Here is a 115,343-nt window from a genome sequence, read left to right as displayed (position 1 = left end):
ACTTGGACAATGAGCCAATGTAGATCACATGCCGCTGCTGACGGTCGCTGGCCAGCGGCAGGTAAGGCCTCCCGGCAAAGTGGTATTCATGGTCGTAGTCTTCCTCGACCACGCAGAAGTCGTGCTGCCGCGCCAGTTCCAGCAACTGCTGCCGGCGCCCGGCAGGCAGGCTGACCGTGGTCGGGAACTGGTGATGGGGTGTGATGTACAGCATGCGTACCTGGTGCAGCCGGCACAATGCATCGATCTGCTCGACCCGACAGCCCTCCTCATCCAGTTCTACGGTGACCAGCCGGGCGCCCAGCTGGCGGAAGATCTCCCACGCAGGCGGATAGCTCAGGCGCTCTACCAGCACAACGTCACCGGGCTTGAGCAGCACGCTGGCCACCAGGTACAGCGACATCTGCACGCCCTGGGTCAGGCAGATATGCTCGGCGCCAACGTTCAGGCTGCGATTGTGCCGCAGCATGTCGGCCAAGGCGCTGCGCAGGGAGTGGCTGCTGCACGCGCTGCCATGGCGCACGGTGTTGGCGGCAAAGCTGTTGCGCAAGGCATTACGGTAATAGCGGTGCAGAACGGTCTGCGGCAGCAGGCGGTGGTCACAGGCACCGTTGTCGAAGAACAGCGCACCCGGCCGATCCTGCTGCGCGGCAGCCTGTTCGTTGGCCGCGAAGTAGGCAACGGCAGGCTCCTCCTGGAGCACCAGGGCAAAGGGCTGCGCTGCGTCGGGCTCGGTCAGGGTGCCAGCCGCCAGCTGCCGACTGACGAAGGTGCCACGGCGCTGCACGCTTTCCAGCCAGCCCTTGGTCTCGGCTTCCTCGTAGGCGAGGATCACCGTCTTGCGATTGACGTTCAGCAGTTGCGCCATTTCCCGCGTGCCAGGCAACGGCGTGCCGGGGCGCAGGCGGCCCTCGGTGATAGCGGCTACCAGGCCCTCGACGATCTGCCTGTACGAAGCCTGCGGCTGCGCCCCGTCGAGCTTGAGCAGCGGCTGCCATTTGCTAAGCTGGACCATGTGAATTAACCGAAACTGGAGGTTCTACTGGTCCTGGACTATAGCAACAATCGAACCTCCACTTGCCCCGAGGTGCCTATGCAGAACCGCCACGTGATTGAATTGTCGCCCTCGGGCAAAACCTTCGACGCCAGCCAGGAGCTGCTGCTCGATGCCATGCTCGCCAGCGGTCTGCCGGTGCCCTTCTCATGCCGCCGCGGCGCCTGCGGCTCGTGCAAGGTCAAGGTGGTGTCGGGGCAGTATCGGGACAAGCAGCGGACGGCAGACATGCCCGCGCCCTGCTACCCCCTCGCCGCCGACGAAATGTTGCTGTGCCAGAGCCACGCCTGCAGCGACATGCGCCTGGAAATCCCCGGCTGGTCCCTGGAAACCCAGGCGCTGGAAATCCACGCGCAGGTTCATGGCAAACGCGAACTGAGCGCCGATATCGTCGAACTGGTGCTTCAGCCTGCGCAGCCGTTGGCGGTACGGGCTGGCCAGTACGTGCGCTTTCGGCTCGCCAACGGCGACAGCCGCTGTTTTTCCATCGCCAACCTGCCCGACCGGGACCAGGGGAAACTGGTGTTTCACATCCGCAAGGTCAGTGGCGGCCTGTTTACCGAACTCCTGCTGCCAACCCTGCAAGCAGGTGACACCTTGAAACTGGAAGGACCGGTGGGTGCCTGCACCTGGCAGCACGAGGCCCAGCGCCCCCTGGTACTGTTCGCCACCGGTACAGGTTACGCCGGCATCAAGCCATTGCTGCTGACCGCCCTGGCAGGTGATGCCGAGGTCACGTTGTACTGGGGCGGCAGATCGGACGCCGACTTCTATGACCGTGAGTTTCTCGACCAGGCCAGCCGTGCACACGCTCACTTTCGCTGGCACCCGGTGCTGTCGGACCAGGCGCGCGTGCAGCAGGTGGCGCTGGCCCAGGCCCATCGCTGGGCCGACACCCAGGTCTATGCCTGCGGCAATGCCACGATGATCAGCCAGGTTCGCGAGCAGTGCCTCGCTGCAGGCCTGCAGCCCCATCGTTTTGTCGCGGAGGCTTTCGTTGCCAGCGGCACACTGGCGCCAGAGGCTTCAACAGCCAGCCCGTTGCACCCGGAGCTGGAAAAAGTCGGCCCACGCTACTCGCTGGACGGCATGCTCGCTGCCCGCGAGCAGTCGGTGCGGGCCGTTGCTGCGATAGCGAACCAGCTGAAAGTCGGCATGACCACTGCCCAGGCGCTGGAGATGGCCGCGCAAACCTTGCAGGCGATGGGTGCATCGCACACCTGGCACCCGACCTACATCCGCTTTGGCGACGACACCGTGCGCACGCCGCGGCAAGGCATTGATCTGCAACGTGTATTACGTACTACGGATATCGTCGTGGTCGACGTCGGCCCGGTATGGGATGGCTATGAGGGCGACTATGGCGACACCTTCGTGTTCGGCCAGCACGAGCTGCACCACGCCTGCGTCAAGGCACTGCATGAGGTGTTCGACGAAACCCGCCAGGCCTGGGGCCGTGGCTTGACCGGGCGCGAACTGTACGACTTCGCCGAGCGCAGTTCCCAGGTAAAAGGCTGGCAGCTGGAGCGCAACCTGGCCGGGCATCGCATCGCCGACTTCCCGCATGTGCTGTATGGGCAGGACAAACTGGCCGAGGTGGAAATCGTCCCGAGCGAAGTGGTGTGGGTGCTGGAGATCCAGTTGTGCCACCCTAGCGAGCCGGTCGGGGCGTTTTTCGAAGACATCCTGATTGGTGAGGCCAGGTCGTTCTCATAGATTCAGAAGCAAGCGATCCGCGTACCCTGTGGGAGCGGCTTTAGCCGCGAAGAATCCAACGCGCTGCATGGCACCGGCTGCGCCGGTGTTCGCGGCTAAAGCCGCTCCCACAGGGGCCTTGCTGATTCAATGAGTTATGTGCCGTTCTATCTCAAGCACCGAGCGAATCCAGCACGCCTTGCAGCTTGCCCCGGGTCATCTCGGTGCACGGCTGCATGGGCTCTCGCAGTTCGTCGCTCATCAGCCCCTGTAGCTGCAAGGCCGCCTTGACCACAGCCGGGTTGGGCTCGGCAAAGGCCATCTTCATCCAAGGCAGCAATTGGTAGAACGTGCCGCGCGCGGCTACCCAGTCGCCATGGTCGACCTGCTGCAGCATGCGCACGTACAGGTCGGCCCGCACATGCGCCGAAGCCGAAATGGCCCCTGCGCCACCCAGGCACAGGTTGTTGAAGATCTGCACGTCCTCACCGGCCAGCACCTGGGCGTGGCCGTCCTGGATCAGTGCCATGGTGGTCTCGCTGTCACCGCCGCAGTCCTTCACCGCCGCGATGCGCGGGTGGCGCACGATGCGGCGCAGGGTTTCACGCTCGATACGTACCCCGGTGCGGTAGGGTATGTCGTAGACGATCACCGGTACGCTGGCGGCATCTGCCACGGTGCTGAAGAACGCTTCGATGCCGGCCTGCGAAGGCCGGATGTAGCACGGCGCAGGGACCAGCAGCCCGCCAATCTCACGCCGCTGGATTTCAGCCTGGAAGGCCAACAGCTCGCGCAAGTTGTAGCCCGACAGGCCCATCACCACCCTGCCCGGCTCCACCCAGGCCAGCACGGCATCCAGCACAGCCAGTTGTTCGGCCTTGGACAGCGCCGCCGCCTCGCCCGTGGTACCGCATACCACAAAACCGGCCACACCCTCTTCGAGCAGCTTCTTCACCAGTTTTTCCAGGGCGGCGAAGTCGACTTCATTGGCGCGCAATGGCGTGACGAGGGCAATCCAGATACCACGGAAATTCGACATGCAAAAACTCCTGATGTTGACCGAAAGTCAGCGTCAGCAGGGCGGAGAGTCGAAGTGGTCTGGCAGGGATACCTGGCGCCTTCTGTCTCGTCAGCCCACCTGACGAGACAGCGCGCCTCGGTCAGATGAGCGGCTGTTTCTTGGATTTCTTGGCAACGGCAACGCACGCGCCTGCCTGGGCGATGAAGCCCGAAGCGAAAATGGCGTGGTTGGAAATGGACATGCCGGCAAGCCCGTTGCGTGGATATGGCTGGATAATGGTGGCGCGGCGCACTCGGTGTCAACACCGAGATAGCAAACCCATCCGGCTGCGTCGGTGTTCGCGGCCAAAGCCGCACAGAGATCTGTGGGCCCGATCTTGTACAAGAGACATTTGATCAGTCCAGCATCCACACATCATCGCCCTCCTCCAGCACACCACCGTGATCCGTCCGGTCTCCTTTACGCGCCACAGCCGCGCCCTCAATCAGGAAATGCTCGGCTCCACTCTCAATCACGGCACCGCACGTGGTCCGATCCCCCACCCTGGCAACCGCCCTGCCATTGAAGGTGTACGTGGCACTGCCGCTTTCCACTTCGTTGATGCCATGCAGCGGACAGACATGTCGATGGCCTACAAGTACGACAGGATTCATTGGGCCTCTCCTTCTGATGGCCCGGTGCGAGATTCACGGTCTATCTCCTCTGGCCAATTAACCTTGGGTGCCAGGCAATGCATGTGGCTCAGGCCATCGTCATCGTTCCAGTCACGGGGTGGGTGCACGAACTTCGGCAGGGCTTCGGGACCTTGCTGCATGAATAGCCGGGCGATGGCCCAGTAGGCTTCGCCGTGATACAGGTCGTGGGTGAAGAAGACGCGGTCGATGACTTCGTTGGTTTCCGGGTTGCGGACCGACAGCATGACGTTCTCGATCAGGCCACCGTGGCCTGGGGCGTAGACTCGGTAGACTTCGGCGGTTACGTCGTCCCAGTTGTAGGCGACCGGTTTGACGCCCCAGTGTTTGCGGCTGAACAGATAGATGTAGTGGAATCTGAATTGATAGAGATAGATTTTGCGTCGTAGGCGATTGAAGCGAATGGGTTCGTCCCGTGGGAGCAATAGGTCCATTTTTACATATGTCGCAGTAGCCCACATGCCAATCAAAATCGCTAGCGATGAGAGGATGTCAACGCCCCAATTATTCGACCAGTAGATACCAAAAAACCTCCAATGCATGTAGATTAATGCACCCACAGAAAAAACCAGAATTGGTCCCCCTATCAGCACTGCGACACCACGCAAACTGACAGTAGATCGGGGAAGCTCCAGGAACACATCATCACAGTAGTTTGGTGGCGGATCTATATCTTCAAAGCTTAAGCGCGGAGCTTCATCCGAACTGACACCAGGCAGATCATGACTCCAACACAGAGCTCGCTCCGAAAGGATCCTGGGCTTAGTTTTCATTCGTTAGCCTCCTTAATGCAGACCTCAACATATGCGTCTGGCAGCCTTCTATCCGGCCAATAACTTATTAGCAGTGTCGCGGCTCTAATGGTATGCGACCCAATCGTAGCTATCAGATTCACAGCCCCCGTAATTTCTAGCCAAGACATATGCGGCTCATTTTGGCTAGGCGACCGTAGTATTTTTTCAACTAAAATATCACTCTTATAATCGGGCAACCTCGGCTGAAAAAAGTCATGGACTGTTGCCGCTTTGGTAAGCGCCTCGGCTCGGACAGGTTGGTATTCATCAAGAACAACAGTCTCTCCGCCACTGAAGTCGGGGAAGGTTCCGTCACCATGACGATGTACAACAAGCATCAAACGATAGGCCGAATGCTCATCACGGTATTTGGGCAATATGATTTGGAATTTTAGCTTTTGCTCTAGTTCCAAGCTAAGCAACCCACCAATCTTAGAAGTGGCCGGGTCGCTTAAACGCTTGGATTCGAAATGAATCGCCGCATGTACGCCGAGCGTGGCGGCATTGAGCTCTGCAAACGCTATATCTGCATATTCAGGTGTCTTCCAAGACACGACCGGATTTTCATCGTTAGTCCCAAAGCAGCAGCGTCGCACCCAGCGCTCTAATGCATTAGATTCGCTTTCTTCAGCTGACTTGGCAAATGCGTAAGCGATGAGAGCCAGTACGATAGCCAGACCTAAAGGCCCTAATAGGACGGGTTTGAAAATTGCATAGACAAACATTCCAGTTGAAGAGATGTACACAAGACCTGCACTAAAATAATTCCTCGCTGCTAGGTTGTCCCCAGCTGCTCGTGTACGGTTAGCGGCAGAAAATGCTTGTGCCGTATCCAAAACCCCGGTTATTGCACCTATCATCGCACCGATTTTTATCAGCGACACTCCAGTTTCTGAGGCGCCCTTAGCCCACGATATTCCAGTATGCTTAGTACTTGAGTTCAACAAGAGCCCTATTAGCTCGATACTCCCTCCCAATATTCCCAAGTACGATCCTTGCAATGCCAACCTGGCCTCATGCGCCTTCGGCCCGATCTCCGTTTCCGCCTTTTCCTGATTCCTGCCCAGGCTGTCCTGCTGTAAATACAACCCGCCTATCGCCAGCAGGACCTCCCAGCTGCCAGCAATCCCGCGTAACCCAGAAAAACCGGTTTTTACCAATCGAGCCGCCTGCTGCGTCGTGATCTTCATCCCGTGCAACAACCTGCGCGCATCGGTTTCCAACGTCCCCGCCGCCACCGAGATATTCACCAAGGCAAGCTGTGCCGCGCTGCTCGCCTGGGTTACCCCCATGCTGGCCTCCTTGAACAACCGCCCATGCACTTCCTCGGCCTTGCCCTCGACCCACACCGTCACGCTGATCATCGAATTGGTGAACCGCGGGTCGAGCACGGCCAGGCTCATCAGCCCGTGCTGGATGATCGGCCGCACCTTGCGCATGGCCTTCATCGAGCCAAACTCGAAGTCATCGATATTGCGGCGCATCCGGTCCCGCGCCTCGGCGATCGACGCATTGGCCTTGTGCTGCAACTCCCGGAGGTGGGCGCTCTGCAAGGCGTAGTACTCGCCCAGCTTCATCTGCACTTCCAGCTCGATCAGGTGGACGCCGTTGTAGAGAAACTGCGTGGCGCTGTTCAGATGCCGCACGGCCTTCTGAATACCTGGCGATAGACATGGCGCCAGCCGCTGACTGGCCGCATTGAGCGCACCCTGCGTTTCAGCAATGGCCTGCTTGAGGGTATTGCGCGTGCGCAGGCCGGCGTCATCGCTGGCGATGATCTTGCTCAGCATGCCGTAAAGCTTGTCGCTGTCGTTCCAGTTGATCGCTTCTGTGGCGGAGAAACTGGGCAGCAGCCCGGCCAGCAGTGCCTGGTCGCGCATCAGCAAGGCGCGGTAGGGCGGGCTGTCAGGGTCCTGCAGCCATTTCAGCCAGAGCAGTTCGCTGGTGCCGGAAGCGGGAACATGCGGTTCAAGGCGGGGGACGACAGCTTCCGTAACGCCACCACCCAGGCACAGGGCCATGGTCTTGGCGTAGGCCACCCCGGACTCACGATCGTTACCGTCGTAGTCGTATGCCTCGGCCACCTTGAACATGGGCGTATCGAACAAGGCAACGTACGCCTGGGCATCCTTGTCGATGTAACGCTGAAACTCACGTTCCTGCTGCTCATAGTCAGCCTGGAACGCGGCCCGCTGCGGTTCGTGGTAGCGCTCTTCAAGCCGCTCGTCACTCTCCTGCTGCGCACGCTCGACCAACAGCTGCCGCTCGACTGCCGGGTCGGTGAACACCGGTGGCCCATCACCCGTCATCGGTTCCAGCGACGGCACCTTCTGCGCCGCCCATTCCCTGTGCGTGGCGCGAATGATCTGCAGGATCTGCGAGGTCTGCAGCTGATAGGCGCGCATCGGGTCTTCACGCCAGGCCTGACGCTTCAGTACCCAGTTCAGGCGCTGATGGTTGTACTCCTGAATCAGCCCGACAGTGTCGTCGAGCACCACTGCCAGCACGCCGTTTTCCAGCTGGTGCCGGTTGATCGCATTGACCAGATACCCTCGCAGGGCGAACCGGCGCAACCAGCGGCTGTGGAAACCATGCGCACTGTCGAAGGGGGCACAGCCATGCTGGGCGTACTCGAACACCTGCTGGTCGACCCCAAGCTTATCGGGCGTCATGGCGATGCCCAGCAGTTCGGGATTGTTGCGGGCCTGAATCAGGTCCAGGCCCTCGAAGCGATGCGCAGGCGACGCGCCGCTCTTGTAGGCGTTCAGCACGCTCACCGGCCAGGCGTCACTGGAGAAGGCCAGCCAGGCGCTGGTGTACCTGCCGGTATCGAGGTTGAGAAAGGCCGAAGGAATGTCGTGATCTGCGTTCACGCATTTTTCGGGCAGCGGCGACGGCGGGCCATCTGGCGGCTCGTAAGGGTTGAAGCGGCGCAGGTGACCTTGCTCGCTGACGGCATAGGCATGCCAGACCTGCTGGTCGAGCAGCACATACAGGAAGCCCCTGCGCAAGGTGCGCAAGCCGATCTTTGTCGAGATGTGCCGGTTATCCGCCACGATGGAGACACACTCGGGGCGGGTATCGGGCACCAGGGCGCGGCGCAGCGGCAGGATCGGCAGGCCCTGGCGCTCGCAGAACATGCACTGGTCGTGCGGCAGCCCGGCTTCGGCGATCGCGAGGGCAATACGTTGGCTGATGGTCATGAGCGATTCTCGGATTTCGGCAGGCATTCGATCAGTTGGCGCCATTGCGCCTCGGAGTAGCGGGCGAGCAACGCGGCAAGAGGCGCCTGACCTCTGGCCGCTGCATCGATCATTTCGCCCACCGCAGGCACGGTATGCAGCCTCGGGTGAATGCACAGGTGATGGAGAGCGAAGGCCACGATGTCCTCCATCGCGCTCAGGCCCAACCTGCGTGCATCATCGATATGGTTCGAAGCACGCACCGCAGCAAACGGTGGAATCTGACACTGATTGATGTGCTGCGAACCCGCCCGCAACACTCTCCAGGTAGCCAGCACACATTCGATCAGCCCCACGTCATCCTGAATTCGCCGCGCAGGGGTCGGCAAAGGGTGTCGCTGCCCGCTCTGCCCTTTCAGGCTTGCCAACCTCCCACCGCTACTCAGGAACAACCAGTCACTGATCGGCCACCATGGGCCTTGTTCAAGCCGCTCGAACGTCGCCGCAAGCAACTCCAGCCGGACGGGTTCGTAGACCGGGTAGCAGCCAAATTCCCGATTGGAATCGGGTAGCCGACACAAGGCCGTGAGATGAGACGCGACAGTGGCCGAAGGCGCCTCACTGAACAGCCAGCCACACAGGTAACGCCGTTGCTGAAACAACGCCCTCTGCGCCGCTCGGGCGGTCAGTTCCAGCAGACGGCGACTGGGGACCATGCCGGGCGAAGCCAAGCAGACCAGTACGGGATGCAGTTGGGGGGCATGGGCCAGGTCGGCCCGGTGCACACGGGTCAATGCCTGCTCACCCAGGGCATTGCGCAGCGGGGCAAGCACGGCGTGGTCGCCATCGTGAGCAGTCGCAAGCGGATCTATCAGCACATGGCAGTACAAGTGCGCCCCATGATGGCTTTCGATGAGCCTCGCCAGGTTGTCAGTGCGCATCAGGCCTTGGCCTCGCACTTGTTGCTGGCGTCAGGCGCAAGCGTAAGTGGCTGGCTGTTTCCAGTCCCTGACGCAGCCGCGCTGGTTTGCCCCAACAGCTCGAGCTTCAGCCCGTTGATAGTGATGCCCTGCCCGTCCAGCACAATGCTGCCGCCCGCGGTTCTGAACTCGATGCGCTCACTGGCGCGCAGCTGATAGATCGTCGTATGTTGCTCGATGCCCTGCCCGACGGTGACCTTTTGCGTACCTTTGACGACCAGCTCGGCGTCTTTCCCGACAAGGGCCCGGTGATTGGCCCCTGTTGATTCGCTACGGTCGTTGCCTATCTTCTCGATCAGGTCCTGCTTGATGTCTACGTGGCAGGTTTGCCCAATGAGCTGGGTATGGTCACCCCCGGTTTCCTGGCGGAAGTCATTGCCGATATTCAAGTGCTCATCATTGCCGACCTGCTCGACACGATTACGCCCCACACGCGTGGTCTCATCATTGCCGACTACATTGTTCTGGTCCCGCTGGGCATGGATGAACACTTCTTCCTTGCCGAGTTCGTCCTCGAAGCGCAGCTCGTTGAAACCATCGCCTTTGTGGGTCTGGCTCTTGATGGTCATGCGGGTCTTGTGTTCGGGCAGGTCATACGGCGGCAGTTGGTCGCCGCAATAGGTACGCCCGGTGATCATCGGCTGGTCGGGGTCGGCGTTGACGTACTGGATGATCACGTCCTGGCCGATGCGCGGGATAGCCATCGAACCCCAGCTACCGCCGGCCCAGCCTTGCGACACGCGCACCCAGCAGGAGCTGAACTCGTTGTTCTCGCTCTCCCGGTCCCAGGGGAAGCTCACCTTGACCCGGCCCCACTCGTCGCAGTAGATCTCTTCCCCGGGCGGCCCGACGACCGTGGCCATGTGCGGGCCGTCGATGCGTGGCTTGGGCAGTGGCGCCGGACGCCATTCGATCCGGCCGGGCACCAGCACGGCTTCCTGCGAGTAGCGCGTTCCTTGTTCGGCCCCGGCAGCTTCTTCCTGCAGGCTGGTGAACTGGCTGCCCTCGTGACGTACACGCATCACACGCCAATGAGCGTTGAGGTCTTTGCGCGGGTGTTCGATGAGGGTAAAGCTCAGCCCCGGTTGCAGCCGCACATCGTCACCCTCGACTTCGGCAATACGGGCGTCATGGCGCAGGGCCGTCAGGCGGGTAGCGGTAAAGGGTACACCGACCGCATCGCGCTTGTAGCGGCCGGGGTAGTCGAAGCGCTCATAGTCCCGGGACTGATGGGTGATGCTACTGTCACCTGCGCGGTGTTCCTGCCGGTACTGCGGGTTGGTGAAGGTGTAGTCCCGCTGCACCTGACGTGCAGTGCGCACCTGTTCGCTGTAACGCAGGCGGCGCAGACAAGGCCTGGCCTGGTCGCCACCGCTGTTGGCGCGGTACAGCACCTGGTCGGGGCCAATGTCGTCTTCGTCGAAGAAGCCTTCATCCTCGTCGTCGGCCTTGAGCGCGCTTCGGCTGATCTGCCCCAGCGCCAGCAGTCGGTCGGTGATGACCAGCTGGTGATGTTTCGGCGTGTGCTCGAAGCGATAGACGAAACCCTCTTCCCCCGCCAGGCGGGCGATGAAGTCGAGGTCCGTTTCACCGGCCTGTACGCAGAACTCGCGCACCTGATGCTCGCCCATGCTGTTGATTTCGAAACGGGCAATGCCCTGGCGCTTGAGCATCAATTCGAGAATCTGCGGCACGGTCTTCTGCTGGAAGATGCGCCAGTTCGAACGTAAGCCGGCACGGGCCAGCACGGGCTCGACCAATGCGCGGTAACGAGTGCGATAGAACCCCGTTTCACCCTGGCTGAAACTGCTGACCAGGCCGTGCACATAGCGCAGGGGGCGCTCACCGCGCCAGATCGTGAACAGCACTGGTTGGTCGAGCAACTGGCCGAAGTCGACCTCGTCTTCAAAACTGATCAATTCCAGTTTCAGCTGGAACGGTGAGCTGATCATTTCGTCGAGTTCGAACGAAACCACCTCGAAGTCAATCTGGCCAGCCAGCGGCTGGAAGGTGAAGCGCAAGTCGGATTGGCTAGGCATGCGGATCCCCTTTGCTACTGCTGCAAAATGCCGTTGAGCGACTCCAGCACCTCGGCGGTGATCAAGCTCAGGCGGTAGCTGTAGTAGCAGTAGGCGCAGACCATGGCGATGGCGGAGATCACCAACGGGCTCCACCAGGGCCATTCCCGACGCCGCATACGGTGGGGGCGAGGGACCACGTTGGTATAGGGATCGCCCGGGAATTCCGGCGTGGGGCCGCGCAGTTCACGAATGACCTTGTGCATCCGCGAAATCAGGGCGTTGATGATTTCATCGCACTTCGGGTCCAGGGCGTACTTGCCCTTCAGGCCCAGGCAAAAGCAGAAGTACAGGAACTCCAGCACATCCTGGAACTCCTTGGGCGACTGCATCAACCGCTCCAGCAACACGAAGATCTTCTCGCCACCCTGGGTTTCGCCATGGAAGATGCTGAGCAGCGGTTCGTGACTCCAGCACGAATTGTTCCCCCAGGGCCGACTCATCACGGCCTCGTCCAGGTAAAGGCACAAGGCATAGGAATAGGCTTCGAGGTGCACAGAGGAATAACCGTGCTGCTGTATTTCCTCGCGGATTGTGCTGATCTGAATCTGCAGGGTCTTGTGCACCTGTTCGATGTTGGGCAGGTCATCCAGCGTACGCAGGCGTATGACCAGGCCGAACAGCGGGTTGGCCGCGTCGAGCATCAGGTTGGCGAAGCCGCCGCGTAGCCGGAAGTCCGGGTCGGCCGGATAACCCTCATGATCCGCGCGCCCGCCGTGGCCGGGTGGATAAGGTGAATCGCTGCCCTCCGGGACATCGAGCATGGCATGCAGGCTGCTTTCGGTTACGTCATGGGCAGCGTTGGCGGCCTGTGGTTTTCCAATACGAACAGCAGATGGGCCGGGCATGAAGAGGTCCTTGTCTTCCAGTTAGGCTGAAGACATGAACACTATCGGGGAATCAATTCTTCGAGGAGCGTGGTGCGTCCCAAAGCGCTGTAGGAATTTTCTCCTTTTGGCTTGTCTGGACGCTGTGATGCCGGAATTCCGGGGCCGCTCTGCGCCCCTTTCGCGACACAAGGCCGCTCTTGCAACGACTGCGCCAGCCCTTGTGTGGGTGGCGCACCGCCGCAAACATCAATCAGCCAAACAACCTGGCCAGGAAACCCAGCTTCTTCTTATACGAGCGCCGAGCTTCCAGGGCTTCCTCCAGGCTGACCTCGAGGAACCGCGCCTGCTGGTTGGGCTGCATCTGCCCGATCAGATCCAGGTCGGCGCTGATCACCGTGCCGATCATGGCGTAGCCGCCACCCGACACCGCGTCACGGTGCAGGATGATCGGCTCCAGCCCCGCGGGCACCTGGATCGAGCCGATCGGGTAGCAGCTGTCAACGATGTTCGACGGGTCCGAGCCGGCCCCGAACGGCTGCTCCCGTGGCTGGAAGCTCAAGGCGCTGCCGCCCTTGTAGCGATAGCCGATACGGTCAGCCTCGGAGCCGACCGTCCAGGCTTCGGTGAAAAAGCTTTGCACCGCAGCCTTGGTCAGGCGGTGAAAATACAGCCCCGGCACCACCCGCAGCACCACCTCGCCGCCCAAGGCCTGGCGCAAGGCCATCGGCAGGCTCGCGCCGGCGCGGGTCTTGCCGCTGGGCATGCCGACCGGCAACAGGTCACCCGCCATCAGCTTGCGCCCATGCAAGCCACCCAATGCACCCAACGCATAGGTGGAGCGGCTGCCGAGCACCTCGGGTACATCGATACCACCGGCCACCGCCAGGTACGCCCGGGCGCCTGCGGTAGGGAAGCCGAAACGCAACACCTGCCCGGCACGTACGGCAAACGCGGTGTCCGGGCGCTGCTCGCGGCCATCGAGCAAGACCGGCATCTGCGCACCGCAAACCGCCACCAGGGCATCCTGCTGGAACTCCAGCTCCGGCCCCACCAGCGCACACTCAAGGCCCGCGGCGCCGGCCGGGTTGCCCACCAGGTGGTTGGCCGCCCTCAGGGCGTACTGGTCGAGGGCGCCGGACGGCGGGATGCCCAGGTGGTAGTAGCCTTCGCGGCCCAGGTCCTGCACCGAGGTAGCCAAGCCGGGTTTGAGTACCTTGATCATGCCAGCACCTCCTGCAGAGTCCGTGGATAACCGACCGGGTCGGCAAGGAACGCGTCCAGGGAGAATTCCACCGGGCGAATGCGCAGGTCGAAACGGCCTTCTTCGACATCCGCCACCGCCTGGTCGTAGGTGCGGCGGTCAATGGGTTTGAACTGCACGATGTCTCCCGGGCGGAAGAACACCATGTGCTCCTTCAGGTAGTTCAGCGTCTGCTGCGGGTCGTAGATAGGCGCCGGAGTGACGCCGAACATCTGGTAGCCACCTGCCCCGCGCACTGAATAGATGCAGCCGAAACAGCCGCCATGGCCAAGGGTGAGCTTGGGGGTGTCAGTACGCGGGCGCAGGTACTTGGGCACCTGCAGTTGCCGCTCTCGCTCGACCATCTGGAACATGAACGGCAGGCCGGCAACGAACCCGACCATCGACACGAACCACGGCGCACCGCTGTGCGCGGCAATGAACCCCTCGACATCGGCCAGGCCGTTGATCCGCGCGGCGTACTCCAGGTCGGTGCTGCCTGGGTCCTGATGGCGGTCACGAAAACGCATCAGTGTTTCATGGGTCCAGGGGTCGTTGTACAGCACTGGAATCTCGATGATCCGTGTCTGCAACGAGCGCTCGGCCACCGCCTGCGCTTCGGCACCGCGCACCGCCTCCAGCAGTGCCTGCGGCGCGATACGGTCCGGGTCGAAGCGAATCTGGAACGAGGCGTTGGCCAGGCACACATCCAGCACGCCATCCAGGGCCAGCCGCTCCACCGCGCGGGTGACTGCCATGCCCTTGAAAAAGGCCTCCAGCGACATGCTCTCGCTGACTTCGGCAAACAGGTGCTCGTCGGCGCCGAAGCTGTAGCGGATAGGGGTTGTAGCGAGCGGTTCGGCCATGACTGTTCCTTTTCTTGGAGTCTTTACAGAAAGGCAGGCGAAAGCAAATTGCACGGGCTCCGGCGTATACCTGCCGGATGCCCCACGGATTCAGCGTGGCGCACGCACCACGATACCGGCAGCGTCCAGCGCCTTGCGCGTGGCCTCGACCAGGTCGAGCGCCCCCGGGGTGTCGCTGTGCAGGCAGATGGAATCGAATTCGATGGCCAGGTCCTGGCCCTCGACCGTGCGCACCACGCCTTGCTGGCAAGCCCGCAACACCCGTTCAGCGACCGCTCCAGGTTCGTAGCCCCGCACATTGCGGGTGAACACGATCGAACCGCTCAGGTCGTACTCGCGGTCGGCGTAGAACTCGCGAATGACCGGCTGGCCAAGCTCCTGGGCGATGCGGCAGATCACCGAACCCGGCATGCAGTACAGCAGCAGCTCCGGCTCGATCACTCGCAGGTTCTCCACCAGCAGCCGTGCAGCTTCTTCGTCACGTGCCAGATGCATGTACAGGGCACCGTGCGGCTTGATGTGCTGCAGGCGCACGCCCTGGGCGCGGGCAATTTCACGCAGGGCGCCGAGCTGGTAGAGCATGTCGTCGACCAGTTCCTGGGCCGGGGCATTGATGTGCCGGCGACCAAAGCCGACCAGGTCGCGGAACCCGGGGTGCGCCCCCACTGCGACGCCCAGGGCCTTGGCCCGCTCGACGGTACGGCGCATGGTGCCGGGGTCACCAGCATGGAAGCCGGTGGCGATGTTGGCCGTGCTGATGTAGCCCATCAGCTCGTTGTCGACGCCGTCGCCAATCGTCCACGGGCCAAAGCCCTCACCCATGTCCGAGTTGAAATCCACCACCTGCATGACTGTCTCTCCTGGCGCTTGTGACTGCATGCAAGCCACGTTAGATTCTCCGCACCCCCTTGGGAAGATCTATAAACAGATAGGGTGTCTTCTGAAAATCAGATACCCCGGGAGCTATCGTGTCACTGACCCTGCGCCAGGTCCGCTATTTCGTCGCCACCGCCGAGATCGGCCAGATTTCCCAGGCGGCAATCCACCTGAACATTTCCCAGTCTGCAGTGACCACGGCGATCAAGGAGCTGGAGGCGATGCTCGGCGTGCTGCTGTTCCAGCGCTCGGCGCAGGGCATGAGCCTGACCGAGGCTGGCCGGCACTTCCTCAACCGCGCCTACGTGATCCTGCGTAGCGTGGACGATGCGTTGAACAGCCCGCTGCCGGACGTGCGCGCCAGTGGCCTGCTGCGCCTGGCGGCAAGCTACACGGTGATCGGCTACTTCCTGCCCCATCACCTGCAGCGGCTGGAGCACTGGCATCCGGATGTGACCTTGGAGCTGTACGAGCAGGAGCGCAGCGCCATCGAGCAAGGGTTGCTGGAGGGTCGTTTCGACATGGCAGTAGTACTCACCGCCAACCTCACCCACCCGGACATCGTCTCGGAAACCCTGTTCAACTCCGAACGCCGCCTGTGGCTGCCTGGCAACCATCCGCTGTGCGAGCGCTCGGCGGTAAGCCTGGCCGATGTGGCCTGCGAGCCGTTCATCCTGCTGACCGTGGATGAGGCCGAGCAAAGCGCCATGCGCTATTGGGAACAGGCCGGGCAGCGGCCGAAAGTGCGGGTGCGGACCAGTTCGGTGGAGGCCGTGCGCAGCATGGTTGCCAATGGCAGCGGTGTAGCGATCCTGTCGGACCTGGTGCACCGGCCCTGGTCGCTGGAGGGCAAGCGTATCGAGACGGTGACCATCAGCGACCCGGTGACACCGATGAGCGTTGGGCTGGCCTGGCACCGGGAACGGGCGTTCAGCCCGGCGATGCAGGCTGTACGCAATTACTTCCATGATGCTTTTTGGGCACCGCAGCAGTTGTCGGCACGGCGCTGACCGTTCCCTGCAGGCCCGACTCGTTGCGGGTACCCCTACAGCACCAAGGCAAAATGAAATCAGACAGAAATGTAATAATTTGCAAAGTTTTGTTAACAACGACCGTTGGGTCAGTGTCTGTCAGTTAAGGTTGCCGGCTTGACTGGGGCTGCATTGCAGCCCAAGCCTGCCATGGCGACAGCGGACATATCGCTGCGTGTCATGGTCACCGGCCAGGCAAGAATTGATTTTCCGGAGACAAGCATGCTTCGCATCTTTGAGCGCTGGCTCGATCCCTTCCCACCTGATGAGGTACCACCGCCACCGGTTGGCCTGTTGCGCTTCATGTGGGCCTGCACCCGGGGCGCACGCGGCTACATCCTGGCGCTTGCGCTGCTCAGTGCCGGGGTATCGATCTACGAAGCCTGGCTGTTCGCCTTTCTCGGCCAGGTCGTGGACCTGCTCTCGGCCTGGCAGGCCGGCGGTACCGTCGGCCCCGAAGAAACCCGGGTGCTGTGGGGTATCGGCATCGTCCTGCTGGTCAGCATCGGGTTGGTGGCGCTGCGCACCATGGTTCAGCACCAGGTGCTGGCGATCAACTTGCCGCTGCGGCTGCGCTGGGACTTTCACCGGCTGATGCTACGCCAGAGCCTGTCGTTCTTTTCTGACGAGTTTTCCGGTCGGGTCACCACCAAGGTGATGCAGACGGCACTGGCGGTACGCGATGTGTTGTTCACCATCATCGAGATCCTGCCCGGGATCGGGGTGTACTTCATCGCGATCATTGCCTTGGCCGGTGGCTTTGCCCTGAAACTCATGCTGCCATTCATTGCCTGGGTCGTACTGTTCGGCCTGACCATGCTGTATTTCGTGCCACGCCTGGGCAAGGTCGGCCAGGAGCAGGCCAATGCGCGATCGTCGATGACCGGGCGGGTGTCCGACGCCTACACCAACATCACCACGGTGAAGCTGTTCTCGCACGCCAACCGCGAAGCGCACTTCGCGCGCGCGGCCATGGAGGACTTCAAGCAGACCGGCTTTCGCCAGATGCGTCTGGTCAGCCAGTTCGAAATCGTCAACCAGGCGCTGGTGGTGGGCTTGATCATCGCTGCCGGTGGCTATGCGCTGTGGCTGTGGCACCAGGGCCAGGTCGGTACCGGGGCGGTGGCGGCGATCACCGCCATGGCCTTGCGTATCAACGGCATGTCGCACTGGATCATGTGGGAGATAACCTCGCTGTTCGAAAACATCGGCACCGTGCAGGACGGTATGGCCACCCTCACCCGCGGCCCCAAGGTAAAGGATGCGCCGGATGCTGTGGAGCTGGTAACCACAGGGGGCGCGGTGAGTTTTGACAAGGTCAGCTTCAACTACAACGGCGAGCGTCAGGTGCTCAACGACCTGAGCCTGCACATTCGCCCGGGCGAAAAAGTCGGCCTGGTCGGCCGCTCCGGCGCCGGCAAGTCCACCTTGATCAACCTGCTGCTGCGCTTCTACGACGTGGACCGTGGTGAAATCCGCATCGACGGGCAGAACGTGGCCAAGGTCACTCAGGACAGCCTGCGCGCGGCGATCGGCATGGTCACCCAGGACACCTCGCTGCTGCACCGCTCGATTCGCGACAACATCGCCTATGGCCGCCCCGATGCCACCGAAGCGCAGATCCGCGCCGCTGCGGCCAATGCCCAGGCCGATGGTTTCATCAGCCAGCTCAGCGACCGCCAGGGCAACACGGGTTACGACACCCTGGTGGGAGAGCGCGGCATCAAGCTGTCTGGTGGCCAGCGCCAACGCATCGCCATTGCCCGAGTGATGTTGAAGAACGCGCCGATCCTGCTGCTGGACGAAGCCACGAGTGCGCTGGACTCGGAAGTGGAAGTGGCCATTCAGGAGAGCCTGGATGAAATGATGCAAGGCAAGACCGTCATCGCCATCGCCCACCGGTTGTCGACGATTGCCGCCATGGACCGGCTGATCGTGATGGATGAAGGGCGCATCATCGAGCAAGGCACCCATGCGGAACTGCTGGCGAAGAACGGTACTTATGCGCGGTTGTGGCAGCACCAGAGCGGCGGGTTCCTGGGTGAGGACCAGGGTGTGGCCGAGGCGATGGAGTAGGCCTGTATGGGAGCGGGCCCGGCGAACACCGGCAAAGCCGGTGCCATGCGTCGACCTCCATCAGTTTCCATCGCGACGATGGACTGAGCTCAATCCTGGCCCTCAACCAAACACGTGCGAAGGCCGGCGCAGCACCGGGTCAAACGGGTTGACCCGTTCGCCAATCGCCGTCGCCTCGCGCTTGAGCAGCGCCACCACGGTCGGCATGCGGTTGGGCCCCAGGCGGTCGCTGATGGTCGCCACGCTCAGGGCCGCCACCGCATAGCCGTTACGATCGAGGATCGGCACCGCCAGGCCGGCCATGCCATCGAGCACTCCGGTATTGCGCCCGGCATAGCCGAGGCTGCGCACATTGTCGATTTCGGCGCGCAGCATGACTTCGTCGTAATGGTGGAAATCCTTCAGCCGCGGCAGGTTGTAGCGGATCACCTCGTCGCGCTCCTCCTCCGGCAGGAAGGCCAGGATTGCCAGGCTGCCCTGCCCCACCCCCAAGGCCACACGGCCGCCGATATCACCGGTGAAGGTACGAATCGGGTATGGCCCTTCGCTGCGGTCCAGGCACACCGCATCGAACCCCGAGCGCGCCAGCAGGAACAGCGAATCGCCCAACGAGGCCGACAGCCGCAGCAGGCTGGGGCGCACCACATCACGCAGGTTGCCGGCTTGCCCGGCCTTGGCCGCCAGGGCAAAAAAATCCAGGCTCAGCCGGTAGCGCTTGCTGGTCTCGCACTGGTCGACCATGCCTTCTTCAATCAGGCTGCGCAGCAGGCGGTGGGTTGTGGGTTGCGCCAGGCCAACCCGCTGCGCCAGCTGGCTGACCTTCTCGCCCTCGCCGCCGCATTCTCCCAGCGCACGCAACACGGCGAACAAACGCGACACCGCACCGACACCTACTTCCTTGGCCTGCACATTTCGTTTATCGGAATCCATTTTTCGTCAAACCCTTAAAAATTCCATTCAGTGGAATAATTTCAAAATAGCTATCACCCAGTGAAATTACCCTTTGTCGCCATCCTAATCATTGCCCTACTCTCCGGTCCATAGGGCGATATCACAACATCGGCCGCCGCCACAGAAGCGAGCGCCAACGTCCGTAAAAGCATTGCTTTTCGCCGCTGGCGCTCTGCCCACCCTGAAACTGCCGGTTGACCCCGGTTCCGTTTGCGATGGAGCACAGCCATGACCTTTCTGTTGATCGACAAGCTTTGCAAGCGCTATGGCGCCACGGAGGCAGTGGCCAGCTCGTCACTGGCCATCGAGAAAGGCGAGTTCGTCTCCCTGCTTGGCCCTTCGGGCTGCGGCAAGACCACCACCCTGCAAATGATTGCCGGCTTCGTCGAGGTCACCAGCGGCCGCATTGTCCTCGACGGCCGCGACATCACCCACGCCAAGCCGGCCAGCCGAGGCCTGGGCGTGGTGTTCCAGAGCTACGCGCTGTTCCCGCACATGACCGTGCGCGACAACGTCGCCTTCGGCCTGCGCATGCGCAAGGTGGCCAACGCCGACATCGCCCGCCGGGTCGACCAGTCCCTGGCGCTGGTGCGCCTGGACAAGCATGCCGAGCGCTACCCGCGCGAACTCTCCGGCGGCCAGCGTCAGCGGGTGGCCCTGGCCCGCGCACTGGTGATCGAACCGCCGGTGCTGCTACTGGACGAACCGCTGTCCAACCTGGACGCCCACCTGCGTGAAGAAATGCAGTTCGAGATCTGTCGCATCCAGAACGAGGTCGGCATTACCACCTTGATGGTCACCCACGACCAGGCCGAGGCCTTGTCGATCAGCGACCGGGTGGTGGTGATGGAGGCCGGGCGCATTACCCAGGTAGATGACCCCTACCGCCTCTACGAACACCCGGGTACGCCCTTCATTTCCGATTTTGTCGGCAAGGCCAACCGCCTGCGCGGCGTAACCGGCCCCGGCGGGCAACCGCAGGCGAATGCCCAGGGCCCGCTGACCCTCAGCCTGCGCCCGGAAAAAATCAGCCTCGGCCCGGCCGGTAGCGGCAGGCTCGCAGGCCGCATCAGCTGCCGCTACTTCCTCGGCAGCCAGTGGCTGTATCGGGTCGACACTGCTCTGGGCAACCTGGCCGTGGTGCGTGCCAACGACGGCAACACACCGCTGGATGAAGGCACACAGGTCGGCCTGGACTGGAACGATGCCCTGCTGCGGGTACTGAACGCTGGCGAGGTGGCGGCATGAGCGCGGCAAAGCTGCGCAGCAGCGCCTGGGGCTACGGCCTCAGCAGCCCGGCGCTGCTGTTGTTCCTGGCCTTGCTGGTGGTGCCACTGGGGCTGACCGTGCTGCTGTCGTTCAACGCGTTCGACTACAGCAGCGGCATCCAGGCCGGCCAGTACACCCTCGGCCATTACCTGAGCCTGGTGACCGACACCTACTACTACGAGATCTTCTTCCGCACCTTCTGGATCAGCGCCCTGGTCACCCTGCTTTGCGTGCTGATCGGCATCCCCGAGGCCTTGGTGCTCAGCCGCATGGGCGCGCCGTGGCGCTCGATCTTCCTGATCCTGGTGCTGACCCCGCTGCTGATTTCGGTGGTAGTGCGGGCCTTCGGCTGGAGCCTGCTGCTGGGCGCCGACGGCCTGGTCAACCAGGGCATCACTGCCCTCGGCGGCCAGCCGGTGAAGCTGCTGTATACGCCCTTTGCAGTGATCATCGGCCTGGTCCACGTGATGCTGCCGTTCATGATCATCCCGGTGTGGACCTCGCTGCAGAAGCTCGACCCGGCTGCCGAGCAAGCCGCGCTGTCACTGGGTGCCAGCCAGTGGACGGTGTTCCGCCGCATCGTGCTGCCACAGATCATGCCCGGCGTGCTGTCAGGCACGCTGATCGTGTTCGGCCTGGCCGCCAGTTCGTTCGCCATCCCCGGCCTGCTGGGCGGGCGCCGGCTGAAGATGGTCGCCACCATGATCTACGACCAGTACCTGGCCGAACTGAACTGGCCGATGGGTGCCACCATCGCCGTGGCCCTGCTGCTGATCAACCTGCTGGTGATGCTCAGCTGGAACCGGCTGGTCGAACGCCGCTACAAACGCGCACTTGGAGTCTGAACCGATGACCCGTAACGGCCCGCTGGCCCTGTCCTTTCACGCCCTGGTGATGCTGTTCATGCTCGCCCCGCTGGTGGTGGTGTGCCTGGTGGCATTCACCCCGGAAAACACCCTCAGCCTGCCCACCGCCGGCTTCTCGCTGCGCTGGTTCAGCGCCGTGTTCGAGCGTGCCGATTTCCTCGATGCGTTCTACAACAGCCTGAAACTCGCGGCCCTGGCTGCCACGCTGGCCACTCTGATCGCCGTGCCGGCGGGCCTGGCGATCACCCGCTACAGCTTCCCCGGCCAAGGCTTTCTCAACGGCCTGCTGCTATCGCCGATCATCATCCCGCACCTGGTGCTGGGTGTGGCCTTGCTGCGGCTGTTCGCCCTGCTGGGGGTCAATGGCAGCTTCGCCTGGCTGGTGTTCGCCCATGTCGTGGTGATTACCCCCTACGTGCTACGCCTGGTACTGGCTGCAGCCATCGGAATCGATCGCAGTGCCGAGCAGGCTGCGCAAAGCCTGGGCGCTGGCCGGGTCACGCTGTTCTGCAAGGTCACCCTGCCGATGATCCTGCCCGGTGTAGCCGGCGGCTGGCTGCTGGCCTTCATCAACAGCTTCGACGAAGTGACCCTGTCGATCTTCGTCACCTCGCCTGCCACCCAGACCCTGCCAGTGCGCATGTACGTATACGCCACCGAATCCATCGACCCGATGATGGCCGCCGTCTCGGCGCTGGTTATCGCCGTCACCGCCCTGACCATGGTCGCCCTGGACCGCGTATATGGCCTGGACCGCGTGCTGGTGGGCAAGCAATGACAAGGAATGCTCCCATGCCCCTGTTCAAGCGCGTGGCCGAACACGACCGCGAGCCTGTGCCTTTCCTGCTCGACGGCCAACCGGCCAAAGGCATGAGCGGCGATACCCTGCTGACTGCCATCCTGACCAATGCCGGGCACCTGCGCGGCAGCGACTTCAACGCCGAACCACGCGCCGGCTTCTGCCTGATGGGCGCCTGCCAGGACTGCTGGGTACGGCTGCAGGATGGCCGCCGGGTACGCGCCTGCTCGACCTTTCTGGAATCGGGCCAGTGCGTGACCCGCGACCCGGGGCGCCAGCCATGAGTGCGATCGTGATCATCGGCGCCGGCCCGGCCGGCATCCGCGCCGCGCAAACCCTCGTAGCCCACGGCCTGCGCCCGGTGCTGCTGGACGAAGCCAGTCGCGGCGGCGGGCAGATCTACCGCCAGCAGCCGGCCAATTTTCGCCGCTCGGCCAAAGCCTTGTACGGCTTCGAGGCAGGAAAAGCGCAAGCCGTGCACACCACCCTTGAGCAACTGCGCGGGCAGGTCGACTACCGCCCGGACACCCTGGTATGGAACGCCGAGCAGCAAGTGCTGGACACCTTGCAACAGGGCCAACTGGCCGACCGCCTGGCGTTCGACCGGGTGATCGTCGCCACCGGTGCCACCGACCGAGTATTGCCGATACCCGGCTGGACCCTGCCTGGGGTCTATACCTTGGGCGCTGCGCAAATCGCCCTGAAGTTCCAGGGCTGCGCGATCGGTGAACGGGTGGTGCTGGCCGGCAGCGGGCCGCTGCTGTACCTGGTGGCCTACCAGTACGCCAAGGCCGGTGCCACGGTCAGCGCGGTACTCGACACCTCACCGTTCAGCGCCCAGGTGCGTGCCCTGCCACGCCTGCTTCTACAACCGGGCACCTTTGCCAAGGGCCTGTACTACCGAGCCTGGCTGGCCCGCAAGGGTGTGCCGGTGCACCAAGGCGTGACCCTGCTGGGTATCGACGGCGAGCAACGTGCCAGCGGTGTGCGCTGGTCGCACAATGGCCAACAACACGACTTGCCGTGCGACGCCGTGGCATTCGCCCACGCCCTGCGCAGTGAAACCCAACTGGCCGACCTGCTGGGTTGCCAATTCGCCTGGAGCGTGCTCAACCGCGCCTGGCTACCGGTACGTGACGCCCAGGGCCGGGCCACCAGCCCTGGCGTGTACCTGGCGGGCGATGGTACCGGCATCCTCGGTGCCGACGGTGCCGAGATGAGCGGTGAACTGGCCGCCCTGACACTGCTGGCCGACCTTGGCAAGCCCGGCAACCCGCAGCGCCAGCAGCAACTGGAAAGGCGCCTGGCCACCTTGCAGCGCTTCCGCCAGGGGCTGGAGCAGGCCTTTCCATTCCCCGAGCAGTGGGCCCGGCAAGCCCCGGACGAGCTCACCGTGTGCCGCTGCGAGCAGATCAGCGCCGGGGAAATCCGCGCCACCGTGCGTGCCGGGCACTGGGAAATCAACCGGGTCAAGGCCATGTGCCGAGTCGGCATGGGCCGCTGCCAGGGCCGCGTGTGCGGTGCAGCTGCCGCCGAGTTGATCGCCTGCGAAAGCGGTCGGGCCATTGACCAGGTAGGGCGCCTGCGTGGCCAGGCACCGGTCAAGCCCCTGCCCTTTGGCCTGGAGATAAAACCATGAAGCTGATCGAAGTGGACGCCATCATCGTCGGCGGCGGCATCATCGGCAGCAGCGCGGCCTTGACCCTGGCCCGCGCTGGTCGGCAAGTGGCATTGCTGGAACGCGACTTCTGCGGCTCGCATTCCAGCGGAGTGAACTACGGCGGTGTGCGCCGCCAGGGCCGCTCGTTGGCCCAGCTGCCGTTGTCGATGCGCGCCCATGCCATCTGGGGGAATCTGCGCGAATGGATCGGCATCGATGGCGAATACGCCCGCAGCGGCCACCTGAAGCTGGCCCGCAGCGAAACCGACTTCGATGCCTTGAAGGCCTATGCCCGGCGTACCCAGGCTTTTGACCTTCGCCTGCAACTGTTTGAACGACGCGAACTGCGCCAGCGCTTCCCCTGGGTAGGCGATATCGCCGTCGGCGCCTCGTACTGCCCCGAGGACGGCCATGCCAACCCACGGCTGGTGTCACCGGCCTTCGCCCAGGCGGCCAGGCGCAGCGGCGCCCAGGTGCATGAACAGTGCAAGGTGCTGGAGGTGGGACACGACGGCCACCACTTCAGCGTACACACCAGCAGCGGCCAAGGCTTCAAGGCGCCCTGGCTGTTGAATTGCGCCGGCGCCTGGTCGGCGCAATTGGCCGAGCGGTTCGGCGAGCCGGTGCCGCTGACCGCGGCCCACCCAGCCATGCTGGTCACCGAGCCGCTGCCGCTGTTCATGACCGCCAGCACCGGGGTCGAAGGCGGCGGCATCTATGCCCGCCAGGTGGCGCGTGGCAACTGCGTGCTGGGCGGCGGGCGCGGTTTTGCCCTGACCCCGACCACCGCACGCCCGGGCCAGGCCGCAGTGCTCGACATCCTGCACAACGCCACCGAGCTGTACCCGGCACTGGCCGGCGCCCAGGCCATTCGCACCTGGAGCGGCACCGAAGGCTACCTGCCCGATGACGAACCGGTGCTCGGCCCCAGCCTGCACCAGCCCGGCCTGCTGCATGGTTTCGGCTTTGCCGGTGCCGGCTTCCAGATAGGGCCGGCTGCCGGTGAAGCGTTGGCGCAATGCATCCTGCACGGCGCGCCGGCACTCAGCCTGGCGGCTTTTTCCATCAACCGCTTTCAGCCCAACCACCACAAGGAAAACCTGTCATGACGCACAAGCAACGTTTGCTCGCCCTGTTCTGCACCGTGCCCGGCCTGTTCGCCTGCCTGCCCGCCATGGCCCAACCCACGCTGTACCTGGGCATGAACGGCGGCACCATGGAACGGCTGTTCAGCGACAATATCCTGCCAAAGTTCGAGCAGGCCAACGGCGTGAAGGTGGTGATTGTCCCCGGCACCTCGGCCGACATCCTGGCCAAGGTCCAGGCCACGCCGAACAAGCCGTCGATCCATGTGATGGTGCTGGATGACGGCATCATGTACCGCGCCATCGGCATGGGCCTGTGCAGCACGCTCAAACCCAACCCGACCTTGGCCCAGTTGCCGGAAAAGGCCCTGATCAAGGACAAGGCCGCCGCAGTCAGCCTGGGCGTGACCGGGCTTGCCTACAACAGCCGCCTGTTCAAAGCCAATGGCTGGGCGGCGCCCACCTCGTGGAACGACCTGGCTGACCCGCGCTTCAAGGACAAGGTGGTGTTCCAGTCGATGGCATCGTCCACCTTCGGCCTGCATGGTTTCCTGATGTACAACCGCCTGCACGGCGGTAGCGATACCGATGTCAACCCGGGCTTCACGGCCTGGCAGAAGAACGTGGGCCCGAACGTGCTGGAATACATCCCCAACTCGGCCAAGCTCTCGGAAATGGTGCAAACCGACGAAGCCGCGCTGTTCCCGCTCACCCCCACCCAGGTGACGGCGCTGAAGCTCAAAGGCATCCCGGTGGAGTACGCCGCGCCCAAGGAAGGTGCCGTGGTGCTCAACCAGGCCGAATGCGTCACGGCCAACAACGACCAGCCGGAACTTGCGCAGAAGCTCGCCGAGTTCCTGCTCAGCCCCGAGGCGCAGTCGCCGGCACTGGAGCTGGGTGACCAGATCCCGTCCAACCCCAACACCCCCACCAGCGACAAGACCCGTGGCCAGGTCGAAGCCATGCAGACCTACCTGCAGACTGCCGTGACCATCGACTGGGACCAGGTCAACACCCAGCGCCCCGAATGGAACGCGCGCTGGAACCGCCAGATCGAGCGATAAGCCGAGGGCCTGGGCCGCTCCCACCCCTTTGGGCTGCGCTGTCACGTATAGAACGGAATTCACAAGCGGTCCGCGTACCCTGTGGGAGCGGCTTTAGCCGCGAAGAATCCAGCGCGGTGCATGGCACCGGCTGCGCCGGTGTTCGCGGCTGAAGCCGCTCCCACAGGGTCCCGGCTAGCTCAATGAATCATGTTCAGTTCTATGAGATCGAGTTTCCCGCGAGAAGGCAACACGCCTCCAAACCCTAACACCTCAATCCAGCACCGGCCGCAACAACGCCTGGGCCTCGTACAGGGTCGGCAGATACCGCAAGCGTATTTCATCCACACTCAACCGCGAAGCATGGGTGGTGATGGTCAACGTCGCTTTCAGCCGGCCAGCCCGGTCCAACAGTGGCACACCCAGCACGCGCATGCCGATTTCATACTCCTGGTCCACGATACAGAACCCCTGCTCCTTCACCCGCAGCAACTCCGCCTCCAGCTGCAACCGGTCCGTCTGCGTATAAGGCGTCAACCCTCGCAGCGGGTTACGCGCAAAGTAGGCATCCCGCTCCACCTCATCCAGCCAGGCCAGCCAGACACGCCCACCGGCAGTGCAATACATCGGCACCCGCGAACCCGGCCGGATCGACAACGAAGACACATGGCTGTAGCGGCTGCGTACCAGGTGGATGATCTCGTCACCATCACGGGTACCTACCGACACATGCTCCTGGGTCTGCCGCGCCACCTGCTCGACGATCGGCCGCAGCATGCGCGGCAGTTGCGCCGAGTCCACATACGCCTGGCCAAGGCGCAGCGCCTTGGGCGTAAGCCAGTACTCACGGCTGTCGGTTTCGGCAAACCCTTCGTGTACCAAGGTCAACAGAAACCGCCGCGCGGCACTGGGGGTAAGGCCGGACAACCTGGCCGCCTGCGGCACGCTAAGGCGCGGCTGCTCGGCGCTGAACAGCTGCATCAGCGCCAGGCCCTTCTGCAAGCCGGCGATCAGGTCACGGGGATGGATAGCGGGGGTGTTCATCTATTCGACTCGCAAGCAGGGCAAAAACAGCCGATTACCGCGATAACCGGACCAATGATGCGATTATCGCATTAAACGCCCGATGAGCGCATTGTTGCCCACGCCCCCTTGCCTCACCCTTGGCCTGCATAACAACGCCAATAAGGAGGTCAGCATGATTCGTGGTTCGACTGAACTGGTCGCCATCGTCGGTTCGCCCATTGCCCAGGTGAAGTCCCCCGAAAACTTCAACACCTGGTTCGCCAACAACAACTGCAACCTCGCCATGCTGCCCATCGACCTGCAGGAGACCGCGCTGGATACCTTCGCCGGCACCCTGCGCGGCTGGCAGAACCTGCGCGGTTGCGTGGTCACCGTGCCGTACAAGCAGGCCCTGGCCGGCCGCCTCGATAGCCTGAGCGAGCGCGCAGCCGCGCTGGGCTCGGTCAATGTGATTCGCCGAGAGCGTGACGGGCGACTGCTGGGCGACAACGTGGACGGCGCCGGCTTCCTCGGTGCTGCGCGCAAACATGGCTTCGAGCCGGCCGGCAAGCGTGCGTTGGTAATCGGTTGCGGCGGGGTCGGCAGTGCCATTGCCTATGCACTGGGCGAGGCCGGCATCGCCAGCGTCACCCTCAGCGACCCCAGCACAGCGCGCATGGGCGCTGTGTGCGAGCTGCTCGGCAATGCCTTCCCCACGGTCGAAATCGCCACCCGGGTCGACGGGCTGGAAGGCTTCGACCTGCTGGTCAACGCCTCCCCTGTCGGCATGGGCGGTAGCGCGGAGCTGCCACTGCCTGCCGCCCTGCTCGCCACCTTGCAACCCGAAACCCTGGTCGCCGATGTGGTCACCTCGCCCGAGATCACCCCGCTGCTGAACCGGGCACGCCAGGTTGGCTGCGCGGTCCAGACCGGCCCGGAAATGGCCTTCGCCCAACTCGGCCACCTGGGCGCCTTCATGGGCGTCACGCCGCTGGAGATCTGAAGCCATGCCGACACATGAACATGCGCAACACAACTTTGACCTGGTCGTGCTGGGCAGCGGCGCCGGGGGCCTTACCGCTGCCGCCACCGCCGCCCGCCGGGGGCTGAAAGTGCTGGTGGTGGAAAAGGCCGAGCACTTTGGCGGTACCTCGGCAATTTCCGGTGGGGCGGTGTGGCTCTATGGTACTGATCAAGCCCGCGCCGCTGGTGCGGTGGATTCCCCCGAGGCCATTCGCACCTACCTCAGGCAGGTCATCGGCGACGGCTATGACCCCGCGCTGGTCGACGCCTTCATCGAGCATGGCCACCAGGCGCTGCGCTGGCTGGAGCAGAACACCGAACTGCGCTACGCCCTGCGCCCGCATTCGCCGGACTACTACCCGGACGCCCCCGGTGCCACCCAGTTTGGCCGGGCGCTGGAGATGGTCGAGTACGACGGCAGGCAGCTCGGCCCGCACTTCAAGGACCTGCAGATGCCGCCGCCCGGCATGTTGCTGTTCGGCGGCATGATGGTCAACCGCGTGGATATCCAGCACTTTCTCAGTATTCGCCGCTCGCCCCGGTCGCTGTGGCATTGCCTCAAGCTGATGGCGCGTTACGCGCGGGACCGCCTGCATCATCCGCGTGGCACCCGCCTTACCACCGGCAACGCCTTGATCGCCCGCCTGGCCAGCAGCGCCTTCGCCCATGGCACCCAGCTGTGGTTGCGCAGCGAAGCCCTGGAGCTGATCGTCGAACGCGGCGTGGTCACCGGCGTGGTGGTGCAACGCGAAGGGCGCCGTGAACGGGTGCTGGCCCGGGGCGGTGTGGTGTGCGCCATGGGCGGGTTCGCTGCAGGCGCGCTGGCCGACAGCTACCGGCCGGCCCGGCAGGCGCCGCACCTGACCATGTCACCGCCCAGCAATGACGGCGCTGCCCTGCGCCTTGGCCAAGCCGTGGCCGCTGCCCAGGGTGAGGGTCTGGTGGCCAACTTCTTCTGGGCACCGGTTTCGGAACTGCGCCATGTCAGTGGCGAGCGTGAGCGCTTCCCGCACCTGGTCACCGACCGCGCCAAGCCGGGGGTGATCGCGGTGGGCCCGGACGGGCGACGCTTCGTCAACGAGTCCGATTCCTACCACCACTTCGTGCAGACCATGTTCGCCAAAGGCATCGCCAGCTGCTGGCTGGTCTGCGATGCCGAAGCGATGAACCGCTACGGCCTGGGCCTCGCGCGGCCAAAGCCGGTGGACAACCAGGCGTTGATCCATGCCGGCTACCTGCACCGCGCCGCAACAGCGCAGGCACTGGCCAAGACCATTGGTGTCGACCCACAGGTATTCATGCAGACCCTGGAGCAGTTCAACGCCGACGCCCGCAACGGCATCGACCGCGCGTTCGGCAAAGGCGGCAACAGCTACAACCGCTACATGGGCGACCCGCAACACACGCCCAACCCATGCCTGGCGCCGCTGACCAGCGGCCCGTTCTACGCCATCCGCATCCACACCGGCGACCTTGGCTCAGCCCGCGGCCTGGTGACCAACGCCCAGGCCAACGTGCTGAACCGCGATGGCCAGCCGATTGCCGGGCTTTATGCAGTGGGCAACGACATGAACTCACTGATGAAAGGCACCTACCCCGGCCCCGGCATCACCTTGGGCCCCGCCCTCACCTTCGGCTGGCTCGCTGCCAACCACATCGCCGCGCGCCTGCAGGCGCCAACCACCCAAATGGAGACCCCAGCATGTACTACGAACTGAGAACCTACACCCTGGACCCACTGAAAATGGCCGACTGGCTGAGCCTGTACCAAAGCCACGCGCTGGAGGTGCAAAGCGAGCATCTCGGTAACCTGGTCGGCTTTTTCACCAGCGAGTTCGGCGAGGTCAACCAGGTGGTGCATATCTGGGGCTATGCCAGCCTCGACGAACGCATGGCACGCCGCGCAGCCATGGCAGCGGACCCCCGTTGGGCAGAGTTCTCAAGGCGCAATCGCGAGCTGGGCGCGGTGCTGCGCTTGCAGTCGCGAATGCTGCGGCCCACCGGCTTTTCGCCGCTGCAGTAAAACTAAAACCTTCCTCCAATGCCTGAGCGGAACCCCACGATGCAACCCCTCGAATGTGACGTACTCGTCATCGGCTCCGGTGCCTCTGGCCTGGCTGCCGCCGTTACTGCCGCCCATCACGGCCAGCAGGTGATCGTCGCGGAAAAAGCCAGCCAACTGGGCGGCACCAGTGCCTGGTCGGGGGGCTGGCTGTGGATACCGCGCAACCCGCTGGCCATTGCAGAAGGCATCGTCGAGACCGACGATGCCCCGGAGCGCTACCTGCGCGGGCAAACCCACATCAGCGAACTGGACCCGCGCCAGCGCGCCTTCCTGCATTATGGCCCGGAGATGGTGGCGTTCTTCCAGCAACACACCGCCGTGCAGTTCCAGTGCGGCAGCCGCATGCCCGACATGCGCGAGGGCGATGGCAGCACGCGCGGTGGTCGTTCGCTGTGCGCCCTGCCATACGACGGGCGCCTGCTCGGGCCCTGGCTGCACAAGCTGCGCCCACCGCTGGACATCGTCAGCCTGGCCGGCATGGGCATTGCCGGCGGCGCCGACATGGCCGCCTTCTTCAACGCCACACGCTCGCCCACGGCCGCGCTGCATGTGGGCAAACGCCTGCTGCGCCATTGCCGCGATCTGCTGCTGCACCGCCGCGGCCTGCAACTGGTCAATGGCAACGCCCTGGTGGCACGGCTGCTGCGCAGCGCCTTGGACCTTGGCGTGACGCTACTGACCGACAAGCCGGCCAGCCGCCTGCTGGGCGAAGGCCGGGTCAGCGGCGCACAGTTTGCCGACGGCCAGCTGATCCATGCCCGCCGCGGTGTGGTGCTGGCCTGCGGTGGCTTTGCGCATGATCGCCAGCGCATCGCGCAACTGATGCCGCATGCACCGGACGGTACCCGGCATTACTCCGCAGCCCCCAGGGAAAACAGCGGCGACGGCCTGCACCTGGGCGAACAGGCCGGTGGCCTGGTCCAGGCGACCACGGCCCATGCGGGTGCCTGGGTACCTGTGTCGCGGGTGCCGCGCAGCGATGGCAGTTTCGGCCATTTCCCGCACTTGGTCGATCGCGCCAAACCCGGCTTCATCGCCGTGCGCCGCGATGGCCGGCGCTTCGTCAACGAGGCCGATTGCTACCACGACTTCATGAACGCACTGTTCGCCGCCACGCCAAAGGGTGAAGCGCCGGAAGCCTGGCTGATCTGCGACCATGCCGCGCAACGTCGCTATGGTATCGGCTGGGCCAAGCCCTTCCCTTTCCCCACCCGTCACTATCAACGCTGCGGTTACCTGCACAGCGGTCGCACGCTGGAGGAACTGGCGCAGCGCTGCGGGATCGACGTCGAGCAGTTGCAGCGCACGGTGGACGGCTTCAACCGCCATGCAACCCGGGGTGAAGACCCACTTTTCCAGCGCGGTGTATCGGCCTACAACCGGGCGCAGGGCGAGCCGTTGCAAGCCCCCAATCCGTCGCTGCGGCCACTGCTGCACGGGCCGTTCCACGCAGTGAAACTGTTGCCGGGCAGCCTGGGTACCTTCGCCGGCCTGGGCACGGATGCCTCGGCCCGGGTACTGGACCGCAATGCGCGGCCGATCCCCGGGCTGTATGCGGTGGGCAACGACATGCACAGCGTGATGGGCGGGCACTACCCGAGTGGCGGTATCACACTGGGGCCGGGGATGACATTCGGTTATCTGGCTGGTAGAGCGTTGAGTACCTTGACCACCTGAATTCACGTTGCCCCTTGCCTCCCCCGCAGGCCCAACGCAACCGTTCGGTAACCGAACACTAGCCCCTCCCTTTAATTGACGCTGCCGCCTTCACTGCTCACCATGCACCGGCCTTGCGTGCCCCCTGCCTGGGAACTGGTCACGTACTCGCAGCACCGCAGCTGAATACAATTTCAAGAATCGAGCAGTTTATGAACCACTCCAAGATCACCCCCGCCGCCCCCCGGATGCCCCAGGGTTCGATCGGCGACAAGCTTCGCGGCGCCTTCGGCGTCGGCAAGACCCGTTGGGGCATGCTCGCCCTGGTGTTCTTCGCCACCACCCTGAACTACATCGACCGTGCCGCGCTCGGCATCATGCAGCCCGTACTGGCCAAGGAAATGAGCTGGACGGCGATGGACTACGCCAACATCAACTTCTGGTTTCAGGTCGGCTACGCGGTCGGCTTCCTGCTGCAGGGCCGGCTGATCGACAAGGTCGGGGTGAAGCGCGCGTTCTTCTTCGCCGTGCTGCTGTGGAGCCTGGCCACCGGCGCTCACGGCCTGGCCACCTCGGCCGCTGGCTTCATGGTGTGCCGCTTCATCCTCGGCCTGACCGAGGCCGCCAACTACCCGGCCTGCGTGAAGACCGTGCGCTTGTGGTTCCCGGCTGGCGAGCGGGCCATCGCCACCGGCCTGTTCAATGCCGGCACCAACGTCGGCGCCATGGTCACACCGGCCCTGCTGCCGATGATTCTGGCCGTGTGGGGCTGGCAGGCCGCGTTCATCGCCATGGGCAGCCTGGGCCTGGTGTGGGTGGTGCTGTGGGTGTTGAAGTACTACAACCCTGAAGATCACCCGCGCGTGCGCCAGAGCGAGGTGGAGTACATCCAGCAGGATGACGAGCCCGAGCCAACCCGCGTGCCGTTCAGCCGTATCCTGCGCCTGCGTGGCACCTGGGCCTTCGCGGTGGCCTACGCGATTACCGCACCGGTGTTCTGGTTCTACCTGTACTGGCTGCCACCGTTCCTCAACCAGCAATACAGCCTGGGCATCAACGTGACCCAGATGGGCATCCCGCTGATCATCATCTGGCTGACGGCGGACTTCGGCAGCATCGGCGGCGGCATCCTGTCTTCCTGGCTGATCGGCCGTGGCGTGCGCGCGACCACCGCGCGGCTGGTGTCGATGCTGATCTTCGCCTGCACCATGGTCAGCGTCACCTTTGCCGCCAACGCCAGTGGCCTGTGGGTCGCGGTGGCGGCCATCTCGCTGGCGGTGGGCGCGCATCAGGCATGGACGGCGAATATCTGGAGCCTGGTGATGGACTACACGCCCAAGCACCTGGTGAGCACGGTGTTCGGTTTCGGCAGCATGTGCGCGGCGATTGGCGGGATGTTCATGACGCAGATCGTCGGTAGCGTGCTGACCGCTACCAATAACAACTATGCCGTGTTGTTCACCATGATCCCGGCGATGTACTTCCTGGCGCTGGTGTGGATGTACTTCATGGCGCCGCGCAAGATCGAGAGCGCCTGAACGCGCTGACCATTTTCCTCTCCGGGGCCCTTGCGGGCCCTTTTTTTGATCAATCCGATGAACGCACTGTGTGGGGTCGCGCCTGAGTCAAGACATGCGCTGTACCTGTGGGAGCGGCTTCAGCCGCGAAGAATCCAACGCGGTGCCTGGCACCGGCTGCGCCGGTGTTCGCGGCTAAAGCCGCTCCCACAAGGGCTCCACAGGGCTCAAGCCATGCGCTGTACCTGTGGGAGCGGGCGTGCCCGCGAACACGGGCGATAGCCCGTGCCATGCGCCGCGCGCTATCAATCAGACTCTGGCCAACACTGCCATGGCCTTCTCCAGCGCCATGCGCGCACGCTGTTCGCCGCTCATGCCCTGTTCCAGCAACTGCCGTGTGGGGATCTCCAGGCTCAACGGCACACTTGGCGGCAAACCGCGCAGCAGGCCGACCAGATCGGCATCGCCCTCCCCCGGGAAGCGCCGCTCGTTGCGTGCCTGGCGCAGGATCTCGTCCATCTCGGCCGGCACCGGGCCGGCAACGTCGCACAGCTGGGCATAGCGCATGCGCTGCGGTGCCAGTTGCGCCAGATCGTCCAGCGAAGAACCGGAGCGGTTGAAGTGGAAGGCATCCACCAGCACACAGCTATTGGCACGGTCGGCGTTGGCCACCACCCGCATGGCCTGGCGCAGGTCACGCACATCAGTCCAGGGCATGAACTCCAGATGCGGATGGATGCCATACCCCACCGCCAGGTCACACAACGCAGCAAAGCGCTCGGTCAGCCGCGCTTCATCCGGGTCGTTGCCAGCCACCAGCAGCTCCGTGCCGCCCAGCTCGGCGCCCACCGCCAGGATCGGCTCGAAATCGGCGACACAGGTTTCCGGCTTCAGCCTCAGGATCTCCAGGTCGAGCACCTTGATGCCCGTGTCGCGCAGGCGCGCCTGGGTCTGCCGGCGCAGGCCGGCATCGGCCACCAGCGGGAAATGCTGCTCCTGCTCGGTGGCGGGCACCAGGCGCAGGCCAACGTGGCTGTAACCGGCGCGGGCTGCTGCCTCGACCATGTCCGGCGGGGACAGCTCGAGTACCGTCAGGGCCGCCAGGGAGAAAATTCGTTCAGTCATTATGGTCACCAGACAAGTCAAGCAATGTGCTCGGGCGCACAGGCCCGGCCAGTTTCCGCGGCCTGGCGGATCGCCTCGATCAGCGCCAGGGTACGGCCACCATCGGCGGCATCGATCAGCGGCGCCTGCTCACCCCGGGCAACCTGCACGAAGTGTTGCAACTGCAAGGTCAATGCCTCGCCGGCGGGGATGCTTTCCTCGCTCTGCAACAACGGCGTGTGCCAGCCCGCCCCGGCCTCGGCGTAGTGCCAGCGCTTGAGTTGCGGAATGCTCAGGGCCCCCTGGGTGCCGGCCAGCAGGTAGCACGGTTGGCCATCCTGGCGCGGGTAGACCGGGCTTTCGCCGGAGTCCAGCTCCCAGCTCCACGGCGCGGCCACCGCGTCGGAGCCAGTCAGGCTGCCCAATGCTCCATTGGCGAACTGCAGTAGCACCGCGGCGCTGTCCTCGTTGGCAAAACCGCGCACATCGTTGCGGGTGAATGCCTGCACCTGTACCACCTCGCCGCACAGGTGGCGCAGCAGGTCGAGGTCATGGATCAGGTTGGTCAGCAGGAAGCCAGCGCCCGGCTCGCGGCGCCAGGGGGTGTCGAAATAGCTGTCGGGCTTTTGCAACTGCCACAGCGCGGTGACGTTGATCAGTCGACCCAGCTTGCCGTCGGCAATCACCTGGTGAGCCTTGGCGATCAGCGGGTTGTGCCGGCGATGATGGCCGACCAGCACCGGAACATCGTGGCGGCGCGAGGCTTCCACCAGCGCGCGGACTTCATCCAGGTGCACGCCCACCGGTTTTTCGACCAGCACCGGTACACCGGCCTCGACGCAGTCCAGGGCGGTGGCGACATGCAGGTTGTTCGGGTTGGCGACGATCACTGCCTCGGGGCGCGCGTGCTCCAGCATCTGGCGGTGGTCGGCAAAACAGGGCACGCCGCATTCGGCGGCAAAGGCCTCGGCCTGCGGGCCCGGGTCGGCCACAGCGCACAGCTGGGCCTGCGGCACATTCAGCAAATGCTGGTAATGCTGGCGGCCCATGCTGCCGGCGCCGATCAAGGCAATACGAAGGGGTGCGTTCAACAGCCTGTCCTCTTGTCATTGTTGTCATGCGGATTCCGGAATATGATTCCACAATCCACATTCGACAATTTAGAACCCGGTTCAGCTTTTAAGAAGAAGCCGCAGAACAGAGTGTGCGGTAATCGACCGGAAATGCACCTTCAGGCGAACAACTCACTGGCCCGGCTGGCCGCCGACAGTTCCTCTGCCGCCGCCAGCAACAGCGGCGCCAGTTCTGCCAGGCGGCTTTGCGCCAGGCGCGCACTGGGCCCGGCAATGCTCAGCACACCGATCACCTCGTCACTTTGCGGGCGGCGCACCACCGCAGCCAGGGCCGAGGTGCCAATGGCCGAGGTTTCCTCGACCCAGGCATAACCGCGCTCGCGAGCGCGGCGCAGGTAGCTGAGCAACTCGTCGGTGGAGCGCGGCGCATTCGGGCCGAACTGCGCCGGGTCGGCAATACCCTGGCGCAACACCATCTGCAGCGCCTGCTCATCGTCCAGGCTGGCCAGCCAGGCATGCCCGGACGCGGTGTAGAACAGCGGCGCGTCGCGGCCCATGTCCGGGTCATAGCGCAGCCCGGAGCGGGCACCCTGGGACTTGGCGATCCAGGTCTGGCGGGCGCCGTCGATCACGCCCAGACGCACCAGTTCGCCGCTGTCCTGGGCCAGGCGGTCGAGAATCGGCTGAATGATGTCGGCACCGCTGCTGGCCAGGTAGCGGAAGCCCAGCGCCACCAGCTTGGCCGACAGCTGGTAGCGGCTGTTATCCCGGTTCTGCCGCACATAGCCCAGCCGCACCAGTTCGGTGAGCATGCGATGGGTGGCGCTCTTGGGGATATCCAGGCGCTCGGCCAGGGTTTGCAACGGCAGCCCTTGCGGCTCACCGGTAAGGCTTTCTACAAGACTGAAGGCGCGTTCGATCTGACTACCAGCCATGACACAGGTCCCTGAAATTTCTGCGAATTCTAGAAGATGATTCCACACCGCCGATAGCCGCCGCAGCAAGGGCTGCACGAACTGTCCGGTTATCGCCCATTACTTGCCCGGAAGGGCCGCCATACCCTTGCGGGCCGATTCGCTGCCAACAAGAATGTGGAACCTTGTTCCAATAACAATACAGGAATCCCGCAATGCCTTCCGCTCCCTACGAAACCGAATGCGATGTACTGGTCATAGGTTCTGGTGCCGCCGGGCTGGCTGCGGCCGTGACGGCGGCCTGGCATGGGCAGAAGGTGATCGTGGTGGAGAAGGAGCCAGTGTTCGGCGGCGCCACCGCCTGGTCCGGTGGTTGGGCCTGGGTGCCGCGCAACCCGCTGGCACGCCGGGCCGGCATCGAGGAAGACATCGAGCAGCCGCGTACCTACCTGCGCAATGAACTGGGGGCGTATTACAACGCCGAACGCGTCGACGCCTTCCTCGAAGCCTGCCCGCACATGGTGGCGTTTTTCGAAAAGCACACGGCGCTGCAGTTTGCCGACGGCAACGGCATCCCCGACATGCATGGCGACACGCCGGGCGCGGCCCAGGGCGGGCACCAGGTGATTGCCGCGCCCTATGACGCCCGCGAGGTGGGTGCGCTGCTGCCACGCCTGCGCAAGACCATGCGCGAAACCTCGTTCATGGGCATGCCGATAATGGCGGGTGCCGACCTTGCCGCGTTCCTCAACATGACCCGCTCGCCCAAGGCCTTGCTGCACGTGTGCAAACGCTTTGGCCGCCACCTGTACCACCTGGCCCGGTATGGCCGGGCGATGCACCTGGTCAACGGCGTGGCGCTGGTGGCCCGCCTGGCCAGGTCGGCACAAGACCTGGGCGTGCGCCTGCAGGAATCGGCGCCGGCCAAACGCCTGCTGGTCGAGGATGGCCAGGTGCGGGGCGCGCTGGTGGCTACACCGCTGGGCGAGCAACTGATCCGTGCCAAGGCCGTGGTGCTTGCGGCGGGTGGCTTCCCCAACGACAACGCCCGCCGCCAGCAACTGTTCCCGCGCGATGCCAGTGGCCATGACAACCTGGCCCTGCCCCCCAAGGGTTGTTCGGGTGACGGCCTGCGCCTGGGCGAGTCGGCCGGCGGTGTGGTCGCTACCGACCTGAAGTCGCCGGTGGCCTGGGCGCCGGTTTCGCGAGTGCCGCACCGCGACGGCAGCGTCGGCCATTTCCCGCACATCATCGAACGAGGCAAACCGGGCATCATCGGCGTGCTGGTCAACGGCAAGCGTTTCGTCAACGAAGCGCATGGCTACTACGACTACGTGTCAGCGATGATCGCGGCGGTGCCGCAGGGCGAAGAGGTGTGTTCGTGGCTGGTCTGCGACCACCGTTTCCTGCGCCGCTACGGCCTGGGCCACGCCCGCCCGGCGCCACTGCCGGTGTGGCCGCACGTGCGTAGCGGCTATCTCAAGCGGGCTGCCACCCTCGAGCAGTTGGCCCAGGCCTGCGGCATCGACCCGGTAGGGTTGCGCGCCACGGTCAGCGACTTCAACAACCATGCCCGCAACGGTCAGGACCCGGCGTTCGGCCGAGGTTCCACACCGTTCAACCGCAAGCAGGGTGACCCGCAGCACAAGGGGCCAAACCCTTGCGTGGCGCCTATCGAACATGGTCCGTTCTATGCAGTGAAGGTGCAGCCCGGCTGCTTTGGCACCTTTGCCGGGCTGCGCACCGACGGGAATGCCCGGGTGCTGGATGAAGCTGGGCAGCCGATTGCTGGCCTGTATGCGGCGGGTACCGACATGGCCAGCGTGTTTGGCGGCTGGTATCCGTCGGGTGGTATCAACCTGGGCCCGGCGCTGACCTTTGGCTATGTGGCCGGGCGGCATATTGCCGGGGCGCAGGGGTATGAATGAGGTGAGCGGGTCACTGATGGCTGTGCCCTGTGGGAGTGCTGAAACATCTCGAGTGCCTGAGCCGGCCCTTTCGCGGGTGAACCCGCTCCTACAGGATCCTGTAGGAGCGGGTTTACCCGCGAAGAGGCCAGCCCTGGCGACACTTCAATAAAGCCTTACTGCAAAGTGCTGGGCCCATTGGCCTACAAGGAAGGGGCTGAGTCTGATTTTTCGCTCAAGCCGGGCAACGCATCTGCCCCAGCCAGTACGCCACGTCCACCTCGTCGATCTGCTCGGCACGCAGGAACCGCTCGGCATACTGGCGGTACACCCCACTGCTGAGGAACAGCTCCAGCAACTGGCCGTCGATGTGCCCGCCGCGGGCCATGCCCACCAGGATCTTCACCGACTCGGACAAGGTCTTCGGCGCCTTGTAGGGCCGGTCGGCCGCGGTAAGCGCCTCGAAGATGTCGGCAATGGCCATCACCCGCTCGGCAATGCCCAGGTCCTGCTTGCCCAGCCTGCGCGGGTAGCCGCTGCCGTCCATTTTCTCGTGGTGGTTGCCAGCGATGTCCGGAACCCGCTTGAGCTGGCGAGGGAACGGCAAGGAACTGAGCATGATGATGGTCTGCACGATGTGTTCGTTGATCTTGAAGCGTTCCTCGTCATTCAGCGTGCCGCGGCGGATCGCCAGGTTGTACAGCTCGCCGTAATTGCTGGCACAGGCCGGCAGGCGCATGTCGAAGCCCCAGCGGTTGCGCGGGTCGTCCTTGGCCACCGGCGGCTTGCGGGGGCCCCAGGGTACGCAATGCTCGGGGCGGTCGGCCAGCAGTGGCTCGTCAACCGGTAGCGCAGGTGGAGGCACGTCGGCAAAGCGCTCCAGCTCATCACGGGAGATGCCCAGGCGGTTGTCGAAATGGCGCTGCCAAAGGCGCTGGCCAATCTGCTGCAGGCGCTCGATGTCGGCGTCCTGCATGAACTCGCCGCCGATGTTGGCCTGGGCGACGAAGGCGAAGTCGTCCTGCAGCTGCGCCTGGCTGCGCACCAGGGTGGCTTGCAGCGCCTGCTGGTCGCCACCGCTGGCCAGGCCTTGCCAATAGGCCAGCTCGGCATCCCGCCAGAGTACCTCGAAACGCATGCGTACCTCGTGGATACGGTTGTACAAGGTTTCCAGCTTGGTCGCCTTGTCCACCACATACTCGGGGCTGGTGACCTTGCCACAGTCGTGCAGCCAGGCCGCGACGTGGAATTCGTAGCGTTCAGCCGCGGTCATGTTGAAACTGGCGTACGGGCCGGTTTCAGCCGCCACCGCCTGGTCCAGCAGCATCTGCGCCAGTTGTGGCACCCGCTCGCAATGGCCACCGGTATAGGGGCTCTTGGCATCGATGGCATCGGCCAGCAACTTGATCATGGCATCCAGCAGGCGTTGCTGGGCTTCGGCCAGCTGGCGCGTCTCGATCGCCACCGCCGCCACCCCGGACAGTTCCGCGACAAAGCTGCGCAACGGCTGGCCTGCCTGCTCGTGTACATGTCCATCGCCCAGTTGCAGGATCAATATGCCCAGCAGCGCCTGGCTGCGGTCATTCAGCACCAAGGCCAGGGTGCCCTCATGCAGGCCGAGGGCCTGGCTCACTGCCGTGGCCAGGTGCTGCTGGGCAGTTTCATCCACGGCCAGCTCGCCAGGGTACTGCTCGCCATGGCAGGCAGCGGCCAGGCGCAGCAAGGCGTGTTCGGCATCGAACAGGTAAACCACGCCGGCACTGCCCCCGGCGGCTTCCACCAGATGGGTCAACACACCGTCGAGCATGCGTTCCAGGTCGCGCTCGCTGCTGAGTGTGAGGGTAATCGCCTGAAAGCTGCGGATGGTGCCGGACATGCGGCTAAGCACGCGGCTCAGCTCGCGCACTTCGGATACCCGCGAGCGCACCCCGACTTCGCGGCTGAAATCAAAGCCGGCCAGGCCTTGTACCTGTTCAGCCAGCAACCGCAACGGGCGGCCGATACGCCGGCCAAGCACACCACCCAGCACCAGCAGCACGCTAATCAGGGCAGCGGTCCAGAGCAACTGTTCGAGCAGTACCTTGCGTGCACCGGCCAGCAACTCATGGCCTGGCACGGCAATCAGCACCTGCAGGTCCTGCCCGGCCAGGTTGGTCAGTTGCACACGCATGCCATACCAGGTCTGCCCGTCCACCTGATAAGGCTGCGGCCGGGTGCCTTGCGGCAGGTCGGCGTAAAGGTGCTCCAGGCTGGGAATGCCCAGTTCGGCGATGCGCGACAAGCGCACGGCCTGCCCTTCGTGCACGATTACCCGCTGCAGGTCCGGGTAGGCCACCACGCTGCCCTGGTCGTCGATCACGACGATCTCGGTGCCGGGGGTCATGCGCAGGCCCTGAGTCTCACTGGCCAGGTCGTCGACCGAAACGTCCATGCCGATCACCGCCCCGCCGTCGAGGCTGCGCTGGGCCATGGTCAGGCCGATCTCGCGGGTGGTGAAGAACACATAGGGGTGGGTCAGCACGGTGGTGGGCTGGGCACTGGCTTCGACAAACCATGGGCGCGTGCGCGGATCGTAGCGGTATTCAGGCTTGGCCTGGGCCTGCAGCAGGTTCAGCGAGCGGTCGTAGAACCGCCATTCACCCTGCACCGCCCCGCCCTCACGACTGACGCTTTGAACCAGAAATGCCGTGCCCGGCGGTGCGGCGAAACGCTGCAGCATCTGCGGGTCGCGCAAGCGGCGCACCAGCAGGAACTCACCACTGGGATAACCGATGTAGGCAGCACTTAGCATGCGGTTGGCGTCCAGCGTCTCGACCAGTTGCGGCAAGCGCTCCAGGCGCTGAGCCGGGGTTTGCGCGGCCGGGTTGTGGGCGAGCAGGCGGATGCTGCTGTGCACGGGGTCGATCAGGCGCCGGGCGCGCTCGTCGATGGTCTTGCCAATTTGCTGGGCGGAGTCACCTGCTGCTGCCACCAGGGTCTGGCGAATGCCGTGATAGCCCTGCCAGGCCAGGGCGGCGCCGAGCAGCAACATGCCCAGCACGATGGCGAGTGCCACCAGCCACTGCAGTGAAATGCCACGTCCGGCGTTGCCAGCAGCACGACCATTCGACACGCAGCCCATCTCAGGTACTCCATGTATGGCGGTTTGACGGGGCAGCCAGGACGATCATGCAGGCAGAAGCCATTCGCAGGCAGCGAGACGGGGGGCGTGGCGGCACATAGCCCTGCCCCATCTTGGCAGCAGTGTAGAGCGGACCCGAGCTTTCTGCCGGGTTGGCAAGGAAAATTAACGGAACGCCATGAATGATCCGGGTACCGCGTCGCCTGCTTCGCGGGCTTGCCCGCTCCCACAGGGACCGCGCAGCACCGGAGCCAGTGCAGTACCTGTGGGAGATTCTATGGTTTTCAGCAAGCCAGTTTCGCGCCTTTAGTGACGTATTCGTCCTGATTTTTCATCAGGGCGAATGCCACCCGCGCGAGCTTTCTTGCCAGGATTACCAACGCTTGGGTTGTTGCTTTACCACTGCTCCGATGCTGTTCGTAAAGCCCTTTCCAGGCTGCCGATCTGCTGGCCGCCATCGCAGCGTTGTGCAATAAGCGACGAATTTCTGAACAACCTCGCTTGGTGAGGCGACGTCGCCCATTCTTCTGTCCGGAATCACTGACTCGTAAATCCATTCCTAGGAATGCAATGTACGAGTCACTGCTTTTGAACTCGCCCCTTGTAAAAGCCATCACCAATGCTGCGGCGGTGAGAAAACCAATGCCCTCTACTGCCTGGCAGCGAGCGACTTGTTCCTGCAGCCCAGCGTCTCGCAGTACTTCTTTAATCTTCTTTTGAATCAACTGATCCAGCCGATCTATCGACTTCACAAAAGTTTCGAAGGCGGCTTTCAAAAGGCTTTCGTTAGCCCAGCTCTGAGTCATTGCAGTACGAGCAGTCACCAAGGCGGCTCTGCGTCGCAAGAGGCTCTGAAGCTTGCCGTAGACAGCGGGAGGCGGGCTCCAAGGGCGAAGGTCCTCGCCTTCATTTTTTAAAAAACGGGACAGCAACCGAGCATCGGAGGGGTCGGTTTTAACCCGTCCCCCAACACTCTTCCGGTAGTTGCTCAATTGAAAACCATCGATGACATAGACCTCGAAGCCTAGGCTGTGGGCCAATTCAACCAGGTCCAAGTGATAGACGTTGGTCGCCTCAACAGCGATAGCGGTGTTGAGGGGTTGTTGCTTGAGCCACCTTCTGATCTCGAGTTTGGAGTTTTTGAGCCTGATGATCTCGTCGCGATCATCGTGGTGGATAACCAGCTCAGCTTTCGCGACATCCGCACCCACGATCAACTTACCTACCTGCATTGCCATGGGCCGCTCCTCACGTTATGGTTTTTCGGCTTGAAGGGGTTTCACCAAGAGGCGCTGGCTTGTTTCTATCGTCGCTTGCAAACGATGCATTCTTTATCGGCGCTTTGGTGGAAGGGGTGGGGCGATGTCTCCCACGGTCTGTACTGCTGTGAACAGTCAGAATCGGGCATTTAGTCCCACCACCCCTTCAAGTCTAACCATACAAGCGGGCGAGCCCGCGAAACAGGCGACGCGGTGCAAGATCGGATGTATCAGGCGCGCAACTGGTACCAGGTGGTCTTGAGCTGTGAATACTTGTCGAACGAGTGCAGCGACAGGTCGCGGCCAAACCCGGACTGCCTGCCACCGCCGAACGGCACCGTCACATCCAGCGCATCGACCGTGTTCACCGACACGGTGCCGGCCTTCAACGCCCGTGCCACGCGGTGCACCTGGTTGAAGTCATCGCTCCACACCGACGCCGCCAGCCCATAGATGCTGTCGTTGGCCAGGCGCACGGCCTGCTCTTCACTGTCGAAGGCACTGACCGCCAGCACCGGCCCGAATACCTCTTCCCGCGCCAGGCTCATACGGCCATCGACACCGGCAAAAATGGTCGGCTCGATATAATTGTCCGAACCATCGATAGTCAGCCGCCGACCACCGCACACCAACCGCGCACCATCCTGCCCGGCGCGGGCGATGGCGGCTTGGATCCGGCCAGCCTGACCGGCATCGACAATTGCACCGGCACGGCTCGCCGGGTCCAGCGGGTTGCCTGGCAGCCACTGGCGGGCCTTGGCCTGCAGGCGCTCGATGAACTCGTCATGGATGGAGCGCTGCACGTACAGCCGCGAGTTGGCCGAGCACACTTCGCCCTGGTTGAAGAAGATGCCGAATGCCGCCTTTTCCGCAGCCAGGTCCAGGTCCTGGCAGTTTTCGAACACCAGGTTGGGGCTCTTGCCGCCGCACTCCAGCCATACCTGCTTGAGGTTGGACTGGGCCGAATACTGCATGAAGTACTTGCCCACCTGGGTGGAGCCGGTGAACACCAGGCAGTCCACGTCCGGGTGCAGGCCCAGTGCCTGCCCAGCCTGCTCGCCCAGGCCCGGCACCACGTTCAGCACACCTTCCGGCACACCGGCCTGCAGCGCCAGCTGGGCCAGGCGCAGCGCCGAGAACGGTGATTGCTCGGCGGGCTTGAGCACCACGCTGTTGCCGGCAGCCAGCGCCGGGGCGAGCTTCCAGGCGGCCATGTCGAGCGGGAAGTTCCACGGCACCACGGCGGCGACCACGCCGAGGGCTTCGCGGGTGATGGTGGCCAACGCATTGGGCGCGGTGGGTGCCACCTGGTCGTACAGCTTGTCCAGCGCCTCACCGTACCAGGCGAACACCTGCGCCGAGCCCGGCACGTCGATGTTGTAGGCGTCCATGACCGGCTTGCCCATGTTCAGCGAGTCGAGCAGAGCCAGTTCTTCGCGATGGGCCAGGATCAGCTCGGCCAGGCGCAGCAGCACTTTCTTGCGCTCACCCGGGGCCATGCGCGGCCATGGGCCTTGCTCGAAAGCCCTGCGGGCGCTGGCGACGGCCAGGTCGACCTCGGCCTGACCGCAGGCGGTGACCTGGGCCAATACCTTGTTGGTGGCGGGGTTGATGGCGGCGAAGGTGGCGCCGTCCTGTGCGTTGACGGGCTTGCCGTCGATCAGTGCATTGGCCGGGAGGTAGAGGTCCGAGGCACGTTGTTGCCAGAATTCGAGGGTGTACATTTGTACTCCAGGCGACCGTCGTGGCGGTCTCTCTGTTGCTCGTAAGGTGCAGTGTCGATACAGCGCTGGGGGAGCGGGTTCATCGAGGCGTCGAACCGCCGCGAACACCGGCGAAGCCGGTGCGATGCACAGCGTCGCATTCTTCGCGGGTGAACCCGCTCCCACAGGGGCTGCGGAGCGCTCACAGGTTTTTAGAGCTTGCCGACCAGGCGCGCCGTGCGGTCCACGGCAATGCGGGTCTTCTCTACCAGCTCATCCAGCTCGCTGTGGTTGGCGATCAGTGCCGGCGCCATGATCATCCGGCCCAGGGTGGAGCGAATGATCACCCCTTCCTCGAAACCGAAGGTGCGGCACTGCCAGGCCAGGTCGTTCTCGTTGGCAAAGCGCTTGCGCGTCGGCTTGTGCTCGGCGAACTGCAGCGCCGCCACCAACCCGGCACCCTGCACCTGGCCGATCAACGGGTGGTCGGCGAACACCTCGCGCAGGATGCGTTGCAGGTACGGCCCGGTGTCTTCCTTCACCTGGCGCACGATGCCTTCGTCACGCAGCGCCTTCAGGTTGGCGATGGCCACCGCCGCCGCCACCGGGTGGCCGGAATAGGTCAGGCCGTGGGCGAACACCCCGCCCCGCTCCACCAGCGCCTCGGCAATGCGCTTGCTCAGCACCAGGCCACCCATGGGCACGTAGCCGCTGGTCAGGCCCTTGGCGATGGACAGGGTGTCGGGCTCGAAGCCGAAGTACTCGTGGGCGAACCATTCGCCAGTGCGGCCAAAGCCGCCGATCACTTCATCGGCGCACAGCAGCACGTCGTACTGGCGGCAGATGCGCTGGATCTCGGGCCAGTAGCTTTCCGGCGGGAAGATCATGCCGCCCGCGCCCTGGAACGGCTCGGCGATAAAGCCGGCGACGTTCTCGGCCCCCAGTTCGAGGATCTTCTCCTCCAGCTGCAGGGCGCAGCGGCGGCCGAACTCGGCCGGGGTCAGCTCGCCGCCCTCGGCGTACCAGTATGGTTCGTCGATGTGCGCCACATCCGGGATCAACCCGCCCATTTCGTGCATGAACTTCATGCCACCCAGCGCCGTGGCGGCCAGGGTGGAGCCGTGGTAACCGTTCCAGCGGCCGATCATGATCTTCTTGTCCGGCTGGCCGACCACCTGCCAGTAGCGGCGCACGGTACGGATCAGCACCTCGTTGGCCTCGGAGCCGGAGTTGGTGTAGATCGCGTGGCTGTAGTGCCCCGGCAACAGGCTGAACAGCAGCTCGGACAGTTCGATCACCGCCGGGTGGGTGGTGTGGAAGAACATGTTGTAGTAGGCCAACTGGTCCATCTGCGTGGCAGCTGCGGCTGTCAGGTCGCGGCGGCCGTAGCCGAGCTGGGTGCACCACAGGCCGGACATGCCGTCCAGGTAGCGCTTGCCCTCGCTGTCCCACAGGTGCAGGCGTTCGCCACCGACGATCACTCGTGGCCCTTCGGCGTTCAGCGCCTTCTGGTCGAGGAAGGCATGGATGTGGTGCGCGGCATCGGCTGCCTGGTAGTCACGGGTCTGGCGTTGCGGGGCGAAAGGCGCATTCATTGTTGGTTTTCCTTTGCGGTGGGGTTGCAGGGTGGCTTGCGCTCAGCGCAGCTTGCCCATGTAGCTTTCCAGCGGGTCCTTGCCCAGCACGCCCTGGGCATTGGCCAGCGCGTCGATGAACAGGGAGAACAGCTCGGACTGGGTACCGATGTCGAGCTTGGCGTAGACGTTCTTGCGGTGTGACTTGATGGTGTCCTCCGACACCCCCAGGCGCTCGGCCAGCGACTTGGTCGAGTGGCCACGCAGGATCAACTGGGCGATACGGCATTCACGCTCGGTCAGCAGCGAGCTGCCGAAGTTGTTAAGCGCCGCGTGGATGCGCTGCTCGAGGATGTTCTCGAAGCGCCCGGCGCGGCTGTCCAGCCCGGCGAAATGCTTGCTGAGCACCGCCAGCACCCAGGGCGTGATACGCGCGAACAACGCACGGGTTTGCCCATCGAGCTTGTCGGTGAACGCCAGCGATACTGCCAGGCTCTGCCCGGGCGCGACCTGCAGGATGTAGTTGAGCTCATCCTCCAGGTGCGAGTGCCGGTAGAACGACTGGTAGTACTCGCTGACCTCGAAGTGGTCGGGCGCCACTTCGAACAGGCCGTAGCAACCGGACTCGACCTGCTCCACACAGGCGCCGTAGAACGGGTCGAGCAGATAGAAGCCGGACAGGTAGCGGCTGACATTGCCCTCGGGCTGCCAGGGCGCCTTGTCGTCCTGCTCGAACAGCGCGCAGGGCATGCCGTCGTGCGGGTACAGGTACACCGTGGTCGCCTGGATCGGCCGGATCACGCCAAGCGCAGCAAACAGGGTGGCGGCAAAGCCCGGTCGGCCGATTGCCTCGGTGACCTTGGCCTGGTGCTCGAACCACTGTTGCGAAAGCAATTGATCAGTCACTTTGGGCCTGCCGTCTCAAGTAAAGGCACCGCCGCCAGTGCGGTGCGTCGTTGGCCAGATACTCCCATGGCACTGCAAACACCGAAATCACCCTTTGGGGTGAGCAGGCAAAGCCCCCTGCCGGCTCACCCCAAAGGGTGATTCCGGGTACCGGCGGGGTGTGGGAGCATCAACCCGCCCCAGCGCTGCGAGCCACCCGCTCGACCTCCTTGCACAACACCCACCGGTATCGAGCCCGCTCGCATACCGCGGCGTCCTGCATCCCTTTCCAGGAGTTAGCAATGCATACAACAACAAGTACAGCCCATAGCCCTGCACATAGCCCGTCGCAACCCACCGCCAGTAACGGCCGTTTCCGCAAGTCCATGGGGCTGCCCGCCCTGGTGCTGTTCGGCCTGGCCTACATGGTCCCACTTGCAGTATTCACCACCTATGGGCTGGTCACCCAGATGACCAAGGGGCACCTGCCCATCGCCTACCTGCTGACCCTCGCCGCCATGCTGCTGACCGCCTACAGCTACGGCCGCATGGTCCAGGCCCACCCCTACTCCGGCTCGGTCTACACCTACACCCGCAAGGCCTTCGGCAGCCACATCGGCTTCATCGCCGGCTGGACCCTGCTGCTCGACTACATCTTCCTGCCGCTGCTCAGCTACCTGCTGATCGGCATCTACATGTCGGAGTACTTCCCAGCCATCCACGCCTGGGTGTGGGTGGCGGGCTCCATTGCCCTGGTCACCTTCCTCAACCTGATCGGCATCGAGTCGATCACCCGGGTGAACTGGATACTGGTGGTGGTGCAACTGGTGTTCATCGTCGTGTTCGTCGCCCTGTCCATCCACAACCTCAGCGGGCAGGCGCAGCCGGTGTCGCTGCTGGCGCCGTTCCACCACGAAGGCTTCAGCGTGCCGTTGATCATGACCGGCGCCGCCGTGCTGTGCCTGTCGTTCCTGGGCTTCGATGCGGTCTCGACCATGGCCGAGGAAACCAGCAACCCCACCTACCGCATTCCCGTGGCGATCCTCGCCGTGTCGCTGATCGGCGGCATGTTGTTCCTGGTGGTGTCGTACTGCGCACAGATGGTGTTCCCTGACTGGGGCAGCTTCGCCGACCCGGACTCGGCGTCGGTGGACGTGATGCGCCGGGTCGGCGGCGAACTGCTGGTGACCGCCTTCACCGCCACCTACGTGGCCGGCTGCTTCGCCTCGGCCATGGTGTCCCAGGCCAGCGTGTCGCGAGTGCTGTTCGCCATGGGCCGCGACGGTGCGTTGCCCCGCGCGTTCGGCCAGCTGGTGACGAAAAAGCGCGTACCGGCCACGGCCATCCTGCTGGTCAGCCTGCTGTCGCTGATTGCCTTGGTGATCAGCCTCGACACGGTGGCCAACATGATCAGCTTTGGCGCGCTGTTCGCCTTCTCGGCGGTGAACCTGGCCGTGGTCAAGCACTACCTCATCGACCAGAAGCTGCGTGGTGGTCGCAACTACTTGCTGTATGGCGCCATTCCCGGCCTGGGCTTTCTCAGCACGTTGTGGCTGTGGAGCAGCCTTACCAGCCTGTCGTTCACCATCGGTTTGTGCTGGATGGGCATGGGCCTTGTGGTGCTACTGGGGCTTACCCGCGCGTTCAGGGTGAAGCTGCCGGAGTTGCAGATGGCCGAGTGACTTACGCGCTGTCGAGCATTTGCGCGGTCCCTGTGGGAGCGGGTTTACCCGCGAATACCGGCGAAGCCGGTGCCATACACCGAGTCGCCTGCTTCGCGGGTGAACCCGCTCCTACAGGGGGCCGTGCATACGATAGAAACTTTTGAAGAAGGCCGTTGCGATAACGATCTGTTATCACCTGATCCGCATTAATCATTATTCAGCATGCGTTTCGCCCCCTACAGTCCCAGCCCATCGACTGTCATTGCCAACGGGAAACGAAATGTCCATCGAACATCGCCTGAACCACATCGCCGGCCAGCTCAGCGGCAACGGTGAAGTGCTGCTGAACAGCGTCGACGCCCACACCGGCGAGCCTCTGCCATATGCCTTCCACCAGGCGACCAGCGACGAAGTCGATGCCGCCGTACAGGCCGCCGAGGCTGCCTACCCGGCCTACCGCAGCACCAGCCCGGCACAGCGCGCCGCCTTCCTCGACGCCATCGCCAACGAACTGGACGCACTGGGCGATGACTTCGTCCAGCATGTGATGCGCGAAACCGCTCTACCTGAGGCACGCATCCGCGGTGAGCGTGCCCGCACCAGCAACCAGCTGCGCCTGTTCGCCGATGTGGTGCGCCGTGGCGATTTCCTCGGTGCGCGCATCGACCGTGCGCAGCCCGAGCGCACCCCGCTGCCACGCCCGGACCTGCGCCAGTACCGCATCGGCGTCGGCCCGGTGGCCGTATTCGGTGCCAGCAACTTCCCGCTGGCCTTCTCCACCGCCGGCGGTGATACCGCCTCGGCGCTGGCGGCCGGCTGCCCGGTGGTGTTCAAGGCCCACAGCGGGCACATGCTGACCGCTGCCCACGTGGCCGCGGCCATTGACCGCGCGGTGGCCGGCAGCGGCATGCCAGCAGGTGTGTTCAACATGATCTATGGCGCCGGCGTGGGTGAAGTACTGGTCAAGCACCCGGCCATCCAGGCGGTCGGCTTCACCGGGTCGCTGCGTGGTGGTCGCGCCCTGTGCGACATGGCGGCTGCGCGCCCGCAGCCGATCCCGGTGTTCGCCGAAATGAGCAGCATCAACCCGGTAATTGTCCTGCCCCAGGCCCTGCAGGCCCGTGGCGAGCAGGTAGCCGGCGAACTGGCCGCCTCGGTAGTGCTGGGTTGCGGGCAGTTCTGCACCAACCCGGGCCTGGTGGTGGGCATCAAGTCGCCGCAGTTCGAACGCTTCGTGCACACGCTGGTGGCGCGCATGGCCGACCAGGCGCCGCAGACCATGCTCAACGCCGGCACCCTGCGCAGCTACCAGAGCGGTGTGCAGCACCTGCTGGCGCACCCTGGCATCCAGCACCTGGCCGGGCAGCCACAAGCCGGCAAGCAGGCCCAGCCGCAGCTGTTCAAGGCGGACGTGAGCCTGCTGCTGGACAGCGACCCGCTGCTGCAGGAAGAAGTGTTCGGCCCGACCACCGTGGTGGTGGAAGTGGCCGATGCCCAGCAACTGGCCGAAGCGCTGCGCCACCTGCAAGGCCAGCTGACGGCCACCCTGATTGCCGAACCGGACGACCTGCGTGCCTTTGCTGCGCTGGTGCCGCTGCTGGAGCGCAAGGCCGGGCGCCTGCTGCTGAACGGCTACCCGACCGGCGTAGAGGTATCGGACGCGATGGTGCATGGCGGGCCATACCCGGCCACCTCCGATGCCCGAGGCACTTCGGTCGGTACCTTGGCCATCGACCGCTTCCTGCGCCCGGTGTGCTTCCAGAACTACCCGGATGCGCTGCTGCCGGAGGCGCTGAAAAGTGCCAACCCGCTGGGGATTGCGCGGTTGGTGGATGGGGTCGCGAGCCGTGGCGCGGTTTGATCTGACATCGAGGTAGCCTGTACTGGCCTCTTCGCGGGTAAACCCGCTCCCACAGGTACTGCACAGTGCTTGAATTCTGTGTAGTACCTGAGGGAGCGGGTTTACCCGCGAAGAGGTCGGCACAGGACCATCAGCCCTGTATACAATCCGCAAAAACCTTGCTTACAATGCCATGCGCCTATGACATCGGTAATCGCCGATGCGTATTGCGACAGGCTTAAGCCATGTCATCTACAAATGCTCCAAGAACGCTACTGGTCAAAAACGCCGAACTTCTGGTCACCATGGACGGCGAACGCCGCGAGATCAAGAACGGCGGAATGTTCATCGAAGGCAACCTGATCCGTCAGGTCGGCCCCAGCGATACCCTGCCACAGCAGGCCGACGTGGTGCTGGACATGTCCGGCAAGGTGGTCATCCCGGGCCTGGTCAACACTCACCACCACATGTACCAGAGCCTCACCCGCGTGGTGCCAGCGGCCCAGGACGGCGAACTGTTCAACTGGCTGACCAACCTGTACCCGATCTGGGCACGCCTGACCCCCGAGATGATCGCGGTGTCGACCCAGACCGCCATGGCCGAACTGATCCTGTCCGGCTGCACCACCTCCAGCGACCACCTGTACATCTACCCCAACGGCTGCAAGCTCGACGACAGCATCCATGCCGCCGACGAGATCGGCATGCGCTTCCACGCCGCGCGCGGCAGCATGAGCGTGGGCCGCAGCCAGGGCGGGCTGCCGCCTGATTCGGTGGTGGAAAAGGAAGCCGACATCCTCAAGGAATCCCAGCGCCTGATCGAGGACTATCACGACGCCAGCCACGGCTCGATGCGCCGCATCGTGGTGGCGCCCTGCTCGCCGTTCTCGGTCAGCCGCGACCTGATGCGCGAAGCCGCCGTTCTGGCGCGCCAATACGGGGTGTCGTTGCACACCCACCTGGCCGAGAACGTCAACGACATCGCCTACAGCCGCGAGAAGTTCGGCATGACCCCCGCCGAATATGCCGAAGACCTCGGCTGGGTCGGCCACGACGTGTGGCACGCCCACTGCGTGCAACTCGACCAGCATGGCATCGAGCTGTTCGCCCGCACCGGCACGGGTGTCGCCCACTGCCCATGCTCGAACATGCGCCTGGCCTCGGGCATCGCCCCGGTGCGCAAGATGCGCGACCACGGGGTGCCGGTGGGCCTTGGGGTCGACGGTTCGGCATCCAACGACGGCGCCAGCATGATCGGTGAAGTGCGCCAGGCCTTGCTGCTGCAACGGGTTGGCTTTGGCCCCGACGCGATGACTGCGCGCGAGGCGCTGGAAATTGCAACGCTCGGCGGCGCCAAGGTGCTCAACCGCAATGACATCGGCGCACTGGCGCCAGGCATGGTGGCCGATTTCGTCGCCTTCGACCTCGGCCATGTGGCCTATGCCGGTGGCCACCACGACCCGTTGGCGGCGCTGGTGTTCTGCACCCCGACCCAGGTGCACACCAGTGTCATCAATGGCCGTGTGGTGGTGAAGGACGGCCAGCTGGCCACGGTCGACCTGCCACGGGTGCTGGAGCGCCACAACCAGTTGGCACGCCAGCTGGTCAGCGGCGAATAAGCAACCATTCAGGGCCGCCTTGGCGGCCCATCGCCGGCAACGCTGCCGTGTCTTGCGAAATCAGAGGACCATGAGCATCTCATGCCAGGCCATGCCGCCGTGGTCCGACGGCGACGGTTTCACGTACTGATACCCCAGCTTCTGGTACAGGGCCACATGCTGCTCCTTGCACATCAAGTGGATGGTCAGCTTGCCCGCCGCCTTCATGCGTGCGATGAATTCATCCATCAACTGCTTGGCGTAGCCTTTGCCCTGATGCGCCGGGTCAACCACCACCGACATGATCACCACGTTTGGCGCCGCCGGGTCGTGCCCGACCAACTCCTTGAATGCCTCATCGGACATCACCACTTCGTGGGCACAGCCGCTGTTGATGAAACCGACGATCTCGCCCGCGTTTTCAAGCACCAGGAAGCCCTGCGGATACTGCGCGATGCGGGTGCGGATCTTCTCCAGCGTGGCCGCCTCGTCGCCTTCGTAGGCACCGATTTCGATGGCATAGCAGCGTTCGGCATCGGCGGCTGTGGGGGTGCGAAACTGGGGGGCGCTCATGGCGGGTTTCCTTGGTAATGGGCAAAAACAACCGCCATGGTAAATGAGCGCCGCTGCCACAGGTACAGCTTGTTTTGTGTCGCCATAGGCGCAAGGTGCCCTTTTTTGAAGCGCTGAAGGTCTACAAGTTGTTGCCGCTGCGAACTTTTTCCCGTTTACCGGTCTATGTGGGAGGCACAGAAAGGAAACGGAACGCGAGACTAGGTTCGCCCGACACCTGCTGGCCTGATGGCTCAATTGTTATCAGAGGTTGGCTTCGCTCATGAAAATACATGTCGCAAGGTTGATGCTGCTCGGCCTGTTCTCGTTCGCGGCGATGGGCACGGCATCGGCAACACAGATGAAGGCGCCCGCAGTGGCTGCCCCGGCGGTTCAATCACCGTTGCAGCCTGCCGGCAACCCCTGGTCCAGGGTGGCCAGTGTGGCCGATGAACAGCCAGCCACGTTGCTGGCCCACGATGACGACCGCTGGCATGACCACCGCAGCGACTGGCGCCGCGAACAGTGGCGCCGCGAGCAGGCCCGCCGTGATTGGGAGCGCCGGCGAGACTGGGAACGCCGACGCGACTGGGAACGGCGCCGCGACTGGGAGCACCGCCATGAGCGGGCCATGCACCACCGCTACAACGATGACTACCGCTACTATCGCCGTTGATCGTTGATCCGCAGTTGGCACGCTCGATGTGGGAGCGGCCTTGTGTCGCGAAAGGGCTGCGCAGCAGCCCCAGCATTGGTTGCCGTAATGCTGGAACCAGGGGGCCGCTCTGCGGCCCGATCGCGACACAAGGCCGCTCCTACAAGGTCCGCGCCAGCCAGTCAGGTGGGGGTATCCCCCGCAGCCTCGGCCTCCATCTTGAAACGGTCGGCCTTGCAAATGTACTTGGGCTTGCGCGGCGCCAGCTTGGCACTGGCCTTCTTGGCGTGCGCCTGCAGTAGCTGCTTGATCTTCTTGCGACGGTTCATTCTCACTCGACCTGTCAGTCCGGTTTGGCTGAATACATCATACCTTGCCTGGGCCAGCGTCTCGTTGACGTTATTTTCACGCTCGGCAGATTAGCGTCACGCCCTTTCCGGCCACGAGCACATCCGCTGGCCGCCAAGTACGACGAGGCATACGTGTCACACACTCCATCCCCCTCCTCGCCCAAGCGCGTGGATTGGGCCGGCCTGGGCTGGCTTTTGCTGTTCTTCTGGTACTTCTCGGGGGTGACCCAGGCGTTGCTGCTGTTCAGCGGTACCACCGGGTTCGCCGGTTTTCGCGATGCATTCTTCCTCAGCAGCCTGTGGCTGGCCCCGGTACTGCTGCTGCCGCGTTTCACTCGCGCCACGGCAGCGGTCATCGGCCTGGTGTTGTGGGCCGCTTCACTTGTGGGCCTGAGCTACTTCGGCATCTATCGCCAGGAGTTCTCGCAAAGCGTCATTTTCGTGATGTTCGAGTCCAACACCGCCGAGGCCGGTGAGTACTTCAGCCAGTACTTCAGCGCCTGGCTGGGCCTGGCATTGCTGTTGTACACGCTGGGGGCGGTGCTGCTGTGGAAGCGCGTGCGCCCGGTCAGCCTGCCACTGCGCAGCCGCCTGCCGGTGGTCGCCCTGTTGCTGCTGGCCAACCTGGTGTACCCGTTCTACAAGCAGATGGTCACCCAAGAGCGCAGCTTCGCCGACGCGGCGGAGAAAGTGCAGCAACGCATGGAGCCCGCCGTGCCCTGGCAACTGCTGGTCGGCTACCGCCAGTACCGCCAGCAACTGGACAACATGCAAGAGCTGCTGGCCAAGAACGCCGCGCTGCCGCCCCTGCAGAACCTGCGTGACAGCAGCGGTGCAGCGCCACGCACGCTGGTGCTGGTGCTGGGCGAATCCACCACTCGCGAACACATGCACCTGTATGGCTACAACCGCGACACCACGCCCAACCTCGATGCGCTGGCCGCCAGCGACAAGGGCCTGACGGTGTTCCGCAACGTGGTGTCGCCACGCCCGTATACCATCGAAGTGATGCAGCAGATCCTCACTTTCGGCGACGAGCAGAACCCGGACCGTTTCCTCACCGACCCGTCGCTGATCAACCTGATGAAACAGGCCGGCTACAAGACCTTCTGGATCACCAACCAGCAGACCATGACCAAGCGCAACACCATGCTGACCACCTTCTCGCAGCAGACGGACGCGCCGGTCTACCTGAACAACCAGCGCAACCAGAATGCCAGCCAATACGACGACGTGGTGCTGTCGCCGTTCGAGAAGGCACTGCAGGACCCGGCGCCAAACAAGTTCATCATCGTGCACCTGCTGGGTACGCACATGGACTATCGCTACCGCTACCCGAACGACTACGCGCACTTCAACGACCGCCAGGGGGTGCCCGGCAAGCTGACCGACGACCAGGTGCAAACCTACAACTTCTACGACAACGCGGTGCGCTACAACGACTACGTGGTGTCTAGCCTGATCAAGCGTTACTCGGCCAGTTCCCCCAATGGTTTCCTGCTGTACCTGTCCGACCATGGCGAAGATGTGTACAGCTCTGGCAACCACGACCGCCTGGGGCGCAACGAAGGCGCGCCGACCCGGCCGATGTACACCATCCCGTTCTTGCTGTGGACTTCGCCAAGCTGGCAGGCCGAGCACCCGCGCGACTTGCAGGCGATGGCCGATCGCCCCTACAGCAGCTCGCACCTGATCCATACCCTGTCCGACCTGGCCGGGCTGAGCTACGACCGTTACGAGCCGGCCAAGAGCCTGGTGAGCCCGCAGTTTCTGGTGGCGCCGCGCTGGATCGGCGACCCGTACCGCAAGGATGGCCTGCGCGACTTCGACCAGTTGCCAATGGACAAAACCGAGCGGGGACAGGAAACGGTCAGCAGTGGCAAGAAACAGAATGCTGGACGCCTGAACTGATCACCCTGCAGGAGCGCGAGACGCTCAGGATGCAGAACAGCTGCCCTGACGGGCACTCACCCGCACCGCCTCGGCCAGTTTGCGCAGATTGGCCTGGTGGGCATTGACCAGGCTGGCGATGCTGTTGTCTGCGGGCGTCTGTAGCGAGGTACGGCAGGTCAGTTCGGCCTCCCCCGAGCGCGTCAGACGCCATACCGCCTCCAGCGAGGCGTAGCGCCCCGGCACGGTATCGAAGCGCTGCACGTCCACGCGCAACAACACCTTGCCGCCACCCACCGGCCCGCCCAACTGGTCCTGCAAGGCGCTGCGAAACTCATCCACCAGGTTGGCGCCCCACCACTCCGTCTCGAGGATGGCCAGGCCGCTCTGCCCTTGCCGCACCACCAACTGCGGGCGGTCCACTTGCGGCGGCACGACCACCCTCGCCACCTGGATGCGCTGGCCACCGTCGCGTACAGGCTCGCTCGGTACCAGCGTGTGATAGTTGTTCGGGGTACTGCTGCAGCCCAACAGCACTGCCAGCAGGCCGGCGCCACATACATTGCGCAGTCGAAGCATCGGCTGTCTCCTCAGGGTTCCAGCTCGGCGGCAGTGGCCGCTTTCGGCCGGCCGCGTATCAGTGATTCGGGGTGCCGCCCCAGGTAATCGGCAAGGTCTCGCAGCGAACGCGACATGCGCTCCAGTTCGTCCAGGGTTTCCCCCATCCGCTCGCGCTGCGGCGAGTCCTCGGAAATGGCCGAATTGGCCGTGCGCAGAGTCTTGTGCACTTCGTCCAGTGCCACCTTCACCTCCGGCAGCGTCTGGCCATTGAACTGCTTGAGGCTGGCACGCAGCTCTCGCAGGCTGCCGTCCAGGTTGCTGGCGATGCTCTCCAGCGGCAGTTTGCTGATGCGCTCCACCACCCGCTGCAGCTGTTCCTGGAGCTGCTCCAGGCTGCCGGGCAATGTGGGGATGATGATAGGGTCTGCGGTCTTGTCGAAGGTCACCTTGGGGGCATCCGGGTAGAAGTCCAGGGAGATGAACATCTGCCCGGTGATCAGGTTGCCGCTGCGCGCCTGGGCCCGCAGGCCGTGCTCGACGAAGGTGCCGATCAACCGTCGCGCGCCGTCCATGTCACCTTCGGAATGCTTGAACACAGACAGCATCTTGCGGTGTACCGGCCCCAGCCGCTGCGGGTAGATCACCGCTTCGACCACCACCGGGAAGGTCTGGCGGGTGGCATCATAGTCGAGCTGCACCGATGTGACTCGGCCAAACTCGACCCCCTTGAACTCCACTGGGGCGCCTACCGACAAGCCGCGCATGGCCTGGTCGAAGCGCAACTGCAGGTACTGGGCCTGGCCACTGGGCGGTGCCAGGGCGGTATCGCGGTCGGCAAACAGCTGGAAGTGCGCCTGGTCGGCAGCAGCCTCGGCTTGCGGGGCGAAGTCGGGCGAGCCAAAGGCCAACCCGCCCACCAGGATCGATGACAGTGATTCGGTATCGATCTTCAGGCCGTTGGCACCGATCTGCATGTCGACGCCACTGGCGTTCCAGAAGCGGGTATCGACGGTGACGAAGCTGTCGTAAGGGGCCTGCACGAACACGCCGATCTCCACGCCCTTGCCATCGCCCTGCAGGGCAAAGGACACCACTTCGCCCACCGGGATCTTGCGGTAGTAGATCGACGAGCCAATATCCAGCGAGCCCAGGTCACTTGCGGTCAGGACAAAGCGCTTGCCCTTTTCGTCGTAGGTGATCGGCGGTGGCAGCTCCAGGCCGACAAAGGACTTTTCCGGCACTTTCGATTCGCCGGAATCCGCCCCGATGAAACTGCCCGACAGCAGCGTGTCCACGCCGGACACGCCGCCCACGCCAATGCGTGGCCGCACCACCCAGAAGCGCGCCCCCTGGGTGGCGAAGGCACGGGCGTCGTTGGACAGCTGGACCTTGGCGACCACGCTCTTCTTGTCGTCGGCCAGGTCCACCGTGGTGACTTCGCCGATCACCACGCTGCGGTACTTGACCTGGGTCTTGTGCGCCACCAGCCCTTCCCCGGTGTGGAAGGAAATGGCGATGACCGGGCCCTGCTGCATCCAGTTGCGCACCACCAGCGAAGCGCCGATCAGGATCGCCAGTATCGGCACGATCCATACCAGCGACACGCTCCAGCGCCGGGTGCGCACTTCAACCTGCCCCGCGCCATCGCGCTTGTCAGTCTGTTGAACCATCAATGCGGCCTCCCTCGTTGGTACGGCTATCCCAGATCAGGCGTGGATCGAAGCTCATCGCAGAAAACATGGTCAGTACCACCACCATGCCGAAAAACAGGATGCCCACCCGCGGCTCGATGGTGCCCAGCCCGCGCAGTTGCACCAGCGCCGCCACCAGCGCCACCACCATCACATCGAGCATCGACCAGTAGCCGATAAGCTCGACGAAACGGTACAGCTGCGAGCGCTGCCGGCAGGCCCAGGTAGAACCGCGCTGGGCGGTGAACAGCAACAGGCCGAGCGAGAAGAACTTGATGGCCGGCACACCCACGCTGGCAATGAAGATGATCAGCGCGATGTCCCAGGCCCCTGCCTCCCAGAACTCCAGCACGCCGCCGCCGATGGTGCTTTCGCTGCCACTGCCGAGCATTTCGGTGTGCATCACTGGCAACAGGTTGGCGGGAATGTAGAAAACCAGCGCCGCCAGCAGAAACGCCCAGCCACGGCTGATGGCATTGGCCTTGCGCCGGTGGATGGCGGCACCACAGCGCTCGCAGGTGTGCTTGTCGCTGCCCAGTTCGCAGGCCTGACCGCAGCCATGGCACAGGCACAGGCCCAGGTCGTCGGCGTTGGCCGGGGTATTCATACCTGCTCCCAAAGGCCGCGGATGTCCTTGCCGGCGATATGGATGATCAGCATGCTCAGCGCGGCCAGCGCCAGCAGGCCGATGCCAGGTATCACATCGAGAAACCCCGCCAGCTTGATCACCGCCACCATCGCCCCCAGCAGGCACACCTCCAGCATGCTCCAAGGCCGCAGGCCCTCCAGGCTGCGCATGCACAGGGCAAAACCGGGTGCGCGCTGGCCGGCCAGGGCGAAACCCAACACCCAGCACAAGAGGGTAATCTGCAGCACCGGCGCAAAGATGATCGACAGGGCCATGACCAGGGCGATGAAGGTGATGCTGCCGTGGCTGAGGATCTGTACCGAGTCCCATAATGTCGCGGAATGGGTGAGCCCTTGCATGCCGATGGTCATCACCGGGTAGGCGTTGGCGAACACCAGCAGGATGCCACCCGTCACACTCAGGGCCAGGCGTTGCTGCACCGTCAGCGAGGTATGCCGGTACAGTACGCCGCCACAGCGCTGGCAAACGGCGCGCTGGTGCTTGAGCAGCGGCGCACGGTGGTACACCGTGTCACAGTACTCACAGATGATCAGTTGCTGGCTCTGGCTCATGGGGTTTCCACAGGTAGCCCGGATTCACGCCGTGATACGCAGGCGAACCACGTTTGATATCCGGTTTAGACCATCCCGGCAAAACTGCCATCATCGGCAGCAAAGAGAACTATCCTGTGAAACGGGATCCCCACCCGCTGGAGGTTTGCCATGCGTACGTTCACGTGGAGTTGCCTGCTGGTGCTGCTGTGCGCGGCATCGGCAGCCCAGGCGCAGTCGGTGGTGCCGCTCAAGGGCCAGAGCAGCCAGCAGATGCAACTGGATATCAATGATTGCAATACTGTCGCGACCAATGCCGCGAACAGTGCCGCGACCTCCAGCGACCCCCATGTCGGTGGCCGGGTACGCGGTGCCGCCGCCGGCGCGGTTGCCGGTGCGGCAGGCGCGCAGGTGCGCGGCAACCAGCACGACGAGCTGTATGACCGGGTCGGTGACGATGCCAAGGAGCAATACCGACAGAACCGCGCCGGCGAAGTGGCCGCCGCCGGTGCTGCGGTTGGTGGCATGCGCCAGCGTCAGGACCGCCGTCAGGACCGGCGCGGCCAGGACGAAGCGAAAGCCCAGGCTCATGCCAGTGCCTACGCCGGCTGCCTGCAAGGTCGCGGCTATCAGGTCAACCCCTGATCAGCAGGCACGCCATGCCTCGGCAGGAGGATGCATGGCGTGCCCGTTTCAGAACTTGGCCAGTTCTTCCCGGCAAAACTCGACGAACAACTGCGCCGGCTTGGTCAGTTGCACCCGTTTCAACCACGCCGCCGCCAGCCCTGACAGCGCCACTGGCTCGGCGATATCCAGCATGGCCAGACGTTGCCCGTCGTAGGTGTACTCCGAATGCGGCCGCGTCACCAGCAGCGAAAAGCCAAAGCCCTGCCCGACCATGCCGCGTACCATCTCGATCGACGGCGAACTGAAGACGATATTGGGCGTCAGGCCCATTTCGTTGAACAGGCTGACGAAGTAGGTACGGCTGGGGGCAACGTCCAGCAGGATCATCGGCTCCGGGCACAGATCGCGCAGCGACACCTGGGCCTGCCCGGCGAAGCGGTGGTTCTCGGGGAGCAGCACATAGGGCTTCTGCGGCGGCATCAGCGGCTCGGCCTCGATGGTGCCGTCCAGGTCATGGTCGTAGAGGAACGCCAGGTCGAAGGTACCGGCAGTCAGACCCTGGATCAGGTCCTGCTGCTCGCCGTCGCGCAGGCGGATATCCACCCCCGGGTAACGCTGGCGAAAGCCGGCGATCAGGCGCGGCAGGTACAGCGGTGCCACGGTTTCGAAGCAGCCGATGTCGATTTGCCCGGCCACGGTGTCGTTGTCGGCCAGGGCGTTCTGCTCGAACTCGTGGGCCATCTGCAGCAGCGACTTGGTCTTGGCATAGAAGCGCTTGCCGCTGGGCGTCAGAGACACACCCTGGGCGTGGTGGCGGATGAACAGCTGCACGCCGAAGCTTTCTTCCAGGCTCTTGATGGCCGTGGAGATGGACGGCTGGGCAATGTACAGCTGGCGTGAAGCCTCGGCCACGCTGCCGGCCTCGACGGTGGTGACGAAGTACTTGAGTTGTCGCAATGTGTAGGCCGCCACGGGCACCTCTCTGACGCCGGTCTGGGCGCGCTGGGATCATGCCTGTCACTTTACCCTCGGCAGCGGCTGGGTGGGGGCCGGGTGATGAAGGATTTACCTATGGCTTGAGCAGGTTTTTACGAGGGGCGCGATGCGCCCCCCCCCTTTGCTTCACTCGAAATCGATATTGGCGATTACACAGTCATCACCAATCAGCTTGTACCCTGGCCTGCAGGGCATGCCGACTACTGGCCCTATACCGCGCTTGCGCCGGGACAACGTTGCCTGCGGTTCTGCATTTTCCAGCTGTTCGTGGTCGAGCGTGTCGTCTGGCTTGTTAACGGGTTCTTCTTGCATGGGGTTTACTCCTTGGTTTGGGTGGTATCGCCCGATCAACGCTACAACCCCCCATTGCCACCAACCCATCTGGAACTTTGACCGTGAAGAGAAATGCTGTCGGATCGCGTTGCAGGGTTAGCAGTGAACCCGGTGCCCTGGCCAAATGCCGCTGATTGTCTTTACTGGTACTCAACGACTCCAGGCATACGGTGTGCGTTCATGAAGATCATAGTCACCAGCATCCTCGTCGACGACCAGGCCAAAGCCCTGGCTTTCTACCACTACGTACTCGGTTTCGAGCCCAAGCACGACATCCCCATGGGCCGACACCGCTGGCTGACGCTCACCTCCCCCAACGACCCCAACGGCGTCGAGCTGCTGCTCGAGCCCGACGCGCACCCGGCCGCCAAGGTCTACAAGGCAGCGCTCAAGCAGGACGGCATCCCCGCCACCTCGTTCGGCGTGCGGGACATCCAGGCCGAATATACCCGGCTGTGCGCAGCGGGCGTGCAGTTCACCCAACCGCCTACTGCCATGGGGCCGGTCACCGTAGCGGTGTTCGATGACACTTGCGGCAACCTGATCCAGATCGCCCAGAAACACTAGCAAGCGTTCAGGGCTCCACGGGCAGGCGCAAGGTCGCGCGCAATCCGTGTGGCGTCTGGTTGCGCAACTGCACGCTGCCACCCAGGCGGGTCATGATGGTGCTGACGATCGACAACCCCAGCCCGGCGCCGTTGGTCGAGCCCTTGCTGTAGAAACGCTCGAACACCCGCTGCTGGTCAACCACCGCTATGCCCGGCCCTTCGTCGTCGACGCTGACCAGCAGGGCCTGGCCTTCGCGCTGCAGGGTCACGGTGATGCGACCGCCTGCAGGCGAATGGTCCACGGCATTGGCCACCAGGTTCTGCAAGGCAATACCCAGCGCGCCAGCGTCGGTGTGCAAATGGTAGTCGCCGTCGGCGATGTCCAGCGAAGGCTCCAGCCCGCGCTCCAGTATCCAGGGGGTAAGCTCTGCCAGGGTCTCGGCCACCACGCCCTCCAGGTCCACCCGCGGCCAGTCACGCCGGCCTGGTCGCGGCTCCAGGCGGGCCAGGGTCAACAGCTGGTTGACCACCCGGGCAAGGCGGTCGACACCGCCCATCAGGAACTGCAGGGCCTTGTCCCGCTCGGCAGCGCTGTCTGCATTCAGGGCGTTCTGCGCATGCAGGCGCAGGATGGCCAAGGGCGTGCGCATCTCGTGGGCAGCGTCGGCGATGAAACGGTGTTCGCGGCGCAGCAGGTCGTCGATCTGCCCGAGCAGGCGGTTGATCGCCGCCTGCATCGGCTCCAGCTCCTTAGGCAACGGCACCAGCTGCAACGGCTCGAGCGACTCGGCGTGGCGGGCGCGGATCACCCTGGCCATGTTCTGCAGCGGCCGCAGCCCCCAGCCTATGGCCGCCCACACCAGCAAGGCCAGGGCCAGGCTGCCGAACAGGAATGGCAACAGCGTGTGCTGCACGATGCGTTCGATCAGGTCGTCACGCACGTCGTTGCGCTCGCCCACCCAGATCACCCAGTGTTTTTCCGGCACCGGCAAGACAAAACTGCGCCAACGGCGCCCATCCACCACCACGTCGGCAAAACCCGGCACCCGCGGCGCCTGCCCCAGCTGCGGGGCGCTGGGCGTGTGTACCAGCAGCCCGCCGTCGTCGGCCCATACCTGGAAGGCCAGCTTGCTTTCGTAGCGGTGCCCCACCTTGTGGTGCCCGGCCTTGCTCAAGGCCTCGTCGAAGGCGCGGTACAACTCGTCACGGCTCTGCTCTTGCACCGGCAGGCTCATGATGCCCTGCAGCAGCCGGGCGTTCTGCGCCAGGTGGGCATCGTACACTTCGTTAATTTCGTGGCGGCTGTCGTGATAGTTATACAGCGCCAGCAACCCGCTGCCGACCAGCAACAGCAGCATCACCCGCCACAAGGTGCGTTGGCGCAACGAGCTCATGACTTGCGTTCCACCAGGTAGCCAATCCCGCGCACGGTGCGGATCAGGCCGTTGAACAGCTTCTTGCGCAGGTGGTAGATGTTCACTTCCAGGGTGTTGCTCTCCGGCTCTTCATCCCAGCCATACAGCAACTGGGTCAAGCGTTCGCGGGTGAACACCTTGCCCGGCTGAGCCAGCAGTTCGTGCAGCAGCAGGTATTCCTTGGGCGTGAGTACCACCGGCTGGCCCAGGTAGTGCACCTGCTGGCTGACCGGGTCCAGTCTCACCCCCGCATGCTCTATCAGCACCCGGGCGCGGCCGCTACTGCGCCGCAGCAAGGCCCGCAAGCGGGCCTTGAGTTCGTTGAGGTCGAAGGGTTTGACCAGGTAGTCGTCGGCGCCGGCGTCCAGCCCGGCGATGCGGTCCTCGGTGGCGTCGCGGGCGGTCAGCACCAGCACCGGCAAGCACTTCTCGGCCGCACGCAGGCGCCGCAGTAACTCGATGCCATCCAGGCGCGGCAAGCCCAGGTCGAGGATGGCCAGGTCGAACTCTTCGTGGCACAGGGCATGCAAGGCACTGGCGCCATCCTGCAACCAGTCGAGGGTATAGCCCTCGCGGCGCAGGCCGTCACAAATCCCCTCCCCCAACGCGGCGTCGTCTTCTACCAACAGCAAGCGCATGCTTAATCCTGTTTGTCCTTGATCGCTTTGAGTAAAGCATCGATTTCACCACGCCGGCCCTGGTCGGCCAACTCTCTCCCGGGCCGGGGCGGTGCCTGCAACGCCTTTTGCAGGGCGGCGCGGGCTTCGTCGTAGCGGTTTTGCCGGTACAGGTGGTCGGCCCAGAAATAGTTGCTGTCGATACCGTCCGGGTTGATCGCCAGCGCCTGGCGCAGCATGGCCTCGGCCTTGGCCTGGTCGCCGAAGCTCAATGGCCAGCCGGGCACTTGGTCGTACAGCGCGCCCAGGCTGGTGTAGGCCGAGCCTTGCAGCGCCTTGGGGTCCATGGCCAGGGCCTTTTCCAGGCTGGCGCGGGCGGCCTTGACCTTGCCCAACGCGCCCAGCCCACCGGTGGCGCCGGCCCAGCTGCTGTTGACGATGCCGTCCCAGATCAGCGGCTCGGCCGAGCCCGGATGCTGGCGCACCAACGCCGCCGACTGTGCCGCCAGGGCCTCGAATGCCCCGGCACGCTGGGCTTCGGGCAGGTTATAGCGAACCACCGCCCAGCGCTGCTGGATGGCGTTGAGTTGCTGGGTACCGTTCTGGTCGAGGGCCCAGGTGAACGGGGCGATGGCCAGCAGGCTGGCCAGTATCAGACGTTTCATTTGCTCGACTCCTTGCTGTGCCAGTTGCTGTAGCGACGGATCAGCGGCAATTGCTTGCGCAGGGCACGGTCGACCACGCCTGGCAGCATGCCGTTAAGGCGCACGAAGAGTTTCTCCGGCCAACCCAGGTACAGTTCGCTGCGCTCGGCCTGTACCGCGTCGAGCACCGCCCGGGCGACATCCTGCGGGTCATCGACGCCTACCTTCAACGCCTGATTAAGGGCCTGCGCGGCACTACTGTTCATCGTCGTGCGGGTAGTGCGCGGTGCGGCATACAGCACGTTCACCGAGGTGTCGGCAAGCTCGCGGCGCAATGCCTCGGAGAACCCGCGCAAGGCAAACTTGCTGGCGCAGTAGGTGGCATAGCCTGGGTAGCCGATGGAGCCGTAGATCGACCCCACGTTCACCACCAGCGCACTGGGCTGGGCGCGCAGCAGCGGCAGGCACAGGCGGGTGAGCTGCACGGCGGCCTTGATGTTGAGGTCGAACAACTCGTCGAGGGCGGCCTCGTCCATCTGTTCGAGCAAGGCGAAGCGGTTGACCCCGGCGGCGTTGATCAACAGGTTGCAACTACCCATCGCCCGCGCTGCCTCCAGCACGTCACGGCGGCCTTCGGCGCAGCGCAGGTCGGCCTGCTGCCAGCGCAATTGCCCGGGGTAGCGCGCCATCAGTTCGGTCAGCTTGCCCTGCTGCCGGCTGACCGCCAGTACGCGAGCACCGGCACTGCATAGCTGGGCCGCCAACTCCAGGCCGATGCCACCGCTGGCACCGGTGAGCACCGCCACGCAATCAGGCAAGCGCATGCTTTACCTCCTGATGCGCGGTACGCGGCAGCCCTTCGAACATGGCGGTATACAGGCGATACACCACTTTGGCAGCGTGGATTACCGCCTGCTGGTCTTCGGGCTGGTCCAGACGGTTCATCAGGCCACGGTAGGTGGCCATGTGGTCCTGGTCCAGGGCGCCGTGGGAACTCAGGTAGCTGAACGCCTTGTCCGGCAGGCCTAGGCTGCTCTGCAGGGTACCGGCAGCCTGGGTAGCCAGGGCAATGCTGGTGCCTTCGAGCACGTTGACCATGCCGAACAGCCCGACCGGGTTGCCACGGGCAATCTGGTCGTAGAGAAATGCCACCATCAGCTCGATGGGCAGTGCCGGCCGGCCGCCGACCACTTGGTGCGGGTCGCCACCGCAGGCGGCGATGTCATCGAGAATCCAGCGCTCATGGCCGTACTCCTCGTCGATGTACTCGCACACTGCGCCGCGCAGCCACTCAAGCCGCGCCGGCAAACGGGCCCCGCAGGCCATCATCAATGGCACGGTGTGCCGCACGTGGTGGTAGGCCTGGGTGAGAAAGGCCACATAGGCCTCGAGGCTGGCCTTGCCGGCCAGCGCGTCGAGGATGACCGGGACACTGAACAATGCCGTACGCTCGTCGGCGGTTTCCTGCTGCAGCATGTCGAAGAAAAGCATGGCAAACCTCGTAGATCATTGAAGGTCGGATAACAGGGACTGGTAACACCGCAGGATCTGTTCGCGGCGTGGCCGGCCGTTGGCGGTCAGGGTTTGCCCGGCGGCGCTCAAAGGTTCGGGCAGACGCCGCCAGGCATGCACCCGGGCATAATCCGGCAGGCCGGCATTGGCCTGGCGGATGGCCTGTTCCAGGGTGTGGTCGTCAGCCTGCGGGTCCAGCGGCCAGATCAACGCCAGGTTGTGTGCCAGGCCTTCGCCGTGGACGAACGCCTGGGCGATCACCCCGCCCTGGGTCAGTTCGGCCTCGACCCATTCGGGGTTGACGTTGCGCCCGAAGCTGGTGCTGTACTGGTGCTTCTTGCGCCCGGCCAGGTACAGGAAGCCGTCGCTGTCGAAGTGGCCCAGGTCACCGGTCGACAACCACGGCTCGCTGAAGGGTGGTTCGCCCAGGTAGCCGAGCAACGCCGAACCGGCCACCTGCACTTCGCCATCTTCGGCAATGCGCACCTGCACATGCGGCAGCGGCCGCCCGACACTGCCCGCACGATGCGCCCCGGGGCGGTTGAGGCATACCACCGAAGCGCATTCGGACAAGCCATAGCCCTCGAACACCGGTAGCCCGATGGCCTGGGCCCGGGCCAGCAGGCTCGGCGCCACCCGCGCGCCGCCCACCGCCACGAAGCGCAACGGGCCGACCCGCATCAGGCCGCGCTCGATGGCGGTGACCAGCCCAAGCAGCAGTTGCGGCACCAGGATCAGGCTTTCGGCACCACTCAAGGCGATGGCGCCCAGCAATTGCTTGAAGTCGACCTGGCTGGCACCGCGAAAACCCAGTTGCGCCTGCGGATACAGGGCAATGCTCGCCCCGGCCAGCAGGGCCGCGTACAGGCCCAGGTTTTCCAGCAGCACCGCCAGAGGCAATACCGCCAGGTACTTGCCGGGCGCCGTGGGCCGGCTGGCAGCCTCCAGCTCACGCGCTACCCGCAGCATGGCCTCGGCGCTCAGGCATACGCCCTTGGGTGCACCGGTACTGCCGGAGGTGTAGGTGACTTTCGCGGTGCCCGGCGGCAAGGGTGCGGCCGCTGGCGGCTGCCGGCTCCAGAAGCGCTCACCGGCAGTGAAGCCGCTGGCGTGCAAGTCGTCAGCGAAAGCCTCTTCGGCCAGCGCCAGCACCGCCCCGCTCTGTGCCAGGCAGTGGCGGCGCTGGGCGCTGCTGAAGAACGCCGGCAGAATAACGATGGGGCGCCCCGCGAATAGCGCAGCCAGGTCCCAGAACAGCGCCTCGGGACCGTTCTCCAGGGCCAGGGCGAAACTGCCCGGTGGCTGCGCGCTCAGCCAGGCCTGGCGTTGCTCGACCTCGTCCAGCAATTGTTGATAGGTGAACGGCCCGCCAAGGCCCAGCAACGCCGGTTGCGCCCCTCGGTGGCGGGCATGCAGTTGCAACACTTCCCTGAACAGCTGGCATTCACGCGGCATGGCCGGCCTCCTGCACGCTCGCGGGCAAGCCCAGCCGCTCGAAAACGCCGCCGCGGGCCAGGGCTGCATGGCCGTAGCCGATGTTGCCAACGAACACTTGCGGGTGCTGAGCGTAGTAACTGCCCCAACTGTCGGCATCGCCGTTCAGCCGGCCAGGGTCGGCCACAGCCAGCGCCGTCGGCACCAGGCCCAGGCGATGAAAGCTGTTGACCAGGGTCGCGGCACCGGTGAAGGCCACCCACTGCAAACCGCGGGCGGCCAGCAACCAGGTCACGGCAATGATCATGATCCGCGCGCTGCCGGCGCTGAGCGCGGCCAGGTTGCCCACTTCGACCAACTGTGCACGGCTCACCGAGCTGCCAGACAGCCGGGTCACGGCCGCTTCCAGCGGCTCATCCAGGTAACGCTCGAGGAAGGTCGGCCCACTGCTGGCCAGGCGTATGCCGGCGGCGGCCATCAGGCGCCCGTGGCTGTCATGCAGGCCGAGCAGTTCGGGCAGGTAGTGCTGCACGTCGGCGTGGTGCGCACAGGCAAAGCGGGCGTGAATGAACTGTTCCAGCTCGTCGCGCCCGGGCTCCCCCGGGCGTTTCAGCGTCATGCGGGCAAGCCGCTCGCCGTGGCTGCCGATAGCCAGTGGAAACAGGCTGGCGCTGTCTGCCTGAGTCATGGCGGTCCCCCTTTCAAGTCAGGTGTTGGGGGCAGTATCAGGGGGCAATCTGAAGCCAATCTGAAGTGCTACATTTGCCATTGCCCTCACGCGCACCAACAAGGAAAACAGATGCGCCACGAATTCAGCGAAGTGCTCAACGACCTGGTCGACTACTTTCTGCTCGGCGATATCCAGTTGCTCGAGCGCTTCAAGCAACAACATGAATTGCCCGACGACCTTGCCCATGCCTTCACCCACGGCGACAGCGGCGACCAGGCCGTGCGCGAAGGGGTCGTGCTGCCACTGGCCGGCGTCGATAACCTGCCCTACCGCATCCTGTTCACCCTGGACAACCATACCCCGGCCCTGCGCGAACCCGGCAGCCGCCTGAAGCACCGCCGCAATGGCTATGTGCTGCAGGTCGAGCACGGTGCGCTGATGCTGTACACCTGGCGCATCCTGCAGCACTTCACGCCCAAGACACTGGGTGACCTGATGGCGCGTTACCAGGTGCCGGGGCGGCCGATCATCGAGCTGGACAATGGCTGGTATGACGTGGAGGTGCTGGCGGGTGCACTGGTGCGGGACGGGCTGTACGAGCCAGCGTTCGAGTTCGTGTTGAAGAAGCGCTGGAGCCGCGGCGAGGCTGCTGGGGTGGATACCGGGTATGCCTTTGGGTTGCGTGGCTATTTCGACTGATGGGCTGACTGTACCGGCCTCTTCGCGGGCTTGCCCGCTCCCACAGGGCACAGTGATATCCCTGTGGGAGCGGGCAAGCCCGCGAAAAGGCCGGTACAGTCAGCCTCAACCTTCAAGTGTGGTTGATATCGCGGTCCTTGGTCTCCGGCAGGAAGAAGATCCCCAGCACCGCCGTCATCACTGCAATCACGATCGGGTACCACAAGCCGTAATAGATATCCCCGGTCGCCGCCACCATGGCAAACGCCACGGTCGGCAGGAAGCCGCCGAACCAGCCGTTGCCGATGTGGTAAGGCAGCGACATCGAGGTGTAACGGATGCGTGCCGGGAATAGCTCCACCAGCCAGGCCGCGATCGGCCCGTAGACCATGGTCACGTAGATCACCAGAATGGTCAGCAGCAACAGCACCATCGGGTAGTGGATCTTCGCCGGGTCGGCCTTTTCCGGGTAGCCGGCTTCCTTCAACGCCCCGGTCAAGGTCGCGGTAAAGGCATCGCTCTGTGCCTTGAAGTCCGCTGCCGCCAGGCTGCGTCCATCAAAGCTTGGCAGCACCCGTTCACCAATGCGGATCTGCGCCACGCTGCCAGGTTCTGCCGCTTCGTTGGTATAGGGGATGGCCCGCTTGGCCAGCAGGCTCTTGGCGATATCGCACGAACTGGTGAATTTGGCCTTGCCCACCGGGTCGAACTGGAACGCGCACTGGGCAGGGTCTGCCATCACCACCACCGGGTTCTGCTCCTGGGCGACGAACACGTCCGGGTTGCCGTACTGGGTCAGTGCCTTGAAGATCGGGAAGTAGGTCAGCGCGGCGATGATGCAACCGGCCATGATGATTTTCTTGCGGCCGATGCGGTCGGACAGGCTGCCGAAGAAGATGAAGAACGGTGTGCCGATCAAAAGCGAACCGGCAATCAGCAGGTTGGCGGTCTGCGGCTCGATCTTGAGCATCTGCAACAGGAAGAACAGCGCATAGAACTGCCCGGTGTACCACACCACGGCCTGGCCGGCGGTGCCACCGAGCAGCGCCATGACCACCACCTTGAGGTTGTCCCAGCGGGCGAACGACTCAGTCAGTGGCGCCTTGGACGCCTTGCCCTCGGCCTTCATCTTCATGAACACCGGCGACTCGTTGAGTTGCATGCGGATGTACACCGAAATCGCCAGCAGCAGTATCGACAGCAGGAATGGCACTCGCCAGCCCCAGGCCTCGAACACCTCGTTACCCATGGCCGTGCGGCAAGCCATGATCACCAGCAGCGAGAGGAACAGCCCCAGGGTGGCCGTGGTCTGGATCCAGGCAGTGAAAAAGCCGCGCCGGCCCTTGGGTGCATGTTCGGCCACGTAGGTGGCCGCACCGCCGTACTCGCCACCCAGTGCCAGGCCCTGCAGCAGGCGCAGGCTGATGAGGATGATTGGCGCTGCCACGCCGATCGTGGCATAGCTGGGCAACAGGCCCACCACAGCGGTGGACAAGCCCATGATGACGATGGTGATGAGGAAAGTGTACTTGCGCCCGATCATGTCGCCCAGGCGACCGAACACGATGGCGCCGAATGGCCGCACGGCAAAGCCGGCGGCAAAGGCCAGCAAGGCGAAGATGAACGAGGTGGTTTCATTGACCCCGGCAAAGAAGTGCTTGGCGATGATCGCCGCCAGGGAGCCGTACAGGTAGAAGTCGTACCATTCGAATACCGTGCCCAGGGATGAGGCGAAGATGACCTTGCGCTCCTCCCGGGTGATACCGCGTTGGGGCGCGCTGCCCGTGGATGTGCTGTCGAGAACCGCCATGGGGTGCCTCCGTCTTGTCGTCATGCAGGCCGGGAGCACCTCAAATCTTTTTCACCATCGCACCCAGGCCCTGGGGGGCTTGCTTTGGATATGCGAAGCACGACGAGGCAGGCCGCCTCGGATCGCAGCAAGGTAACTGAAGCATAATAGGCTTTGCCGGGATATCCACTTGAGCCTTGCGCGATCCGTGCAGGACCGCGTCAGCCTGGGGAAAGGTCAGCGCAAGAACTGCAGGACTTCCTCCAGTACCCGCTCGGCCTGCTCCCGATGCGGCACATGGCCACAACCTTGCAGCAGGCGCATCAACCCCGGGCCGCCAGCCAGCGCCACCAACCGCTCGGGGTGTGCCGGCGAGCCGAACTCGTCGTTGTCGCCATGCAGGCTCAACAGCGGGCAGCGTACCTGCGGCAGCAGCGCATCCAGGCTCCAATCGGCAAAGTGCTCGGACAACCAGTTGTCCACCCAGGCACGCAATACCCACTCGGCCTTGCCGCCGTGGTAGCGCTCCAGCCGTTGCAACTGCCCGGGTTCGGCAAACTGCTGGTCGGCCACGCGAATGCCCTCAAGGGTACGGGCCTCGACAAACGCCTGCGCCGATTCGGTAATCAGCCCCACACACTGGCTGGCGAAGGCCGCCGCACAGGCCACGGCCATGCCGCCGCCAACGCTGTGGCCGAAGACAATGAAATCGCCAATGCCAAAATGCTCGCGCAGCGCCGTGAACCCCTGCTGCGCCTCATCTTCGACAAAGCCCAGGCGCAAGCTGCCGGGGTGGGCGTCGGAGCGGCCAAAGCCCAGGCGATCGTAGGCGATTACCCGGTGCCCGGTGGTTTGCGCAAGCTGCGCCGGGAACTCGCGCCACAAGGCCACGCAACCCAGCGAATCGTGCAGCAGGACGATCGGCGCACCCTGCGCCTGCAGCGGCGCCCATTCCTGGGCGAAGAGCTTGCCTTGGGCGGTGTCGATCCAGTGCTCGCGGGTGTGCAGGTTGCTCATGGAGCCTCCGTTGCCGGTACCGGCCCTTTCAGCTCGACCTGGTTGCCATCGGGGTCGTAGCAGTACAGCGACAGCCCCTCGCCTTCGGCGCCATAGCGTTTTTCCGCAGGTTCGACTTCAACCCCCGCAGCTTGCAGGTAGGCCGTAAGTGCAGCCTCGTCGAACGGCTCGATGCGCAGGCAGAAATGGTGGAGGTTGCGCCCCTCGGTCCCCGGCGCCGCTCCACCAGGCTTACCCAGGGGACCGTCCAGGGTCACCAGGTCGATCATCGCCGTGCCTGTGGCCAGGTGGACCATTCCCAGGTCTTCGCGCACGCGGCTGACCGTGCAGCCGAGCAGTTGGGTGTAGAAAGCGACGCTGCGCTCCAGGTCGCTGACCCGCAGGACGAGGTGGTCAATGTGCTTGATGACGAATGGTCGCATGCCAAGGCTCCTTGTGGCCGCTGGATTCCTGTGGGAGCGGGCGTGCCCGCGAATCAGGCGTTGCGGTGAATGGCACGGGCTTCGCCCGCTCTCATGGAACTGCACATAACTCATTGAATTAGCAGGGCCCCTGTGGGAGCGGCTTTAGCCGCGAACACCGGCGCAGCCGGTGCCATGCACCGCGTTGGATTCTTCGCGGCTAAAGCCGCTCCCACAGGGTACGAGGATCGCTTGCGAATTCAGTTATCTGCGCGACAGCGCAGCCCAAAGAGCTGGACAACTTCCCACAAGGGATCACGCAAGCCCGATTAGATTCACCACCATAGCCCACGTGCGCATGGCATGACCATATGCAGTTACTCGTTTACCAACCGTTGCAGCACACCCCCTTCATGGCGGGCGAGGATGCGCAGCAGTTGATCGACCAGCGCCCGGTCCGGCGCATCCAGGTGGAAGTGGTGCCCGCCCGGATGCCAGGAGATCTTCGCCTGGCTGGGCAAAGCCGCCTGGCGCCGGGTAAAGGCCTCACCGGTGAATGCCCCCTGGCGACCGAACAGCAGGTACAACGGGCAACGGATCTGGCTGAGCAGGTCGCAGGCTTCGCGCTCGGTCAGCGGCATGGGTTCGGGCAGCACCAGGCGTGGGTCGTGGCGCCAGCAATAGCCCTCGCCCAGCTGCAGCAGGTCGCGCAGCGCCAGCAGCCGTGCCGCCTCTTCCGACAACTCGGTGTCCAGGCGCTCGCGGCGTTGTGCCAGGGCCGTGTCCAGGTCCTCGAAACGGCCGACGTCCGGCTCGGCAAAACCCTGCAACTGGCTGCGCTGCACCATGCGCTTGAGCCGGTAGGCCCGGGCCAGGTGCTGCACGCGGTCGTCCTCGGCCACCGTGAACGGTGCGCCCATGCCGTCGAGGAAGGTCATGCTGGCAATACCGCTGGTCATGGCCGCCAGCAGCGACGCCACCCCGGTGCCCATGCCATGGGCCAGCACATGGAATTGCACCATGCCCAGGCTGTCGGCCACCGCCAGCATGTCCTCGGCATGTTCCCACAGGTAGTAGCCACTGTCGTGGCGGCGATGGTCCGAGCGGCCGTGGCCCACCAGGTCGGGGGCAACCACGAAGCAGCCGTCGAGCATCGGTGCCAGGCGCTCGAACGAGGCGGCGTTGTCCAGCCAGCCATGCAGGGCCAGCACCGGGATGCCGTCCTCCGCCCCCCAGGTCCGTACCGCAATTTCAATACCGTCGAGGTCCAGCAGGTGATCCTTGGGACTGCACAGCGAATGCATCTTAGTTCTCCCTGATAGAGCGCCGGCCCATGGCCAGGCATCACATGACACCGACCCATACCCCACACGCCGGCGTCATCCACACGACATGCCTACCCCATGCCTTGCGCCACCATCTCCCAACAGCCCTGCCCGCGCTGCTCCCCTACCGACGCTCTCGTGCACAGAACCGACCTGCGCATTCAACTAAATACCACCGCATGCCAAGGCGAAACCTGTCGACTGGCGCCTCCATTGACCACGGAGTATTCAGCATGACCAGCACACCCGTGCCTTTCCATCAGGCCCAGATTGTCCGTAACCTGCCTACCTGGTGCCGAACGATGCACCCCGACCATACCCGCCGCGTCGTGCAGAGCGTGCGCAAGGACTACCTCGACGAAAACGGCTCGCCTTACGCCTGGTACGCTGCAGCCAGCGATGAAGACCAGGCGCGTTTACGACAGCTGATCAGCGCCCGCAATGCCGGGTTCAAAGCGCTGCAAGCCTTGCTCGATGACTTCAGGCAGATCAGCGAATTATGCAAGCCTTTGCTCGAGGGCCGGTTGGGCCCGGATGTCGAAGTGGACAAAGCCCAGTACCTGCACCAGCCGTTCAAGGTGTACACCACGCTGGAAAATGTCCCAGGCCTCGATTTTTCACTCGGCGGTGACGATACGTACATCAAGCGCCCCGAAGGGCCGCCACAGAAGCGCTCGCTGCTGGAGGCCGCACTGCACAATTTCGAAGGGCCCGACGAAGTGGGCCCGTTCGACACCCTGACCCTTGGCACGGACAACGTCGCCTCACTTCCCGGGCTCGAGCCCGAAGCGTTCGTGAACCTTTGCCGAAGCCTGAACCTGGGCCAGCAGTATCAAGACCACCTGCAGGGCATTTATGAAGGCCCCAGAAAGGCCGCGATCGAACAGCAGTGGATCGATGCAAGCCAGCAGGCACTGAAAATCGAGGCAATGATCGCCTACCTCAAGGGCCTGTTGACGCTCAAAGGCCACAATGCTCTGGTACAGCTATGCGACAACGAAAGCACGCCGCGTTACGGCGAACACAAGCTTCGCTGCTGGCGCTTCAGCCTGTTCGGCATCCCGCTTCATGGCGTACTGCTGATAGGCCCCGATGAAGCCGACCAGACCAACCCCTGCATGCTCTACATTCCCCACGATTCCGAACACCCGGTAAGGGAGTTCGCTTCCTTGCAAAAAGCCGGCTCACTCATGCGTCAACGCCTGGTGCAAACCACGTTTCGCCAGCACTTGATCAGCTTCGCTGACCAGGACAACCAGGTCGAGCTCAGCCGCAAGCTCGAAAATGCCTTGTTCGAGCACGACGCCTCCACACGCAAACCCAAGAACAAGCCTGAGCTGCACTTCAAACGAACGCGCCTGGCCTTTCCTATCTGGCAGGTGCTTTACAGAGACCACAAGCGCCGCGTCAAGGCAACTGCCAGAGCAATTGCAGTACCGACCGCCGATGCCGACGCCAAGGCACGCAAGGAACGGCTGCAGCACTGGCTGGACGCAGGCATGAACGTACTGAACGTGGCCGCCTTCTTCGTGCCTGGGCTGGATGCCGCGATGCTTGGGGTATTTGCCTACGACCTCATGGACTCGGTGTTCACCGGGTTCGAAGCCTGGGAAGAAGGCGATACCCAGGAAGCGCTGCAACAACTCGAGTCGCTGGCCATCAATGCCGCCGTGATTGCCGGTTTCGCCGTCGGCAGCAAAGCGCTCAAGGCATCGGGGTTCGTCGATGCGCTGGAAAGCGTCTGGAAAGGTGGCCGCGAACGGCTTTGGCACCCAGACATGGGCCCTTACAGCACTTCGAGCTCGTTGCCGGTGGGTGTGCAGAAAAATGCCCAAGGGCTCTACATCATCGATGGCAAAACCCACGTTTGGCTTCAAGGCAAACTGTATGAGGTGTTCGAAACCGACGGACAGTGGCATGTGCGCCACCCGGACGCCCCCGATGCCTACACTCCGGCCTTGCGCAACCTCGGCGACCAGCGCTGGCAGTTGGCCCACGACAACCCGCTCGAATGGGACGATGCGCAGTTGCTCGAGGGGCTGGGCCGGTTCGGCCAGGGGCTGGATGCATCGGACCAACTTGCCGCCTTGCGCATTACCGAAGTCGACGCAGACACCTTGCGTCGCAGCCAGGTCACCGGCTCGCAGCCGCCGCCTCTGCTGGCCGATACCTTGCTGCGCCTGCGACTGGCTGACGACGTGGAGGGCATCATCACCCGGGTACGTCATGGCCAGCCTTTGGCTGCACATATGAACTTCGCGCTGCCGGAACTGGTACAGCTGCCTGGCTGGCCCGAGAACTACAGGCTGAAGGTCTTCACCGGTGCCGAAAAATGGGGGGAGGCAGACTATTTCGGTGCGCAGCCAAAAGCAGACACAGTACAAATCGAGATCGGCCGCGAAGAGCTTGACGATGGCGAACTGAGCAAGATTGTCCTGGCGGGGATGGATGAAGATGTCATACAGCAGCTGCTACCCGATACGCCAGTAGAGCAGCGCCCGGGCGCCCTGAACGAGCTGCTGGCCAACCACCTGACAGCACGTCGTCACGAAATCTTCGCGAGCATGCTGGAAAGCCATCGCGCACCGCTTGGCGACGAAGCACAGACCTTGGGCCGCCAGTTCCCCGGCTTGCCTGACAATGCCCTGGAAGAGCTCGTCGCACATGCCGACAGCACCGAACGCGAACGCCTGAAGAACGGGCGCGTGCCCTTGCGCGTGGCTGAAGAAGCCCGCTACCTGCAGGCCCGCGCCCGCCTCGATCGTGCCTTGACCGGCCTGTACCGAGCAGACCTGGCCAATGCCGACAGCCAGCTGCTGCGCGATGCATTGGTAGCCGAACAGCCGCAGGCGAGTGAAGCCGAGCTGTTCGCCAGCGCCGTCGCCGACCGATCGGGCTGCGCCGTGCTGCTTGGCCAGCAATCAATCAAGCCAGGCTTTCGCTCGCCCATGCGCCTGGCACATGGGCGAATCGGTTACCCGCTCAGTGGTCGAGGAGCAGCAATCAGCACATCCGCCGCGACAAGTCGGCTCAATCGACTTTTCCCTTCTCTGAATAGCAAACAAATCACCGCCCTGAGCGACGAATTGAGCCGGACCCGTGACCTGGGCTCGGCAATTCAGCAACTGGAGACGGAGTGGCAAACGCTGGATAGCAATCTGGAAAGTTGGTACAAGAGCGCCCCTGACATCTTCAGGCGCCAGGATCGAGAAAAATGCGCCGAAAGCCTCAAAGAGGCCTGGCGGCGGGAGGGTTCAGCCAAACTGGGCACGCTCGTTCTGGAGAAGATACAAATATCCGAGCTGCCAGCGATCACAGCGAGCCTGCCCTACATCCGTGAACTCAAGCTGAACGATCTGCAACTGCAACGACTGGACAGGGCGTTCCTGTCATGCTTCCCCAACCTGCAAGTGCTGAGAGTGACCAACATCGCGACAATCAACCCGCAAGCGTTGTTCGAAGCGCTCGAAGCGGTGCCCAAGCTGCAAACACTGGACCTGACCAACAATACCGTTGTTACCCTCTCACCCACCGCACAACGAGTGCTGGCAGCGATGCCAGGCTTGCGCGAACTGAACCTGACCGGCAACAACCTTACATTGGATCAAGCGACATTGGCTTTCCTCTGCGATCAGCCGCTTAATATCCTGAAGCTGAGTCGAAATCGCATCACGCTTGATGAAAACCTCGCCACACGCTTCCAGGACATGATCCATCCGCAGCAACTGGACCTGAGCTTCAACTCGCTGCAACACGCGCCTGATGTGCGCTACATGGCGCGGCTGCAGCACCTGGATCTGGACAGAACTCAGCTGCATGCCTTTCCCCCTGGCCTGAGCACCCTGATGAACCAGCGACAGTACCAGTTACGTTACCTGAACCTCTCGTCCAACCACATTCCCAATGTTCCGGACCTGGTAAACATCCTGCGCAGTCCGTATGTGCGGGACGTCGCAGCGCGCGTGCGCGATCGCCGTTGGCTTTTCAACTACAACAATCTGGAAGCCGAGCCGGCCAGGCAACTGCGCGCAAGAGGCGTCAACATCTTCGAGCACCCGCCCGAAAGGCAGGAGTGGCAACGGCTCTGGCGCGATTCCGCAACCGATCATCAGGTACAGGTGTGGTCCGACCTGTTCGATCAGAACGACAATGGCGACCTGCAAGCGGTGTTGGAGCGTCTGACCGACTCGGTGGAAGCGCGAAGAGATCTGCGAAGCCTGCGTGCCCGAGTGTGGGAACTGTTGGAGCAGGCCCACGGGGACGCGGTGTTGCGCGAGCGTTTGAACGAGGTGGCGAAAATCTTCCCGCCCACTTGCGGTGACGCCGGCGCCGATGCGTTCAGCGCCCTGGAAGTGGAGTTGCTGATCCACCAGGTATCTGGGGAAGCACAGGACACGGCAAAGCCGATACTCGACCTTTATCGCAAGCTGTACCGTCGCGAGAAAGTCAACGAACTGGCCGATCGCATCAGCCTGCAACGCGGTTTGCGCAAGCGGGCGCTGCAGGAACATGCTGGTCAGTTACCGGACCGTGACGTACTGGATGTCGCGGCGGCGTTCCCCGATGCGGACCTGACCACAGGCCTGGTCGACGATATTGAAGTCCGCCTGGCATTGCGCCAGTCGTTGAGCGAAGACCTCGATTTTCCAGAACCCAGCAGCGGCATGCTCTATAGGGACCTCGCCAAGATCAACCAGCAGATCATCGACAACGTGCGCGATGCCGTGGTCGAACTCGATGCCGACACCACTGCCCGACAACTGTGGATAAGCGAACGACCGGTCTGGGTTGATTACCTCAAGCGCAAATATGCCAGCCAGTTCGAGGCCATTACCGACTTCTGGCGCCCTGGCCTCGATTACCTCTTTTATTGCCTGGATGAAAGCCAGGAGGCGATCACGCACCTGGACAAATCGATAATACGGGCATTGGCCCCGGAAATGCCTGGCCTTGCGCTGGACGAAAACGGCACGCTGCGCCGGGTTCCGCTCAGTGGGAAAGCGTATTTCAAGGCTATGGAAGCCTTGACCAAGGCACAGGAGGAGGTGGAAGCCGGGCTATTGCTGAGCCTTACCCGGCAAGAAGACATCCTCGATGCCTGAAAGCTGATCAATGACCACGCAGGTCTTCGAAGAAGGCCTGCCGCCCATCCACCTGGCTCGACGCACGCGGCGCTGCCGCCGCCTCTGCGTTAGCCGCCTCCACATGCCAATAGCAGTGCCTGACCGCGCGGGTTACCGCCACGTAGGCCAGGCGCTGCACCTCTTCCTTCTGCGCGGTATCGAACGGCTGGGCATCACCGGCCTTGCCCAGCCCGGCCTGGCGATACACCTGGTTCTTGTAGGGTGAACTGGTCAGGTACTGGCAGTCGCCCAGCATGAACACTGCATCGGCTTGCAAGCCCTTGGCACTGTGGTAGGTCAACTGGCGCAGCCGGCGCTGCTCGGCCGGCAACGCCGCCTCGGCGTGCAGCACGCCTTGCAGGTGCTCGTTCATCAGCGCCCTGTCGCTGCCCTTGCGGTACAGCATCATCACCGTCTCGCCACGCTGGTAGTGCTCGATCAGTGTTTCACCCAGGGCTGCCTCGTCACGGTCGAACACTTTTACCGGCGAGCCTGGCAACTCGGCCGCCGGGCCACTGGCACGGGCTTTCTTGCCGGCTATCGCCGGGGTGCCCTTGACCAGGTGCTCGGCCGCGTCGATCACCTGCTGCTGGCAACGGTAGTTGTCGACCAGCATCACCCGAGTGTTGGCCGGCGACGGGAAGGCCTTGGTGAATTCCATGAAGTACTTGGGCGAACTGCCACGCCAGCCGTAGATCGACTGCCAGTCGTCGCCCACGCACAGCAGCGACGAATGCTGGGCATGGCGCCCGGTGTGCATCGCCGGGCCGCGACGACGGATCTCGGCGAGGCTGGCGCGAAGCCAGCTGACGATCTGCGGTGACACGTCCTGGAACTCGTCGATCATCAGGTGCGCCAGCGGCCGCAGCAACGGGTCGGGCAGCAGTTGCAGGTTTTCCGGGTTGTTCTCGCCGAACAAGGCGAACATGCGGTTGTAGCTCATCACCGGCGGCGACTGGTCCAGCAGGTGCGCCTCCAGGGCCTTCCAGTACAGGGCCAGGGCCTCGAAGAACAGCGCATCGCTGTCGCCGGACGGGAAGCTCATCGCCGCGACGGCAGTGTTCACCTCCAGGCCGAGGTTCTCGATGAAGTTCGCCGCGCCGACAAAGGCATCGAGCAGCGGCGCCGGGGCCAGTTCGCCCTTGACTTTGTATTCGAAGCCGGGGCCGGCCACGGCATCACCGGCCAGCGACGCTGCCAGGCGCCGGGCCATGGCGTAGTTGTCGAGCCAGATCAGCGGCTGGTCGCAGAAGGCCTGCAACAGGGTGCGCTTGACCGCCCACTCGGCACGCACTGCCAGCTTGGCACCGGGGCGCTGGTACTGCGCGCTTTCCGCCGGGTCGAAGCCCAGCACGAGCAGAGGCCCCTGGCCGGCCAGACGGCCATGCACATGGAAGCGGCTGCCACGAATCTCGATGGTCTCGCGGCAGGGTTCGATGCCCTTGATCGGCCAGGCGCCGGCGGCGAACCACAGGTCTTCGATCACGTCGCACAGCTCTTCGTCGCGCTGGGCAGCCAGCTGGGTTACCTGGGCGCGCTTCTGCACATCGGGGTTGTTCGGGTCCAGCGGCTTCAGCTGCAGGGCTTCGCTGCGCAACAGGCCGACCAGCTCGGCAAAACGCGGGCTCTCGCCCAGCAGCGTGCTGTAGCACTGGTTCAGTTGCTGGCGCTGGGCATCGTTCAGGCGCAGGTCGAACGGGTTGCTCTCGGCCTCGGCCTCACGCCCGGCCGGCATCTCGTTGCCCAGCGTTTCGAACGCGCGCACCTGGCCAAAACCCGGCAGGCTGCGCACCAGCGGCAGGATGCGCGAATGGAACGTGCGCACCAGCTCGCGAGCCTGCAGCGGTTGCAGGTTGATCTGCCACAGGGCGAACACCTGCAGCAGGCGCTTGATGAAGTCCTTGCGCGACTCGCGGGTGAAGGTGACCACGGTCATCGCATCCAGCTCGTAGCCCAGGTAGTGGCGCAACAGCAGGATGCGCAGCACCAGCGAGGTGGACTTGCCCGCCCCGGCCCCTGCCACCACGCAGGTGGACGGTGTGTCGCTGAATATCAGCTTCCACTGCGCGGCACTGGGTTGCGCCTCGGCGGGCAGACGCTGGGCGACATCGGCCTTGAAGCGCTTTTTCAGCTCGGCAGTCAGCGGCAGGCGCCAGTCATCGAACAGGTTGTCATCCCGGCCCGGTACGGCGGCGGTGTCTGGCCGGGTGTCGCGGATCACCAGCACCTGGCGCCCGGCCTCGTAACCTTCCACCCGCCCGCGTTCGAACCCTTCACGCACGCCATCGGCATGGCCACTGCGCTGGCCGCTGGCGTGGCCGAGGAACCAGGAGTCGCGGTGCTGGGCCTGCAGGCGGGTCAGGCCACGCCCCAGCAGGCGGGCCGCCAGGCGGCGAAACCAAGGCAGTTGTGCAGGAGGGGTAAGGTCGGCGGGGGCCTGGGGTTGCTCGTGGGCCACGGTCACTCCGTTGAAAAACAAAATCAGCGGGCATGTTCGCCGCATCGACAAAAAATCGCCAGCGAATGCTTGCAGATCAGTGGATTAGGCGATGAAGCGAATAAAACACTCTATTGCATTAAATCAATTTTACTGATTGCTTTAAGCCGATATTTACGCTTATTTTCGATGCTTCTTTGACGCATCATGGCCTCATTCCACTGATTCAAGGAGCACGACCATGCTGCAACTGCGACCGTTCGAAAGCCTCGGCCACGCCAACCACGGCTGGCTCGACGCCCACCATCATTTCTCGTTTGCCGAGTACTACGACCCGGCGCGCATGCACTGGGGCAACCTGCGGGTGTGGAACGACGACCTGATCGCTGCTGGCAGCGGCTTCCCGCCGCACCCGCACCGCGACATGGAAATCATCACCTATGTGCGTGAAGGCGCGATCAGTCACCAGGACAGCCTGGGTAACAAAGGCCGTACCGAAGCCGGTGACGTGCAGGTGATGAGCGCCGGCACTGGCATCGTGCATAGCGAGTACAACCTGGAAGACGTCGACACGCGTATTTTCCAGATCTGGATCGTGCCGGAGCGCACCGGCGAAGCACCGCAATGGGGTACCCGGCCGTTCCCCAAAGGTGAGCGTGGCGAAGGCTTCGTGACCCTGGCCAGCGGCCGTGCGGGCGATGAGGACAGCCTGCAGATCCGCACCGATGCGCGGCTGGTGGCTGCCACCCTGCGGGCCGGTGAAACTGCCGAGTACCGCTTCGATACCGCTCGCCGGGGTTACCTGGTGCCGGCCAAGGGGCTGGTGGAGGTCAACGGGCTGCGGGCCAAGGCGCGCGATGGCGTGGCGATCGAGCAGGAGGAGGTGCTGCGGGTGACCGCCATCGAGGACAGCGAGATCGTGCTGGTGGATGTGGCCTGAGGTTTTCGCCTTGCGACGCGTTCTGTGTAGGAGCGGCCTTGTGTCGCGATCGGGCTGCGCAGCAGCCCCTCGATTTCAGCTGCGCTGCACATATTGCCGGGGCTGCTTTGCAGCCCTTTCGCGACACAAGGCCGCTCCCACAGAACTGCACATGACTCATTGAATTAGCAGGGACTCTGTGGGAGCGGCTTTAGCCGCGAACACCGGCGCAGCCGGTGCCATGCACCGCGTTGGATTCTTCGCGGCTAAAGCCGCTCCCACAGGGTACGCGGACCGCTTGCGAATTCAGTTCTCTACGTGACAGCGCAGCGCAAATGCATGCCCGCATGATGACTGCATGCACTAGCCTCGTGAGGCCACTTCGGCCAGCACCTCGGCCGAGGTAGTGACCTGGCGGAAGTGATGCTTCCAAAGGTCGATGCCCAGCTTGCCCGACCTGTCCAGCGAAGACCCTACAGTCATGTCCGTTACCAGAGTGGGCATCAGCCCCGCATCGAACAGGGCAAAACCGGCGGCCAGCACGCAAGTTTCGGTCTGCAACCCACATACCAGCACACGCTCCACACCCAGTTGCCTGATGTAGTCGATGGCCTCGGCGCTCTGCCCGTAGCCATGCTTGACGAACACCTGGTCGGCTTCGACCAGGCTCTCGTCCTCCGCCGCCGGGTGCCAGCCGAGCTGGCGCTCGAACGGCGTGACCTGTTCATCGTGCAACTCGACCGAGGCAATGGTGGGGATGTTGGCCGACAACCGACGCAGGCCATCGACCAGCCACTCGGGCGGGCTGAAGGTGGACTGGACATCGACAATGAGCAAAACCTGGCGCATGGGCGGATTCCGGGCATGGGCAAAGGCGCGGAGTATAACGCGATCGCCTGTGGTAAAGGCCTCAATGCCACGCTGCCAGGCTGTCCCCCTGGCGGAAGAATGCCCTCAGGTGCTCGACGAAACACGACACCTTGGCCGACAGGTTCAGGCGTTCCAGGTACACCGCATAGATATCCGCAGGCGGCGTCTGGTAATCGCCAAGCACCTCCACCAGGCGCCCGCTGCGCAGGTGATCGGCCAGGTTCCACTCGGCCCGCAACAGAATGCCCTGCCCGTCCAGCGCCCAGTTCAGGGCGACCTCGCCATCATTGGTGCTGAGGCTGCCATGCACCTTCACCGATTCGCTCTGCTTGCCGCGGCTCAGCCGCCAGATACCGAACGCGGCGTCATTCTGGCGTAACACGATGCAGTTGTGGCTGGCCAGGTCCTTCGGCGCTTCGGGGGTACCGTGGGCTTCCAGATAACCGGGCGACGCACACAATCGGCGGCGGTTGGCTGCGATCTTGCGGGCGATCAGCCGCGAGTCGGGCAGCTCGCCAAAGCGGATGGCCACGTCGATGGCGTCGTTCGGCAGGGCAATGGGGCGGTCGGTCAGGTGCAGTTGCACCTCCACTTCGGGATAGCGCTTGGCAAACGACGACACCGCCGGCCCCACATGGGTACGGCCAAAGCCCAGCGGCGCATTGACCCGCAGCAAGCCCTTGGGCTCGGCACGGCTGCTGGACACCTGCCGCTCCATTTCCTCGATCTCGCCCAATATGCGCTTGGCATTCACCAGGTAAGTCTCGCCCTCGGCGGTAAGGCTGATGCTGCGTGTGGTGCGGTTTAGCAGGCGCACGCCCAGGCGCTGTTCCAGCTGCGCCAGGCGCTTGGAGACCGCTGGCGGGGTCAAGTTCAGCTCGCGAGCGGTGCCCGCCAGGCTACCCACCCTGATCAGCTGGGTGAAGAACGCCAGCTCCGATACCGGATTCATAATTAACCTGAGGGAAACAATGAGTTGAATTTCATTGTATTACAGCATTTTTGAAAAACCATTACCTTTTGCCCTGCGTGATTAACCACAAGAAAGCTGGGCTCTTCGGCCGCCAAGGCCAGGTGTGACCTGCACCCTCACGAGCAGCCCGGCCGCCAGATAAATCCGACTCACAACAATAATTCGGAGACGGCAATGGCCAAGCGATTGTTCGGCAAGCTCTACGTACAGGTATTGATCGGCGTAACCCTCGGGGTGCTGATCGGGGTGTTCTGGCCGCAGGTTGGCGCTGATCTGAAGCCCGTCGGTGATGCCTTCATCAAACTGATCAAGATGGTCTTCGCCCCGATCATCTTCGCCACGGTGGTGCTGGGCATCGCCAAGATGGAAAACATGAAGGAACTCGGTCGCGTCGGCGTACGCGCGCTGATCTACTTCGAAGTGCTGTCCACCTTTGCCCTGGTGCTTGGGCTGGTGGTGGTCAATATCGTGCAGCCCGGCCAGGGCATGAACGTCGACCCCGCCACCCTCGATGCCAAAAGTATCTCCACCTACACCGCCGCGGCAGCCGGCAACAGCGGCGGCTTCATCGACTTCCTGCTGCATGTGATACCCGGCAGCGTGACCGATGCCTTCGCCAAGAACGAGATCCTGCCGATCCTGCTGTTCAGCACGCTGTTCGGCATCGCCCTCTCCCACCTGGGCCCGCGCGGCAAGCCGATGGTGGATGTGCTGGAAGCGTTCTCCCACGGCATGTTCTTCATCGTCGGCATGATCATGCGCGTGGCACCACTGGCCGCCTGCGGGGCCATGGCCTTCACCGTGGGCAAGTACGGGCTGGGCTCGATCGTTTCGCTGGGCAAACTGATGGCGACCATGTACCTGACCTGCTTCCTGTTCGTGGTGGTGGTGCTGGGCGCCATTGCCCGGCTGTGCGGCTTCAACCTGTGGAAGTTCCTCAAGTACCTCAAGGAAGAACTGTTCACGGTGCTGGGTACCAGCTCATCCGAGTCGGTAGTGCCACAACTGATGAACAAGCTGGAAAAGGTTGGCGTGTCCAAGCCTGTGGTCGGCCTGGTGATCCCTTCGGGCCTCACCTTCAACCCGGACGGCCAGTGCATCTACTACACCATGGCCGCCATCTTCATCGCCCAGGCCACCAACACACCGTTGACCCTGATGGACCAACTGATCGTGCTGGGTGTGCTGCTGCTCACCTCCAAAGGCTCTGCCGGCGTAACCGGCTCGGGCTTCATCACCCTGGCCGCGACCCTGGCGACCATGGACAACATCCCGGTGGCCGGCATGGTCCTGCTGCTGGGCGTGGACCGCTTCATGTCCGAAGCCCGGGCCATCACCAACACCATCGGCAACGCGGTCGGCACCGTGGCCATCGCCAACTGGGTGGGTGCGCTGGACAAGCAGCGCATGGCCCAGGCCCTGGACGGCCAGCTGCCGGCCGACCCCGAACCCGAGGCCGCTGTGCCGCACCCTGCCCTTGCACGCATGGAGGCCGGCACACCCGCACCCTGACCTTTCGAAAAACAGCAAAAAGAACCCGCCTTGTGATGCAGTGAGGAAATAATCATGGACAAAGAAACAGCCGTGTCATCGCTTACCGACGTGATGGCCAAGTTCACCGCCTATATCGGCAAGCGCCTGCCCCGCGACGTCAAGGAAAAGACCGCCAAGTTGCGCGCCGCCGAAACCAACCCGCTGGCCATCGCCGTGTACGACTCGATGGCCGACAACCAGGAATACGCCGACAAGCTCAACCGGCCCAGCTGCCAGGACACCGGCGTCATCCAGTACTTCGTCTCGGCGGGCGCGCGCTTCCCGCTGCTGGGCGAGATGGAAGGCATCCTCGAGAACGCCACCAGGGAAGCCACCATCCAGGGGCCGCTGCGCCACAATGCGGTGGAAACCTTCATCGAGAAGAACACCGGTACCAATACCGGCTCGAAAATCCCGTGGCTGGACTGGGAAATCATCCCCGATGCCGACTACGCCATCGTCGACGTGTACATGGCCGGCGGCGGCTGCACCCTGCCTGGCTCGGCCAAGGTACTGATGCCGGGGCAAGGCTATGAAGGGGTGACCGAGTTCGTCTTCGATGTCATTACCTCACGCGGTGTCAACGCCTGCCCGCCACTGCTGGTGGGTGTAGGGGTGTCGACCTCGGTGGAGACGGCGGCACGCCTGTCGAAGAAGGCCATCCTGCGCGAAGTGGACTCCAGCCACCCCAACGAAAGCGCGGCGATGATGGAAAAGTTGCTGGAGGAAGGCCTCAATGAAATCGGTATCGGCCCGCAGGGGCTGACCGGCAACAGCAGCGTGATGGGCGTGAACATCGAGTCTTCGGCCCGCCACCCGTCCACCATCGGTGTGGCGGTATCCACCGGCTGCTGGGCGCACCGCCGCGGCAAGATCCGCATCAACGCCGACCTGTCCTACGACATCCTCTCGCACGAAGGGGTAGTACTGTGAAAAAGATCCTGAGCACACCTATCAGCGACGAAGACCTGGCCAACCTCAACGTGGGCGATGTGGTCTACCTCACCGGCCAACTGGTGACCTGCCGTGACGTTGCCCACCGCCGGCTCATCGAACTGGGCCGCGAGCTGCCGGTCGACTTGCGCGGCGGCGCGATTTTCCACGCAGGCCCCATCGTCAGGAAGAAGGACGATGGCAGCTTCGAGATGGTCTCCATCGGCCCGACCACCAGCATGCGCATGGAAAAGTTCGAGAAGCAGTTCATCGAGCAGACCGGCGTCAAGCTGATCGTCGGCAAGGGCGGCATGGGCCCGGAGACCACGACCGGTTGCCTGGAGAACATGGCAGTGCATGCGGTGTTCCCAGGCGGTTGCGCGGTGCTGGCGGCGACCCAGGTGGAAGAGATCGAGCGTGCGGAATGGCAGGACCTGGGCATGCCGGAGACGCTGTGGGTGAACCGCGTGCGCGAGTTCGGCCCGTTGATCATCTCCATCGACACCAAGGGCAACAACCTGTTCGAGCAGAACAAGGCCCGGTTCAACGAACGCAAGGGGGCGGTGATCGAGAAGATCAACAGCCAGGTGCGGTTCATTAAGTAAGCGCGTGCGACATCGGCCGCTATGCGGCCCAATCGCAGGCTAGCCAGCTCCCACAGGTTCACCACAGGGCTGAGTATTGTGGGGTATCTGTGAGTTATCTGTTGCCTGAACCAACCTCTTCGCGGGCAAGCCCGCTCCTACAGGGGTATCACCAAGCCTGAGGGCAGTGATATCCCTGTAGGAGCGGGCTTGCCCGCGAATGGGCCGCAGAGCGGCCCTTGCTGCGTCCTCCCAGGCCCTCAACCTGCCAGGTTGAAGTCCGCTACGGTCACCGTGGTTGCATCCGCCACCCCCACCAGGCGGATGGAGTCGGTAGCACCGATGCTGACCAGCGTGTCATTGCCGACATCGGCGATGGTGACGTTGGCGGCAAAGGTGGCAGCGGTAATGTTGAGGGCAGAGATATCCAGCCGGTCCTGGCCACCCTGCGGGACTGCGTCGAAGTTGATGATCAGGTCATTGCCGAAGCCGGCAGCGAACTGGAAGACATCATTGCCGTCGGAGGCCATCATCGTGTCGTCGCCGGCACCGCCCACGACGGTATCGTTACCCGCCGCACCGTTGAGGAAGTCATTGCCGGCACCACCCTGCAAGGTGTCATTGCCAACGCCACCAAACAGCGTGTCATTGCCATCGCCACCCTGCAGCACATCGACGCCGTTGCCGCCGTCAAGGTTGTCATCGCCGGCACCACCCTGCAGGTTATCGTTGCCGGTATCGCCGAACAGCGAGTCGTTGCCGGCACCGCCGTCGAGGGTGTCGTCGCCAGCGCCACCGTTCAGGGTGTCGGTGCCCAGGCCACCGAGCAACTGGTCGTTGCCGCCATCGCCGTTGAGGGTGTCGTTACCCGCCGCGCCGGTAATGACGTTCGCCAGGCCATTGCCGGTACCGGTGAAGTTGCCCGCCCCGATATAGGTCAGGTTCTCGACGTTGGCACCCAGCGTGTAGCTGGCCGCCGTGGCACGCACGGTATCCGTACCGGCAGCCGTAGCCTCGACCACTACATCCCCGGCGTTGTCCACCACATAGGTGTCGTCGCCCAGGCCACCGACCAGGCGGTCTATACCGGCACCGCCATCGAGCAGGTCATTGCCAGCACCACCGGTGATGGTGTTGGCCAGCGTGTTGCCGGTACCCGTGAAGTTGCCTGCCCCGGTAAAGGTCAGGTTTTCGACGTTGGCACCCAGGGTGTAGCTGGCAAGGGCGGTCTGCACCAGGTCGACACCGCCGTTCAGCGCCTCGCTCACGGTATCGCCGAGGTTGTCGACCACGAAGGTATCGTCGCCTGCACCGCCAACCATGGCATCCGCACCAAGCCCGCCGTTGAGGGTGTCGTTGCCGGCACCGCCGTCGAGGCTGTCGGGGTCGTTACCCCCGTTGAGGATGTCGTTACCATCACCGCCGAACAGTTGGTCGGCGCCGCCGAGGCCGTTGAGCACATCGTTGCCGCCCAGCCCCGAGAGCGTGTCGTTGCCCGCACCACCGGTCAGGGTGTTGGCCCCGGCAGTACCGACCAGCACCACGCCTGGCGGCGGCACCACCGCCGCAGTCGCTGCCGAGGTCAGCGTTTCCAGGGTGCCGAAGGCGTCGGTGTAGCTCACGACCACCCGCAACTGCCGGTTACCCTGTTCGAAGCCCGGAGTGAAGGTTGCAGCAGTGGCACCCGCGATGTTGCTGAAGGTGCCGCCAATGTTCTGCTGCCACTGGAAGCTGAACGCGCCCAGCCCATCCAGGTCGGCGATACTGCCGGTGAGCGCGGTCAGCGTCTGGCCCTGGTCTGGCGTGGTGTCGCTGATCAGCACGGCACCAGTGGGCGCATCGTTGACGTTGGCCACCGGGTCGAGGATGTCGGAGGCGATGCTTTCCTGTACACCGAAGTCATCCACGTAGCTGACCACCACCCGCATGTTCTGCCCCACCTGGTTCTGGGTAAGGAGGAAGGTGCTGTTGATGGCGCCAGCAATGTCGACCCAGCCGGTACCCCGGTTGGACTGCCACTGGAAGGTGAACCGCGGGTTGCTCAGGCCGTCGGCATCGACAATGGTTGCCGGGTTGGCGGTGAGCGTCTGGTTCTGCACCAGCAGCCCGGTCACGGTAGGCCCGGCAGTCGGCGCGTTGTTCGGCGCCGAATCGACGATTTCCAGCGTGCCCTTGGTGTCCTGGTACACCGCGCGTACGCGGATGTTCAGCCCCGCCACATCGTCCGTGACCCGGTAGGTGGTACCGACAGCTCGCGAAACCTCGCCGGCAGCAACGAAGGTGATGTCTTCATAGACCCCCGAACCTGGCAGGGTCTCTACTTGCCAGTAGTACGCCACCGGGCCGGTGATCGCACCGGTCAGGTTGGTTGCGCTGACATTGTCCGCGTCATGTACCGCCAGCGGGGTAACCCGCAGCAGCTGGCCGCTTACCGGTGTGTCGTCACGCACGCCGGTGGCAGCGTCAAGGATCACCAGGCTGCCGGTGGGGCCGGCGTTGACGGCGGTACCCACACCGGATGCTTGCGAGCTATCCGAGAACTGCAGGCGCTCGATGCCGGTCAGGCGGTCGACACCATCACGCCCGGCCACCGAGTCGGTGACGATCACCGAGTTGCCATCGACCACCACGCTGTAGTCGCTGGCCACCCCGGAGTACACCGCCGTGTCGTAGCTGTCGGTGCCGTTGAGGATTTCGCGAACGATCACCAGCTGGCCCGGGTTGTAGGTGCCATTGAGCATCAGCGGCACCATCGGCTCCATGCTGTCGAAGCTGGCGATTTCCGGGCCGGTGCCGTCGCTGTTGGCCCGCACGCTGATGCGCACGTTCAGCCACTTGTCACCGTCGAGGATGTCGTCGCCGCCGCGGCCTTCGATCAGGTCGCTACCACTGCCACCGAGGATGATGTTGCCACCATCGTAGAACGTTGCACCGGCGGCCAGCAGGCTGGACAGGCCGTTGATCAGGCTGATGTTGGTCAGTACGCTGCCGTTGGCGCCATTGGTCGGCAAGGTGGCAGAGGTTTCGCTGTCACCACGCAGGAAGTCGCCATGAGCCGACCCCGACAGGCCTTCCATGATGTCGAAGCGCACCAGCGCAGACGCGCCCGAACCCGGTACCGGCGGCACATCGAAGAAGCGGTCGCTGAAGTCGACAGTCACGCCCTGGGCCAGGCCCTTGAAGGTTGCCCAGTCGTAGCCGGAACCACCGATGTAGCGGTCACCGAAGCCCAGGCTGCCGACCATGATGTCGTCACCGCCTTCACCGTTGAACTTGTCGTTCTCGTTGCCACCGATGAACACGTCGTTGCCGATGATCGGGTCGTTGCCGAGCGGGTCGAAGTTGTCGCCAGGCGCACCGTCCGAGGTGCCCTTCTCGATCCAGTCGTCACCTTCGTTGCCCATGTCCTGCTCGTTGGCCTTGCTGCCCAGGATGAAGTCGTTGCCCTGGCCGCCAATGGCTTCGGAGGCGTCCTCACCGGTAACGATGAAGTCGTTGCCGAAACCGCCGATGATCAGGTTGATGCCATTACCGCCGTGCAGCACATCGTTGCCGTCGCCACCCTGGATGTTGTCGTCACCACCCATGTCGCTGATGATGTCGTCGCCGGCACCACCACGCAGTTGGTCGTTGCCGTCGCCACCCTCGATGCGGTCGTTGCCGCCATCGCCCCAGACAGTGTCGTCACCCTCGCTGGAAACCAGGATGTCGTCACCGTTGGTGCCACCCAGCACGATATGCTGGTCACCGGCATAGCGGATGTAGTTGGTGTCCGGGCCTACTGTCAGCGGGCTGTCGCGGAACACCACCTGCTCGCCGTTTTCGCCCAGTGGGTCGGCATTGCCCAAGCCTTCGTTGAACTGCTTGCTCTGGTCCACTTCCAGGTAGAAGCCAACGTCGGAGAACACCAGGCCCGGCAGGTGGGTGGCCGAGGTGTTGGCCATGATCAGTTTGGCGAACGAGTTGCTTTCCAGCTCGGCGTTCATCGACAGGCCGGCGGTGCGCTCCAGGTAGTAGAAGCGGTCGCCGTCCTGCAGTTTCTCCATCTGGTTTTCGAACACGAAGTTGAACGTGGTGCCCAGCATGCCGCCGAACGGGGTTTTCGCCTCCGCCAGGCCACCGATCCACAGGTCGATGGCATCGACCCCGGTCACGGTGACCGCCCGCAGGTCATCGACGGTGCCGAGCACGCCATCCTTGCCAGGCAGGGTGACGTTGGCGTAGGCGCCGGTGCTGTTGAGGAAGTCCAGGCGATCGGCTGGAGCGCCGTCGCCGCCGAACACCAGGGCCATGGCCGCCGCGCGTTTCTCCAGCAACGTGGTGGCCCCGGTGATGGTGCTGTGGGTGCCGTAGGCGGCGATGAAGTTGATCAACGACTCCGGATGCTTCAGGTGCTGTACCAGGTCGACCCAGCTGGTGTACGGCTTGAGCTGGGTATCGCCGGTTTGCGCGTAGATATCACGCCGTACTGCGTTCAGCGAAGGGATACCGACGTCGCGGCCCCGAGCGATGTTGATCGCCGGCAGGTCCAGCGGCAGGCCGAGCAGGTTGTTGCGCAGCGCCTCGGTGACGAACTCATCGATTTCGTTACCGGCCTGGCGGGTTACCCCGCGCACGATGGCGCTGGTGGCATCCTCGGGGGTGACGCCACTGGCGGCATACGCCAGCGGGTTGAGGAACGCCGCGATCAGGCCCAGTTGCTGGTCGGGGTTGGCGCTGGCCGGGTCGCTGATGACGGTGAAGTCGACGTCGAAGCGGTCGACGGTTTCGGTCAGCATCGAGTGGCCGAAGCGGTACACGGTGTGGGCGAATTCGGCCACGATCGACGCATCGAGGTCGACGTCATACACCTGGGTCGGGGCGAAGAACAAGTCGACCCGCGGCTGCACGGTACGGGCGAACTCCTCGAACACCAGGTGCTGGTACTGCATCTCGGTACCGAACTTGGCGGCCTGGAACAGCCGCTCGCCATTCCACACCAGTGCATCGATCTCGGCCTGGTTGGCCGGCAGCGCGCTCAACGGGTTGAGCAGCCACTCGTTGATGAAGGCCAGGTCACCCGAGTCGAGCACGGTGTCCATGGTCTGCGCCACCAGCCGGTTGTGCTCGGAGTGGAAGATCGCATGCACGGCGGTCAGGCCGATGTTCTCGTTGACCCTGCCGTCGCCGGCAATGTAGTGCGCATCGAGCAGCTCGTTGTCGTAGGCCAGGTTGGCGCCAGTCTGCGGGTTCACCGGCACGGCGTTGCCGACATCGGTATCAGCATCAGGCACCAGCACGCCATTGCTGAACACCGGCACGGCATTGTGGGCGATGTCGGCAAGGAACTGGTGACCGGTGCGCACGGCGTTGGTCAGGCTGATCGGCGCCAGCGGGTTGCCCTCGACCTGCTGGTCGTCGGCCGTGCCGGCAATGCCGTCGGCACCTTTCATGATCACCATCGGGAAGCCGTTGGGCCCCTTGATGAAGTTGCCGTAGGCATCGGTCGCCAGCAGCGGCACGTTGTCTACATCGGCATCGGTCAGGTTGATGCCCAGTACGTCACGGGCCTGGGCCTTGACCACCTTCCAGGTCGCCATGCCACCAATTTCGGTGTCGTCGGCGGTACCGTAGCGGCCGTCGGCGCCCAGGTCCCGGTTGGTGATCAACCGGCCGGTGGCAATAGGCCCGTCGTCAGTCAGCACATAGCCGCGCAGGAACACCTGGTGCGAGGGGTGCGAGCTGTAGGTCTGGTTCTGGTCCACGAACGGCGAGGTGGTATTGGTGTGCTCGTGGATGTCGTCGGCCGTGCCAAGCACGCCGTCCGGCCCAGGCTGGTTGGTCGCACGTGTCACCACCATGAAGTTGGTGAAACCGCCCTCCACGTACAGCGGGTCATCCGGTTGCAGCGGGATGTAGATGGTGCCCGAGCCCCCCTTGGTGACCAGGTCCAGGCCATGGTCGAAGAACTGCCCGAAGAAGGTCATCCAGGCGTTGAACGGCGCGGACAGGCCGGCATCGGCGGCGGTGTTCTCGAACAGGTAAACGTCGTGATCGTCGTCGGTGCCGAACTGGCCGTCCAGGCCCGGGCTGGCGACGATGCGCACGCCGTCCTTGAGCACGTCGTCATTGCCCTCGACGCCGAAGTTGAGCACGCCGTCCGCACCCGGATCATACGCGGTGGCATAGGCCGCCGGGTTGTTGGAGGTCTGGTCGACGATCAGGTTACTGATGGTGCGCGGCTGCGAGTCGAATACCGGGCCACTGGTCTGCTGGTACGACGAGCCCGGAATGGCCGGCGAGCCAGGGCCGAAGAAGCCGGCCGGTGCACCTTCGGCCGGGTTGAACACCGGGTCGGTCACGCGCGGGAAGACGTTATCGGCCGCACCGAACTCGGTGTTGTTGATGCCGTTGAGGTTCATCAGGTTGTTGTTCGAACCATCCACCGCCCGCAGGCCGAGTGGCGCACGGATGTTGGGCAGCAGCGAGAGGATGTCTGCCCCGTTGGCGTCGGCCTCGGCAATCTTGATTTGCTCGAGGATGAAGTTGAGGTCGGAGCGCACCATGTGCAGCCCGGCACCGCCTGCCGTGGCATCCACCACCGGCGTGGCTGGCGTCGGTACCACAGGCGCGCCCGGTTGCACCACGGTGGTGGGCTGGGAGAACAGCACTTCGGTGGTGCCATGGGCGTCCTGGTAGATCGCCTTGACCCGCAACGACAACCCGGCCAGGTCCGGCGACACCTTGAACGTGGTGCCGTCGGCGCTCTGGAACGCCAGGTCGCCTGCCGGCAGCAGGATGATGTCTTCGAACACACCGCTGCCCGGGGTGGCCTCGAACTGCCAGTAGTACGACACCGAACGGTCAGCGAGCGTGCCAAGCGGGTTGCCGGCGCTGATGTTGTCGGCATCCCGCACGCCGGCCACGTTTACCGTAAGGAGGTCACCCACGGTAATCGCGCCGCCGTTGTTATCAGTAACGGTCGGGCTGCCGACAGGCTGCGCATTCAGCCCTTCCACCAGCACCCGCTGGCTGTCTGCGAACTGCAGGCGCTCGATGTGCAGCAGGGTATCGACGCCATCGCGGCCGGCCACGTTGTCGGTCACCGTCCAGACGTCATCGGAAGTGTCCAGCGTACCTTTGGTGTTCTGCGTCACCGTGTACTCGCTCTGCACCCCCGAAAACACCGCCGTGTCGAACGCCGCCCCACCCGTCGAGGTGCCGGGCAGGATTTCCCGCACGGCCTTGAGCTGGCCAGGGTTGTAGGTACGGTCGAGCATGAACGGAATCATGTCGACCATGCTGTCGAAGCTGGCGATTTCAGGGCCGGTGTGGTTGACGTCTCCCGGCGCGTACACGGCGATGCGCACGTTGAGCCACTTGTCGCCGTCGATCAGGTCATCACCGCCACGGCCTTCGATCAGGTCGCTGCCGTTGCCGCCGAGCATGATGTTACCGGTGGCAAAGCCGGTGGTCGGCAACCCGGCATCGGCCAGGAACTGCTGCAGGCCACGGATCAGCGCCACGTTGGTCAGCGCACTACCGGTAGCACCACCATGGTTGAGGATGGTCACGGCATCGACATTATCGCCCTTGAGCACATCGGCGAAGTTCGAACCGGACACGCCCTCGACCTCGGCGAAGCGGTCGAGGATGGAGGCCGGCGAGGCGCCGACCGGGTTGAAAATACCGGTGTTCTGGTTCGGTGCGTTGCCATGAGGCTGAGCCAGGGCGGCCAGGGTCAGGTCGACGGTGACGCCGACCTGGTCATTCTTGTTGGTAACCCAGTCGAAACCGGACATGCCATCCATCTTGTCCTGGGCATCGCTGCCGACAAAGATGTCATCGCCGCCCTCGCCTATCATTTCGTCGAAGCCGCCACCACCGACGAAGATGTCGTTGCCGACCACTTCGTCACCCAGCAGCGGCGCAAAGTTGTCGCCGGGCGCACCGTCCTGGGTGCCCTTCTCGATCCAGTCGTCACCCTCGTTGCCGGTCGGTGGCAGGTTGGTCTTGGCGCCGAGAATGAAGTCGTCGCCCTGGCCGCCGAAGGTGGTGCTGATGTCTTCGGTGGTGATGATGAAGTCCTGGCCGTTGCCGCCCAGGATCAGGTTGCCGGCCGCCAGCATGCTGCCGGCAACGATGACGTCGTTGCCATCGTTGCCTTCCAGGCGGTTGTCGCCGAAGGAGTCGGTGATGATGTCATCACCGGCACCGCCCAGCACCGCATCGTTGCCCGCACCGCCTTCCAGGGTGTCATTGCCGGCGTCGCCGTAGAGGGTATCGTCGCCCTCACTGGAAATGATGATGTCGTTGCCAGCGGTGCCGCCCAGCACCACGTGGTCTTTGCCGGTGTAATGCAAGAAGTTGGTGTCGGTGCCCACGGTATCGGGGTTGTCGCGAATCACCTGCGACACCACTTCGACACCGTTGATCATGATGCCGCCCGTCGGGTCGGCCCGGCCGTCGGCGCCCAGGCCGGTGAACTGCTTGGTCTGGTCCACTTCCAGGGTGAAGGTGGGCGTGAGGAACACGGTGTTGGACAGGTGGGTGACATCGGAGTTGAGCATGATCAGCTTGGCGAAGGAGTTGTTCTCCAGTTCGGTGCCGAAGTTCATGCCCGCCGTACGCGACAGGTAGTAGAACCGATCGCCGTTCTGCAGGGCTTCCAGCTGGGTTTCGAAGACGAAGTTGAAGCTGGAGCCGAGCATGCCGCCGAACGGCATTTTCTTCTCGGCCAGGCCGCCGACCCAGAAGTCGATGGCATCGACACCGGTCACGGTCACCCCGGTGATGTCATCGGCGGTGCCGGCGATGCCGTCGGCACCGGCCAGTGTCACGTTGGCATAGGCGCCGGTGCCGTTGAGGAAGTCCAGGCGGTCTGCTGGCGCGCCGTCACCGCCAAGCACCAGCGCCACGGCAGCGGCGCGCTTGGCCGCTTCGGTGTCCGCCCCGGTGATGGTGGCGTGGGTACCGTAGGCGGCGATGAAGTTGATCAGCGACGCCGGGTGCTTGAGGTGGTCGGCAAAGTCGGCCCAGCTGATGTAGGGCTTGAGCTGGCTGTCGCCAGTCATGGCGTAGAACTCGCGGCGCGCCTCGTTCAGGGTGGGGATGCCGGTGTCACGGCCACGCGCGATGTTCAGCGCAGGCAGGTCCAGCGGCAGGCCGAGCAGGTTGTTGCGCAGCGCTTCGGTGACGAACTCGTCGATTTCGTTGCCCAACTGGCGGGTGACACCGCGGATGATCGCACCGGCCGCTTCATCGGCAGTGGCGCCACTGCCGGCGAATGCCAGCGGGTTGAGGAAGGCAGCGATCAGGCCCAGCTGCGGGTCGTCATTCACCGTGGCGAACGTCGGGTCGTAGCGGTCGACGGTTTCGGTCAGCATCGAGTGGCCGAAGCGGTAAACCACGTGGGCGAACTCGGCGAGGATGGCCGGGTCGATCGAGGTGTCATAGCCGTTGGGGGCGAGAAACTCGTCGATCTGCGGCTGAATGGTGCGGGCGAACTCCTCGAACACCAGGTGCTGGTACTGCATTTCGGTGCCGAATTTGGCAGCCTGGAACAGCCGCTCGCCGTCCCATACCAGCGCGGCGATTTCGGCGGGCGTGGTGGGGATGGCAGCGACATCATCGATCAGCCACTGGTTGAGAAACGCCAGGTCGCCGGCGGCCAGCAGGGTGTCCTTGGTCTGCTGCACCAGGCGGTTGTGCTCGGAGTGGAACACGTGGTGCACGGCGGTCAGGCCGATGTTCTCGTTCACCCGGCCGTCGCCGGCGATGTAGTGGGCGTCGAGCAGTTCGTTGTCATAGGTCAGGTTATTGCCGCCAGGCCCGGTTGGCTGCGCGTTGCCGACGGCAATATCGGCGTCGGCCTGCAGCACACCGTTCACGATCACCGGCGCGGCGTTATGGGCGATGTCGTCAAGGAAGCCATGCCCGGTGCTCACGGCATTGGCCAGGCTGATAGGCGCGTCGCGGTTGCCTTCGACCAGCGTGGTGACGTCGTCGGCGGTACCGGCAATGCCGTCGGCACCATTGTTCACGCGCATCACCACCTGCGGCATGCCGTTGGGCCCACGCAGGAAGTTGCCGTAGGGGTCGGTGGCCAGCAGTGGCACGCTGTGCACATCGGCGTCGGTCAGGTTGATACCCAGCAGGTCACGGGCCTGGGCCTTGACCACTGCCCAGGTGGCCATGCCACCGCTTTCACCATTGCCATCGTCGGCGGTGCCGAAGCGGCCATCGGCGCCCAGGTCACGGTTGGTGATCAACCGCCCGGTGGCTACCGGGTCGCCTGCGGCATTGAGCGTGTATTCACGCAGGAACACCTGGTGCGAGGGGTGCGAGCTGTAGGTCTGGCTCTGGTCGACGAACGGCGAGGTAGTGTTGGTCTGGCCATCGTCGGCAGTACCCACCACACCATCGGCGCCTGCAGTACGCACGGCGCGCGGCAGCACCATGAAGTTGGTCGGGCTGCCTTCGACGTACAGCGGGTCGTCCGGCTGCAGCGGGATGAACACGACGTCGGTGCTGCTCTTGGTAACCAGGTCCAGGCCGTGGTCGAAGAACTGGCCGAAGAAGGTCATCCAGGCGTTGAAGCCGGCGGTCAGGCCGACGTCGGGCGACACGTTGGGGATGAAGAACACCTCCGTGTCGTCAGCGGTGCCGAATACCCCGTCGATGCCGGGGCTGATCACCGGGGCGGCGCCGCCATTGGCTTCGACCGCTGCCGGGTTGTTCGCCGTCTGGTCGACGATCAGGTTGCTGATGGTGCGGGGTTGCGAGTCGATGACCGTGCCGGTGCCGGCATAGTCGCCGGTGAAGGATGGGCTGAGCAGGCGCAGGAACGAATTGTCGGCGGCGCCGAACTCGCTCTGCCCGGTCACCAGGTTGTTGTAGCTGCCGTCCACGGTACGCAGGCCGAACGGCACCTGGCTGTTGGGCAGCAGGTCGATCAGGCTGGCGCCATCGGCATGCGCTTCGGCGATGAAGATCTGCTGAAGGATGAACTCCAGGTCCGACTTGCTGAAATCTGCCATTTCAATTGCCCTCGATCTGTCGGGAGATGACTCAGGGCAACAGGGTCCTTCCCGCGCCCAGTCAATGTGACGTGCGCAGTTCTGATTCTGGGTTCTGGGGCAGTTGGGCACTACGGTGCTGCGTTATCGCCACTGGCCTCATCGCCGGCAAGCCGGCTCCCACAGCAACGGCGGGAACCTTGTAAATGGTGCGATACAGGTAGGCACCGCACACACATCGACCCCAGCTCGCACAGGGCCCGAATACATCAGACTAAAGTCGCAGAAGAAAACCTTGTCAATATCCCGTCAAAAATTCATGCAACGATGACAATGCTATACAACTTACTGTTTTCACGGCACTTATGAAAAGCTCAAAGATTTTATAGAGCAAAAAGATATTACCGAGTGTTTCACTGCAACCTACGCTCCAGTATGTGGGAGCAGCGCAGCGTTTTGGACCATTCGCCCTCAGAGCGACCCGCCTGCGAGCCGACCAGAAGCCACAACTACCGCTGTACGGGCCGCCGCAAGGGCTTCCCGTTTGTGATAAAGGGAGGCCCCCGATGCACAAGCCGCCACGCACCCGTTCCGAGCTGGCCGACGTGCTGTTCCGCCTGCGCCGCAGCTTTTTTGCCCTTGCCGCCTTCAGCGGTGTCATTAACGTCATGATGTTGACGCCAGCTATTTATATGTTGCAGGTGTACGACCGCGCCCTGGTCAGCCGCAACGTCACCACCCTGACCATGCTCACCTTGCTGGTGATCGGCCTGTTCATGCTGATGTCGGCCCTGGAGATGGTCCGCACCCGCGTACTGATCCGGGTTGGCAACTTCCTCGACATGGATCTGAACCGACGCATCTTCAGCGCTGCCTTCGAACGCAACCTGAGCCGCGCCGGCGGCAACCCGGCCCAGGCCTTGCAGGACCTGGCCCAGGTACGGCAGTTTCTCACCGGCAACGGCCTGTTCGCTTTCTTCGATGCCCCGTGGACACCGATCTACCTGCTGGTCTGCTACCTGATCCACCCACTGCTGGGGCTGATCACGCTGATCGGTTCGCTGATCCTGGTGGGCCTGGCCTACCTCACCGAGAAGGCCACGCAAAAACCTTTGGCCGAAGCCAACCAGGCAGCCCTGTCGTCGGCCAGCTATGCCAACAACAACCTGCGCAACGCCGAAGTGATCGAAGCCATGGGCATGCTGCCAGCGATCGGCAAGCGCTGGTTTCAGGGCCATTTGCGCATCCTGCAGATGCAGACCCTGGCCTCCGACCGCGCGGCGATCATCAGTAGCACCGGGCGCTTCGTGCGCATTACCTTGCAATCGGTGATCCTTGGCGCCGGCGCACTGCTGGCGATCGAAGGCAAGATCACCCCCGGCATGATGATCGCCTGCTCGATCCTTACCGGCCGCGCCCTGGCCCCGGTAGAACAGGTGATCGCCGCGTGGAAGCAACTGCAAGGCAGCCGCTGCGCCTGGGGCCGGCTCAACGACCTGCTGCACGACTACCCGCAGCGGCCACCAAGCATGTCGCTGCAACGGCCAATGGGCATGCTGGCCGTGGAAAACGTGGTCGCCGGAGCTCCCGGCACCAGCAACAGCATCGTGCGCGGGGTCAGCTTCAGCCTGGTCCCGGGTGAAAGCCTGGGCATCATCGGCCCGTCGGCTTCGGGCAAATCCACCCTCGCCCGCCTGCTGGTAGGCGTGTGGCCGACCCAGGCCGGCAAGGTGCGCCTGGACGGCGCCGACATCTTCACCTGGAACAAGGCCGAACTCGGCCCGTGGCTCGGTTACCTGCCGCAGGACGTGGAGTTGTTCGAGGGCACCATCGCCGAAAACATCGCACGCTTTGCCGAAGTGGACAGCGAAGCAGTGATCCGCGCCGCCCGCAGCAGCGGTGTGCACGACATGATCCTGCGCTTCCCGCAGGGCTACGACACCCGACTGGCAGCCGACGGCAGCCCGCTGTCCGGTGGCCAGAAGCAACGCATCGCCCTGGCCCGCGCGTTGTATGGCGAGCCGAACCTGGTGGTGCTGGACGAGCCCAACGCCAACCTCGATGACGTTGGCGAAAAGGCCCTGGTCGATGCGTTGGCCGAACTCAAGGCACGCGGGGCCACGGTAATCCTGATTTCCCACCGGCCCAATGTGCTGTGCGCGGTCGACAAGGTGCTGATGCTGCGTGACGGTGCCGTGCACATGCTCGGCAGCCGCGACGAAGTGTTCGCGGCGCTGCGCAAGGCCAGCGTTATCCCGACGGCGACCGCTGCGCCGCTGGCGTCGGTAAAAGTACGGGAGTGACCGATCATGCAGATGACCCAACACACCGAGTTGATTCCCGCCGAGGCTCGCCACGAGATCGACCTGGACATTCATCGGCCGGCACGCTGGGGCGTGTGGCTGGTCGTCGCCGGCTTTGGCGGTTTCCTGCTGTGGTCGGGCCTGGCGCCGCTGGATGCCGGTGTGGTCGCCACCGGTACCGTCAAGGTCAGCAGCAACCGCAAGGCCGTGCAGCACCTGACCGGTGGCACGGTCGAGGCGATCCTGGTGCGTGAAGGCGATGTTGTGAAGAAAGGCCAGGAGGTGGTACGCCTGGACGCCCTGCGCGCGGTGGCCGAACAGGGTGCGGTCAGTGCCCAGTACATCGTCAGCAAGACCGTGGAGAACCGCCTGGAAGCCGAGCGCGATGGCCGCGACCAGGTCACCTTCGACCCTGCCCTGCTCAAGCACTACGGCGGCGACCCGCGCCTGCTGGCAGCCATGGACCTGCAACAGCGCCTGCTGGACACCCGCCGCGCGGGCCTGGCTGGCGAACTGAGCATCCTCGAGGAAAACCTGGCTGCCACGGCGGTGCAGCTCAAGGGCCTGCAGCAGGTGTATGGCGCCCGCGCCTCGCAGATCGGCTTCCTCAACCAGGAACTGCAAGGCACACGCGTGCTGGCCGCCGAAGGCTATGTACCACGCAACCGCCTGCTGGAGCTGGAGCGCAACAATGCCGACCTGTCCGCCGGTCAGGCCGAAAACCTCAACAACATTGCCCGGGCGCGCAGCCAGGCCACCGAGATCAAGCTGCGCATCCTGCAACGCCAGCACGACTACCTCAAGGAAGTGGAATCACAGCTGACCGATACCGCCAAGGAGAACACCACCCTGGCCGATCGCCTGCGCGCGCTGGACTACGAAGTGACCCATACGGTGATCCGCTCGCCGATCGACGGCATGGTCCAGGCCCTGAGCATCGCCACGGTCGGCGGCATCATCCAGCCAGGGGCCAAGATCATGGAGGTGGTACCGCTCGACCAGCCGTTGCAGGTGGACGCGATGATCCCGGTGCAGGCCATCGACAAGATGGTGCCGGGCCTGGACGTGGACCTGGCCTTCCCGGCCTTCAACCATGCGAAGACGCCGAATATCCCGGGGCGGGTCAAGACCATCTCCGCCGACCGCCTGATGGACGAAGAAAGCAAGCAGCCGTATTACCTGGCCCAGGTGGAAGTGACGCAGGACGGCATGGCCCTGCTGGGCAGCAACCATATCCGCCCCGGGATGCCGGCCACCGTCACCATCAAGACCGGCGAGCGCAACCTGCTCAGCTACCTGCTCAAGCCGATGCTCGAACGCGTGGACGCCTCGTTCAAGGAGCAATGACATGAATCGCCCGTGCCTGATGTTGTGCCTGTTGGGGTTGTCCGTACAGGCCAGTGCCATGGACCTGAAGCAAGCCTGGGACCTGCTGCAGTACCAAGGCCCGATCTACCGCGCCGCGGTGCACGAGAAAGAAGCCGGCAGCGAGAACCGCGCCATCGGCCAGGCCGGCCTGCTGCCGCAGATCAACGCTGTGGGTTACTTCAACAAGGTCAATGGCAGCCAGCGTCAGAGTGGACGGGACAACGACCTGGACTATGACTCCAAGGGCGCCAACGTGCGTTTGCGTCAACCGCTGTTCAACAAGCAGAAGATGGCCGAGTACCATCAGGGCCAGCAACGTGCCGACTACAGCGTGGCGGTGTTCGATGCCAAGACCCAGGACGCTGCGGTGCGCCTGGCCGACGCCTACTTCGACGTGCTGCTGGCCAGCGAAACCATCACCCTGGCCAAGGCCAAGCTAAATGCCTTCGAAGAGCAGCTGGCGTCGGCAAAGCGGCGCATGGAGCTGGGCGCCGGCACCATCACCGACATCGACGAGTCGATAGCCCGTCGCGACCTGGCCGAGGCCGACCTGATCGAGGCCCAGGACAACCTGGTCAACGCCCGCCGCAAGCTGGAGGAATACATTGGTGAAACGCCGGAGTCGCTGACCACCTTGCAGCCGGGCTTCAACACACCGCCGCTGATGCCGGGCAACCTGCAGGACTGGCTGGTCAAGGCCCAGGCCGACAGCCCGTTGATCCATGCGCGCCGGCACAACTACGAGCTGGCCGAAGAAGAAGTGAAACGCGCCCGCGCCGGGCACTGGCCGACCCTGGATTTCGTGGCGGGCTATACCGCCGGCAGCAGCCAGTCGATCTCCGAACTGAACCAGCGCAACCACTACAGCTCGATCGGGCTGGAGCTGAACATTCCGCTATACAGCGGTGGCAGCACCAGCGCCCTCACCCGCCAGGCCAGCGCCAACAGTTCCAAGGCACTGGATGAACTGGATGCCACACGCCAGGAAGTGATCTCCGACACCACCCGCGAGTACCGCGGCGTACAGAGTGGCGCCTTGCGCATCCAGGCGCTGGAAAAGGCCGTGGCATCCAACGAACGCTCGCTGCGTTCGGCCCGCAAGGGCTTCAGGGAGGGCGGCACCAGCACCAACTCGGATGTGCTCAATGCCGAGGAATTGCTTTTTGACGCCCGGCATGACCTGTTCGAGGCGAAGCTGAACTACCTGATGTCGCGGCTGCGCCTGGCATCGTCGGTGGGCAGCCTGGGAGATGACGATATCCAGCAGATCAACGATTACCTCGGGCCGGAACTGGTAGTAAGCAACTGACTATCGGCGGCCCGCTCCCACAGCGGCGCCTACCGCATTTTGTTCCATTTCAGGCTATGATCGGTGACCCCGCCGCGGACGCCATGCCCCATGCCCGTAGACCTGCAAGCGTTATACCCCAGGCTGATCCACCTGATGCTGGACACGGTGTTCGTGGTCGACAGGGGCAACCAGATCATTTTCGTCAGCGATGCCTGCGAGGCGCTGCTGGGCTACCAGGCCTGCGAGCTGATCGGCACCCCGATCACCGACTACATGCACCCTGACGACCTGGCGATTACCCGCGCGTCGATCGTACGGGTGATGAACGGCCAACCCCATTACGACTTCCGTAACCGCTACATCCGCAAGGATGGAAGTATCGTGCATATCCTGTGGTCGGCCTCCTGGTCCGATGAGGCCAATGCCCGCATTGGTGTAGCGCGGGATATCACCGCCCAACACCAGGCCGAGGAAGAATTGCGTTTCCTGGCCCACCATGACCCGCTGACTCGCCTGGCCAACCGGGCCATGTTCAATGAGCGGCTGGGCACCGCACTTGTCGCGGCCCGGCACCACAACCACCCGCTGGCGTTGCTGTTCATCGATATCAATGACTTCAAGGATATCAACGACAACCACGGCCACAGCGTGGGTGACCGGGTGCTGTGCATTCTGGCGCGGCGCCTGGAAGGTTGCGTTGGGGCGACCGATACAGTGGCGCGGATGGGCGGTGACGAGTTCACCGTGCTGTTGACCGACTACGCCTCGCCAGAGGCCATTGCCGAGCAGGTGGCACGCATTTTGGCAGCCATGGCCGAGCCACTCGGCGCCGAGTTTGCAGGCATCGGAGCGCCGTCCTGCAGCATTGGCGTGGCCCGTTTCCCCGAAGACGGCAATGATGCCGACATGCTGCTGCGCCATGCTGATGGCGATATGTACCGGATCAAGCGACAGCGCGCTGCGGCCAGCTGAATACCAAGGGAAGAAAATGACGGAACACCTGCAAGGCGCCGCCGAGCAAACGCGTGGCCACATCAGCCGGATCGAGGCCTTGCTGTTCTGGCTGAAGCTGGGTTTCATCAGCTTCGGCGGCCCGGCGGGGCAGATAGCGATCATGCATCAGGAACTGGTGGAGCGGCGCCGCTGGATCAGCGAGCGGCGCTTTCTGCATGCCCTCAACTACTGCATGCTGCTGCCTGGCCCCGAGGCCCAGCAACTGGCCACCTACATTGGCTGGCTGATGCACCGCACTTGGGGCGGGGTGATTGCCGGCACCCTGTTCGTACTGCCGTCGCTGTTCATCCTGATCGGCCTGTCGTGGGTCTATTTGGCCTGGGGCGAAGTGCCGGTGGTGGCTGGCATTTTCTACGGGATCAAGCCGGCCGTGACCGCGATCGTCGTGCATGCCGCACATCGCATTGGCACGCGCGCCCTGAAAAACGGCTGGTTGTGGGCCATTGCCGCGGCCTCGTTCGTGGCCATTTTCGCGCTCGACGTTCCCTTCCCGCTGATCGTGCTGGCAGCCGCGCTGCTAGGCCATGTCGGCGGTCGGCTGCTACCGGGGCAGTTCGCGCCTGGTGGTGGCCACGGCGCAACCAGGGCCAGCCAGGGCCCGGCCGTGATCGACGACGACACACCGGCGCCAGAGCACACCCGCTTCAGCTGGGGGCGGCTGCTGGGCCTGCTGCTGGTGGGTGCCGCGCTGTGGCTGCTGCCCATGGGTGTACTGATGGCTACCTTTGGCTGGCAAGGCACCTTGACGCAAATGGGCTGGTTCTTCACCAAGGCGGCATTGCTGACCTTCGGCGGCGCCTACGCGGTGCTGCCCTACGTCTACCAGGGGGCCGTCGGCCATTACGGCTGGCTGTCGCCGACGCAGATGATCGATGGCCTGGCGTTGGGGGAAACCACCCCCGGGCCGCTGATCATGGTGGTGGCCTTCGTCGGCTTCGTCGGTGGTTACCTGCACCCCATGTTCGGCACCGACCAGGCGTTCATGGCCGGCGCGGTAGCGGCGAGCCTGGTGACCTGGTTCACCTTCCTGCCCTCGTTCCTGTTCATCCTGGCCGGTGGCCCGCTGGTGGAATCGACCCACAACGAACTCAAATTCACCGCCCCGCTGACCGGGATAACCGCGGCGGTAGTGGGCGTGATCCTCAACCTCGCGCTGTTCTTCGGCTACCACGTATTGTGGCCGGCCGGTTTCGACGGGCGGTTCGACTGGCCTTCGGCGCTGATTGCGCTGGCGGCGGCGGTGGCGCTGTTCCGTTACAAGCGTGGGGTGATCCAGGTGTTGATAGCCTGTGCCCTGGCGGGGCTTGCCACCCATTTGTTGACCGGGGCACAGTGAAGCATCGCCCGCCCAACGGAGATGAACATGCGCAACCCTGAAGACGCCTTGCTCGACAGCTGGCAGCACAACGCCCAGGCCTGGATCGATGCGGTGCGCAGCGGCAGTATCGAGAGCCGTCGCCAGGTTACCGACCAGGCCATCCTGCTGGCCATTCTTGGCCGCCAGCCCGAACGGGTGCTCGACCTGGGCTGTGGTGAAGGTTGGCTGCTGCGCGCGCTGGGCGACCGGGGTGTCGAGGCGGTAGGTGTGGACGGTGACCGGGCGCTGGTGGATGCCGCGCGTGCTGCGGGTTCCGCCGAGGTGCACCTGGCCAGCTATGCACAGCTGGCCGCCGGGCAAGCCTATGTTGGCAAGGACTATGACCTGATCTGTGCCAACTTCGCCCTGTTGCAGCAGGACATCATCCCGCTGCTGGTGGCGATGAATGCCTTGCTGGCGCCCGGCGGTGCGCTGGTGATCCAGACCCTGCACCCGTGGAGCGTGGCGGATGGCGATTACCAGGATGGCTGGCGGGAAGAGTCATTTGCCGGGTTCGGCGGGGATTGGCAGGTGATGCCGTGGTACTTCCGCACCCTGGCCAGCTGGCTGAACGCGCTGGACATGGCAGGGTTGCGGCTGGTCAGCCTGCAGGAGCCACAGCACCCCCAGAGTGCGCTGCCACAGTCGCTGCTGTTGGTGGCCGAACGCCCTTGAAGCATACGCGGTCGGTGTAGGAGCGGCCTTGTGTCGCGACGGGCTGCAAGGCCGCTCCTAAAGGGACCGCGCCGGGCTCAGAGGACCGGCTTGCGCGCCGCCCCGCTGCGGGCCTTGGCCATGGCTGCCAGGCGCACCGCGACGTTGGCCGCACCGTAACCGGCATACCCCCCCTTGCGCTGGATGATCTCGAAGAAGAAACGCTCTTCGAACGGCTCGGTATACACGTGGAACAGCTCGCCGCCTTGGGCATCGCGGTCGTACAGCACGTTGTAGTAGGCCAGTTCGCTGAGGAACTCGTCGTCGAAATCGAAACGCGCCGCCAGGTCGTCGTAGTAGTTCAGCGGGATCTCCAGCAACGGTACCCCGGCCAGTTTGGCCCGCGCCACTTCGCGGAAGATGTCGTCGCAATCGAAAGCGATGTGGTGCACGCCCGAACCACGATAGCTGGACAGCGCATGGGCGATCGCGGTGTTGCGGTTTTCCGAGATGTTCAGCGGCAGGCGCAGGGTGCCGCATTGGCTACGCAGCGCGCGGCTCTTGACCAGGCCGTACGGGTCCGGCAGCACTACTTCGTCATCGGCTTCGAAATCGAACAGGCTCTTGTAGAACAGCACCCAGCTGTCCAGCGACTCGGCCGGCAGGGCCAGGGCCATGTGGTCGATACGGCGCAGGCCGCCGGTGGCGGTGGCGTTCTTGTCCAGGCTGAAGTCGGTGTCGTACAGGGTCTGGCCGGCAGTGCCCTGCTCCACCAGGTACAGCAGGCTGCCATCTGGCGCACGTACCGCCGGCACTTCGCACTCGTTGGGCCCGACCAGGCCACGGAATGGCTGGCCACGGAAGGCGGTGGCGCGCTTCAGGGCGGCTTGCTGGTCCTTGACCCGCAGCGCGGTGGCGCACAGCGACGGCCCGTGGGCCTCGAAGAAGTTGTGGCCGAAGGAATAGGGTTCGGCGTTCAGCACAATGTTGATATCGCCCTGGCGCAGCAACTGCACCTCTTTGCTGCGGTGCTTGCCGGCATCGGCAAAGCCCAGGCGCTTCAGCCAGCTGCCCAGGCGCGCGCCGACGGCTTCGTCGACCGCAAATTCGAGGAACTCTACGCCGTCATAGGCACTGGCCGCCGGTGGGGTGAACAGCACGCCGGGCTCGATCGAGGTACCTTCCTGCTCCAGGCGCAGGCGGGTGTGCTCTTCGAGATACAGCAGCGAACGCAGGCCGTCGGCGGCATTCTGCCGGGGCGGTGCGGCGCGGAAGCCGTCGTTGAAGATTTCCAGCGACAGCGGCCCGCGGTAGCCGGTGGCAAGGATGGGCGCCAGGAAACCGGCCATGTCCATCTCGCCCTGCCCCGGGAAACAGCGGAAGTGGCGGCTCCACTCCAGCACATCCATGGCCAGGATCGGCGCGTCGGCCATTTGCACGAAGAAGATCTTGTCGCCGGGGATATCGCGGATCGCGCTCGGGTCGCCCTTGAGCGACAAGGTGTGGAAGCTGTCGAGGATCACCCCGAGGGCCGGGTGGTCGGCCTGGCGCACCAGGTTCCAGACCTGCTGGTAGGTATTGACGTGGCGGCCCCAGGCCAGGGCTTCGTAGCCAATGCGCAGGCCGCGTTTGCCAGCGTGCTCGGCCAGCAGGCGCAGGTCGTCGAGCAGCAATTGCTCTTCACCCAGGGCATCGGCCTGGACGTTGCTGCACACCAGCACCAGGTCGGTGCCCAGTTCCTGCATCAGGTCGAACTTGCGCTCGGCGCGGTCGAGGTTCTTCTGCAAGCGGTCGCGGCGGCAACCCTCGAAATCGCGGAACGGCTGGAACAGGGTGATGGCAATACCCAGGTCGGCGCACATCTGCCGTACCTGGCGCGGGCTGCCGGCGTAATAGAGCAGGTCGTTTTCGAAGATCTCGACGCCGTCAAAACCGGCGGCGGCGATGGCTTCGAGCTTTTCCGGCAGGGTGCCGCTCAAGGACACGGTAGCGATCGAACGCTGCATGGCGGGAGTTCCTTGTTGTTAGAGGATCAAGGCCAGGGCAGGACCTGGAAAATCAGCGCCACAGTTCCTGGCACGATCGATTATTCGCAGGTAAAGTCGTCGCTTCAATCTCTTTGTACGGAATGGTTAGTTTTGCGTTCGATTATCGAACAAAACCGGTTTTAGCGAATTGCCAGCCCACTGGCCCGTGGTCAACATGAACCACAGACGCAGGCACACCGACCCTCGCCTCCTGCCTTGGCGAATCTCCGGCGGAACCTGTGCAAACAACAATAACAACGGAGACAACGATGGCTCACTCCAGCTCTCAAGCCAAGAAAGCGACTGCCAGTGGATGGATAGGCTCGGCACTCGAATACTACGACTTCTTCATCTACGCCCAGGCTGCTGCGCTGATTTTCCCGCAGATCTTCTTCCCCAACACCGACCCGAAAATGGCCATCATCGCCTCGCTGGCCACCTACGGCGTGGGTTACCTGGCGCGCCCGGTCGGCGCCTTCGTGCTGGGCCACTGGGGTGACACCCGCGGCCGCAAGAACGTACTGCTGCTGTGCATGTTCCTGATGGGCCTGTCGACCATGGCCGTTGGCCTGCTGCCCACCTACCACGACATCGGCCTGCTCGCCCCGGCGTTGCTGGTGGTGCTGCGCCTGGTCCAGGGCTTTGCCGTGGCCGGGGAAATCTCCGGAGCCAGTTCCATGATCATGGAGCACGCACCGTTCGGTCGACGGGGCTACTACGCCAGTTTCACCTTGCAAGGCGTGCAGGCTGGCCAGGTGTTGGCGGCGGCAGTGTTCCTGCCACTGGCCTACTTCATGCCTAGCGAAGCCTTCAACGACTGGGGCTGGCGCATTCCGTTCCTGCTGAGCGCCTTCGTGCTGATCGCCGGCTTCATCATCCGTAAGGAAGTGCACGAAACCCCGGCGTTCGTGAAGGAAGAGAAGCAGGACAAGGTCGCCAAGTCGCCGATCAGCGAGGCCTTCCGCCACAGCTGGAAGCACATGGTGCTGGTGATGTTCATGGCCTTGATGAACGTGATCCCGGTGGTCGCTACCATCTTCGGTGCGGCCTACGCGGTGCAACCGGCCTATGGCATCGGCTTCGACAAGAGCGTGTACCTGTGGATTCCGGTAGTCGGCAACATCGTCGCGGTGCTGGTGATTCCGTTTGTCGGCAACCTGTCCGACAAGATTGGCCGTCGCCCGACCATGATCGCCGGTTGCCTGGGCTCTGGCCTGCTTGCCTTCGTCTACCTGTATGCGATCAGCATCCAGAACGTACCGCTGGCGTTCGCCTCGTCGATCGTGATGTGGGGCATGGTGTACCAGGGTTACAACGCGGTGTTCCCAAGCTTCTACCCAGAGCTGTTCCACACCCGCTACCGTGTTTCGGCCATGGCCATCGCGCAGAACATCGGCACCATGCTGACCGCCATGCTGCCGGCGCTGTTCGCCCTGGTAGCCCCGCCCGGTTCGGACAACATCCCGTTGGTGGTTGGTAGCCTGGCGTTCTTCATCACCTGCGTGTGTGCCCTGGCAGCGTACATCGCCCCGGAAACCCATCGCCTGGCGATGGAAGACCTGGGTAACCCCGATGCCAAGCCGATGGACAAGACCGCGTATGAAGCTAGCCGTAAAGGGAGCTTTCAGGCGGTGAGCAACTGAGATTGCAGGGGGCTGCTCTGCAGCCCTTTCGCGGGCAAGCCCGCTCCTACAGGTACCGTGTCAGCTTGAGCCTTGATGCGATCCTGTGGGAGCGGGCTTGCCCGCGAATGGGCCGCAACGCGGCCCCGGCAGTTTCAGCCCTTGACCACTTCCTGCAAGCGCGCCCAGAGCTGTTCGACATGCTCCCGCTCGGTCGGCAATGCGCCAATCGACACCCGCACCATCCACCGCCCATCCAGCGTCGCCGGCGTCACATAGGCATCCCCGGACGCATTCAGCCGTTCGGCCCAGCCCTTGGTATGCGCATCCAGCGCCTCCCCTTCCAGCCCCGCCGGCCGATGGCGAATGCACAATGTCTGCAACTGCACCGGCGCCAGCACCTCCCACTCCGCCGCCGCGCCGATCTGCCCGGCCAGCCACTGGGCATTGTCCAGGTCACGCCGCAGCCGCGCCTGCAACGCCTCGACCCCCTCGCTGCGCAGCATGAACCACAGCTTCAACGCACGGAACCGGCGGCCCAGCGGGATACCCCAGTCACGCAGGTTCTTCACCTCGCCGTCCACCGACGACTGCAGGTAGCTGGGGTTGGTGCTCATGACCCGGATCAGGTGCTGCGGGTCGCGCACGTAGTAGATCGAGCAATCGAAGGCCACGCCCAGCCATTTGTGCGCGTTGACCACCAGCGAATCGGCCAGCTCGATGCCGTCCCACATCCAGCGGCATTCCGGCAGGATCATCGCCGAGCCGGCCATGGCCGAGTCCACATGCAGCCACAGGCCATGGGCCTGGGCGATCTCGCCGATCGGCCGCAGTGGGTCGAGGGCCGTGGTGGCGGTGGTGCCGGTGGTCGCGACCACCGCGCAAGGCTGGTTGCCAGCGGCCAAATCCTGCTCGATCGCAACCTGCAGGGCCTCCGGGCGCAGAGCGTAGCGTTCGTCGGTCGGGATCAGGCGTATGTTGTCGCGGCCAAAACCGGCCAGCAATGCGGCTTTGTCCACCGAGCTGTGGGCATGGGCGCTGACATAGACGATCAGCGGCTTGGCCTGGGCCTGCAGGCCGCCGCGTACCAGTGCGTAATCGCTGGCGCGTTCCCGTGCGCAGATCAGCGCCACCAGGGTGCTGGTGGATGCGGTGTCCTGGATCACCCCGCTCCATTGGCCAGACAGGCCGAGCAGCTGACGCAGCCAGTCGAGGGTGGTTTCCTCCAGCTCGCTCAGGGCCGGGCTGGACTGCCAGGAAAGGCCCAGCACGCCCAGGCCAGTGCTGAGGAAGTCCCCGAGGACCGACGAAAGGGTGCCATTGGAGGGGAAGTAGCCGTAGAAGTCCGGGTGCTGCCAATGGGACAGGCCGGGCATGACCAACTGGTTGACGTCGTCGAGGATCGCTGCGAAAGGTTCGCCTTGCCGGGGGGCCTGAGCGGGCAAGGCGGCCTTGAGATAGCCGGGCTCGACCTGGGCCATGACCGGGCGCTCGCCGACGGTTTGGCGGTAGTCGGCGATCAGGTCGATCAGTTGGTGGCCGTATTGGCGGAATTGTTCGGGGGTCACCTGGGGTCTCCTGTGGGGTTTTTCGCTGCCTGTGCTGGCCTCTTCGCGGGCACGCCCGCTCCCACAGGTATTGCATCGTTTGTAGGAGCGGGTTTACCCGCGAAGAGGCCGGTACAGGCAACACAATGCCCCAGTCTAGGCACCTATCCCGAAGTGAATAACCCCACCTCGCGCATACCTGCTATGGCAAACCCGCATGCCCGCCCTGCACACCGAACTGCGACTGGCGCCACAACTCGAACACCCGGTTGCGCAACCAGCGGTGTTCGGCCGAGGCCTGCAGGCGCTGGTGCCACACCACCCAGTAGCGCTGGCTGTGGTCGATGAAACCCAACGGCCGCCAGGCCAGGTCATGCAGGCGGCACAGCTGCCGGGCGATGTGCTCGGGCACGGTGGCCAGCGCCTGGCTGTTGGCAATCACCTGCACGGTGGCCGAGAAGAACGGCACTTCCAGGCTGACCCGCCGTTGCAGGCCCTGGGCGCGCAAGTGGCGGTCGATGAAGCTGTCCTTGTCGCCTCCGCCGGAAATACGCACATGCTTGTGCGACAGGTAGTCGGCCTGGCTGAGCGCACCGTGGGCAGCCAGCGGGTGGTCGTTGCGCATCAGGCACACTGCCCGGTCCTCGCCCAACAGCCGACCGTGCAGGTTGGGTGGCGACTCGTCGAACAACGTGGTGGCCAGGTCGATCTCGCCGCTGGCCAGCAAGGCGTACTGGCCGGCCTGCCAGGTGCGGTACTCCAGCGATACACCCGGCGCTTCGCGCTCCAGCGCCGCCACCAGCAGCGGCAGCATATGCTCGGCCACGTAGTCCGAAGCGGCCAAGCAGAAACGCCGCTCGCAGCGCCCCGGGTCGAACACCGCGGGTTGGCGCAGGGCGTGCAGCTCCTCGAGAACCTGGCGCAGGGGTTCGACCAGGGCTTCGGCGTGTTCGCTGAGCACGTAACCGCGGCCCTGGCGTACCAGCAAGGGGTCGTCGAAGGCTTCGCGCAAATGGGCCAGCTGGCGGCTGAGGGCGGACTGGCTGACGCCCAGGCGCTCGGCGGCGTGGCTGAGGTTCTTCAGCTGCAGCAGGTGGTCGAGGGTGCGCAGGTGGGCGAGGCTGAGGGAGGCGAAAGCGGGGTTCATCGGGGTTCGGCTCCAGACCGCTGGCGAGGGCTTTGCCCTCGTTTCGCGACACAAGGCCGCTCCTACATGGGTCATGCGTTCCCCTGTAGGAGCGGCCTTGTGTCGCGATGGGCCGCAAAGCGGCCCCAGAGAAGCAGATCAGTCAGTCAGGCCGACATAAACGTTCTGCACGTCATCGTTCTCGTCGATCGCCTCGAGGAACGCTTCCACCTCGGCCAGCGCTTCGGCACTCAGGCTGGCCGCGCTCACCGGGTTCTTCGGGGTGTAGCCAATCTTCGCCGAGGTCACGGTGAAGCCGTGCTCCGGCAGGGCCTTCTGCACGGCATCCAGGTCGGTGGTGTCGGTGATGAACAGGGTCGAACCCTCTTCGTCGCCTTCCTCGAAGTCCTGGGCGCCGGCTTCGATGGCCGCCATTTCCGGGTCGGCGTCGCCGTTCGGGGTGGCTTCGATCAGGCCGACATGGTTGAAGTCCCAGGCCACCGAACCGCTGGCACCCAGCTGGCCCTTGCGGAACAGCACGCGGATCTGCGCGACGGTGCGGTTGACGTTGTCAGTCAGGCACTCGACGATCAGCGGCACCTGGTGCGGGGCGAAACCTTCGTAGCTTACCGCCGAGTACTGCACGGCATCGCCGTCCAGGCCCGCGCCCTTGCGGATTGCGCGCTCCAGGGTCTCGCGGGTCATCGAGGCCTTCTTGGCCTGCTCGATGGCCAGGCGCAGGCGTGGGTTCATGTCCGGGTCGGCGCCGGACTTGGCGGCGATCTGGATCTCTTTGGACAGCTTGCCCATGATCTTGCCTTTGGCGTTGGCCGCGGCTTCTTTATGTTTGGCTTTCCACTGTGCGCCCATGTCGACTCTCTTGTTTCAGCGGCCGGTTCAGGAAGCGACCGGCCAAAAGTGGGTGCAGTTTATACGCCCTCTGGCCTGTATTGGACAAGAAATCTCATCAGCCTTTATCGGCTTTGCCCGCCGCCGCCGCGAACCGCGCCAACCGCACATCCAGCCTCCGCGGCCGCTGCCCGCGGTCCTCTGCCCGCTCCTTGCGGCGGATGGCATTGCGCACCATCAGCGAGCCCAGGTAGCGAATCGGCTCGGGCGGGAACAGCCCCAGCGGCCCCTTGACCAGCGGCGAACGGGTCCATGGGTTGTCCAGCCCCAGCGCCAGCGACGACAGAATCTGCCCGCCCATGTGGCACGGCCCGACGCCGCTGCCGGAGTAACCAAAGCCGTAGAACACGTTGCCCTGCCCGTTCAGCCGGCCAAAGAACGGCAAACCGGTCACCGAGCGGTCGGACGGCCCGTTCCAGCTGGCCGCCAGCGGCACTTGCGCCAGTGCCGGGAAGAACCCGCCCAGGCTTTCACGCAGCAGCGGCCGGTACGGCGACGGCTGGTCGAACACCGGCAACATGTGCCCGCCATAGGCGAAGGTATTGCCGCCCTTGCCGAGCATCAGCCGACCATCGGAGGTGTTGTGGTAGTAATGCACGAATATCCGCGAATCGAGCACGCTGATGCCACTGTCCAGGCCGATCTGGTGCAGCAACTCAGGGCAAGGTTCGGTGATCACCATGTCGCTGGAAACAATCGCCACGCTGCGCTCGAACTGCGGGAAAGCTCGCGCCATCCAGGCATTCAGGCCCAATACCACGCGGTCGGCGCGCACCGTGCCATGGGCCGTGCGCACCTGCACCGGGGCGCCGTGTTCCAGGCCGGTCATGGCGGTGCCCTCATGGATGCGCACGCCACGCTGCAAGGCCACCCGGCGCAGGCCGCGCACCAGCTTGCCCGGCTGCACCGTGGCCGCGGCCGGCGAGAACCAGCCTTCCAGGTGCCGCGCCGAACCCGCCAGGCGCTGCAGCTGCTGCAGCGGCAGGCGGCGAAACGAATTGATCCCCTTTTGCTCCAGCGCGGCGATCACCGCGTCGGTGGCGCCGACCTGCGCGGCGTTGGTGGCGGTGTACAGCGTGCCATCCAGGCGGTAGTCGCAGTCGATGCCATTGGCCGCGCAGAACGCGCCGATCTCACCGATGCTGCGCTCCGACTCACGCACCAGGCGCACCGCCTCGGCCACCCCGAACAACCGCTCGAGGGTGAAGTACTTGGCCGACCACGACAACGCACAGCCACCATTGCGGCCACTGGCACCGGCACCGCAGATATCGGCCTCGATCAGCACGATATCCAGGGCCGGCACCGCTTCCTTGAGCATCAGTGCGGTCCACAGGCCGGTATAGCCGCCGCCGACGATGCATACATCGCAACGGGCATCGCCTTGCAGCGGCGGGCACACCGCCTCTTGCGCCGAATCCAGGGCCTGTTGCAGCCAGAAGGGTCTCATTCGCTCGCTTTCCTTTCAGGTACGCAGTGGCTTGATTGCCATGCTGGTATTCGGTGCCACGTCGGTGCTTTGCGCAGCGCTGGCTGGGCGGCTGTTCCAGTGCGGCAGCAGCACCAGCGCCGAGAACAGCGCGCAGCCGGCAAACACGATGAACACCGTGACGCCATCGAAGTACCCCGGCAGCAGCCCGCCCAGCACCGCCCCCACCGAGCCGCAGCCGTTGACGAAACCTGCTGCGGTGGCACCGGCCTTGGCGGTGCCGAAGTCGATGGCCGCAGCACCGCTGATCATCGAATCCGGCCCGTACAGGGTCAGGCCCATGACGAACAGCAGGGCCACCACCAGGATCACGCTGCCGGTGTGCATGGCCGCCATGAATGCCGCCAGCGCCACGGTCAGCAGCACCAGGCTGATGACACAGGCCGGCATGCGCCGGGCGCCGAACAGCTTGTCGGAGGCCAGGCCGATGATGATCGGGCCGAGCAGCCCGGCAAGTTCGAAGGCTGTCGGGATGATCGCTGCCCCCACCTTGCCCACCGAGGGCATCTGCTCGAAGACGATCACCGGCCCCCACAGCAGGATGGCGTAGCGCGCCGGTTTCAACAGGAAGTACGCCAGCCCCAGGGTCAGCACCGTGCGGTTGCGCATGATCTCCTTCAGGGGCGCCCACACGCTGCACAGGTTGCCGGCCGGGGCCATGCTCTGTGGCTCGGGCTCCACCGCCGGCAGGCCGACGTCTTCAGGCTTGTTGCGCTGCAGGAAGAAGAACAGCACGGCCACCAGTGCCACCACCGCGGCACTGGAGAAGAACGCCGCGTGCCAGGTACCGACCAGGGTATAGGCCCACCAGCCGGCGAACGGCGAGGCCACCAGGCCGCCGAAGGCATAGCAGGAACTCCACAGGCCCAGCACCCGCCCACGCTGCGACGCCGGGAAGAAGCTGCCGATGTTCTTGCACAACCCGGCCCAGCCGGTGGATTGCGCCAGGCCCTGCACCAGCATGCAGGTGGCGAAGATCGGGAATGTGGCGTAACTGCCCATCACCACCGCCGCAACAGCAGAAATCAGCAGGCCGCCGAGCACCACCACGCGTGGGCCAAAGCGGTCGGCAAGCATGCCCCAGGTGAACTGGCCCACGGCGTAGGCGGCCAGGTAGATGGCGTCGAGGTTGGCCATGGCGGCCTTGTCGAGCATGAAGTCGGGGTCTTCACCGATGCCCAGCTTGGCCACCGAGAAGGCCTTGCGGGTGAAGTAGAAGGCGGCGTAGGCCAGCCAGGTAATGGCGAAAATCTGGATACGCCAGCGTTTGAACGCGGCTAGGGATTGGTTCATGTAAGTCTGACCTCTTGCTTGAGTGTGCCGGCAGAATGTGAAGAAACGCCTGTCTTGTTCTTGTGTTACGCACAGCGATGACGAGGCTGTCATC

Annotated in this window: 87 protein-coding genes (1 of these 87 only partly in view); 36 read left to right on the top strand and 51 right to left on the bottom strand. The window is 64.1% G+C overall.

What is annotated here, in order from left to right:
• Nucleotides 1-1,015: the 5' portion of a PLP-dependent aminotransferase family protein gene (locus NY023_RS11345; protein WP_013972135.1), read on the bottom strand. Its footprint begins 476 nt before the window's first position; the window shows 1,015 of its 1,491 coding nt (coding positions 1-1,015); its start codon is at nucleotides 1,013-1,015; its stop codon lies off the left edge, out of view.
• Nucleotides 1,016-1,093: 78 nt separating this feature from the next.
• Between NY023_RS11345 and NY023_RS11340 the strand changes: the two genes are divergently transcribed.
• Complete coding sequence (locus NY023_RS11340) at nucleotides 1,094-2,770, top strand: M24 family metallopeptidase (protein WP_013972134.1); 1,677 nt, start codon at nucleotides 1,094-1,096, stop codon at nucleotides 2,768-2,770.
• Nucleotides 2,771-2,921: 151 nt separating this feature from the next.
• Here the strand turns inward: NY023_RS11340 and dapA are convergent, their stop codons facing one another.
• From dapA to NY023_RS11285, 11 genes are all read right to left on the bottom strand, one after another.
• Complete coding sequence (dapA, locus tag NY023_RS11335) at nucleotides 2,922-3,788, bottom strand: 4-hydroxy-tetrahydrodipicolinate synthase (protein ID WP_013972133.1); 867 nt, start codon at nucleotides 3,786-3,788, stop codon at nucleotides 2,922-2,924.
• 121 nt (nucleotides 3,789-3,909) lie between these two features.
• Complete coding sequence (locus tag NY023_RS11330; RefSeq protein ID WP_023661540.1) at nucleotides 3,910-4,062, bottom strand: hypothetical protein; 153 nt, start codon at nucleotides 4,060-4,062, stop codon at nucleotides 3,910-3,912.
• Nucleotides 4,063-4,165: 103 nt separating this feature from the next.
• On the bottom strand, nucleotides 4,166-4,423 hold the full coding sequence (locus tag NY023_RS11325; protein WP_044046965.1) for a PAAR domain-containing protein: 258 nt from the start codon (nucleotides 4,421-4,423) through the stop codon (nucleotides 4,166-4,168).
• Nucleotides 4,420-5,235, bottom strand: a complete 816-nt coding sequence (locus NY023_RS11320) for a DUF6708 domain-containing protein (RefSeq protein ID WP_230491498.1) — start codon at nucleotides 5,233-5,235, stop codon at nucleotides 4,420-4,422. Before NY023_RS11320 ends, NY023_RS11325 begins: the two co-directional genes overlap by 4 nt.
• The gene (locus NY023_RS11315; protein WP_316927900.1) at nucleotides 5,232-8,459 is read right to left on the bottom strand and encodes a T6SS effector BTH_I2691 family protein; all 3,228 of its coding nucleotides are present in this window, start codon (nucleotides 8,457-8,459) and stop codon (nucleotides 5,232-5,234) included. Before NY023_RS11315 ends, NY023_RS11320 begins: the two co-directional genes overlap by 4 nt.
• On the bottom strand, nucleotides 8,456-9,379 hold the full coding sequence (locus tag NY023_RS11310) for a hypothetical protein (protein WP_038409327.1): 924 nt from the start codon (nucleotides 9,377-9,379) through the stop codon (nucleotides 8,456-8,458). The genes NY023_RS11315 and NY023_RS11310 overlap by 4 nt, the downstream gene beginning before the upstream one ends.
• Entirely contained in the window at nucleotides 9,379-11,457 is a 2,079-nt protein-coding gene (locus NY023_RS11305) for a type VI secretion system Vgr family protein (protein WP_316927899.1), read from the bottom strand. The genes NY023_RS11310 and NY023_RS11305 overlap by 1 nt, the downstream gene beginning before the upstream one ends.
• A 14-nt stretch (nucleotides 11,458-11,471) precedes the next feature.
• Complete coding sequence (gene icmH, locus NY023_RS11300) at nucleotides 11,472-12,344, bottom strand: type IVB secretion system protein IcmH/DotU (protein ID WP_013972125.1); 873 nt, start codon at nucleotides 12,342-12,344, stop codon at nucleotides 11,472-11,474.
• A 232-nt stretch (nucleotides 12,345-12,576) separates the two neighbouring features.
• The gene (locus NY023_RS11295) at nucleotides 12,577-13,548 is read right to left on the bottom strand and encodes a biotin-dependent carboxyltransferase family protein (RefSeq protein ID WP_013972124.1); all 972 of its coding nucleotides are present in this window, start codon (nucleotides 13,546-13,548) and stop codon (nucleotides 12,577-12,579) included.
• Nucleotides 13,545-14,432 (bottom strand): 5-oxoprolinase subunit B family protein, encoded by an 888-nt coding sequence (locus NY023_RS11290; RefSeq protein WP_013972123.1) that lies wholly within the window; start codon nucleotides 14,430-14,432, stop codon nucleotides 13,545-13,547. The genes NY023_RS11295 and NY023_RS11290 overlap by 4 nt, the downstream gene beginning before the upstream one ends.
• A 90-nt stretch (nucleotides 14,433-14,522) precedes the next feature.
• Nucleotides 14,523-15,281, bottom strand: coding sequence for a 5-oxoprolinase subunit PxpA (locus tag NY023_RS11285; protein ID WP_013972122.1), 759 nt, complete (start codon nucleotides 15,279-15,281; stop codon nucleotides 14,523-14,525).
• Nucleotides 15,282-15,400: 119 nt separating this feature from the next.
• Between NY023_RS11285 and NY023_RS11280 the strand changes: the two genes are divergently transcribed.
• Together NY023_RS11280 and NY023_RS11275 are read left to right on the top strand one after the other, a co-directional pair.
• Nucleotides 15,401-16,318: a LysR family transcriptional regulator gene (locus NY023_RS11280; RefSeq protein WP_013972121.1), complete on the top strand. Its 918-nt coding sequence runs from the start codon at nucleotides 15,401-15,403 to the stop codon at nucleotides 16,316-16,318.
• A gap of 243 nt (nucleotides 16,319-16,561) precedes the next feature.
• Nucleotides 16,562-18,415, top strand: coding sequence for an ABC transporter ATP-binding protein (locus NY023_RS11275; RefSeq protein WP_044046964.1), 1,854 nt, complete (start codon nucleotides 16,562-16,564; stop codon nucleotides 18,413-18,415).
• Nucleotides 18,416-18,517: 102 nt separating this feature from the next.
• Here NY023_RS11275 and NY023_RS11270 read toward each other — a convergent pair whose 3' ends face one another.
• Nucleotides 18,518-19,345 carry an IclR family transcriptional regulator gene (locus NY023_RS11270; RefSeq protein WP_023661551.1) on the bottom strand — a complete coding sequence of 276 codons (828 nt, stop codon included), beginning with the start codon at nucleotides 19,343-19,345 and terminating at the stop codon, nucleotides 18,518-18,520.
• 249 nt (nucleotides 19,346-19,594) lie between these two features.
• Between NY023_RS11270 and NY023_RS11265 the strand changes: the two genes are divergently transcribed.
• From NY023_RS11265 to NY023_RS11235, 7 genes are read left to right on the top strand one after another with little or no spacing between them, the layout of a single operon-like run.
• Entirely contained in the window at nucleotides 19,595-20,614 is a 1,020-nt protein-coding gene (locus NY023_RS11265; RefSeq protein ID WP_013972118.1) for an ABC transporter ATP-binding protein, read from the top strand.
• Nucleotides 20,611-21,480 (top strand): ABC transporter permease, encoded by an 870-nt coding sequence (locus tag NY023_RS11260; protein WP_013972117.1) that lies wholly within the window; start codon nucleotides 20,611-20,613, stop codon nucleotides 21,478-21,480. Before NY023_RS11265 ends, NY023_RS11260 begins: the two co-directional genes overlap by 4 nt.
• Nucleotides 21,481-21,484: 4 nt before the next feature.
• Nucleotides 21,485-22,279 carry an ABC transporter permease gene (locus NY023_RS11255; RefSeq protein WP_013972116.1) on the top strand — a complete coding sequence of 265 codons (795 nt, stop codon included), beginning with the start codon at nucleotides 21,485-21,487 and terminating at the stop codon, nucleotides 22,277-22,279.
• A gap of 14 nt (nucleotides 22,280-22,293) precedes the next feature.
• Nucleotides 22,294-22,584, top strand: a complete 291-nt coding sequence (locus NY023_RS11250; protein WP_013972115.1) for a (2Fe-2S)-binding protein — start codon at nucleotides 22,294-22,296, stop codon at nucleotides 22,582-22,584.
• Entirely contained in the window at nucleotides 22,581-23,939 is a 1,359-nt protein-coding gene (locus NY023_RS11245) for an NAD(P)/FAD-dependent oxidoreductase (protein ID WP_013972114.1), read from the top strand. The genes NY023_RS11250 and NY023_RS11245 overlap by 4 nt, the downstream gene beginning before the upstream one ends.
• On the top strand, nucleotides 23,936-25,069 hold the full coding sequence (locus tag NY023_RS11240; RefSeq protein ID WP_013972113.1) for an NAD(P)/FAD-dependent oxidoreductase: 1,134 nt from the start codon (nucleotides 23,936-23,938) through the stop codon (nucleotides 25,067-25,069). The genes NY023_RS11245 and NY023_RS11240 overlap by 4 nt, the downstream gene beginning before the upstream one ends.
• Nucleotides 25,066-26,109 (top strand): ABC transporter substrate-binding protein, encoded by a 1,044-nt coding sequence (locus tag NY023_RS11235; RefSeq protein WP_013972112.1) that lies wholly within the window; start codon nucleotides 25,066-25,068, stop codon nucleotides 26,107-26,109. The genes NY023_RS11240 and NY023_RS11235 overlap by 4 nt, the downstream gene beginning before the upstream one ends.
• A 252-nt stretch (nucleotides 26,110-26,361) precedes the next feature.
• Here the strand turns inward: NY023_RS11235 and NY023_RS11230 are convergent, their stop codons facing one another.
• Complete coding sequence (locus NY023_RS11230; RefSeq protein WP_013972111.1) at nucleotides 26,362-27,132, bottom strand: IclR family transcriptional regulator C-terminal domain-containing protein; 771 nt, start codon at nucleotides 27,130-27,132, stop codon at nucleotides 26,362-26,364.
• Between the two features lie 154 nt (nucleotides 27,133-27,286).
• Here NY023_RS11230 and NY023_RS11225 point away from each other — a divergent pair, with 154 nt between their 5' ends.
• The 5 genes from NY023_RS11225 (at nucleotide 27,287) to NY023_RS11205 (ending at nucleotide 33,375) form a co-directional block, all read left to right on the top strand.
• Nucleotides 27,287-28,096 (top strand): shikimate dehydrogenase family protein, encoded by an 810-nt coding sequence (locus tag NY023_RS11225; RefSeq protein WP_044046963.1) that lies wholly within the window; start codon nucleotides 27,287-27,289, stop codon nucleotides 28,094-28,096.
• A 4-nt stretch (nucleotides 28,097-28,100) separates the two neighbouring features.
• The gene (locus tag NY023_RS11220; protein WP_013972109.1) at nucleotides 28,101-29,834 is read left to right on the top strand and encodes an FAD-dependent oxidoreductase; all 1,734 of its coding nucleotides are present in this window, start codon (nucleotides 28,101-28,103) and stop codon (nucleotides 29,832-29,834) included.
• Nucleotides 29,819-30,139 carry an NIPSNAP family protein gene (locus NY023_RS11215; RefSeq protein WP_013972108.1) on the top strand — a complete coding sequence of 107 codons (321 nt, stop codon included), beginning with the start codon at nucleotides 29,819-29,821 and terminating at the stop codon, nucleotides 30,137-30,139. The genes NY023_RS11220 and NY023_RS11215 overlap by 16 nt, the downstream gene beginning before the upstream one ends.
• 39 nt (nucleotides 30,140-30,178) lie before the next feature.
• A complete protein-coding gene (locus NY023_RS11210; protein WP_013972107.1) occupies nucleotides 30,179-31,858 on the top strand; it encodes an FAD-dependent oxidoreductase in 1,680 nt (559 codons plus the stop codon).
• A 191-nt stretch (nucleotides 31,859-32,049) separates the two neighbouring features.
• Nucleotides 32,050-33,375 (top strand): MFS transporter, encoded by a 1,326-nt coding sequence (locus tag NY023_RS11205; RefSeq protein WP_015269991.1) that lies wholly within the window; start codon nucleotides 32,050-32,052, stop codon nucleotides 33,373-33,375.
• A gap of 288 nt (nucleotides 33,376-33,663) precedes the next feature.
• On the opposite strand, the gene NY023_RS11200 is transcribed toward NY023_RS11205, so the two are convergent.
• The 3 genes from NY023_RS11200 to NY023_RS11190 form a co-directional block, all read right to left on the bottom strand.
• Entirely contained in the window at nucleotides 33,664-34,479 is an 816-nt protein-coding gene (locus tag NY023_RS11200; RefSeq protein ID WP_013972105.1) for a sugar phosphate isomerase/epimerase family protein, read from the bottom strand.
• Nucleotides 34,480-34,496: 17 nt separating this feature from the next.
• Nucleotides 34,497-35,549 (bottom strand): Gfo/Idh/MocA family protein, encoded by a 1,053-nt coding sequence (locus tag NY023_RS11195; RefSeq protein WP_024086797.1) that lies wholly within the window; start codon nucleotides 35,547-35,549, stop codon nucleotides 34,497-34,499.
• 140 nt (nucleotides 35,550-35,689) lie between these two features.
• Complete coding sequence (locus NY023_RS11190; RefSeq protein ID WP_023662480.1) at nucleotides 35,690-36,466, bottom strand: IclR family transcriptional regulator; 777 nt, start codon at nucleotides 36,464-36,466, stop codon at nucleotides 35,690-35,692.
• 194 nt (nucleotides 36,467-36,660) lie between these two features.
• On the opposite strand from NY023_RS11190, the gene NY023_RS11185 reads away from it, so the two are divergent.
• Nucleotides 36,661-38,373, top strand: coding sequence for an FAD-dependent oxidoreductase (locus NY023_RS11185; RefSeq protein ID WP_024086796.1), 1,713 nt, complete (start codon nucleotides 36,661-36,663; stop codon nucleotides 38,371-38,373).
• Between the two features lie 214 nt (nucleotides 38,374-38,587).
• Here the strand turns inward: NY023_RS11185 and NY023_RS11180 are convergent, their stop codons facing one another.
• The 5 genes from NY023_RS11180 to NY023_RS11160 all read right to left on the bottom strand — a co-directional run bounded on the left by NY023_RS11180 (nucleotide 38,588) and on the right by NY023_RS11160 (nucleotide 46,915).
• Nucleotides 38,588-41,473, bottom strand: a complete 2,886-nt coding sequence (locus NY023_RS11180) for an HD domain-containing phosphohydrolase (RefSeq protein ID WP_013972101.1) — start codon at nucleotides 41,471-41,473, stop codon at nucleotides 38,588-38,590.
• 284 nt (nucleotides 41,474-41,757) lie between these two features.
• The gene (locus NY023_RS11175; RefSeq protein WP_013970314.1) at nucleotides 41,758-42,711 is read right to left on the bottom strand and encodes an IS110 family transposase; all 954 of its coding nucleotides are present in this window, start codon (nucleotides 42,709-42,711) and stop codon (nucleotides 41,758-41,760) included.
• 251 nt (nucleotides 42,712-42,962) lie between these two features.
• Nucleotides 42,963-44,456 (bottom strand): aldehyde dehydrogenase, encoded by a 1,494-nt coding sequence (locus NY023_RS11170; RefSeq protein ID WP_013972100.1) that lies wholly within the window; start codon nucleotides 44,454-44,456, stop codon nucleotides 42,963-42,965.
• Nucleotides 44,457-44,647: 191 nt separating this feature from the next.
• Nucleotides 44,648-46,030, bottom strand: coding sequence for an aspartate aminotransferase family protein (locus NY023_RS11165; protein ID WP_013972099.1), 1,383 nt, complete (start codon nucleotides 46,028-46,030; stop codon nucleotides 44,648-44,650).
• A gap of 42 nt (nucleotides 46,031-46,072) precedes the next feature.
• Nucleotides 46,073-46,915: a helix-turn-helix domain-containing protein gene (locus NY023_RS11160; RefSeq protein WP_013972098.1), complete on the bottom strand. Its 843-nt coding sequence runs from the start codon at nucleotides 46,913-46,915 to the stop codon at nucleotides 46,073-46,075.
• 281 nt (nucleotides 46,916-47,196) lie between these two features.
• On the opposite strand from NY023_RS11160, the gene NY023_RS11155 reads away from it, so the two are divergent.
• The 3 genes from NY023_RS11155 (at nucleotide 47,197) to NY023_RS11145 (ending at nucleotide 52,017) form a co-directional block, all read left to right on the top strand.
• Complete coding sequence (locus NY023_RS11155) at nucleotides 47,197-48,576, top strand: APC family permease (protein WP_024086793.1); 1,380 nt, start codon at nucleotides 47,197-47,199, stop codon at nucleotides 48,574-48,576.
• A gap of 262 nt (nucleotides 48,577-48,838) precedes the next feature.
• Nucleotides 48,839-50,419 carry an aldehyde dehydrogenase (NADP(+)) gene (locus NY023_RS11150; protein WP_013972096.1) on the top strand — a complete coding sequence of 527 codons (1,581 nt, stop codon included), beginning with the start codon at nucleotides 48,839-48,841 and terminating at the stop codon, nucleotides 50,417-50,419.
• A gap of 224 nt (nucleotides 50,420-50,643) precedes the next feature.
• Entirely contained in the window at nucleotides 50,644-52,017 is a 1,374-nt protein-coding gene (locus NY023_RS11145; protein ID WP_013972095.1) for an 8-oxoguanine deaminase, read from the top strand.
• A 60-nt stretch (nucleotides 52,018-52,077) separates the two neighbouring features.
• Here NY023_RS11145 and NY023_RS11140 read toward each other — a convergent pair whose 3' ends face one another.
• Nucleotides 52,078-52,569, bottom strand: a complete 492-nt coding sequence (locus tag NY023_RS11140; protein WP_013972094.1) for a GNAT family N-acetyltransferase — start codon at nucleotides 52,567-52,569, stop codon at nucleotides 52,078-52,080.
• A gap of 286 nt (nucleotides 52,570-52,855) precedes the next feature.
• Here NY023_RS11140 and NY023_RS11135 point away from each other — a divergent pair, with 286 nt between their 5' ends.
• Nucleotides 52,856-53,224: a hypothetical protein gene (locus NY023_RS11135; RefSeq protein ID WP_013972093.1), complete on the top strand. Its 369-nt coding sequence runs from the start codon at nucleotides 52,856-52,858 to the stop codon at nucleotides 53,222-53,224.
• Nucleotides 53,225-53,385: 161 nt separating this feature from the next.
• On the opposite strand, the gene NY023_RS11130 is transcribed toward NY023_RS11135, so the two are convergent.
• Entirely contained in the window at nucleotides 53,386-53,532 is a 147-nt protein-coding gene (locus NY023_RS11130) for a DUF2986 domain-containing protein (RefSeq protein ID WP_013972092.1), read from the bottom strand.
• A 153-nt stretch (nucleotides 53,533-53,685) separates the two neighbouring features.
• Here NY023_RS11130 and NY023_RS11125 point away from each other — a divergent pair, with 153 nt between their 5' ends.
• Entirely contained in the window at nucleotides 53,686-55,464 is a 1,779-nt protein-coding gene (locus NY023_RS11125) for a phosphoethanolamine transferase CptA (RefSeq protein ID WP_080563760.1), read from the top strand.
• Nucleotides 55,465-55,488: 24 nt separating this feature from the next.
• Here the strand turns inward: NY023_RS11125 and NY023_RS11120 are convergent, their stop codons facing one another.
• The 4 genes from NY023_RS11120 to NY023_RS11105 are packed head-to-tail and all read right to left on the bottom strand — an operon-like array spanning nucleotide 55,489 to nucleotide 58,895.
• A complete protein-coding gene (locus NY023_RS11120; RefSeq protein WP_013972090.1) occupies nucleotides 55,489-56,022 on the bottom strand; it encodes a membrane integrity-associated transporter subunit PqiC in 534 nt (177 codons plus the stop codon).
• An 11-nt stretch (nucleotides 56,023-56,033) separates the two neighbouring features.
• A complete protein-coding gene (locus NY023_RS11115) occupies nucleotides 56,034-57,674 on the bottom strand; it encodes an intermembrane transport protein PqiB (RefSeq protein ID WP_013972089.1) in 1,641 nt (546 codons plus the stop codon).
• Nucleotides 57,658-58,302 (bottom strand): paraquat-inducible protein A, encoded by a 645-nt coding sequence (locus NY023_RS11110; RefSeq protein WP_013972088.1) that lies wholly within the window; start codon nucleotides 58,300-58,302, stop codon nucleotides 57,658-57,660. The genes NY023_RS11115 and NY023_RS11110 overlap by 17 nt, the downstream gene beginning before the upstream one ends.
• Entirely contained in the window at nucleotides 58,299-58,895 is a 597-nt protein-coding gene (locus NY023_RS11105; RefSeq protein ID WP_013972087.1) for a paraquat-inducible protein A, read from the bottom strand. Before NY023_RS11105 ends, NY023_RS11110 begins: the two co-directional genes overlap by 4 nt.
• A 150-nt stretch (nucleotides 58,896-59,045) precedes the next feature.
• On the opposite strand from NY023_RS11105, the gene NY023_RS11100 reads away from it, so the two are divergent.
• Nucleotides 59,046-59,519: a YMGG-like glycine zipper-containing protein gene (locus NY023_RS11100; RefSeq protein WP_003259312.1), complete on the top strand. Its 474-nt coding sequence runs from the start codon at nucleotides 59,046-59,048 to the stop codon at nucleotides 59,517-59,519.
• A gap of 48 nt (nucleotides 59,520-59,567) precedes the next feature.
• Here NY023_RS11100 and NY023_RS11095 read toward each other — a convergent pair whose 3' ends face one another.
• Together NY023_RS11095 and NY023_RS11090 are read right to left on the bottom strand one after the other, a co-directional pair.
• The gene (locus NY023_RS11095; RefSeq protein WP_013972086.1) at nucleotides 59,568-60,473 is read right to left on the bottom strand and encodes a LysR family transcriptional regulator; all 906 of its coding nucleotides are present in this window, start codon (nucleotides 60,471-60,473) and stop codon (nucleotides 59,568-59,570) included.
• A gap of 150 nt (nucleotides 60,474-60,623) precedes the next feature.
• On the bottom strand, nucleotides 60,624-60,809 hold the full coding sequence (locus tag NY023_RS11090; protein ID WP_023663548.1) for a hypothetical protein: 186 nt from the start codon (nucleotides 60,807-60,809) through the stop codon (nucleotides 60,624-60,626).
• Between the two features lie 201 nt (nucleotides 60,810-61,010).
• On the opposite strand from NY023_RS11090, the gene NY023_RS11085 reads away from it, so the two are divergent.
• The gene (locus NY023_RS11085; protein ID WP_013972085.1) at nucleotides 61,011-61,397 is read left to right on the top strand and encodes a VOC family protein; all 387 of its coding nucleotides are present in this window, start codon (nucleotides 61,011-61,013) and stop codon (nucleotides 61,395-61,397) included.
• Nucleotides 61,398-61,404: 7 nt separating this feature from the next.
• On the opposite strand, the gene NY023_RS11080 is transcribed toward NY023_RS11085, so the two are convergent.
• From NY023_RS11080 to NY023_RS11050, 7 genes are read right to left on the bottom strand one after another with little or no spacing between them, the layout of a single operon-like run.
• Nucleotides 61,405-62,772: a sensor histidine kinase gene (locus NY023_RS11080; protein WP_013972084.1), complete on the bottom strand. Its 1,368-nt coding sequence runs from the start codon at nucleotides 62,770-62,772 to the stop codon at nucleotides 61,405-61,407.
• Complete coding sequence (locus NY023_RS11075; protein ID WP_013972083.1) at nucleotides 62,769-63,431, bottom strand: response regulator; 663 nt, start codon at nucleotides 63,429-63,431, stop codon at nucleotides 62,769-62,771. The genes NY023_RS11080 and NY023_RS11075 overlap by 4 nt, the downstream gene beginning before the upstream one ends.
• 2 nt (nucleotides 63,432-63,433) lie before the next feature.
• Complete coding sequence (locus NY023_RS11070; RefSeq protein ID WP_013972082.1) at nucleotides 63,434-64,075, bottom strand: tetratricopeptide repeat protein; 642 nt, start codon at nucleotides 64,073-64,075, stop codon at nucleotides 63,434-63,436.
• Nucleotides 64,072-64,878, bottom strand: coding sequence for an SDR family oxidoreductase (locus NY023_RS11065; protein ID WP_013972081.1), 807 nt, complete (start codon nucleotides 64,876-64,878; stop codon nucleotides 64,072-64,074). The genes NY023_RS11070 and NY023_RS11065 overlap by 4 nt, the downstream gene beginning before the upstream one ends.
• Nucleotides 64,865-65,545 carry a TenA family transcriptional regulator gene (locus NY023_RS11060; protein ID WP_013972080.1) on the bottom strand — a complete coding sequence of 227 codons (681 nt, stop codon included), beginning with the start codon at nucleotides 65,543-65,545 and terminating at the stop codon, nucleotides 64,865-64,867. Before NY023_RS11060 ends, NY023_RS11065 begins: the two co-directional genes overlap by 14 nt.
• Before the next feature lie 15 nt (nucleotides 65,546-65,560).
• Nucleotides 65,561-67,021, bottom strand: a complete 1,461-nt coding sequence (locus NY023_RS11055) for an AMP-binding protein (RefSeq protein WP_013972079.1) — start codon at nucleotides 67,019-67,021, stop codon at nucleotides 65,561-65,563.
• Nucleotides 67,011-67,688, bottom strand: a complete 678-nt coding sequence (locus tag NY023_RS11050; RefSeq protein WP_003259304.1) for a thermostable hemolysin — start codon at nucleotides 67,686-67,688, stop codon at nucleotides 67,011-67,013. The genes NY023_RS11055 and NY023_RS11050 overlap by 11 nt, the downstream gene beginning before the upstream one ends.
• A gap of 111 nt (nucleotides 67,689-67,799) precedes the next feature.
• On the opposite strand from NY023_RS11050, the gene NY023_RS11045 reads away from it, so the two are divergent.
• Nucleotides 67,800-68,369 carry a hypothetical protein gene (locus tag NY023_RS11045; protein WP_013972078.1) on the top strand — a complete coding sequence of 190 codons (570 nt, stop codon included), beginning with the start codon at nucleotides 67,800-67,802 and terminating at the stop codon, nucleotides 68,367-68,369.
• 112 nt (nucleotides 68,370-68,481) lie between these two features.
• Here NY023_RS11045 and NY023_RS11040 read toward each other — a convergent pair whose 3' ends face one another.
• The 4 genes from NY023_RS11040 to NY023_RS11025 all read right to left on the bottom strand — a co-directional run bounded on the left by NY023_RS11040 (nucleotide 68,482) and on the right by NY023_RS11025 (nucleotide 72,859).
• Nucleotides 68,482-70,158 (bottom strand): MFS transporter, encoded by a 1,677-nt coding sequence (locus NY023_RS11040; RefSeq protein ID WP_013972077.1) that lies wholly within the window; start codon nucleotides 70,156-70,158, stop codon nucleotides 68,482-68,484.
• A gap of 216 nt (nucleotides 70,159-70,374) precedes the next feature.
• Nucleotides 70,375-71,154, bottom strand: a complete 780-nt coding sequence (locus tag NY023_RS11035; RefSeq protein WP_013972076.1) for an alpha/beta fold hydrolase — start codon at nucleotides 71,152-71,154, stop codon at nucleotides 70,375-70,377.
• Nucleotides 71,151-71,576 (bottom strand): VOC family protein, encoded by a 426-nt coding sequence (locus tag NY023_RS11030; RefSeq protein WP_013972075.1) that lies wholly within the window; start codon nucleotides 71,574-71,576, stop codon nucleotides 71,151-71,153. Before NY023_RS11030 ends, NY023_RS11035 begins: the two co-directional genes overlap by 4 nt.
• A 356-nt stretch (nucleotides 71,577-71,932) precedes the next feature.
• Nucleotides 71,933-72,859: an alpha/beta fold hydrolase gene (locus tag NY023_RS11025; RefSeq protein ID WP_013972074.1), complete on the bottom strand. Its 927-nt coding sequence runs from the start codon at nucleotides 72,857-72,859 to the stop codon at nucleotides 71,933-71,935.
• A 254-nt stretch (nucleotides 72,860-73,113) separates the two neighbouring features.
• Between NY023_RS11025 and NY023_RS11020 the strand changes: the two genes are divergently transcribed.
• Complete coding sequence (locus NY023_RS11020) at nucleotides 73,114-77,982, top strand: NEL-type E3 ubiquitin ligase domain-containing protein (RefSeq protein ID WP_316927898.1); 4,869 nt, start codon at nucleotides 73,114-73,116, stop codon at nucleotides 77,980-77,982.
• Between the two features lie 7 nt (nucleotides 77,983-77,989).
• On the opposite strand, the gene NY023_RS11015 is transcribed toward NY023_RS11020, so the two are convergent.
• Nucleotides 77,990-80,506: a UvrD-helicase domain-containing protein gene (locus NY023_RS11015; protein WP_044046962.1), complete on the bottom strand. Its 2,517-nt coding sequence runs from the start codon at nucleotides 80,504-80,506 to the stop codon at nucleotides 77,990-77,992.
• Nucleotides 80,507-80,681: 175 nt separating this feature from the next.
• On the opposite strand from NY023_RS11015, the gene NY023_RS11010 reads away from it, so the two are divergent.
• Nucleotides 80,682-81,380, top strand: a complete 699-nt coding sequence (locus NY023_RS11010; RefSeq protein ID WP_013972071.1) for a pirin family protein — start codon at nucleotides 80,682-80,684, stop codon at nucleotides 81,378-81,380.
• A 342-nt stretch (nucleotides 81,381-81,722) separates the two neighbouring features.
• Here NY023_RS11010 and NY023_RS11005 read toward each other — a convergent pair whose 3' ends face one another.
• On the bottom strand, nucleotides 81,723-82,208 hold the full coding sequence (locus NY023_RS11005) for an isochorismatase family protein (protein WP_013972070.1): 486 nt from the start codon (nucleotides 82,206-82,208) through the stop codon (nucleotides 81,723-81,725).
• A gap of 61 nt (nucleotides 82,209-82,269) precedes the next feature.
• A complete protein-coding gene (locus NY023_RS11000; RefSeq protein WP_013972069.1) occupies nucleotides 82,270-83,181 on the bottom strand; it encodes a LysR substrate-binding domain-containing protein in 912 nt (303 codons plus the stop codon).
• A gap of 195 nt (nucleotides 83,182-83,376) precedes the next feature.
• On the opposite strand from NY023_RS11000, the gene NY023_RS10995 reads away from it, so the two are divergent.
• Genes NY023_RS10995 through ttdB form a run of 3 tightly spaced genes read left to right on the top strand, consistent with a single transcriptional unit; the run spans nucleotide 83,377 to nucleotide 86,273 of the window.
• Nucleotides 83,377-84,714, top strand: coding sequence for a dicarboxylate/amino acid:cation symporter (locus NY023_RS10995; RefSeq protein WP_013972068.1), 1,338 nt, complete (start codon nucleotides 83,377-83,379; stop codon nucleotides 84,712-84,714).
• 54 nt (nucleotides 84,715-84,768) lie between these two features.
• Complete coding sequence (gene ttdA / locus NY023_RS10990) at nucleotides 84,769-85,668, top strand: L(+)-tartrate dehydratase subunit alpha (RefSeq protein ID WP_013972067.1); 900 nt, start codon at nucleotides 84,769-84,771, stop codon at nucleotides 85,666-85,668.
• Nucleotides 85,665-86,273, top strand: coding sequence for a L(+)-tartrate dehydratase subunit beta (ttdB, locus tag NY023_RS10985; protein WP_013972066.1), 609 nt, complete (start codon nucleotides 85,665-85,667; stop codon nucleotides 86,271-86,273). Before ttdA ends, ttdB begins: the two co-directional genes overlap by 4 nt.
• 239 nt (nucleotides 86,274-86,512) lie before the next feature.
• Here the strand turns inward: ttdB and NY023_RS10980 are convergent, their stop codons facing one another.
• A complete protein-coding gene (locus tag NY023_RS10980) occupies nucleotides 86,513-97,270 on the bottom strand; it encodes a peroxidase family protein (protein WP_316927897.1) in 10,758 nt (3,585 codons plus the stop codon).
• 545 nt (nucleotides 97,271-97,815) lie between these two features.
• Here NY023_RS10980 and NY023_RS10975 point away from each other — a divergent pair.
• The 6 genes from NY023_RS10975 (at nucleotide 97,816) to NY023_RS10950 (ending at nucleotide 105,257) form a co-directional block, all read left to right on the top strand.
• A complete protein-coding gene (locus tag NY023_RS10975; RefSeq protein ID WP_013972065.1) occupies nucleotides 97,816-99,552 on the top strand; it encodes a type I secretion system permease/ATPase in 1,737 nt (578 codons plus the stop codon).
• A gap of 6 nt (nucleotides 99,553-99,558) precedes the next feature.
• On the top strand, nucleotides 99,559-100,899 hold the full coding sequence (locus NY023_RS10970; protein WP_013972064.1) for an HlyD family type I secretion periplasmic adaptor subunit: 1,341 nt from the start codon (nucleotides 99,559-99,561) through the stop codon (nucleotides 100,897-100,899).
• A gap of 1 nt (nucleotide 100,900) precedes the next feature.
• The gene (locus NY023_RS10965) at nucleotides 100,901-102,229 is read left to right on the top strand and encodes a TolC family outer membrane protein (RefSeq protein ID WP_038409303.1); all 1,329 of its coding nucleotides are present in this window, start codon (nucleotides 100,901-100,903) and stop codon (nucleotides 102,227-102,229) included.
• Between the two features lie 90 nt (nucleotides 102,230-102,319).
• The gene (locus NY023_RS10960; RefSeq protein ID WP_031325771.1) at nucleotides 102,320-103,183 is read left to right on the top strand and encodes a sensor domain-containing diguanylate cyclase; all 864 of its coding nucleotides are present in this window, start codon (nucleotides 102,320-102,322) and stop codon (nucleotides 103,181-103,183) included.
• Between the two features lie 16 nt (nucleotides 103,184-103,199).
• Complete coding sequence (gene chrA, locus NY023_RS10955; protein WP_013972061.1) at nucleotides 103,200-104,561, top strand: chromate efflux transporter; 1,362 nt, start codon at nucleotides 103,200-103,202, stop codon at nucleotides 104,559-104,561.
• Between the two features lie 27 nt (nucleotides 104,562-104,588).
• Nucleotides 104,589-105,257: a class I SAM-dependent methyltransferase gene (locus tag NY023_RS10950; RefSeq protein ID WP_024086774.1), complete on the top strand. Its 669-nt coding sequence runs from the start codon at nucleotides 104,589-104,591 to the stop codon at nucleotides 105,255-105,257.
• Nucleotides 105,258-105,334: 77 nt separating this feature from the next.
• Here NY023_RS10950 and quiC read toward each other — a convergent pair whose 3' ends face one another.
• A complete protein-coding gene (gene quiC / locus NY023_RS10945; protein WP_013972059.1) occupies nucleotides 105,335-107,242 on the bottom strand; it encodes a 3-dehydroshikimate dehydratase QuiC in 1,908 nt (635 codons plus the stop codon).
• Nucleotides 107,243-107,532: 290 nt separating this feature from the next.
• On the opposite strand from quiC, the gene NY023_RS10940 reads away from it, so the two are divergent.
• Nucleotides 107,533-108,906, top strand: coding sequence for an MFS transporter (locus NY023_RS10940; RefSeq protein WP_013972058.1), 1,374 nt, complete (start codon nucleotides 107,533-107,535; stop codon nucleotides 108,904-108,906).
• A 134-nt stretch (nucleotides 108,907-109,040) separates the two neighbouring features.
• Here the strand turns inward: NY023_RS10940 and NY023_RS10935 are convergent, their stop codons facing one another.
• The 5 genes from NY023_RS10935 to NY023_RS10915 form a co-directional block, all read right to left on the bottom strand.
• Nucleotides 109,041-110,453: a DOPA decarboxylase gene (locus NY023_RS10935; protein ID WP_013972057.1), complete on the bottom strand. Its 1,413-nt coding sequence runs from the start codon at nucleotides 110,451-110,453 to the stop codon at nucleotides 109,041-109,043.
• 181 nt (nucleotides 110,454-110,634) lie between these two features.
• A complete protein-coding gene (locus tag NY023_RS10930) occupies nucleotides 110,635-111,579 on the bottom strand; it encodes a LysR family transcriptional regulator (protein WP_013972056.1) in 945 nt (314 codons plus the stop codon).
• A 138-nt stretch (nucleotides 111,580-111,717) separates the two neighbouring features.
• Nucleotides 111,718-112,428, bottom strand: a complete 711-nt coding sequence (locus NY023_RS10925) for a YebC/PmpR family DNA-binding transcriptional regulator (RefSeq protein WP_013972055.1) — start codon at nucleotides 112,426-112,428, stop codon at nucleotides 111,718-111,720.
• 97 nt (nucleotides 112,429-112,525) lie between these two features.
• Nucleotides 112,526-113,917: an FAD-dependent oxidoreductase gene (locus NY023_RS10920; RefSeq protein ID WP_013972054.1), complete on the bottom strand. Its 1,392-nt coding sequence runs from the start codon at nucleotides 113,915-113,917 to the stop codon at nucleotides 112,526-112,528.
• Between the two features lie 15 nt (nucleotides 113,918-113,932).
• On the bottom strand, nucleotides 113,933-115,249 hold the full coding sequence (locus tag NY023_RS10915; RefSeq protein ID WP_003259277.1) for an MFS transporter: 1,317 nt from the start codon (nucleotides 115,247-115,249) through the stop codon (nucleotides 113,933-113,935).
• Between the last annotated feature and the right edge of the window lie 94 nt (nucleotides 115,250-115,343).

Origin of the sequence: Pseudomonas sp. NBB, from assembly GCF_032701105.1 — a bacterium.
Classification (GTDB): Bacteria; Pseudomonadota; Gammaproteobacteria; order Pseudomonadales; family Pseudomonadaceae; genus Aquipseudomonas; species Aquipseudomonas asiatica.
Note: the sequence above shows the minus strand (reverse complement) of the source record. Positions and strands in the feature narration are given on the sequence as shown.

Excerpts from the sequence above, each read along its gene's own strand:
- NY023_RS11340 (WP_013972134.1), top strand. The coding sequence starts at position 1,094 with ATGCAGAACCGCCACGTGATTGAATTGTCGCCCTCGGGCAAAACCTTC.
- dapA (WP_013972133.1), bottom strand. The coding sequence starts at position 3,788 with ATGTCGAATTTCCGTGGTATCTGGATTGCCCTCGTCACGCCATTGCGC.
- NY023_RS11325 (WP_044046965.1), bottom strand. The coding sequence starts at position 4,423 with ATGAATCCTGTCGTACTTGTAGGCCATCGACATGTCTGTCCGCTGCAT.
- NY023_RS11320 (WP_230491498.1), bottom strand. The coding sequence starts at position 5,235 with ATGAAAACTAAGCCCAGGATCCTTTCGGAGCGAGCTCTGTGTTGGAGT.
- NY023_RS11315 (WP_316927900.1), bottom strand. The coding sequence starts at position 8,459 with ATGACCATCAGCCAACGTATTGCCCTCGCGATCGCCGAAGCCGGGCTG.
- NY023_RS11310 (WP_038409327.1), bottom strand. The coding sequence starts at position 9,379 with ATGCGCACTGACAACCTGGCGAGGCTCATCGAAAGCCATCATGGGGCG.
- NY023_RS11305 (WP_316927899.1), bottom strand. The coding sequence starts at position 11,457 with ATGCCTAGCCAATCCGACTTGCGCTTCACCTTCCAGCCGCTGGCTGGC.
- icmH (WP_013972125.1), bottom strand. The coding sequence starts at position 12,344 with ATGCCCGGCCCATCTGCTGTTCGTATTGGAAAACCACAGGCCGCCAAC.
- NY023_RS11295 (WP_013972124.1), bottom strand. The coding sequence starts at position 13,548 with ATGATCAAGGTACTCAAACCCGGCTTGGCTACCTCGGTGCAGGACCTG.
- NY023_RS11290 (WP_013972123.1), bottom strand. The coding sequence starts at position 14,432 with ATGGCCGAACCGCTCGCTACAACCCCTATCCGCTACAGCTTCGGCGCC.
- NY023_RS11285 (WP_013972122.1), bottom strand. The coding sequence starts at position 15,281 with ATGCAGGTGGTGGATTTCAACTCGGACATGGGTGAGGGCTTTGGCCCG.
- NY023_RS11275 (WP_044046964.1), top strand. The coding sequence starts at position 16,562 with ATGCTTCGCATCTTTGAGCGCTGGCTCGATCCCTTCCCACCTGATGAG.
- NY023_RS11270 (WP_023661551.1), bottom strand. The coding sequence starts at position 19,345 with ATGGATTCCGATAAACGAAATGTGCAGGCCAAGGAAGTAGGTGTCGGT.
- NY023_RS11265 (WP_013972118.1), top strand. The coding sequence starts at position 19,595 with ATGACCTTTCTGTTGATCGACAAGCTTTGCAAGCGCTATGGCGCCACG.
- NY023_RS11260 (WP_013972117.1), top strand. The coding sequence starts at position 20,611 with ATGAGCGCGGCAAAGCTGCGCAGCAGCGCCTGGGGCTACGGCCTCAGC.
- NY023_RS11255 (WP_013972116.1), top strand. The coding sequence starts at position 21,485 with ATGACCCGTAACGGCCCGCTGGCCCTGTCCTTTCACGCCCTGGTGATG.
- NY023_RS11250 (WP_013972115.1), top strand. The coding sequence starts at position 22,294 with ATGCCCCTGTTCAAGCGCGTGGCCGAACACGACCGCGAGCCTGTGCCT.
- NY023_RS11245 (WP_013972114.1), top strand. The coding sequence starts at position 22,581 with ATGAGTGCGATCGTGATCATCGGCGCCGGCCCGGCCGGCATCCGCGCC.
- NY023_RS11240 (WP_013972113.1), top strand. The coding sequence starts at position 23,936 with ATGAAGCTGATCGAAGTGGACGCCATCATCGTCGGCGGCGGCATCATC.
- NY023_RS11235 (WP_013972112.1), top strand. The coding sequence starts at position 25,066 with ATGACGCACAAGCAACGTTTGCTCGCCCTGTTCTGCACCGTGCCCGGC.
- NY023_RS11230 (WP_013972111.1), bottom strand. The coding sequence starts at position 27,132 with ATGAACACCCCCGCTATCCATCCCCGTGACCTGATCGCCGGCTTGCAG.
- NY023_RS11225 (WP_044046963.1), top strand. The coding sequence starts at position 27,287 with ATGATTCGTGGTTCGACTGAACTGGTCGCCATCGTCGGTTCGCCCATT.
- NY023_RS11220 (WP_013972109.1), top strand. The coding sequence starts at position 28,101 with ATGCCGACACATGAACATGCGCAACACAACTTTGACCTGGTCGTGCTG.
- NY023_RS11215 (WP_013972108.1), top strand. The coding sequence starts at position 29,819 with ATGTACTACGAACTGAGAACCTACACCCTGGACCCACTGAAAATGGCC.
- NY023_RS11210 (WP_013972107.1), top strand. The coding sequence starts at position 30,179 with ATGCAACCCCTCGAATGTGACGTACTCGTCATCGGCTCCGGTGCCTCT.
- NY023_RS11205 (WP_015269991.1), top strand. The coding sequence starts at position 32,050 with ATGAACCACTCCAAGATCACCCCCGCCGCCCCCCGGATGCCCCAGGGT.
- NY023_RS11200 (WP_013972105.1), bottom strand. The coding sequence starts at position 34,479 with ATGACTGAACGAATTTTCTCCCTGGCGGCCCTGACGGTACTCGAGCTG.
- NY023_RS11190 (WP_023662480.1), bottom strand. The coding sequence starts at position 36,466 with ATGGCTGGTAGTCAGATCGAACGCGCCTTCAGTCTTGTAGAAAGCCTT.
- NY023_RS11185 (WP_024086796.1), top strand. The coding sequence starts at position 36,661 with ATGCCTTCCGCTCCCTACGAAACCGAATGCGATGTACTGGTCATAGGT.
- NY023_RS11180 (WP_013972101.1), bottom strand. The coding sequence starts at position 41,473 with ATGGGCTGCGTGTCGAATGGTCGTGCTGCTGGCAACGCCGGACGTGGC.
- NY023_RS11175 (WP_013970314.1), bottom strand. The coding sequence starts at position 42,711 with ATGGCAATGCAGGTAGGTAAGTTGATCGTGGGTGCGGATGTCGCGAAA.
- NY023_RS11170 (WP_013972100.1), bottom strand. The coding sequence starts at position 44,456 with ATGTACACCCTCGAATTCTGGCAACAACGTGCCTCGGACCTCTACCTC.
- NY023_RS11165 (WP_013972099.1), bottom strand. The coding sequence starts at position 46,030 with ATGAATGCGCCTTTCGCCCCGCAACGCCAGACCCGTGACTACCAGGCA.
- NY023_RS11155 (WP_024086793.1), top strand. The coding sequence starts at position 47,197 with ATGCATACAACAACAAGTACAGCCCATAGCCCTGCACATAGCCCGTCG.
- NY023_RS11150 (WP_013972096.1), top strand. The coding sequence starts at position 48,839 with ATGTCCATCGAACATCGCCTGAACCACATCGCCGGCCAGCTCAGCGGC.
- NY023_RS11145 (WP_013972095.1), top strand. The coding sequence starts at position 50,644 with ATGTCATCTACAAATGCTCCAAGAACGCTACTGGTCAAAAACGCCGAA.
- NY023_RS11140 (WP_013972094.1), bottom strand. The coding sequence starts at position 52,569 with ATGAGCGCCCCCCAGTTTCGCACCCCCACAGCCGCCGATGCCGAACGC.
- NY023_RS11135 (WP_013972093.1), top strand. The coding sequence starts at position 52,856 with ATGCTGCTCGGCCTGTTCTCGTTCGCGGCGATGGGCACGGCATCGGCA.
- NY023_RS11130 (WP_013972092.1), bottom strand. The coding sequence starts at position 53,532 with ATGAACCGTCGCAAGAAGATCAAGCAGCTACTGCAGGCGCACGCCAAG.
- NY023_RS11120 (WP_013972090.1), bottom strand. The coding sequence starts at position 56,022 with ATGCTTCGACTGCGCAATGTATGTGGCGCCGGCCTGCTGGCAGTGCTG.
- NY023_RS11115 (WP_013972089.1), bottom strand. The coding sequence starts at position 57,674 with ATGGTTCAACAGACTGACAAGCGCGATGGCGCGGGGCAGGTTGAAGTG.
- NY023_RS11110 (WP_013972088.1), bottom strand. The coding sequence starts at position 58,302 with ATGAATACCCCGGCCAACGCCGACGACCTGGGCCTGTGCCTGTGCCAT.
- NY023_RS11105 (WP_013972087.1), bottom strand. The coding sequence starts at position 58,895 with ATGAGCCAGAGCCAGCAACTGATCATCTGTGAGTACTGTGACACGGTG.
- NY023_RS11100 (WP_003259312.1), top strand. The coding sequence starts at position 59,046 with ATGCGTACGTTCACGTGGAGTTGCCTGCTGGTGCTGCTGTGCGCGGCA.
- NY023_RS11090 (WP_023663548.1), bottom strand. The coding sequence starts at position 60,809 with ATGCAAGAAGAACCCGTTAACAAGCCAGACGACACGCTCGACCACGAA.
- NY023_RS11085 (WP_013972085.1), top strand. The coding sequence starts at position 61,011 with ATGAAGATCATAGTCACCAGCATCCTCGTCGACGACCAGGCCAAAGCC.
- NY023_RS11080 (WP_013972084.1), bottom strand. The coding sequence starts at position 62,772 with ATGAGCTCGTTGCGCCAACGCACCTTGTGGCGGGTGATGCTGCTGTTG.
- NY023_RS11075 (WP_013972083.1), bottom strand. The coding sequence starts at position 63,431 with ATGCGCTTGCTGTTGGTAGAAGACGACGCCGCGTTGGGGGAGGGGATT.
- NY023_RS11070 (WP_013972082.1), bottom strand. The coding sequence starts at position 64,075 with ATGAAACGTCTGATACTGGCCAGCCTGCTGGCCATCGCCCCGTTCACC.
- NY023_RS11065 (WP_013972081.1), bottom strand. The coding sequence starts at position 64,878 with ATGCGCTTGCCTGATTGCGTGGCGGTGCTCACCGGTGCCAGCGGTGGC.
- NY023_RS11060 (WP_013972080.1), bottom strand. The coding sequence starts at position 65,545 with ATGCTTTTCTTCGACATGCTGCAGCAGGAAACCGCCGACGAGCGTACG.
- NY023_RS11055 (WP_013972079.1), bottom strand. The coding sequence starts at position 67,021 with ATGCCGCGTGAATGCCAGCTGTTCAGGGAAGTGTTGCAACTGCATGCC.
- NY023_RS11050 (WP_003259304.1), bottom strand. The coding sequence starts at position 67,688 with ATGACTCAGGCAGACAGCGCCAGCCTGTTTCCACTGGCTATCGGCAGC.
- NY023_RS11045 (WP_013972078.1), top strand. The coding sequence starts at position 67,800 with ATGCGCCACGAATTCAGCGAAGTGCTCAACGACCTGGTCGACTACTTT.
- NY023_RS11040 (WP_013972077.1), bottom strand. The coding sequence starts at position 70,158 with ATGGCGGTTCTCGACAGCACATCCACGGGCAGCGCGCCCCAACGCGGT.
- NY023_RS11035 (WP_013972076.1), bottom strand. The coding sequence starts at position 71,154 with ATGAGCAACCTGCACACCCGCGAGCACTGGATCGACACCGCCCAAGGC.
- NY023_RS11030 (WP_013972075.1), bottom strand. The coding sequence starts at position 71,576 with ATGCGACCATTCGTCATCAAGCACATTGACCACCTCGTCCTGCGGGTC.
- NY023_RS11025 (WP_013972074.1), bottom strand. The coding sequence starts at position 72,859 with ATGCATTCGCTGTGCAGTCCCAAGGATCACCTGCTGGACCTCGACGGT.
- NY023_RS11020 (WP_316927898.1), top strand. The coding sequence starts at position 73,114 with ATGACCAGCACACCCGTGCCTTTCCATCAGGCCCAGATTGTCCGTAAC.
- NY023_RS11015 (WP_044046962.1), bottom strand. The coding sequence starts at position 80,506 with ATGCGGCGAACATGCCCGCTGATTTTGTTTTTCAACGGAGTGACCGTG.
- NY023_RS11010 (WP_013972071.1), top strand. The coding sequence starts at position 80,682 with ATGCTGCAACTGCGACCGTTCGAAAGCCTCGGCCACGCCAACCACGGC.
- NY023_RS11005 (WP_013972070.1), bottom strand. The coding sequence starts at position 82,208 with ATGCGCCAGGTTTTGCTCATTGTCGATGTCCAGTCCACCTTCAGCCCG.
- NY023_RS11000 (WP_013972069.1), bottom strand. The coding sequence starts at position 83,181 with ATGAATCCGGTATCGGAGCTGGCGTTCTTCACCCAGCTGATCAGGGTG.
- NY023_RS10995 (WP_013972068.1), top strand. The coding sequence starts at position 83,377 with ATGGCCAAGCGATTGTTCGGCAAGCTCTACGTACAGGTATTGATCGGC.
- ttdA (WP_013972067.1), top strand. The coding sequence starts at position 84,769 with ATGGACAAAGAAACAGCCGTGTCATCGCTTACCGACGTGATGGCCAAG.
- NY023_RS10980 (WP_316927897.1), bottom strand. The coding sequence starts at position 97,270 with ATGGCAGATTTCAGCAAGTCGGACCTGGAGTTCATCCTTCAGCAGATC.
- NY023_RS10975 (WP_013972065.1), top strand. The coding sequence starts at position 97,816 with ATGCACAAGCCGCCACGCACCCGTTCCGAGCTGGCCGACGTGCTGTTC.
- NY023_RS10970 (WP_013972064.1), top strand. The coding sequence starts at position 99,559 with ATGCAGATGACCCAACACACCGAGTTGATTCCCGCCGAGGCTCGCCAC.
- NY023_RS10965 (WP_038409303.1), top strand. The coding sequence starts at position 100,901 with ATGAATCGCCCGTGCCTGATGTTGTGCCTGTTGGGGTTGTCCGTACAG.
- NY023_RS10960 (WP_031325771.1), top strand. The coding sequence starts at position 102,320 with ATGCCCGTAGACCTGCAAGCGTTATACCCCAGGCTGATCCACCTGATG.
- chrA (WP_013972061.1), top strand. The coding sequence starts at position 103,200 with ATGACGGAACACCTGCAAGGCGCCGCCGAGCAAACGCGTGGCCACATC.
- NY023_RS10950 (WP_024086774.1), top strand. The coding sequence starts at position 104,589 with ATGCGCAACCCTGAAGACGCCTTGCTCGACAGCTGGCAGCACAACGCC.
- quiC (WP_013972059.1), bottom strand. The coding sequence starts at position 107,242 with ATGCAGCGTTCGATCGCTACCGTGTCCTTGAGCGGCACCCTGCCGGAA.
- NY023_RS10940 (WP_013972058.1), top strand. The coding sequence starts at position 107,533 with ATGGCTCACTCCAGCTCTCAAGCCAAGAAAGCGACTGCCAGTGGATGG.
- NY023_RS10930 (WP_013972056.1), bottom strand. The coding sequence starts at position 111,579 with ATGAACCCCGCTTTCGCCTCCCTCAGCCTCGCCCACCTGCGCACCCTC.
- NY023_RS10925 (WP_013972055.1), bottom strand. The coding sequence starts at position 112,428 with ATGGGCGCACAGTGGAAAGCCAAACATAAAGAAGCCGCGGCCAACGCC.
- NY023_RS10920 (WP_013972054.1), bottom strand. The coding sequence starts at position 113,917 with ATGAGACCCTTCTGGCTGCAACAGGCCCTGGATTCGGCGCAAGAGGCG.
- NY023_RS10915 (WP_003259277.1), bottom strand. The coding sequence starts at position 115,249 with ATGAACCAATCCCTAGCCGCGTTCAAACGCTGGCGTATCCAGATTTTC.